Origin of the sequence: uncultured Tenacibaculum sp. (assembly GCF_947502995.1) — a bacterium.
Lineage (GTDB): Bacteria > Bacteroidota > Bacteroidia > Flavobacteriales > Flavobacteriaceae > Polaribacter.
On sequence record NZ_CANNBW010000003.1, the window covers coordinates 57,672 to 173,014 of the forward strand.

Annotated in this window: 104 protein-coding genes, 2 tRNA genes and 2 riboswitches (2 of these 108 cut by a window edge); of the genes, 32 read left to right on the forward strand and 74 right to left on the reverse strand. The window is 30.1% G+C overall.

The features are described 5' to 3' along the window. Positions 1-1,279, reverse strand: partial view of a short-chain fatty acid transporter gene (locus Q1A46_RS03055; RefSeq protein ID WP_299673847.1) — the 5' portion only. It extends 95 nt beyond the left edge of the window; 1,279 of the gene's 1,374 nt are visible here — the first part of the coding sequence; it begins with the start codon at positions 1,277-1,279; its stop codon lies off the left edge, out of view. Between the two features lie 98 nt (positions 1,280-1,377). On the opposite strand from Q1A46_RS03055, the gene Q1A46_RS03060 reads away from it, so the two are divergent. Together Q1A46_RS03060 and Q1A46_RS03065 are read left to right on the forward strand one after the other, a co-directional pair. Further along, entirely contained in the window at positions 1,378-2,001 is a 624-nt protein-coding gene (locus tag Q1A46_RS03060) for a YqaA family protein (protein ID WP_299673849.1), read from the forward strand. Positions 2,002-2,075: 74 nt separating this feature from the next. Continuing rightward, positions 2,076-2,315 carry a DUF1456 family protein gene (locus Q1A46_RS03065; RefSeq protein ID WP_095074113.1) on the forward strand — a complete coding sequence of 80 codons (240 nt, stop codon included), beginning with the start codon at positions 2,076-2,078 and terminating at the stop codon, positions 2,313-2,315. Between the two features lie 36 nt (positions 2,316-2,351). On the opposite strand, the gene Q1A46_RS03070 is transcribed toward Q1A46_RS03065, so the two are convergent. The 3 genes from Q1A46_RS03070 to Q1A46_RS03080 form a co-directional block, all read right to left on the reverse strand. Next, complete coding sequence (locus tag Q1A46_RS03070) at positions 2,352-2,900, reverse strand: hypothetical protein (RefSeq protein ID WP_299673851.1); 549 nt, start codon at positions 2,898-2,900, stop codon at positions 2,352-2,354. A gap of 152 nt (positions 2,901-3,052) precedes the next feature. Beyond that, positions 3,053-3,421 carry a DUF3127 domain-containing protein gene (locus Q1A46_RS03075; RefSeq protein WP_095074117.1) on the reverse strand — a complete coding sequence of 123 codons (369 nt, stop codon included), beginning with the start codon at positions 3,419-3,421 and terminating at the stop codon, positions 3,053-3,055. 4 nt (positions 3,422-3,425) lie between these two features. Then, the gene (locus Q1A46_RS03080) at positions 3,426-4,289 is read right to left on the reverse strand and encodes a flavin reductase family protein (RefSeq protein ID WP_299673854.1); all 864 of its coding nucleotides are present in this window, start codon (positions 4,287-4,289) and stop codon (positions 3,426-3,428) included. A gap of 228 nt (positions 4,290-4,517) precedes the next feature. On the opposite strand from Q1A46_RS03080, the gene Q1A46_RS03085 reads away from it, so the two are divergent. Continuing rightward, on the forward strand, positions 4,518-5,531 hold the full coding sequence (locus Q1A46_RS03085; RefSeq protein WP_306420503.1) for a HAMP domain-containing sensor histidine kinase: 1,014 nt from the start codon (positions 4,518-4,520) through the stop codon (positions 5,529-5,531). A gap of 15 nt (positions 5,532-5,546) precedes the next feature. On the opposite strand, the gene Q1A46_RS03090 is transcribed toward Q1A46_RS03085, so the two are convergent. Then, positions 5,547-5,939: an HIT family protein gene (locus Q1A46_RS03090; protein ID WP_299673857.1), complete on the reverse strand. Its 393-nt coding sequence runs from the start codon at positions 5,937-5,939 to the stop codon at positions 5,547-5,549. Between the two features lie 92 nt (positions 5,940-6,031). Further along, complete coding sequence (gene greA / locus Q1A46_RS03095; RefSeq protein ID WP_299673859.1) at positions 6,032-6,505, reverse strand: transcription elongation factor GreA; 474 nt, start codon at positions 6,503-6,505, stop codon at positions 6,032-6,034. A 106-nt stretch (positions 6,506-6,611) separates the two neighbouring features. Between greA and Q1A46_RS03100 the strand changes: the two genes are divergently transcribed. The 3 genes from Q1A46_RS03100 (at position 6,612) to purE (ending at position 8,777) form a co-directional block, all read left to right on the forward strand. Further along, positions 6,612-7,019 (forward strand): Rieske 2Fe-2S domain-containing protein, encoded by a 408-nt coding sequence (locus Q1A46_RS03100; RefSeq protein ID WP_299673861.1) that lies wholly within the window; start codon positions 6,612-6,614, stop codon positions 7,017-7,019. A 62-nt stretch (positions 7,020-7,081) separates the two neighbouring features. Continuing rightward, positions 7,082-8,239: a 5-(carboxyamino)imidazole ribonucleotide synthase gene (locus tag Q1A46_RS03105; protein ID WP_299673863.1), complete on the forward strand. Its 1,158-nt coding sequence runs from the start codon at positions 7,082-7,084 to the stop codon at positions 8,237-8,239. A 58-nt stretch (positions 8,240-8,297) separates the two neighbouring features. Then, positions 8,298-8,777, forward strand: a complete 480-nt coding sequence (gene purE, locus Q1A46_RS03110) for a 5-(carboxyamino)imidazole ribonucleotide mutase (protein WP_299617229.1) — start codon at positions 8,298-8,300, stop codon at positions 8,775-8,777. A 34-nt stretch (positions 8,778-8,811) separates the two neighbouring features. Here purE and Q1A46_RS03115 read toward each other — a convergent pair whose 3' ends face one another. The 3 genes from Q1A46_RS03115 to Q1A46_RS03125 form a co-directional block, all read right to left on the reverse strand. Further along, on the reverse strand, positions 8,812-9,648 hold the full coding sequence (locus Q1A46_RS03115) for a hypothetical protein (RefSeq protein ID WP_299673865.1): 837 nt from the start codon (positions 9,646-9,648) through the stop codon (positions 8,812-8,814). A gap of 57 nt (positions 9,649-9,705) precedes the next feature. Then, positions 9,706-11,244, reverse strand: a complete 1,539-nt coding sequence (locus tag Q1A46_RS03120; protein WP_299673867.1) for a hypothetical protein — start codon at positions 11,242-11,244, stop codon at positions 9,706-9,708. 84 nt (positions 11,245-11,328) lie between these two features. Then, a complete protein-coding gene (locus tag Q1A46_RS03125) occupies positions 11,329-11,934 on the reverse strand; it encodes a Crp/Fnr family transcriptional regulator (protein ID WP_299673869.1) in 606 nt (201 codons plus the stop codon). Between the two features lie 150 nt (positions 11,935-12,084). On the opposite strand from Q1A46_RS03125, the gene Q1A46_RS03130 reads away from it, so the two are divergent. The 7 genes from Q1A46_RS03130 (at position 12,085) to Q1A46_RS03160 (ending at position 20,622) form a co-directional block, all read left to right on the forward strand. Then, on the forward strand, positions 12,085-13,185 hold the full coding sequence (locus Q1A46_RS03130; protein WP_299673871.1) for a fibronectin type III domain-containing protein: 1,101 nt from the start codon (positions 12,085-12,087) through the stop codon (positions 13,183-13,185). 26 nt (positions 13,186-13,211) lie between these two features. Further along, positions 13,212-15,230, forward strand: coding sequence for a M3 family metallopeptidase (locus tag Q1A46_RS03135; protein ID WP_299673872.1), 2,019 nt, complete (start codon positions 13,212-13,214; stop codon positions 15,228-15,230). Between the two features lie 51 nt (positions 15,231-15,281). After that, positions 15,282-15,851 carry a Crp/Fnr family transcriptional regulator gene (locus Q1A46_RS03140; protein WP_299673874.1) on the forward strand — a complete coding sequence of 190 codons (570 nt, stop codon included), beginning with the start codon at positions 15,282-15,284 and terminating at the stop codon, positions 15,849-15,851. Between the two features lie 58 nt (positions 15,852-15,909). After that, on the forward strand, positions 15,910-16,674 hold the full coding sequence (locus Q1A46_RS03145; RefSeq protein WP_299673876.1) for an MBL fold metallo-hydrolase: 765 nt from the start codon (positions 15,910-15,912) through the stop codon (positions 16,672-16,674). A gap of 122 nt (positions 16,675-16,796) precedes the next feature. Next, positions 16,797-18,011 (forward strand): carboxypeptidase-like regulatory domain-containing protein, encoded by a 1,215-nt coding sequence (locus Q1A46_RS03150; protein ID WP_299673878.1) that lies wholly within the window; start codon positions 16,797-16,799, stop codon positions 18,009-18,011. A gap of 78 nt (positions 18,012-18,089) precedes the next feature. Then, positions 18,090-19,361 (forward strand): carboxypeptidase-like regulatory domain-containing protein, encoded by a 1,272-nt coding sequence (locus tag Q1A46_RS03155; RefSeq protein ID WP_299673880.1) that lies wholly within the window; start codon positions 18,090-18,092, stop codon positions 19,359-19,361. Positions 19,362-19,386: 25 nt separating this feature from the next. Beyond that, a complete protein-coding gene (locus Q1A46_RS03160) occupies positions 19,387-20,622 on the forward strand; it encodes a carboxypeptidase-like regulatory domain-containing protein (protein WP_299673881.1) in 1,236 nt (411 codons plus the stop codon). 14 nt (positions 20,623-20,636) lie between these two features. Here the strand turns inward: Q1A46_RS03160 and Q1A46_RS03165 are convergent, their stop codons facing one another. The 3 genes from Q1A46_RS03165 to Q1A46_RS03175 form a co-directional block, all read right to left on the reverse strand. Continuing rightward, the gene (locus Q1A46_RS03165) at positions 20,637-23,003 is read right to left on the reverse strand and encodes a hypothetical protein (protein ID WP_299673883.1); all 2,367 of its coding nucleotides are present in this window, start codon (positions 23,001-23,003) and stop codon (positions 20,637-20,639) included. Between the two features lie 51 nt (positions 23,004-23,054). Continuing rightward, positions 23,055-24,221 (reverse strand): glycosyltransferase family 4 protein, encoded by a 1,167-nt coding sequence (locus Q1A46_RS03170; RefSeq protein WP_299674159.1) that lies wholly within the window; start codon positions 24,219-24,221, stop codon positions 23,055-23,057. Between the two features lie 69 nt (positions 24,222-24,290). Beyond that, positions 24,291-24,761 (reverse strand): heme-binding domain-containing protein, encoded by a 471-nt coding sequence (locus tag Q1A46_RS03175; RefSeq protein WP_299673885.1) that lies wholly within the window; start codon positions 24,759-24,761, stop codon positions 24,291-24,293. Between the two features lie 97 nt (positions 24,762-24,858). Here Q1A46_RS03175 and lpdA point away from each other — a divergent pair, with 97 nt between their 5' ends. Beyond that, the gene (lpdA, locus tag Q1A46_RS03180; protein ID WP_299673887.1) at positions 24,859-26,259 is read left to right on the forward strand and encodes a dihydrolipoyl dehydrogenase; all 1,401 of its coding nucleotides are present in this window, start codon (positions 24,859-24,861) and stop codon (positions 26,257-26,259) included. Between the two features lie 157 nt (positions 26,260-26,416). Beyond that, positions 26,417-28,198: a T9SS type A sorting domain-containing protein gene (locus tag Q1A46_RS03185; protein WP_299673889.1), complete on the forward strand. Its 1,782-nt coding sequence runs from the start codon at positions 26,417-26,419 to the stop codon at positions 28,196-28,198. 129 nt (positions 28,199-28,327) lie between these two features. On the opposite strand, the gene Q1A46_RS03190 is transcribed toward Q1A46_RS03185, so the two are convergent. The 7 genes from Q1A46_RS03190 to Q1A46_RS03220 all read right to left on the reverse strand — a co-directional run bounded on the left by Q1A46_RS03190 (position 28,328) and on the right by Q1A46_RS03220 (position 35,938). Continuing rightward, positions 28,328-30,439 carry a SurA N-terminal domain-containing protein gene (locus tag Q1A46_RS03190; RefSeq protein WP_299673891.1) on the reverse strand — a complete coding sequence of 704 codons (2,112 nt, stop codon included), beginning with the start codon at positions 30,437-30,439 and terminating at the stop codon, positions 28,328-28,330. Between the two features lie 97 nt (positions 30,440-30,536). Beyond that, on the reverse strand, positions 30,537-31,838 hold the full coding sequence (locus Q1A46_RS03195) for a hemolysin family protein (RefSeq protein ID WP_299673893.1): 1,302 nt from the start codon (positions 31,836-31,838) through the stop codon (positions 30,537-30,539). After that, the gene (locus Q1A46_RS03200; protein ID WP_299673895.1) at positions 31,835-32,035 is read right to left on the reverse strand and encodes a hypothetical protein; all 201 of its coding nucleotides are present in this window, start codon (positions 32,033-32,035) and stop codon (positions 31,835-31,837) included. The genes Q1A46_RS03195 and Q1A46_RS03200 overlap by 4 nt, the downstream gene beginning before the upstream one ends. Beyond that, positions 32,035-32,604, reverse strand: coding sequence for an LPS export ABC transporter periplasmic protein LptC (gene lptC, locus Q1A46_RS03205; RefSeq protein WP_299673897.1), 570 nt, complete (start codon positions 32,602-32,604; stop codon positions 32,035-32,037). The genes Q1A46_RS03200 and lptC overlap by 1 nt, the downstream gene beginning before the upstream one ends. Beyond that, positions 32,604-33,914, reverse strand: coding sequence for a hypothetical protein (locus Q1A46_RS03210; protein ID WP_299673899.1), 1,311 nt, complete (start codon positions 33,912-33,914; stop codon positions 32,604-32,606). Before Q1A46_RS03210 ends, lptC begins: the two co-directional genes overlap by 1 nt. Before the next feature lie 13 nt (positions 33,915-33,927). Continuing rightward, positions 33,928-35,214, reverse strand: a complete 1,287-nt coding sequence (locus Q1A46_RS03215; protein WP_299673900.1) for a hypothetical protein — start codon at positions 35,212-35,214, stop codon at positions 33,928-33,930. Further along, a complete protein-coding gene (locus Q1A46_RS03220; protein ID WP_299673902.1) occupies positions 35,207-35,938 on the reverse strand; it encodes a type III pantothenate kinase in 732 nt (243 codons plus the stop codon). The genes Q1A46_RS03215 and Q1A46_RS03220 overlap by 8 nt, the downstream gene beginning before the upstream one ends. A 100-nt stretch (positions 35,939-36,038) precedes the next feature. On the opposite strand from Q1A46_RS03220, the gene Q1A46_RS03225 reads away from it, so the two are divergent. Beyond that, positions 36,039-36,111: transfer RNA gene (locus Q1A46_RS03225), tRNA-Phe, on the forward strand. A 286-nt stretch (positions 36,112-36,397) separates the two neighbouring features. After that, a tRNA-Phe gene (locus Q1A46_RS03230) sits at positions 36,398-36,470 on the forward strand. 118 nt (positions 36,471-36,588) lie between these two features. Here the strand turns inward: Q1A46_RS03230 and Q1A46_RS03235 are convergent. The 24 genes from Q1A46_RS03235 to Q1A46_RS03350 all read right to left on the reverse strand — a co-directional run bounded on the left by Q1A46_RS03235 (position 36,589) and on the right by Q1A46_RS03350 (position 64,404). After that, entirely contained in the window at positions 36,589-38,889 is a 2,301-nt protein-coding gene (locus Q1A46_RS03235; protein ID WP_299673904.1) for a S9 family peptidase, read from the reverse strand. 82 nt (positions 38,890-38,971) lie between these two features. Beyond that, positions 38,972-39,928, reverse strand: coding sequence for a methylenetetrahydrofolate reductase [NAD(P)H] (gene metF / locus Q1A46_RS03240; protein ID WP_299617262.1), 957 nt, complete (start codon positions 39,926-39,928; stop codon positions 38,972-38,974). A 17-nt stretch (positions 39,929-39,945) separates the two neighbouring features. Continuing rightward, positions 39,946-40,185: a hypothetical protein gene (locus Q1A46_RS03245; RefSeq protein WP_299673906.1), complete on the reverse strand. Its 240-nt coding sequence runs from the start codon at positions 40,183-40,185 to the stop codon at positions 39,946-39,948. 163 nt (positions 40,186-40,348) lie between these two features. Then, on the reverse strand, positions 40,349-43,018 hold the full coding sequence (metH, locus tag Q1A46_RS03250; RefSeq protein ID WP_299673908.1) for a methionine synthase: 2,670 nt from the start codon (positions 43,016-43,018) through the stop codon (positions 40,349-40,351). Then, complete coding sequence (locus Q1A46_RS03255; RefSeq protein WP_299673910.1) at positions 43,011-44,021, reverse strand: homocysteine S-methyltransferase family protein; 1,011 nt, start codon at positions 44,019-44,021, stop codon at positions 43,011-43,013. The genes metH and Q1A46_RS03255 overlap by 8 nt, the downstream gene beginning before the upstream one ends. A gap of 49 nt (positions 44,022-44,070) precedes the next feature. Then, a riboswitch (SAM riboswitch) is annotated at positions 44,071-44,186 on the reverse strand. A 364-nt stretch (positions 44,187-44,550) separates the two neighbouring features. After that, a complete protein-coding gene (locus tag Q1A46_RS03260; RefSeq protein ID WP_299673912.1) occupies positions 44,551-46,053 on the reverse strand; it encodes a hypothetical protein in 1,503 nt (500 codons plus the stop codon). Positions 46,054-46,183: 130 nt separating this feature from the next. Then, the gene (cysM, locus tag Q1A46_RS03265) at positions 46,184-47,071 is read right to left on the reverse strand and encodes a cysteine synthase CysM (protein ID WP_299617267.1); all 888 of its coding nucleotides are present in this window, start codon (positions 47,069-47,071) and stop codon (positions 46,184-46,186) included. 3 nt (positions 47,072-47,074) lie between these two features. Further along, a complete protein-coding gene (epsC, locus tag Q1A46_RS03270; RefSeq protein ID WP_299673914.1) occupies positions 47,075-47,797 on the reverse strand; it encodes a serine O-acetyltransferase EpsC in 723 nt (240 codons plus the stop codon). 23 nt (positions 47,798-47,820) lie between these two features. Further along, complete coding sequence (locus Q1A46_RS03275; RefSeq protein WP_299673916.1) at positions 47,821-48,147, reverse strand: 2Fe-2S iron-sulfur cluster-binding protein; 327 nt, start codon at positions 48,145-48,147, stop codon at positions 47,821-47,823. Between the two features lie 67 nt (positions 48,148-48,214). Continuing rightward, positions 48,215-49,270, reverse strand: a complete 1,056-nt coding sequence (locus Q1A46_RS03280; protein ID WP_299673918.1) for an NAD(P)/FAD-dependent oxidoreductase — start codon at positions 49,268-49,270, stop codon at positions 48,215-48,217. Beyond that, positions 49,267-49,857, reverse strand: a complete 591-nt coding sequence (locus Q1A46_RS03285) for a bifunctional precorrin-2 dehydrogenase/sirohydrochlorin ferrochelatase (RefSeq protein WP_299673920.1) — start codon at positions 49,855-49,857, stop codon at positions 49,267-49,269. Before Q1A46_RS03285 ends, Q1A46_RS03280 begins: the two co-directional genes overlap by 4 nt. Then, positions 49,850-50,623 carry a uroporphyrinogen-III C-methyltransferase gene (gene cobA / locus Q1A46_RS03290; RefSeq protein WP_299673922.1) on the reverse strand — a complete coding sequence of 258 codons (774 nt, stop codon included), beginning with the start codon at positions 50,621-50,623 and terminating at the stop codon, positions 49,850-49,852. The genes Q1A46_RS03285 and cobA overlap by 8 nt, the downstream gene beginning before the upstream one ends. Positions 50,624-50,628: 5 nt before the next feature. Continuing rightward, positions 50,629-52,740, reverse strand: a complete 2,112-nt coding sequence (locus tag Q1A46_RS03295) for a nitrite/sulfite reductase (RefSeq protein ID WP_299673924.1) — start codon at positions 52,738-52,740, stop codon at positions 50,629-50,631. An 11-nt stretch (positions 52,741-52,751) separates the two neighbouring features. Continuing rightward, on the reverse strand, positions 52,752-53,099 hold the full coding sequence (locus Q1A46_RS03300) for a 4Fe-4S dicluster domain-containing protein (protein ID WP_095074191.1): 348 nt from the start codon (positions 53,097-53,099) through the stop codon (positions 52,752-52,754). Positions 53,100-53,110: 11 nt separating this feature from the next. Next, positions 53,111-54,361 carry a sulfate adenylyltransferase subunit 1 gene (locus Q1A46_RS03305; RefSeq protein WP_299673926.1) on the reverse strand — a complete coding sequence of 417 codons (1,251 nt, stop codon included), beginning with the start codon at positions 54,359-54,361 and terminating at the stop codon, positions 53,111-53,113. A gap of 101 nt (positions 54,362-54,462) precedes the next feature. Next, positions 54,463-55,398, reverse strand: coding sequence for a sulfate adenylyltransferase subunit CysD (cysD, locus tag Q1A46_RS03310; RefSeq protein WP_373456494.1), 936 nt, complete (start codon positions 55,396-55,398; stop codon positions 54,463-54,465). Next, a complete protein-coding gene (locus tag Q1A46_RS03315) occupies positions 55,380-55,988 on the reverse strand; it encodes a phosphoadenosine phosphosulfate reductase family protein (protein WP_299673930.1) in 609 nt (202 codons plus the stop codon). The genes cysD and Q1A46_RS03315 overlap by 19 nt, the downstream gene beginning before the upstream one ends. Next, on the reverse strand, positions 55,985-56,239 hold the full coding sequence (locus Q1A46_RS03320) for a DUF2061 domain-containing protein (RefSeq protein WP_299673932.1): 255 nt from the start codon (positions 56,237-56,239) through the stop codon (positions 55,985-55,987). The genes Q1A46_RS03315 and Q1A46_RS03320 overlap by 4 nt, the downstream gene beginning before the upstream one ends. A gap of 114 nt (positions 56,240-56,353) precedes the next feature. After that, positions 56,354-56,761 (reverse strand): Rrf2 family transcriptional regulator, encoded by a 408-nt coding sequence (locus tag Q1A46_RS03325; protein WP_095074201.1) that lies wholly within the window; start codon positions 56,759-56,761, stop codon positions 56,354-56,356. Between the two features lie 29 nt (positions 56,762-56,790). After that, complete coding sequence (locus tag Q1A46_RS03330) at positions 56,791-57,957, reverse strand: O-succinylhomoserine sulfhydrylase (protein WP_299673934.1); 1,167 nt, start codon at positions 57,955-57,957, stop codon at positions 56,791-56,793. Further along, a complete protein-coding gene (locus tag Q1A46_RS03335) occupies positions 57,954-58,376 on the reverse strand; it encodes an OsmC family protein (RefSeq protein ID WP_095074204.1) in 423 nt (140 codons plus the stop codon). Before Q1A46_RS03335 ends, Q1A46_RS03330 begins: the two co-directional genes overlap by 4 nt. 5 nt (positions 58,377-58,381) lie before the next feature. Next, positions 58,382-61,765 (reverse strand): bifunctional aspartate kinase/homoserine dehydrogenase I, encoded by a 3,384-nt coding sequence (thrA, locus tag Q1A46_RS03340; protein WP_299673937.1) that lies wholly within the window; start codon positions 61,763-61,765, stop codon positions 58,382-58,384. A 23-nt stretch (positions 61,766-61,788) separates the two neighbouring features. Then, positions 61,789-63,084: an O-acetylhomoserine aminocarboxypropyltransferase/cysteine synthase family protein gene (locus Q1A46_RS03345; protein WP_299673939.1), complete on the reverse strand. Its 1,296-nt coding sequence runs from the start codon at positions 63,082-63,084 to the stop codon at positions 61,789-61,791. A 130-nt stretch (positions 63,085-63,214) separates the two neighbouring features. Continuing rightward, positions 63,215-63,323: riboswitch (SAM riboswitch) on the reverse strand. Between the two features lie 88 nt (positions 63,324-63,411). Next, positions 63,412-64,404, reverse strand: a complete 993-nt coding sequence (locus tag Q1A46_RS03350) for an endonuclease/exonuclease/phosphatase family protein (protein WP_299673941.1) — start codon at positions 64,402-64,404, stop codon at positions 63,412-63,414. A gap of 110 nt (positions 64,405-64,514) precedes the next feature. On the opposite strand from Q1A46_RS03350, the gene Q1A46_RS03355 reads away from it, so the two are divergent. Next, a complete protein-coding gene (locus tag Q1A46_RS03355; RefSeq protein WP_299673943.1) occupies positions 64,515-64,973 on the forward strand; it encodes a hypothetical protein in 459 nt (152 codons plus the stop codon). Positions 64,974-65,033: 60 nt separating this feature from the next. Here Q1A46_RS03355 and Q1A46_RS03360 read toward each other — a convergent pair whose 3' ends face one another. The 5 genes from Q1A46_RS03360 to Q1A46_RS03380 form a co-directional block, all read right to left on the reverse strand. Then, positions 65,034-65,918: a YegJ family protein gene (locus Q1A46_RS03360; protein ID WP_299673945.1), complete on the reverse strand. Its 885-nt coding sequence runs from the start codon at positions 65,916-65,918 to the stop codon at positions 65,034-65,036. Between the two features lie 85 nt (positions 65,919-66,003). After that, on the reverse strand, positions 66,004-66,519 hold the full coding sequence (locus tag Q1A46_RS03365; protein ID WP_299673947.1) for a gamma carbonic anhydrase family protein: 516 nt from the start codon (positions 66,517-66,519) through the stop codon (positions 66,004-66,006). Beyond that, on the reverse strand, positions 66,510-66,962 hold the full coding sequence (locus Q1A46_RS03370) for a hypothetical protein (protein ID WP_299673949.1): 453 nt from the start codon (positions 66,960-66,962) through the stop codon (positions 66,510-66,512). The genes Q1A46_RS03365 and Q1A46_RS03370 overlap by 10 nt, the downstream gene beginning before the upstream one ends. Next, a complete protein-coding gene (locus Q1A46_RS03375) occupies positions 66,959-67,687 on the reverse strand; it encodes a LytTR family DNA-binding domain-containing protein (protein ID WP_299673951.1) in 729 nt (242 codons plus the stop codon). The genes Q1A46_RS03370 and Q1A46_RS03375 overlap by 4 nt, the downstream gene beginning before the upstream one ends. 3 nt (positions 67,688-67,690) lie before the next feature. Continuing rightward, positions 67,691-69,895, reverse strand: coding sequence for a histidine kinase (locus Q1A46_RS03380; protein ID WP_299673953.1), 2,205 nt, complete (start codon positions 69,893-69,895; stop codon positions 67,691-67,693). Positions 69,896-70,154: 259 nt separating this feature from the next. Here Q1A46_RS03380 and Q1A46_RS03385 point away from each other — a divergent pair, with 259 nt between their 5' ends. Further along, on the forward strand, positions 70,155-70,850 hold the full coding sequence (locus Q1A46_RS03385; RefSeq protein WP_299673955.1) for an SIMPL domain-containing protein: 696 nt from the start codon (positions 70,155-70,157) through the stop codon (positions 70,848-70,850). A 48-nt stretch (positions 70,851-70,898) separates the two neighbouring features. Here the strand turns inward: Q1A46_RS03385 and Q1A46_RS03390 are convergent, their stop codons facing one another. From Q1A46_RS03390 to Q1A46_RS03405, 4 genes are read right to left on the reverse strand one after another with little or no spacing between them, the layout of a single operon-like run. Further along, a complete protein-coding gene (locus tag Q1A46_RS03390) occupies positions 70,899-71,741 on the reverse strand; it encodes a glucosaminidase domain-containing protein (protein WP_299673957.1) in 843 nt (280 codons plus the stop codon). Continuing rightward, the gene (locus Q1A46_RS03395; protein ID WP_299673959.1) at positions 71,742-72,674 is read right to left on the reverse strand and encodes a 1-aminocyclopropane-1-carboxylate deaminase/D-cysteine desulfhydrase; all 933 of its coding nucleotides are present in this window, start codon (positions 72,672-72,674) and stop codon (positions 71,742-71,744) included. It lies immediately after the preceding gene. Between the two features lies 1 nt (position 72,675). Beyond that, positions 72,676-73,692, reverse strand: a complete 1,017-nt coding sequence (locus tag Q1A46_RS03400; RefSeq protein WP_299673961.1) for a tetratricopeptide repeat protein — start codon at positions 73,690-73,692, stop codon at positions 72,676-72,678. A gap of 22 nt (positions 73,693-73,714) precedes the next feature. Continuing rightward, complete coding sequence (locus Q1A46_RS03405; protein WP_299673963.1) at positions 73,715-75,631, reverse strand: ABC-F family ATP-binding cassette domain-containing protein; 1,917 nt, start codon at positions 75,629-75,631, stop codon at positions 73,715-73,717. 129 nt (positions 75,632-75,760) lie between these two features. Here Q1A46_RS03405 and Q1A46_RS03410 point away from each other — a divergent pair, with 129 nt between their 5' ends. Beyond that, positions 75,761-76,165: a DUF983 domain-containing protein gene (locus Q1A46_RS03410; protein WP_299673965.1), complete on the forward strand. Its 405-nt coding sequence runs from the start codon at positions 75,761-75,763 to the stop codon at positions 76,163-76,165. On the opposite strand, the gene Q1A46_RS03415 is transcribed toward Q1A46_RS03410, so the two are convergent. Then, entirely contained in the window at positions 76,155-77,198 is a 1,044-nt protein-coding gene (locus tag Q1A46_RS03415; protein ID WP_299673967.1) for an FAD-binding oxidoreductase, read from the reverse strand. The two genes, Q1A46_RS03410 and Q1A46_RS03415, sit on opposite strands and share 11 nt — an antisense overlap. 89 nt (positions 77,199-77,287) lie before the next feature. Between Q1A46_RS03415 and Q1A46_RS03420 the strand changes: the two genes are divergently transcribed. Together Q1A46_RS03420 and Q1A46_RS03425 are read left to right on the forward strand one after the other, a co-directional pair. After that, positions 77,288-78,361, forward strand: a complete 1,074-nt coding sequence (locus Q1A46_RS03420) for a hypothetical protein (protein ID WP_299673969.1) — start codon at positions 77,288-77,290, stop codon at positions 78,359-78,361. Between the two features lie 18 nt (positions 78,362-78,379). Next, on the forward strand, positions 78,380-80,416 hold the full coding sequence (locus Q1A46_RS03425; protein WP_299673971.1) for a hypothetical protein: 2,037 nt from the start codon (positions 78,380-78,382) through the stop codon (positions 80,414-80,416). Position 80,417: 1 nt separating this feature from the next. Here Q1A46_RS03425 and Q1A46_RS03430 read toward each other — a convergent pair whose 3' ends face one another. The 8 genes from Q1A46_RS03430 to topA form a co-directional block, all read right to left on the reverse strand. Then, positions 80,418-82,910 carry an Hsp70 family protein gene (locus Q1A46_RS03430; protein ID WP_299673972.1) on the reverse strand — a complete coding sequence of 831 codons (2,493 nt, stop codon included), beginning with the start codon at positions 82,908-82,910 and terminating at the stop codon, positions 80,418-80,420. An 8-nt stretch (positions 82,911-82,918) separates the two neighbouring features. Next, entirely contained in the window at positions 82,919-83,212 is a 294-nt protein-coding gene (locus Q1A46_RS03435) for a hypothetical protein (protein ID WP_299673975.1), read from the reverse strand. 102 nt (positions 83,213-83,314) lie between these two features. Next, on the reverse strand, positions 83,315-84,193 hold the full coding sequence (gene gldN, locus Q1A46_RS03440; RefSeq protein WP_299673977.1) for a gliding motility protein GldN: 879 nt from the start codon (positions 84,191-84,193) through the stop codon (positions 83,315-83,317). A 19-nt stretch (positions 84,194-84,212) separates the two neighbouring features. After that, positions 84,213-85,745, reverse strand: coding sequence for a gliding motility protein GldM (gene gldM / locus Q1A46_RS03445; RefSeq protein WP_299673978.1), 1,533 nt, complete (start codon positions 85,743-85,745; stop codon positions 84,213-84,215). A 33-nt stretch (positions 85,746-85,778) separates the two neighbouring features. Continuing rightward, entirely contained in the window at positions 85,779-86,435 is a 657-nt protein-coding gene (gene gldL / locus Q1A46_RS03450) for a gliding motility protein GldL (protein WP_299673980.1), read from the reverse strand. A gap of 46 nt (positions 86,436-86,481) precedes the next feature. Beyond that, complete coding sequence (gldK, locus tag Q1A46_RS03455) at positions 86,482-87,855, reverse strand: gliding motility lipoprotein GldK (protein ID WP_299673982.1); 1,374 nt, start codon at positions 87,853-87,855, stop codon at positions 86,482-86,484. Positions 87,856-87,934: 79 nt separating this feature from the next. Further along, entirely contained in the window at positions 87,935-89,098 is a 1,164-nt protein-coding gene (locus Q1A46_RS03460; protein WP_299673984.1) for a formimidoylglutamase, read from the reverse strand. A 38-nt stretch (positions 89,099-89,136) separates the two neighbouring features. Further along, positions 89,137-91,620, reverse strand: a complete 2,484-nt coding sequence (gene topA / locus Q1A46_RS03465) for a type I DNA topoisomerase (protein WP_299673986.1) — start codon at positions 91,618-91,620, stop codon at positions 89,137-89,139. A gap of 203 nt (positions 91,621-91,823) precedes the next feature. On the opposite strand from topA, the gene miaB reads away from it, so the two are divergent. From miaB to groL, 7 genes are all read left to right on the forward strand, one after another. Continuing rightward, positions 91,824-93,278 (forward strand): tRNA (N6-isopentenyl adenosine(37)-C2)-methylthiotransferase MiaB, encoded by a 1,455-nt coding sequence (gene miaB / locus Q1A46_RS03470; RefSeq protein WP_299673988.1) that lies wholly within the window; start codon positions 91,824-91,826, stop codon positions 93,276-93,278. A 22-nt stretch (positions 93,279-93,300) separates the two neighbouring features. Continuing rightward, positions 93,301-94,524, forward strand: coding sequence for a sigma 54-interacting transcriptional regulator (locus tag Q1A46_RS03475; protein ID WP_299673990.1), 1,224 nt, complete (start codon positions 93,301-93,303; stop codon positions 94,522-94,524). 24 nt (positions 94,525-94,548) lie between these two features. Continuing rightward, positions 94,549-95,067 carry an LptE family protein gene (locus Q1A46_RS03480; protein WP_299673992.1) on the forward strand — a complete coding sequence of 173 codons (519 nt, stop codon included), beginning with the start codon at positions 94,549-94,551 and terminating at the stop codon, positions 95,065-95,067. Next, a complete protein-coding gene (locus Q1A46_RS03485; RefSeq protein WP_299673994.1) occupies positions 95,061-95,777 on the forward strand; it encodes a tetratricopeptide repeat protein in 717 nt (238 codons plus the stop codon). Before Q1A46_RS03480 ends, Q1A46_RS03485 begins: the two co-directional genes overlap by 7 nt. Further along, on the forward strand, positions 95,777-96,115 hold the full coding sequence (secG, locus tag Q1A46_RS03490) for a preprotein translocase subunit SecG (RefSeq protein ID WP_299673996.1): 339 nt from the start codon (positions 95,777-95,779) through the stop codon (positions 96,113-96,115). The genes Q1A46_RS03485 and secG overlap by 1 nt, the downstream gene beginning before the upstream one ends. A gap of 175 nt (positions 96,116-96,290) precedes the next feature. Then, positions 96,291-96,566 carry a co-chaperone GroES gene (gene groES / locus Q1A46_RS03495; protein WP_095074248.1) on the forward strand — a complete coding sequence of 92 codons (276 nt, stop codon included), beginning with the start codon at positions 96,291-96,293 and terminating at the stop codon, positions 96,564-96,566. Between the two features lie 32 nt (positions 96,567-96,598). Continuing rightward, the gene (groL, locus tag Q1A46_RS03500) at positions 96,599-98,236 is read left to right on the forward strand and encodes a chaperonin GroEL (RefSeq protein ID WP_299673998.1); all 1,638 of its coding nucleotides are present in this window, start codon (positions 96,599-96,601) and stop codon (positions 98,234-98,236) included. Between the two features lie 112 nt (positions 98,237-98,348). Here groL and Q1A46_RS03505 read toward each other — a convergent pair whose 3' ends face one another. Further along, entirely contained in the window at positions 98,349-99,146 is a 798-nt protein-coding gene (locus tag Q1A46_RS03505) for a LamG-like jellyroll fold domain-containing protein (RefSeq protein WP_299674000.1), read from the reverse strand. 302 nt (positions 99,147-99,448) lie between these two features. On the opposite strand from Q1A46_RS03505, the gene Q1A46_RS03510 reads away from it, so the two are divergent. Next, entirely contained in the window at positions 99,449-100,240 is a 792-nt protein-coding gene (locus Q1A46_RS03510; protein ID WP_299674002.1) for a hypothetical protein, read from the forward strand. A gap of 13 nt (positions 100,241-100,253) precedes the next feature. Here the strand turns inward: Q1A46_RS03510 and Q1A46_RS03515 are convergent, their stop codons facing one another. From Q1A46_RS03515 to Q1A46_RS03540, 6 genes are all read right to left on the reverse strand, one after another. After that, positions 100,254-100,676 (reverse strand): response regulator, encoded by a 423-nt coding sequence (locus tag Q1A46_RS03515; protein WP_299674004.1) that lies wholly within the window; start codon positions 100,674-100,676, stop codon positions 100,254-100,256. Between the two features lie 14 nt (positions 100,677-100,690). Next, positions 100,691-102,007 carry an ATP-binding protein gene (locus tag Q1A46_RS03520; RefSeq protein WP_299674006.1) on the reverse strand — a complete coding sequence of 439 codons (1,317 nt, stop codon included), beginning with the start codon at positions 102,005-102,007 and terminating at the stop codon, positions 100,691-100,693. A gap of 106 nt (positions 102,008-102,113) precedes the next feature. Then, a complete protein-coding gene (locus Q1A46_RS03525) occupies positions 102,114-102,482 on the reverse strand; it encodes a heavy-metal-associated domain-containing protein (RefSeq protein ID WP_299674008.1) in 369 nt (122 codons plus the stop codon). 24 nt (positions 102,483-102,506) lie between these two features. Beyond that, positions 102,507-104,669 carry a TonB-dependent receptor domain-containing protein gene (locus Q1A46_RS03530; RefSeq protein ID WP_299674009.1) on the reverse strand — a complete coding sequence of 721 codons (2,163 nt, stop codon included), beginning with the start codon at positions 104,667-104,669 and terminating at the stop codon, positions 102,507-102,509. A gap of 151 nt (positions 104,670-104,820) precedes the next feature. Then, the gene (locus tag Q1A46_RS03535; RefSeq protein WP_299674011.1) at positions 104,821-105,237 is read right to left on the reverse strand and encodes a hypothetical protein; all 417 of its coding nucleotides are present in this window, start codon (positions 105,235-105,237) and stop codon (positions 104,821-104,823) included. Between the two features lie 120 nt (positions 105,238-105,357). Further along, positions 105,358-106,335 carry a polyprenyl synthetase family protein gene (locus Q1A46_RS03540; protein ID WP_299674013.1) on the reverse strand — a complete coding sequence of 326 codons (978 nt, stop codon included), beginning with the start codon at positions 106,333-106,335 and terminating at the stop codon, positions 105,358-105,360. A gap of 73 nt (positions 106,336-106,408) precedes the next feature. On the opposite strand from Q1A46_RS03540, the gene Q1A46_RS03545 reads away from it, so the two are divergent. Then, entirely contained in the window at positions 106,409-106,924 is a 516-nt protein-coding gene (locus Q1A46_RS03545) for a hypothetical protein (protein ID WP_299674015.1), read from the forward strand. On the opposite strand, the gene Q1A46_RS03550 is transcribed toward Q1A46_RS03545, so the two are convergent. The 4 genes from Q1A46_RS03550 to rlmN all read right to left on the reverse strand — a co-directional run bounded on the left by Q1A46_RS03550 (position 106,921) and on the right by rlmN (position 113,605). After that, the gene (locus Q1A46_RS03550; protein WP_299674017.1) at positions 106,921-109,365 is read right to left on the reverse strand and encodes a hypothetical protein; all 2,445 of its coding nucleotides are present in this window, start codon (positions 109,363-109,365) and stop codon (positions 106,921-106,923) included. The genes Q1A46_RS03545 and Q1A46_RS03550 overlap by 4 nt on opposite strands. Before the next feature lie 69 nt (positions 109,366-109,434). Continuing rightward, positions 109,435-111,783: a hypothetical protein gene (locus Q1A46_RS03555; RefSeq protein WP_299674019.1), complete on the reverse strand. Its 2,349-nt coding sequence runs from the start codon at positions 111,781-111,783 to the stop codon at positions 109,435-109,437. Positions 111,784-111,818: 35 nt separating this feature from the next. Beyond that, entirely contained in the window at positions 111,819-112,565 is a 747-nt protein-coding gene (locus tag Q1A46_RS03560; RefSeq protein ID WP_299674021.1) for a hypothetical protein, read from the reverse strand. Further along, positions 112,565-113,605, reverse strand: coding sequence for a 23S rRNA (adenine(2503)-C(2))-methyltransferase RlmN (gene rlmN, locus Q1A46_RS03565; RefSeq protein ID WP_299674023.1), 1,041 nt, complete (start codon positions 113,603-113,605; stop codon positions 112,565-112,567). Before rlmN ends, Q1A46_RS03560 begins: the two co-directional genes overlap by 1 nt. Before the next feature lie 162 nt (positions 113,606-113,767). Here rlmN and Q1A46_RS03570 point away from each other — a divergent pair, with 162 nt between their 5' ends. Continuing rightward, the gene (locus Q1A46_RS03570) at positions 113,768-114,289 is read left to right on the forward strand and encodes a glutathione peroxidase (protein ID WP_299674025.1); all 522 of its coding nucleotides are present in this window, start codon (positions 113,768-113,770) and stop codon (positions 114,287-114,289) included. A gap of 5 nt (positions 114,290-114,294) precedes the next feature. On the opposite strand, the gene Q1A46_RS03575 is transcribed toward Q1A46_RS03570, so the two are convergent. Further along, positions 114,295-114,870, reverse strand: a complete 576-nt coding sequence (locus tag Q1A46_RS03575) for an NAD(P)H-dependent oxidoreductase (RefSeq protein ID WP_299674027.1) — start codon at positions 114,868-114,870, stop codon at positions 114,295-114,297. Between the two features lie 56 nt (positions 114,871-114,926). Next, a protein-coding gene (locus Q1A46_RS03580) for a Crp/Fnr family transcriptional regulator (RefSeq protein WP_299674029.1) crosses the window boundary here: on the reverse strand, positions 114,927-115,343 show its 3' portion. 147 nt of this gene lie beyond the right edge of the window; 417 of the gene's 564 nt are visible here — the last part of the coding sequence; the start codon falls outside the window, past its right edge; its stop codon occupies positions 114,927-114,929.

Genomic DNA, 115,343 nt, shown 5'->3' on the forward strand with positions numbered 1-115,343 from the left:
TTCCTAATAAAGGTAAAGCCCAAAATGGCTGTAACATATTAGTAATTTGATCACCATAAGCTAATGCCATAATAGCCTTTGGTAAAGGAACACCTAACTCTAAAGCACTCTGTAAAACTATTGGTCCTTGTACAATCCATTGACCACCTCCACTTGGCACAAAGATATTTACTAATCCTGCGCTAAAAAAAGTAAATATCGGAAGAGTTGTTTCTGTAGAAATAGAAACAAAAAAATCTGAAACTAAAGTAACCATCCCTGTACTATTCATGATTCCCATAATTCCAAAATACAAAGGAAACTGAATTAAAATTCCAGATACATCTGAAATAGCAACACCAATAGCTTTTATGAATTGTTTAAAATTACCATGTAAGATAATAGCCAAACCTAACATAAAAAGATTAATAAGGTTAGGTGTTATTTTTAAACTCTTAATATCAGAAAAATATCTAAATCCGAAAGCTATTAGAATTATTACTCCAAATACAATACCTAAAAGCTTTGAATTATCTAACTTTTCTGCTTTTGTATTCACTTCGTCTTCCGTTTCTAATTGATAAATTTCTAAATTAAAAGTCGTTGGCTTAACCTTTTTTCCAATAAAATAAAAAACTGAAGCCACACTTAACATGACCACAAAAAACAACAATAAATTCCACCAGCTAAACACAGTTTGATTATAACTAATTACTTCCGGAATTTTAGTTAAGTGTAGATTTTCTGGACTTACCATACTTCTTAAATGTCCTTCTTCATTGATTTTTATTGGTGCTGAACCAGAAATTCCTCCATGCCAAACCATTAATCCTACATAACCAGCCGCTCCTATTAAAGGGTAATTTAAATCCAAATCTTTTTGTTGAGCATCTTCCGCAACTCTTCTTGCTAATAAAGCACCAAATATTAATCCTAATCCCCAATTAAAAAAAGAAACTAACATTGTTGCTGCACTTACTATGAAAGCACTATTAGCTGTATTTGTACAATATTGTGTTAGTTTAGCTATTAAATTACTCATAGGTTTACTCAAAACCAATACATGACCAAGTACTAAAATTAGCATCATTTGATAAGCAAATACCAAAAGATTATTACTCCATAATCCTTTTTCCCAAAAACCTAAAACATCAAAAAAATAAGCAACTGTATTTGTAGTTTCTGGTTTAGTAAACAACAATGCTAATATTAAAGTTAAAAAAGTGAGTAATACTGCAATAGTAAAAGGAGAAGGAATATACTTTTTGAAAATATTTTCAATAATTTTAGTAATCTTCATAATAGTTTGGATTGGAAGTTAAAAATAGAAAGATTTAACTTTTCTAGTCTGAAAAAGCTCACTATTTTTGCGCTCTTAAATGTTTGATGGAGACGCAAATGAAAAAAAAAGGAGTTAAAAAGCAAAAAGACGCTCATGTAAAACGCTTGCACAATTATTATCAGCGTACAGGATTTTATATGTTTATATGGGAAAGCTTAAAAAAAGCTTTTATTCCTGTAGTTCTTGTTGTTATCGGTTTATTTCTTTTCAATAAATATGTGTATAACATTAATGATGGTTTACAAACTATGACAGAGACCTTCTCTAGAACAAGTTTGTTAATTACTTTCTTTGTTTCTGAAACTATACTAGGTTTAGTTCCACCTGAAATTTTTATCGCCTGGTGTAAAAAAACTCCAACACCTGTAATTAATTTAGCTTTATTGGCAACTCTTTCATATGCTGGAGGAATTGTTGCTTACTATTTAGGTAAATCTTCATTAAAAATAAATGCTATAAAAGAATACTTAGAAGTAAAAATGGCAAAGCATTTAAAGAACACTAAAAAATGGGGAGGCTTTTTAATTCTAGTAGGAGCATTATTACCATTACCTTTTGCTATAAGTTGTTTAACTGCCGGTATGATTAAGTACCCTATAAAAAATGTGATTATATTTGGTTTATTCCGTTTTTTAAGATTTGCAATTTATGGCTGGGCTATATTTTCGGTAGTAAATTAATTTATTACTCTTCTTAGCCTTTTCTTTCACCTATTTTATTTAAATTAAAAGATTATAAACTATACTTATACTAAATGGCATTAACAAATAATGATATTTTTAAAAAATTAAGAGTAGCACACAAACTACGAGATACTGACATTATTGAAATTTGCGCTTTAGTGGATTTCAAAGTTTCGAAAGGAGAATTAGGAGCATTTTTCAGAAAAGAAGATCACCCAAAATATATGGAGTGTGGAGATCAAATTCTTAGAAACTTTTTAAATGGATTGATTATACATTTAAGAGGTCCAATGCCTCCAAAAAATAAATAAAAAAAGGTTCTAATTTAAAATTAGAACCTTTTTCGTTTAATTGGTATAGGTAAAAAACTTTGTTCGCTCTTCATCGTGAGAACCTGCAAACCCAAAATAACTTGGAGATAACTTCGGCAATTTTTTAAATGATTCGTCTTCCACAAGAAATGGTACAACAGCTTTAATAATGAAATAAAATATTGTTACTATTTCTAAATAATCGTTTCCTATTTTCTTCCACGCTCCTTCTCCATTTACTCCAAAGTGTTTTTCAAAAAACACATCATTATCAATAGCAGAATTATTCATGATACAACCTTCATCATAAGCAATTTCAAAATCATTATTTGGCATAAAATCTATCTCAATATCACTTCCGTATTCATTCCAGCAAACATCTATTACCCCAATTTTTTCAATATCACTATATCTTAATTTATCTTTAGTAATAGAATTTAAATAATTAGTCATAGCAGCTAAACATCTATTCGCTTCAAATTCCCAATCTACTTTTTTAATAACCTGAATGTTTTCTTCTTGTTCAAATCTATCTTTAATCAAAGCTTCTAATTCAGTATAGAAGTTATCTGAAAGTATTTTCATTATTAAATATTTAAATGAATTTAAGAACTGTAATTTTAATTGATGTAAACGAAATTTATTACCCTGAATTCAAGGTTTATCAAACTATATTATATACAAAAAGCCTCGTGAATCTCACAAGGCTTTTTATATATACATCTTTATTTTTCTTCTTAGAAAGGTAAATCGTCTGGCTCGTTATCTGTTAAATCTGGAGCTGGTTGAAACTGATCTACTGGTGGTACATTTTGTCCAGCAGCAGCTTGTTGTAAACTTTCAATTCTCCATCCTTGGATTGAATTAAAATACTTAGCTACACCTTCTGGATTAATCCATTCTCTACCTCTTAAGTTGATTGAAACTTTTACATCTTGTCCAACCTGAAAAGAGTTTAATAAATCACATTTATCTTGGATAAATTCAATAAGTATCATTTGCGGATACTGTTCGTCTGTAGTTACAACAAGTTCTCTCTTTCTGAATCCATTACTTCCAAAAGTTTGAGTCTCGTTAATAATTTTAATTTTACCTATAACTTCCATAATCTTACCTATTTATCAAAAGTACCTTCCAAGCACTTTCTACATCATTTTTGTCTAAATATTGTTGTGCAAATGTATGCTTTTTTTCTTCTGATAACCCCAAGTATTCAGGATGTTCTTGAGCAAAGTTATCAACAACTTCTGCATTTGGTAAAGCTTCTACATTGGCTAAAACACCTAAATTATTTCCTGTTAAAACAGTACTATTTCGAATTGGCTCTGGAATTTGATCTACTCCAATCCCTAAAGTTGATAATGGTTTAGGAATTTCAAAGAAACCATCTCTTGCTCTAGAATAAAAGCTTCCTCCTGCTCTAGATACTAGATCTATTTTATATTGATCTATTAAACCTTCTTCATTTAAAACCTCTTCTTTAATATGAACTTTAACCACTTCACAAACAATTAAATTCCCAGCTCCACCTTCATTTCCTGTATAAATAATATCATTTACTTTACATTCAAATTGTACAGGAGACTCTGCAACTCTAAACGGTTTTACTTCTTCAGAAGGCAACATCGTTAATCCTGCTTTTACAAATTCGTTTACTCCTTTAGGATACATTGTACTACTTAACGACATTTGTTGAACAATATCGTAATTAACAATATTGATTACTACTTCTTTTATTTTCTCTACATTATCTAACGTATGCTTAGTCGTATTATTTCTAACACTTCTTGCTGGAGAAAAAATCATAATTGGTGGATTGGCTCCAAAAACATTAAAAAAACTAAATGGAGAAAGATTTGGATTTCCTTCTTCGTCGATAGTACTAGCAAAAGCTATTGGTCTAGGCGCAACTGCACCTAATAAATATTGATGTAATTTTCCTGTAGATACTTCTTTAGGATTTATCGTTAACATGATTTTTGTTTTGAATACTGTACTGTAAATATACTACGGATTAAGTTATAAAGTTATACTCTTAGAATAGTTTATATTTGACTAATGGGTTTTCTTAAAAATATCTTCTGGATAAAACGATTTATAATATTCATTTGTTTTGCTATTGTTTCTTTGATTTTATGGAACACATATTCTTTCTTTAAAAAATTTAAAACAGATGAAAGGGTTAAAATGGAATTGTTTGCCATGTCTATTGAAAGATTTGGAAACACTGCTGATTTAGATGCTGACATGAGTTTAGAACTTAAAGCTTCTGACAACATGAATATTCCATGTATTTTAACAAGTTCTAATGGTACTATTAGAGAGCACCATAATTTAGATCCTAAAAGATCTTCTGATATTTTATATCTGACAGATCAGTTAAGAACTATGAAAAATCAGAATAAACCTATAGAAATAAATTACCTCGGTAGAAGAGAGTACATTTATTATAGAAACTCTGATTTACTTACTAAACTAACCTATTACCCTATTGCTCTAATTTTAATTTTAGGCCTTTTTTTAGCTGTAATTTATTTGTTTTTTAACTCTAGCAAAATTGCTGAACAGAATAAATTATGGACAGGAATGGCTAAAGAAACTGCACATCAAATAGGAACACCTTTGTCTTCTCTTTTAGGTTGGGTGACTATTCTTAGAGAAGAAAATATTGATCAAGATTATGTAGATGAAATTGAAAATGACGTTCAGAGATTAAGTACCATAGCAAATCGTTTTTCAAAAATTGGATCTCTTCCTAAACTTGAAACTGAAAATATAGTTAGTATCACAAAAAACACTTTTGATTATTTAGAATCAAGAAGCCCGAAACAAACTTCTTTTACTTTTAATTCTACCGATGAAAATATTCAAACGAATTTGAATAATGAATTGTATGGTTGGGTTATCGAGAATTTAATTAAAAATGCTATTGATGCAATGGAAGGAAAAGGAAGTATAGATCTAACGATTAAAAACACCGAAGATCATATTAAAATATTAATTTCAGATACTGGAAAAGGAATTCCAAAATCGAAATTTCATGTAGTATTTAAACCAGGTTTCACCTCTAAGAAAAGAGGTTGGGGATTAGGACTTTCTCTCTCAAAACGTATTATTGAAGATTATCACAAAGGGAAAATATTTGTTCAAAAATCTGAATTAGGAAAAGGCACAACTTTTGAAATTCAACTCAACAAAGTAGCAACCAATTCCTAAATTAGATTTTAATTTTTATTCAAAATTATTAGCAATATTTTCTGCTAGTGAAATAAACTCTTCTTGAGATAACTTTTCCTTCTTTATAAATTGAATATCTTCCATTGCTTGTAAAGGCACTAAATGTACATGTACGTGTGGTACTTCTAAACCAATTACACTCATACCAATTCGCTCACATGATATTGTTTTTTCTAAAGCCTTAGCAACTCTATAACTAAAGTTCATTAAGTCTGTATATTCTTCTGGAGATAAATCAAAGATTTTATTTTTCTCTTTTTTAGGAATCACTAATGTGTGCCCTTTAGCATTTGGATTGATATCTAAAAAAGCAAAATGCTTTTCATCTTCTGCTATTTTATATGAAGGAATTTCTCCTTGAACTATTTTTGTAAATATTGAAGCCATTTTAATTTTAAATTAATCTGTTTGGTAAAAATAAAAAAATCGGATTTAGACCATATCTAAACCCGATGAATATTTTTTGTAGTTAAAAGTGGTTATCGAGAAATATCTAATATTTCAAACTTCATTAATCCGTTTGGAACCTGAATTTCAGTTATATCTCCAACTTTATTACCTAATAACCCTTTACCAATTGGCGAATTAACAGATAATTTACCATTACGAACATCACTTTCACTATCTGCTACTAAAGTATATGTAAACTCCATTCCGTTAGTAGTATTTTTTAACTTTACTATAGAATGGATTAGAACTTTAGATGTATCTAATTGACTTTCATCTAAAATCCTTGCATTAGCAACTACATTCTTTAATTTAGCTATTTTAGTTTCTAGTAGCGATTGTTCTTCTTTAGCTGCATGATATTCTGCATTCTCACTTAAATCACCTTTATCACGTGCATCAGCAATTTCTTGAGAAACTCTTGGTCGCTCAACTTGCTCTAAATGCGCTAATTCATCCTTTAGCTTTTTTAAGCCTTCAGGACTATAATATGAAACTTCACTCATAACTCTAAAATTTAAAAAATCCCAGTCCGTTAGGAATGAGATCGTCTAACAAATGTACAAAATATTTGTAAATTAGCCGCGTTAGCATATAAACAAAGATATTCTTATGAAGAAAATTATTATTATCCTATTCGCTGTTCTTTTATACAACTGTACTGATACAGATGATAATAACAATTGTTTTCTTGGTGTAGTTTTAAACGAAACGATAAATTTATCGAATCCTCAATTCATAAACATTCAAGTTCCGGGTGGTCACACTATTGCTAATATTGGTGGACGAAACTTAATTATTATTAGAAATAACACAAGTAGTTTTAAAGTTTTCGATTTACAATGTCCTGAACGTAATTGTACTTCTCCAATGACTTTTGACGGTTTAAAATTAATCTGTTCTTGTAGTGGTAAAGAATATAATTCTTTAAACGGTTCTCCTATAGATGGTGAAGGTTGTTTCGCACTAGAATATAATGTAATTCAAGTAAGCAATACTGCACTGCAAATAAGCAGATAAAAATAATTTTATCACCCAATTTAAGATTAGTACTTTTGTGGCAACAACACAAAAAAATAATCGTGCAAAACTATTTTTCTTCTCACTTTAAATTAGGTGTATTAGGAGGCGGACAGTTAGGTAGAATGTTATTATCTGAAACTCAAAAGTTAGATATTCATACTGTTATCTTAGATAAATCTGCAGATGCTCCTTGCGCACAAATATGTAACGAATTTCATCAAGGTGATTTATTAGATTTTGATACTGTTTATAATTTCGGTAAAAAAGTAGACTTACTTACTATAGAAATTGAAAACGTAAATATCGATGCCTTAGATAAATTAGAGAGTGAAGGGTTAACCATATATCCTAAGCCAAGTAACTTAAGAATTATTCAAAACAAAGCTCAGCAAAAAAAGTTTTATAAGGAAAATCAAATTCCTACTGCTGATTTTAATCATTATGCTTTTGTTGATGAGTTAAAGCATTCTTATGAAAATGGATTGGTAACATTTCCTTTTGTTTGGAAATCTGCCCGATTTGGTTATGATGGAAACGGAGTAAAAGTAGTTAAAAACTATAGTGATTTAGAAACGTTACCAGAAGGTGAATGTATAGCTGAACAAATGATTCCTTTTAAAAATGAATTAGCAGTTATTGTTGCTAGAAATCCAAAAGGTGACTTGGTAACCTATCCTGTAGTTGAAATGGAATTTCACCCAGAAGCAAATCAAGTAGAATATGTGATCTGTCCAGCAAGAATAGATAAAACTGTAGCTGAAAAAGCCAGAGAAGTGGCTTTAAAAGTTGCTGATGCTTTTGATTTTGTTGGTTTATTAGCTGTTGAAATGTTTCAAACACAAGATGATGAAATTTTAGTAAATGAAGTTGCCCCAAGAACTCATAATTCTGGTCATTATAGTATTGAAGCAAGTTATACTAGTCAGTTTGAACAACATTTACGTAGTATACTAGATTTCCCTCTAGGAAATACAGATAGTAAATTAGCTGGAATTATGGTAAACTTAGTTGGAGCTGAAGGTCATACTGGTGAAGTGATTTATGAAAACATTCAAGAAATCATGAATATTGATGGAGTAACTCCACACTTGTATGGTAAGAAAATCACAAAACCTTTCCGTAAAATGGGGCATGTTACTATTGTAAATCAAGATGTAAATAAAGCCAGAGAAGTAGCTCAAAAAGTAAAAGAAACTGTACGAGTTATTTCAAAATAAGAATTAGTAAACAAAACTTTAAAAAGTTCTAAAAGAACTTGAACAACAACATAAAATTATGGTAGGAATTATAATGGGAAGTGATTCGGATCTTCCAATCATGCAAGATGCAATTGATGTATTAGAAAGTATGGATATTCAAATAGAGGTAGATATTGTTTCTGCTCATAGAACTCCAGAAAAACTATTCGATTACGCTACGAATGCTCACAAAAGAGGAGTACAAGTAATTATTGCTGGTGCTGGTGGAGCGGCTCACTTACCTGGAATGGTAGCAAGTATGAGTCCTTTACCTGTTATTGGAGTTCCTGTAAAAAGTAGAAACTCAATTGATGGATGGGATTCTGTTTTGTCTATTTTACAAATGCCTGGTGGTGTGCCTGTTGCAACAGTCGCTTTAGATGGAGCAAAAAATGCAGGTATTTTAGCTGCACAAATTATAGGAGCATCAGATAAATGTGTTTTAGATAAAATAATCGCTTACAAAGAAGGCTTAAAACTAAAAGTTGAAAAAGCTTCTGAGCGAGTTAAGAAATAAATAAAAACGCAAGCTAATTAGCTTGCGTTTGTTATTACATTCCTATGTAATTATTTCCTTTGCCATCCTTTTGATTAGGAACATCTGATGTTAATACTACATCATCAACCCATACGCTCTGGGTTTTTGGTGCTCCTCCGTTCCAGTATGTAAAAATTAAACTTCTACCTACTTTAGCTGTATCAAATTTTAATGTTTTTAAATGCGTGATTTCTTGTAGTAATTCTCCATTTTTCCAAAACCTTACGATTCCCTCTCCTCCTTCATCTTTAGATTTAGAATGAAATCTTATGTAAAACTCATACGTTTCCCACTCATTAAATTTTGGTAAATGTTCTGGAGCACCAATATTAACCCACTGCTGCCTTCCTTCATAGATATACTTAAAAGGATTATCTGAACCTTTCATATCAACATACACATCATTATACCCAATATTATCCCCATTACTAGTTTCTGAATGAACTCTCAAAAACTTCAATCTATTTCCCTCACCATAAGAATAATAATCGAATCCTTCGGGAAACAATATTCGAATTCTAAACCATAATTCATCTCCTTCTAGTAACTTTTCTGGATGTGGAATATATCCTCCCCAATAACCAAAACCTGTCTCTCCTTCTTCAATAGTCATTTTACAAGACATGCTTCCCTCAAAAACATGTTCATTATCATAAACACTGTTACCTTGAGCTGATAAATTTACTTTTTCTCCTAAAGTTCCGTTATTAAAATCTCTGCTCTCTGTCCATTTTCTTTCTTCGGCAGTAGATCCTAGATCGTCATTAACTTCTATTGTAGTTTCGTTTTTATTACATGAAAACATTGCCAAGAATATCAAGATATAGTATACAATACTGTTAGATCTCATAAAATTTTATTTTGATTTGAAATATAAATAACTACTAAATAAAGTAAATATTACTTTCTACATACATTCGTCTTCAAAGTCTTTAATAATTGCTATTCCTTGACCATTAGTCATTGTCATATCACAAATTACTTGTGGAATTACTGTTAGGGGATTATTTATAACATCAAGTATCATCAGATTAGTAATATTTGAAATTTCTACAGGTAACTCTTGTAAATTGTTATTACGAACATCCAAACTAAATAAACTAGATAAATTACCTATCTCACTTGGCAATTCTTCTAATGAGTTATTTTTTAATGACAAGCCTTTCAAAGCTCTTAAATTTCCTATTTCAACTGGTAAGCTGGTTAGCTTATTATCATTTAAAATTAGTATTTCTAAACTTTCTAAACTACCAATTTCTGTAGGTAAGTTAACTAAAACTCTTCCTGAAATATTTAAGTGTTTTAATTTATTTAATGATGCTATACTTGATGGTATTTCATAAATATTCACTGCTGCAATTATTAGTTTAGATACTCTACCGTCAGTAATAGTTACTCCATTCCAATTTTCCATTGTTGGAGCTTCTAAATCCCAATCTAAATACGAAAATGACGTATTATATTGTTCATTAGCTCTATAAAATTCTTCTAAGAAAAGTCGATCTAACTCTAAAGGATTAAAGAAACTCACATGTACAATAAACTCTTTTTTTGAACCATCTTCAGCAGTAACTGTATAGTTCACAGGATTAGAAAAGTCTTGAGGTGTTCCACTTAAAGGAGTTACTTCAGCTTCATCAGACAATAGAATTTCTGGAGTTAAATTAGTAATATCTGTACCTTCAGGAACTTTTAATCTAATCTCATTTAGATCATTATCAATAGTTACTTTAAATGTTTTATCATCAATAGTAACATCAAACTTAACAACATTTTTAACACTTCTTAATCTTATTATTTTTACTGTATATTCTTTTTGAGTTTCACCGTTTTCAGAAGTTACCGTAAATACAACTTCACTTCTAAAGTCTATACCAGTATCGATTGTTGGTGAGATTGAAGCTCCTTCAGAAACTTTAATTGTTGGAATAATATTTTGTAAATCTGCTAATTCTGATATGAATACTTTTACTTCTTCATTTTCAATTATAGCTTCGTAATTATCTGATAAGTCTGGGTTATTTCCCTTTAAAAAAGAAAAATTTAACATAACCGCTTCATTACTTGTATCTATTAATGTTACAACTACTGTATAACTTACATCTTCATGTCCGTCTTTCGAGAGAACATAACTTACAGGAATAGAAAAATCTTGCTCTGTATTATTAGCTGGACTTATTCGAGCATCTTCTGAAACTTCTATAGTTGGTATTAATGAAGTTATATCAATACTTGATGAAAAGGTTAAATGAATCTCTTTTTCGTCTTCTATTATTTCTCCCTGAATATCATTTGATAATGAAGCATTATTCGCTGCTAGAAACTGAAAACTTAAAATTTGTAAGCCCTCTTTATCAGGATCTAGAGGTAACTTCTCATTATGTTCTGAGCATCTGAAAAATAATAGTAAAGAAAAAAAGGCTATTGCCAAATTGAAAAATTTCATGATTGTTTTGTTTAAGTTTAAAAAACACGGCAAAACAAATTATTTCATACCAACGATAAGTTATGTACAGATAAGTATGAAATATTAATTTTTAAAGTAATTATTTTTTTCTTTACTGTATTGTTGCGGATTCATTTTTAAATACCTGGCAATGTATTTATCAGGTGTATGTTGTAGAATGATTTTTGATCTTTTTACATTTTCATAAAAGAGTCTAAATCTTTCTGCTGCACTTCTGTATTGGAGTAAGTGCATTCTATTTTCTCTATCGAGTAATATATCTTCATGAACCCTATATAAAAGCATTCCTACCTCATTGTGATCTTTCAAAATTTCTTCTATATGTTCTTTCTTTATACTTATTAATTCAACATCTGTAAGCGCTTCTTGAATTTCCAAAGACGGAGTTTTATTCACATAACTTGTTAAACTATTAAACCCTAATCCAGTTGGAGTTAAATTAGTTGTTACTTCTTTATCTACATCTATAATATACTGATGAACAACTCCTTTTAATACGATATTTGAATATAACTCTATATCACCTTCTTTAAGAATACACTCTCCTTTCTTATATACTCGTTTAACACAAAAAGTCTTTATTGCATTAGAGAGTTTTTGACCTACAGGAAATGAATTATTTAAGAAATCACTAAAAACTTTAAAATCTTCATCTTCTATTTTTTGCATCAAAATATTTTTACCGCCAAAAATATTTGTTAGTTTGAATATACTTACATCTAATTATGTTAAGTTATCTTTAAAACCTTTTTGTTTTAATTTTCTTATGTGTTTTTTTTAAAATATTGCACTTTAATAATCATCTTTTATTTCAAACTAATGAAAAAAACTAATCCCCTTTTTTATTTATTCATTTTCATACTTTTAAGTTGTAATGATGAAAATAATTTTACAAATAACAACAATCTATCAAATATCCAAGTAGAAAATCTTAGTTCTACTAACCAAACTACTTCTGAGATATCATTAACATGGTCACTTATAAACAATAGCAATGTCGTCGGTTATAATATTTACCGAGATAACATCATAATCAATCAAGTAAATACTAATAGTTTTATTGATCAAAATTTGATTCCAGAAACAAGTTATACTTATGAAGTCACTGTTTATAATGTAAATAACGAAGAAGGATTAAGATCTGAAAAATTAATTATTAGCACTAAACCAGATATTGACACATCAAACAATCTTTTCACTTTTACAGATGACTTTGAAGGAACCTTAGATAACAATTTTTGGCTTGGCAATGGAGTTTATGTTGATTACGGAATAGTAGACCCAACAAATACGTCTAATAAAGTTATGAAAATGAGTTATATTTTTAATAGTGAAGGAAATGGTGATTCTTGGACTGAATATGATTTTAAACTACCAATACAAGCCACTGAAATCGAAATGAGTTTTGATATGTTTACTCCTGTAGACTATTATCACTTCGAAAATAATCATAAATTATTTGCATTATGGTCTGGTCCTTATGGAAAAAGCAACGCTAACATAAGTATTTCAAGCGAAATGTGGGGAAATTCTCAAGGTGGAGCATCACCGTCAATTTATGTTGGAGTAGATCAGAATAATTATGGTCATGCAATGCTTTCTAATTACCCTCTGATTATAGTTAACAATGAAGGTAGTTGGTCAAACTATAAAATTCATTTAAAATTAGCCGCTAATGAAAATGAATACGGATCAATAGAGATTTATAAAAACAACACTCTTATAACTTCTACAGATCACCCTAACATAACAAAACCCTACACTAGCGCTCCAAATGCAACAGAACTCATTCATTATGCTACATCTGGAAACTTTATAGATCAAGGTACTATTTTAGGTTGGGCCAACGGAGATGAATCAAGAAGTTATGATACCAATATTCATTTTTTAATTGATAACTTTGTTTTAATAGCTAATTAATAATTAAAGACAAAAAAATTATTAAAATGAACCCATTACTACAAGAATTTGACACTCCTCCTTTTCAATCTATAAAAGAGGAACATTATAAAACTGCAATAAAAGAAGCTATCGAAATAGCTAAAAAAGAAATTCATGCAATTGCAGAAACAACAAATACTGCTACTTTCGAAAACACTACGGTAGCTTTAGATGACACAGGAGAAAAATTAGATCGTATTACATCTATATTTTTCAATTTAAATTCTGCTGAGACTAATGAGGAAATTCAACAAATTGCAAAAGAAATTTCTCCTTGGTTAAGTGAATTTAAAAATGACATGATTTTAAACGCCGATTTATTCAAAAGAGTAAAAACTGTTTACGATCAAAAAAACACATTAACACTTAGTCCAGAACAAAGTATGTTATTAGAAAAACAATACAAAGGTTTTTCTAGAAATGGAGCTAATTTAAATGATGAGCAAAAAAATAAGCTACGAGAATTAGACACAAAACTTTCTAAATTATCACTTCAGTTTGGTGAAAATGTTTTAGCAGATACCAATGCTTTTGAAATGTTGATTACAGACGAAAAAGATTTGGCTGGTTTACCTGAAGGGGCTAAAGAAGCTGCTAAATTAATGGCACAACAAAAAGAGAAAGAAGGATGGCTATTTACATTAGATTATCCTAGTTATATTCCTTTTATGACCTATGCAGACAATAGAGAACTTAGAAAAGAACTTTCTATTGCAATGGGTAAGAAAGGATTTCAAGATAATAAAAACAATAATGAAAAAATTGTTTTGGAAATTGTTGAGCTTCGCCATAAAAGAGCACACTTATTAGGTTATGATTCTCATGCACATTTTGTTTTAGAAGAACGTATGGCTGAATCTCCTGAGAAAGTATTGTCTTTTTTAAATGACTTACTAGAAAAAGCGAAACCTGCTGCTGAACGCGAATTTAAAAACTTAGAGAATTATGCTAAGAAATTAGATAATATTGATCGTTTAGAAAAATGGGATGGTTCTTATTATTCAGAGAAATTAAAGAAAGAACTTTTCGATTTAGATCAAGAAGCTTTAAAACCATATTTTAAATTAGAAAATGTAATTGACGGTGTTTTTGAAATTTCTAATCGATTATTTGATTTAAATTTTGAAGAAATTGATACTATCGATAAATATCACGAAGATGTAAAAACCTATAAAGTTACCAATTCGAAAGGTGATTTTATTTCTCATTTTTATGCAGATTTCCATCCAAGACCTGGAAAAAGAAATGGAGCTTGGATGACATCTTACAAATCACAGCAAATTAAAGATGATTTAAATGATAGACCTCAAGTTTCTATTGTTTGTAATTTCACAAAACCTACTGAAACCAAACCTTCTTTATTAACTTTTAACGAGGTTACAACTTTATTTCATGAATTTGGTCATGCTTTACATGGAATGTTAGCGAATACTACATACAAAAGCTTATCAGGAACTTCTGTTTCTTGGGATTTTGTAGAATTACCAAGTCAAGTTTTAGAAAACTGGTGTTACGAAAAAGAAGCTTTAGAGTTATTTGCAAAACATTACGAAACAGGGGAAACAATTCCTATGGAGTTTGTTCAGAAAATTAAAGAATCTGCTGCTTTTCATGAAGGAATGCAAACGTTACGTCAGTTAAGTTTCGGTTTATTAGATATGAGTTGGCATTCTGGAAACACGGAAAATATTTCATCCGTAAAAGATTTCGAATTAAAAGCTTTTGAAAACACCAAATTATATCCTGATGTTATTGAAAATTGTATGAGCACGGCTTTTTCTCATATTTTTCAAGGAGGATATTCTGCTGGATATTATTCGTACAAATGGGCTGAAGTTTTAGATGCAGATGCTTTTGAATACTTTAAAGAAGAAGGTATTTTTAATAAAGAAATTGCTACTAAATTCAAAGATCATGTTCTTTCTAAAGGAGGAACAGAAAAACCAATGGAATTGTACAAACGTTTTAGAGGTCAAGAACCAAAACCTGAAGCTTTATTAAAAAGAGCTGGACTTTTAAACTAAAAAATAATATTAAGAACTACGATTTTTCGTAGTTCTTTTATTTATTAAAAAATGCACAAAAAAATAGCTACTTTTTTTGAAACAGAATATCCTTTAAATCAACATGGAATTGATGAACTTTTATCATTATTCCAATTGAAAACTATAAAAAAGGGAACAGCTATTTTAAAAGCTAATCATTTAGAAAGAGAGTTACGTTTCTTAAATTCAGGAACCGTTCGTGAATTTTACGCAACATCAGATAAAGAAACTAACATTAACTTTTATACCAAACCTCAATTCATTTCTGATTTATTCTCTTTCAGCAAAGATTTAAAAACAAATAAAAATCAAGAAGCAATTTCTGATCTTGAAATATTATCTATTGAAAAACAACAATTCCGAGAACTTTTACAAAGATATGAATGTGGTAAATCATTCATTGAACTTTCATTTCAAAAACTTTTAAAACAAAAAGAACTATTAGAATTCAATAGAATTACTAAAACCCCAGAAGAGCTATACCAAGAGTTATTTATTTACAAACCAAATTGGTTAGAAAAAATTCCTCAATATCATATTGCTTCCTATTTAAATATTACACCAGAAACACTAAGTAGAATACGAAAACGTATTTCTTGATTTGAATCAATGCAATTCAATTCCATTGATTATTCCTTTGTCTAAAAAAGTAATATCAATGAAAATTCAACATTTAAGAAATGCTTCTTTAATTATTGAGGCTGACGATAAAGTAATTTTAGTAGATCCAATGCTTGGTAAAGTAGGAACACTACCTCCTTTTTCTTTCTTTAGATTTAAAATGAAGAAAAACCCAACTGTGCCTTTACCTGAAAACAGTAAATCAACACTTAAAAAAGTTACTCATTGCCTGATCACTCACAATCACCCTGATCATATTGATTCTGCAGCTGAAAAGTTTCTTACTGAAAGAAACATACCTGTAATTTGCAGTGTGCTAGATGAAAAAACGTTTCGCAAAAAAGGTTTGAATGTAATTCAAACAATTAATTATTGGGAGAAATCACCTTTTTTAGGAGGAACTATTGAAGGAATTCCTGCGAAACATGGTTATGGTTTTGTAGCTAAACCTGCTGGAAATGTGATGGGTTTTTTCATTGAACTACCTAAAAAGCCTAGTATTTACATTAGTTCAGATACGATTTACACTGATGATGTTGATGCTGTACTAAAAAAATATAATCCGGAAATTAGTATTGTAGCCGCTGGTTCTGCTCAATTTGATATTTTTAAACCTTTGTTGATGACTATAGATGACATTGTAAAATTTGTTGAAAATGCTCCTCATAAAGTCATAGCTAATCATATGGAAGCTGTTAATCATTGCCCTACAACAAGAGTTAAACTTAAATCAATTTTAACTCAAAAAGGACTTTTACAAAAAACTTTCATTCCTAAAGATGGAGAAATCATTACTTTTTAGTTAATCGACAATCTCTTCTTTAAAAATTTATTCCTTTTAAATTTAAAATGTTAATCATATCTAAAAATCTCTTTCTAGGAAAGGGATTTTTTTATTTTTATAAATCTTATAAATTGTCCTAAATGAATCTGAAATTTACTTTTTTCTTCTTCTTTATTGTTTTGTATAGTTTTTCTCAGACTAATATCAATGGTATTATTACATCTAAAAATGTTCCATTAGAAGGAGCTTCTGTTTATTTAAACAATACTACTATTGGAACTATTACTAACGAAAAAGGAGCTTTTGAATTAAATTTCAAAGAAGGAAATTATACTCTTGTCGTTTCTTTTTTAGGGTATAAAACTTATCAAAAATCAATAAATACAATAGATCAAAAGAACATTGAAATTACTATTTCTTTAGAAGAGGATAATGAATTTTTAGATGAAGTTGAAATCAAAAAAATAGTATACGATGATGAATGGAAATACAATTTAGCTAGATTTAAACAAGCTTTTCTTGGAAAAACTAAACTGGCTTCAACCTGTAAAATATTAAATGAAAAAGATCTATTTTTCGATTTTAATTATAAAACAAATACTTTATCTGCAACTGCTAGAAAGCCCTTAAAAATAAAACACAACGGACTAGGTTATTTGATTGAATATGATTTAATCAATTTTGAGCTTGGTAGCAAAACTTTGTTCTTCAGTGGTTATGCTCAATATAAAAACCTAAGAAAATCTATCCGAAAAAAATGGAAGAAAAACAGAAGTATAGCTTATAATGGTTCTCGAATGCATTTTCTAAGAAGTTTATTAAATAAAGAATTAAAAGAAGATGGTTTTGTTATTAATAAGTTCAGAAGAGTTGCCAACAAAGAAAGACCTTCCGAAGAAAAAATTCGATTTGCTAGAGAATATTTAAAACTTCATGGTAATCGTATTAATTATTCTAGAAAAATAGAAGAACCAAAAACTACTTTAGATAGCGCTATTGTAATAGTAAACAAAGCTCGGTTACCAAAATACCGTGATTATTTATACAAGAGAGATGTTTCTGTAAATGAAATGATTTCTTTTCAAAAAACTACTCCTTTTTTAGATTTCACTGATTATTTAATGATCATTTACACCAAAGAACCTGAAGAAGAAAATTATGTTCAAGGAATATTTGGTAAGAAGAGAAAACAAAGCGATGTTCAAACTTCTCATTTAGTTTTACTACAAGGCAAATCGGAGATTGATAAAATGGGAATTATGATTAATCCTAACGCTGTTTTTAATGAAGGTTATTGGAGTTTTGAATCTTTTGCAAATATGCTTCCTTTAAATTATCAACCTTCAAAAAAATAGTTTTAATAGGCTATTTAACAAAAACATAGTTCTCTATTTTCATCATTTTTATTATATTTATTTGATAAAAAATGAATTATGAAAACGAAATTAATCTTCCTATTATTTCTAGTTACGCTTATTTCATATGGTCAGGTAAATATCAGAGGAACTGTATTATCTAAAAACAATACTCCTTTAGAAGGTGCTGCCGTATATTTAAACAATACTACTATTGCAACTTTCACCGATTGGAAAGGAAAATTTAAACTTTATATTGAAGAAGGAAAACATACACTAATTGTTTCTTATTTGGGGCATAAAACAATTCGAAAAGAAATAATAATTGAAAATATAAATACTGAACAAACTTTAGAATTCCATTTAGAAGAACAAGACAATACTTTAAATGAAATAGTCATCAATTCAACAAATGGGGAAAACAAATTAAAACTCATAGAATCTACAAGATCGAGATATTCTGATTTTCAAAAATTCCGTGAAGGTTTTTTAGGACGATCTACTTTTGCCAATAGATGTAAAATTGTAAACAGAGAAACTTTAAGTTATTATTACGTTCCTCAAACAGATCATTTTATTGTTACCGCTAAAGAACCAATTGTTGTTATTAATAATGATTTAGGTTATAAAATACATTACGACCTTATTAAATACGAACAAAAAGCTCTTGTTATTGGTTATGTTGGTTATTCTAGATATGAAGAATTAGAAGGAAGTAAAAGAAAACAAAAACGATGGGATCGAAATCGACTAATAGCTTATAAAGGCTCAATAATGCATTTTCTTAGATCATTGATTCGTGTAAACACAAAAGAAGAAGGATTTGATATGGATTTAATGATTAGAATTCCTAACATCAATTATCCTACTGAAAAAGAATTACGATTTTCTAAAAAATTATTTAGAGATTTAAATCGATATGATATTCCTGTGGATTACGCAAAAACGATAGTCGTTCCTGAAACTAGAATAGATAGTGCTATTTTAATCCATAGAAGAGAATTAAAGTATAAAAAAATTAGAGATACTATTATTAGAAAAGATATTAGATACAATGATGTCACTTATCGATTAAGTGGTAAAGCTTTTATGGCTTTTAATGGGCTTTTAAAAGTGACTTATAATAACGAAAAAGAAGAATTTGAATATAAAAACGATTACAAAACTTGGTCAGGTAAACAAGTTTCTAAATTTATTTTACTTAATACTCCGCAAGAAATATTACCTATCGGACAATTAGCCGATCCAACAAATCATCTTGTTGAAGGTTATTGGTCTTATGAAAAATTTGCAGTAGCACTTCCTTTAAACTATCAACCTCCTGAAGAACCCAAAATCGCTTCAAATTAATTAAATCACATATCCAAACTAAAAAATGAAACTAAAACTAACAATTGCTTTGTCCTTTTTTCTATCCATTGCTTTTGGTCAGATTTACGTAAAAGGAAAAGTTACCTCAAAATCCAATCAACCTCTAGAAGGTGCTGCAGTGTTTTTTAACAGTACAACTATTGCTACCATTACAGATGCTAATGGAGAATATAAATTAAGTGTTCCTGAAGGAAAATATAAACTTGTTGCTTCCTATTTAGGGTATAAAACTGTAGAACGTGAAGTAGAAATTGATAAAAACACACCTTTAGATGATTTAAATTTTACGTTAGAAGAAGCTGATAATGTTTTAAATGAAGTTGTTATTGGAGGAAAAAAAAAGATAAAGTCTAAGAAACCTAAATATGAAGATTTTTTAGTGTTTCGTGAAGCTTTTTTAGGAAGAACAGATTTTGCTGAAAAATGTAAAATAGATAATAAAAAAGCCTTAAAATATTACTTTGATGAAGCTACAAATACTTTTAGTGTAGAGGCTAAAGAACCTATTATTATTCTCAATAGAGACTTAGGTTATAAAATTTCTTATAATCTAGAGAAATTTCAAATTAAAGATCGAATTATTAGTTACTTCGGATACTCTAAATATGAAAAATTAGAAGGGAATAATCGAAAACAAAAGAAGTGGAAAAAAAACAGACTTAAAGCTTACAACGGTTCTTTACGTCATTTCTTAAAAACCTTTATTACGGCAAGTACAAAAGAAGAAGGTTTTAAAATCGATATTATGAATCGTAAAAGAAACGAATTACATCCAACGGATGGTGAATTAAATTTTTCTAGACGAATTTTTAATATTCAAGATCAAAAAGGTATTGCGATTAATTTTAATAAAATTATTCTAAAACCACAATCGAAATTAGATAGCGCAATTGTTATTCATCAAAAAGAATTAAAATACCCTAAAATTATAGATGTTCCTCATAAACGAAATGTCACATATAATGATGTAAGTTATAGAGTCGAAGGAAAAGTTTTTTTAAAATTCGATGGATTTTTAAAAGTAACTTATCAGAATGAAAAAGAAGAATTCAACTACAAGAAAGATGTTAAGAAAAGACTTGGAGTACAAGTTTCTCATTTCTTATTATTTAAAAACAATGAAGAAATATTACCAATCGGGCAAATTGCAGATCAAAACAATCGTTTAGTTGAAGGGTATTGGTCTTACGAATTGTTTGCTAATGCACTTCCTTTAGATTATAAACCACCAACAGAATAATATTTATAAGAGAGTTAGTTTTTTAAAATTAACTCTCTTTTTATGTCTATTAAATTTCCAGAGCTTGTAATTCCTTTTATCGATAAAATTAAATCGGTAACTCCTTCGGGAATAGCAGCTTTAAAATTAGTCCAACTTTTAGTCTTAGAAAGTTTTACATTAGGTTCCCAATGTAATATCGCATACTTTAAATATTCACTATCGCCTTCTTGATAAATATATTCTGGCTTTCTAAATTCTTCTTCATATTCATATCCATAAGAAATCTTAAATTCAAATAAACTTTTATCTTTTTTCCTCCCGCTTGGTTTTTGCTTTTTATAAATCGCTTTTTTATTTAAATAAATTCTTACATATCCGAAAGGATCTCTTCCTCCTGAATTAATTCCTGACTTATTTACACGAATGCTTTTTACTTGTTCCATTGTTATTTCTTTAAGCATTTCAAAATCTTGCTCTCTTAACTTTTGAGTATTCACATACACATTCATATTTGTACTCAAACTTCCTCCATTTAAAGCTCCAGAAATTATAGTTTGCCTAGCAGTTCGTTCTGATTGAATTTGTACATATCCGTTTTTATTCACTACAATTAATCCAGATTGAGCAGTTAAATATTCTAAAACAGTTCTATATCGATTTACATTTTCTCCAGAAACAGCAAAAGTTTTCACAAAAGTAGAATTGTCAATAGGATTGATAAATTTCTCTTTTTTTTCTTTTTTAATTTTCCCTTTGATTTCAACTTCTTCTAGTAGATTACTATCATTATCGTTAAAAAAAGGATTCATTACACTTTGTATAACCACTGTATTATCTTTTGAATTTACATTCGGATAATAAAACTCATCTTTATCAACTGTTATATGATCGCAAAACACAACTTCTTTTTTTGATGGTAATACTGGTTGAATTTTTATAATTTCATCCTTGTAAACGTCTAAATTTTTAATTGCAAATAAACCTTTAGCATCTGTTTCTACATAACCAATTTCTTTCTTTGTTATATAATTTACTTTTAAATGAGCAGATTTTTCTCCACTCAGTTTTCCTTTTACTGTTATTCCTGATTCAAAAAAATGACTCGTCTCTTTTTTCTTTTGTTTTATAATAGAATTCCAGTTATAGTTTTTACTTGTCTTGATAGGGAATAGATCTTTAGCTTTTTGAAAACGATTTAAAAACTTCTTAGAATCTAATTGCTCATCATCTAAAAAGGTAACATTGTGAAATTTTTGAAATAAATCTGATTGAGATACATCTTTATTCTCTTTAGGTAAAACCGATATAGATATATCCATTATAGAATCTTTAGAGTGTTTATAAATGGAAAACTCTACGGAATCTTTATTAATTCTTCTTACTGTTTGTGTAATTTCTTTTTCTAAATCATGTAATTTGTGTGCGTTAAAAAAAGTTTGCTCTGCAATGAGTTCTTTATTTTTAAATAAAGAAATGGTGTTAATTCCATTCAACAAAGTAGATTTATCTATATATCGATAACTTTTATTGTTTTTATAATTTAAAAGCGCTCCTTCTGCTATTTTACCATTACGATGAATTAAATAAAAAACAACATCTTTTTCATTTAGATAATTAACACTAACATTAGATGTCAAATAAATTTCTTTCCCTTTATTTACTAAATTTAGAGTGATTCCATCTAAAGTATGCTGTGGTAACTCTTCTATTACTTTACCTGTAGAATTTGTATATATTAAATAATATTTTCTACCGACTTCTGGTTTAAAATAAAACTTTCCTAAGCCCAAATCATTAAACTTCACAAAAGAAATATCATTCTCTAAATCATCTAGCAGTATAGCTTCTTTAACTTCTTTATCTTTATCAGATAATTTAACTTCTACAACGTTAACCACATTTGTTAATAAGTGTTTCGTATTATGATAAAACTGAATCTTTTGTGAACCTTTTGTAGTTCTTTTTACTCCACAACCTTTTATTTTTATGAAACTCTGTTTGGTGTCTTCACTATCAAAATTTTTAGACCAATTCGTAATAATTCTATAATGAACGATACAATCATTAAAATTTGATGGTAGTTTAAAAACTCCGCTAGCAGAACCTTCATGAAATTTAAGAGTTAGTTTACCGATAAATTTTCCTTTATCATCATTAAAGTAAAGCTTTGCTGTTTTGGTTTGATGGAATAGTTTTAAGTTTTTATTATCAACTACAAATACTTTAAACCAAACTTCTTCGCCAGGGAAATAAGATGATTTATTAAAATGAAAGTGAAAGTTCTCTTTTGAATATTTAAAATGATTCACATATGAATCTACAACTTCATCTACCACTGAATTTTGTTGCGCATAAAAATTGCTGTAGCAAAAAAGGAGGATAATAATTTTTCTTAGCATTTTATATAGTTTGGCTATTAAAACTAAGAAATTTTATTGATTAATTTTCAATTATTTTTTATTCTTCTCTTCTATCCATTTACTCATATATTTTGTTGCTTGTAAAGTTTGATATTGTAGTAAACTTCCTAGGAAATTTGATGTTCGATGAGAATTCAATTCCTCTACAAGTTGAGATATTTTCTGTAAAAAAACACGACTCAAAACATTTTTATCATAAATGGAATTAATAATTTTTATCCCATTATTTTGAGCTTGAAGCCAAATTTCTTTTTCTGAGTAAAGTTTAACAGCTAAATCAGAAAATACATTTAAATCGTCTTCAACAAAGCCATTCCATGGAAACTCATCACGCATTCCTTCTGCACCTATAGAAGTAGTAACACTTGGCGTACCACAAAGCATAGCTTCTGTTAATTTACCTTTAATTCCTGCACCGAATCTTAGTGGAGCCAAAACTATTCTGGCTTTACTTACTTTTTCAATAGCATCGGGAGTATAACCGTGTAATAAAAAACCTTGATCTGGTTTGTGTAATTGCTGAATTTGCTGACTAACATAAGCTCCGTAAATATGAATATTTACTTTGGGTAATTGGTTTCGAATACTTCTCCACATTCTTTTTAGTTCTAAAACAGCATCTACATTTGGTTTGTGAAAAAAATTACCAACAAATACAAAATCTTCTCTTTCTTCAAAAGGCAACCAGTTCTCTTGATTTGATTCTTCAATTGTATCTAAAAGAAAAGGTAGATATAATAAAATACTATCGTCTATTTTAAATACTTCTTTTAATAATTGCATTTCGTAAGAAGAAATAATCAGACTTAAATCACATCTCAAAATAGAGGCTATTTCTCTTTTTGTTTCATCTGATTGTAATAACGTTTGATTTGAAAATTCTTCTCCTTTTTTTAATTGCTCATATCTTACTTTTCTTAAAAAATGTAAATCTTCTGTATCTAAAATACGAACTGCATTAGGACAATATTTAGCTACTCTCCAACCGAACTGTTCTTCCATCATAAATCGATCAAAAACAACAATTTGAGGATTTAGATCTTTAATAAAAGAATCAAATGAAGATGAATTTAACTCAATTACCACTTCTTCAACTCCATATTCAGTTAGTAGTACTGCATTTTCTCCTTTTTGTGCCGGACTAGCAAAAGTTACTTTATAATTATCGCCTAAAAACAATTCTATTAATTGCATCATTCTACTTCCAGCAGCAGAAGAATTGGGTTCAACCCAAACATAACCTATAAATAAAACAGTAGTATTCAATTATCGTTGTTGTTGGTATTTATATTCTCGCTCTATTTCTTTTGCCCATGTCACTACTAAATCAATATCATCCTCGCTCAATCGAGCATCAGTATGAGTCCAAGTGTAAGAATCTAAAGGCATATGTTTTTCTTCAACTTCTTCCCAAAATTCTTCCATTTTATGCTCCTTTTTTCTTGAAGAATAAGTTGCCCATTTTGAAAAATTTAAATGTTCTTTACCTTCTTCTACATGATGATTTATCCAGAAATTAACTGGTGCTATTGAATGATACCAAGGATATTCAGTTACGTTACTATGACAATCGAAGCAGGCATTTTTTAAAATAGTTTTTACTTCTACAGAGGGACTTGTTTCATGTAAAAAAACATCTAAAGATGATAGCTCTCCATTATTTTTTTCTGTGGGGATAAATTGAATTGCAAGCAAAGCTATTAATGCAAACCAACCTATTATTTTTAATATTTTCATACAAATACATCTTATCTGTTTTAAAAATAGTAATAATAACTAATACTCGCTTTTAATTCGTAAATAATTGTAATTTTGTATTAAAATAAAACAACTCATGAAATACGATATCATCGTTATAGGTTCTGGACCTGGTGGATATATTGCTGCGGTTAGAGCTTCTCAATTAGGAAAAAAAGTAGCCATAATAGAAAAATATTCTACCCTAGGTGGTACATGTTTAAATGTTGGATGTATTCCTTCTAAAGCTTTATTAGATTCTTCTCATCATTATTATGATGCTGTTCACCACTTTGAAGAGCACGGAATTTCTGTTGAAAATCCAAAGTTTGATTTTTCAAAAATGATAGAGCGTAAAGCTAAAGTTGTAGAGCAAACTACTGGAGGTGTTAAGTTTTTAATGGATAAAAATGATATTGATGTTTACGAAGGTTTAGGTTCTTTTGAAGATGCAACTCACGTAAAAATCACTAAAAATGATGGAAGTTCTGAAGTTATCGAAGGAACTAACATTATTATAGCTACAGGTTCTAAACCATCTACTTTACCATTTATTTCTATTGATAAAGAACGTATTATAACTTCTACTGAAGCCTTAAAGCTAAAAGAAGTACCTAAGCACTTAATCGTTATTGGTGGTGGTGTTATTGGATTAGAATTAGGTTCTGTTTACAAGCGTTTAGGTGCAGATGTTTCTGTAGTTGAATATGCACCGACAATTACTCCAACAATGGATAAAGATGTTTCTAAAGAACTAACTAAAGTATTAAAGAAACAAGGAGTTAAATTTAATGTAAGTCATGGTGTTACTGCTGTGGAAAGAAAAGGTGATGAAGTTGTTGTAACTGCTACAAACAAAAAAGGAGAAGAAGTTACTTTTACTGGTGATTACTGTTTAGTTGCTGTTGGACGTAGACCTTATACTGATGGTTTAGGATTAGAAAATGCCGGTGTAAAAGTTACTGAAAGAGGACAAATTGATGTTAACGATCATTTACAAACTAATGTTTCTAACATCTATGCTATTGGAGACGTGGTTCGTGGTGCAATGTTAGCTCATAAAGCTGAAGAAGAAGGTGTTGTAGTTGCTGAATATTTAGCTGGTGAAAAACCACACATTGATTATAATTTAATTCCTGGAATTATATACACTTGGCCAGAAGTTGCATCAGTAGGAAAAACTGAGCAAGAATTAAAAGATGCAAATGTAGATTACAAGTCTGGTAAATTCTCTATGCGTGCACTAGGAAGATCTCGTGCTAGTGGGGATATCGATGGTTTTGTAAAAGTATTAGCTGACAAGAATACTGACGAAGTTTTAGGTGTTCATATGGTTGGTGCTCGTGTTGCTGATTTAATCATGGAAATGGCTGTAGCAATGGAGTTCAGAGCATCTGCAGAAGATATTGCTCGTATTTGCCATGGACATCCAACATATTCTGAAGCCGTTAAAGAAGCTGCTAAAGCTGCTTGGGATGGAAAACCTTTAAATGCTTAACAAAGTATTTTAATATATTTAAAAAGCAATCTAAATTATTAGATTGCTTTTTTATTTTATCATTTTACAAATACAATAACCTGTAAATAAGGTTAACTTAATTTTTATGTTAATTTTTTAACTATATTTAAAAACGTTAACAAATAAACCCTTATTTATGAAACCTAAAATTAAAGTGCTATTCTTAGCACTACTCCTCCCGTTTTTTTTATTTTCTCAAAATTTTATCGAAAAACAACTCCCCTCTCCTAGTAAACTAAGTTCATTTTTTATTGGTCCATTAATTAAATCTACGATACATTACGGAGAAAGACCATCAAATTTTAATGGTGAAGTTTTACTATTCAATCATGGTTATATCGATTTAAATCAATTGTTTTTTACTAATAATACTTTTTATCAAGATGCATATAATGAAGGTTATCAAGTAGTTTTTGTTGCTACAACTAGAGGTAAAGGCCTTTGGGAAAACGGAAAATTACTTGCAGAATCTATAGATATTATTACTAATAAATATCAAATTAATGATCTTACTGTAATTGCGCATAGCAATGGTGGGAAAGCAGCAGAAGCTGCTATGTTTTCTTACAATAAAAGAAATAAAGTAAAAAAAGTAATCGCTTTAGGAACTCCATATTGGGGAACTTATTTAGCTGATATTTCTCAACAATGGTGGTTTAACTGGATTTGGAAAAACACTGGTTTGAATGAAGGTGCAGCAACATCAACTACTTACTATTGTAGAGATGTAGTAAGACCGCTTTTTGATAATGCCTCTAATAATCAACCTGAAAAATTTATTATCCTTGGAGCTTCAGGTTTTAAAAATGGACATACACTTTTAGCTCCTTTAATGTTTACCAGCGGTGGAATACTATATTTAGCTCAAGGTACAAATGATGGTGTTACTCCGTATAGTAGTTCTTTACGTCCAGGAGCAACTTATCTTTTCAATAAAGGAGAAGCTAAATTGGATCATATTGACGTAGCTTTAGGACAATATGTATGGAATACAATAAAACCATATTTAAACGCTAATTTTAGCCGAAAATCTACCTTTGAACCAGCTGAATTTAATTATAATACTATTATAAGTGATTATCAAATTATAAACTCAGAAAACAATTATGATAAAATTATAGCTCCAAATAATTCTTCAACTGTAAACGTTGATATTTTTCATGAAAAATCAATTCAAGATTTTAAATTGTACGGAAACTCTAAGCTTTTATCTCCATTAATTAAAACTACTAGTACTAATAAAATTCATAATCATAGTAGCTCATATCAAATTAAGCTTTCTGAGAGATTAGTTTCAAATTCAAGATTTGCTGCCTTTATTCATTTTCCTGAAGGACCAAAAATGAAGTATATAAATCAACAGAATAATGATCGTATTTCTATCAAATTTGATGATATTTCAGTTTCATTAGAAAACATAAAAGTTGATGCTGTTATCACTAAAACAAGCGATTTGTATGGAAAAACAATAGATGGTGATTCTTTTGTGTATTCTTTTTCTTTGGATAATGATGAATTCAACTTAAACACTTCAGATTTTGAAGATGGAGTATACAGCATTCATATTACTGGTAAACACTCTGATTTCACACGTTCGATAGCTTCAGGTTTTGTAAAAGGTCGACTTACTTTAGAAAATATTCAAGAAGAAATTGATGATGAAAATAACCTACTAAATATCGATTTAAAATCAAATACAATTGTTGATCGTATTGAAATTATCTCCACAAAAAAAGATAATCAAAATATTAAAGTTTCAATATTTAATTTAAATGGTCAATTACAAATAACAGAACAGTTTAGTTCTAATGAGAATTATACTATAACAAATAACGTCAGTTCTTTAGCTAAAGGTTTATATATTCTTTCAGTAGAAAAAAATAATTTAAAAAAGAGTTTTAAAATTTTGAAAAAGTGATTATTACTTACTTTTAAATTCTTTAATTCATAAAATAAATCTAAATTGTGTAAACTTATTTCAGGACGGGACAAGAACATAAAAAAAGCCGAGTTTAATAACTCGGCTTTTTTAATTTTATATTTTTTATTACTGACCAACTCCGTAGTAAGTTCTTCCAACCTCATTTTCTATATCAGAAGCTTTTTTAACAGCTTGATACATGTTATAAGTTTGGTTCTTTCTTTGGTTAGCAATACGCTTTCTATAAGTATCGTAGTTAGGTAAATCTGTAGGTAAAACTCTACTTGTTACTACAAATGCATAAACTCCTCTATCTCCAACGATATCTTTCTTTAACTCTTTTTCAGTAGCACTTAACATTGCTCCAACAATTTTAGGCTCGTAACCGATACCTGTAATAGTTGGTGACTTTAATGTTACGTCACTAAACTTTTTTAATGGTTGTTTAGAAGCTGTTGCAATATCATTAAGTGTACTTCCTTGTAACTTTTCTTTTAAGATTTCTGCTTTCTTTTCATTCGTTAAAATTGGACGAACTCTAGAAATAGCTTGATCAACTGGCATTAATCCTTTCTCTGTAATTCCTGTTAAAGTAGCAACTACATAACCTCCATCTATATCAAAACGTTTGAAATCTCCAACTGTTAAATCTTTTCCGAAAGCCCAAGTAATAATTTGTCTTTCATTTCCTAAGGCTGGAATATTTTCATCTAAAGCTTTTAAACCTACAGCAGGTGAAACTGTTAATTTTTTATCTTTAGCTATTGCATCAATTTTACCTCCATTTGAAATTTCTTGAGCAAATGTTTCAGCATCTTGATAAACTGCATTTTCTGTAGCTTCAGAAGCTTCTATCTTACGAGCATACGTCGCTAATTTTAATGCTTTTTGGAAGTTCTTCTGTCCTTTAACCTCAATAACATGATATCCGAAAACAGTTTTAACAACTCCTAAATCTCCTTCTTTACCTTCAAAAACAAAGTCTCTAAACGCTGGTGTCATTTGTGTATATGGGAACCAGTCATAAAAACCTCCTTTATCTACTGAACCTTTGTCAGAAGAGAATTTTTTAACTAAATCTTCAAATTGACTTTTATCTTTTTTGATAACAGTTAATAAACTATCTGCGATTCTTTTTGCATCTGCTTCAGTATTTTTCACTGTTGGATCTGCACTAGGTGCTCCAGCGATAGGAATTAAAATATGACGAGCTTGAGCTGAATCTGGAATCTCTAAAACTTCAGTAATTTTAGATAATTTGAAATAGTTTTGATCTTTATATGGTCCGTAAACATCTCCAACATTTCCTTTAAATAGAGTGTCAGCAATTACTTGTGGAACTTGAACTTTAAATTGAATATTATCGTTATAAGGTAGATCAGATTTTGTAGCTTCTAAGAAAGTTAAATAATCAGTTGTATTTTTTAAACCAACACCAGAATCTCCATCATTAATTAATTTAGCTACATCAGCCTTAATATCATTCTCATCTTGAGCGCTAGCTTTAATATCGAACTTTACATAGCTAATATCTCTTGAAGCTTCTACTTCAAATTCTGAAGCATGACTTTCAATATATTTTTTCACATCTCCTTTAGTAATTTGAACTAAAGAATCAGCAACACTTGTATATGGTAAATACACTAAATCTCCGCTGATTTTTGTATTTTCATTAAAGTATTCTGTTTTTCCTTCTTCTAAAGAAGCACCTAAACCAGCAGCTACTAAATTATCATAAGTAGTTTTTTGTAAAGCACTTTTTACATTACTCATGTATTCTCTCCATGCTTTCCACTGATCTCCGTTTTCTTCTCTTATTGTTGCTAAAAACTCTTTGAATTTTTCTTTATCGAAAATCCCTGTAGTTTGGTATTTTGGATCATTTTTAATGAATTCTTTTTCATAAAGATCATTTAAAATATCTGCTTCTCCAACAGTAATTCCTGCTTCAGCTAATTGGCTATCGTAAATTTTTTGACGCACTAAGTTTTCCCAAACATTTTTAGCAGCTTGCATTTCAGAAACTCTATTTCCAGTTTGAGCTCTATAGTTATCTAAAGCTTGTGCAAATTCTTGACGAGATATTGATTCTCCATTAACTTGTCCTACTTCATTAATCTTCTGAGAATTGAAAAAATCCGTTAATGTTGAAGGATCTAATACAAAAGCAAATAATGCTAAACCTATTACAAGAATTAAGAACAATGAGCGTTCTCTAATTTTCGATAAAATTGCCATTTTAATTTTATTTTATATACAGTGTGCGAAAATACAATTTCGCATTTAATAATGCAATGTTTTTAATGCTTTTAGCTGTAGAATTTCAAGGAATTATTTAAGAACTGCGACTTTCTTTGTCGAGTCGTTTAAAGTAAATCGTATCAATTTTTGCAGAACTAACTTTTGTAATGATGATTTTATAGTTCTCTATAAACAATTCTTCATCTTGTTCTGGAATGGTTTCTGTATGATTTATAATAAAACCTCCTAAAGTTTCATAGGCTTCTTCTTTAGGGATTTCTAAATTATATTCATCATTTAAATAATCTACTTCTAATCTTGCTGAAAAATGGAACTCTTTTTCATTAATTTTTTCTTCAAGTAACTCTTGATTATCGTGCTCATCTTCAATCTCACCAAATAATTCTTCTACAACATCTTCAACAGTTATAATTCCTGAAGTTCCGCCATACTCATCAACAACAACAGCAATGCTTTTTCTCTTTTTTATTAACGCATTTAAAACGTCATTTATAATCATTGATTCAGGAACAAATTCAACTGGTAACAATATTGATTTTATAGTTCTAGGTTTTTTAAACAACTCGAAAGCATTTACATAACCTATGATATCATCTAAAGAATTCTTGTAAACTAATATTTTAGAGAATCCTGTTTCTATAAAGGTATTCTTTAAATTCGTAACAGTTTCATGAAGATCTACAGCTATAATTTCTGTTCTAGGCACCATAATTTCTCTAGCTTTTACCTTATGAAATTCTAAAGCATTTTGAAAAATTTGTATCTCAGAATCTACTTCTTCATTCTCTTTATTGGTTTCTAGTTGTTCCGAAATATAATTACCTAATTCTTCTTTGCTAAATTCCGTTTGAATTTCATCTTTTTCAGCTTTAAAAAACACACGTAAAAAAAAATCAGAAATTCTAGATATTAATCCTGCTAAGAAATAAAATAAAATGTAGAAGAAATATGCTGGTAAAGCAAATAGTTTTAATGCTTCATTAGCATAAACTCTAAACAGAGCCTTAGGAAGAAACTCTGCAGTAACTAGAATTATTAATGTTGAAATTACGGTTTGTGTAAGTAATTCTAATTCTTTGAATAAAGTATTTACAATTAAAAAGTCTGAAGGTAAGAAGGTTTGAAACCAACGCATTAATAATTCTCCCATGAAATAACTGTAAATTACTAATGCTATATTGTTTCCTACTAGCATTGAAGTAATAAAACGAGAAGAATTATTAGTGATTTTAGATAGGATTTGTGATAACAATCCATCTCCTTTTTTTTCTAGTTCGATATGAAGTTTATTTGCTGAAACAAATGCGATCTCCATACCTGAAAAAAAGGCTGAAAAAACTATAGAACCAAGTATGATTAAGACTTCATAATTCATTTTTGTTGCTTATTCCTCTGCTCTACTTTCTTTCTAAAATTACGTTTAAAAAAGAAAATAATCGTGATAAATATAGCAAATCCAAACATTAAAAATGCTTGTTCTTTATCTGAATTCCATTTTAAAATTCCTTCTACTAAAAATATTATTCCTACTACTAAATAACCGTACTGTGTGTATTTCCAAATCGTATTCATTATAACTCTTCTTTTTGAACTTCTACTCCTCCTGTAATATCTTTAAGTAACCACTTCGACAAATCTTGTTTTGACTCAAAACCAAAACCACTTATAGTATCTGTTATATTCGTTACTCTAAATCCATCTTCTGTAAAAAAATATTTTTCTCTTTGATCCCAGAATAACTGATTAGTTTCTAATTTCCTTTCACTTGTATGATTGAATACAACCACATTTCCTTTAATTTCTGAAACTCGAGTCGACGTATAAGATAATGCATAATTACCGGTTATGGTTGTAGAATCTTTCCCATCATTATCGTAAGTTACAATTTTAATTCCTTTAGGAAATTCGTTATAAGGATGACCTTTATTTGTAAAATCTTTTAGTATTGGAGTAACTAATTTTGATGTTACTTTACCAGAATCTTTATACACATGGAAAACATCTTTACCAATAGCAATTGGTAGATTTTTATCCGCCAAAAAATCTCTAACTTTTTTGGTATCGTTTGTACATGAAAAAAACATTGCCACCATGAAGATGGCAGCAATGCTTGTAAATATATTTTTTTTTGAAGCTTTCATTAGTTTGGTACACGAACTGATTCACCAATCCAACACTTAACTCTAAAAGAACTTCCTGGAGCAATACCTTTTTGGAAAATATCTTTCTTTGAAGGCACATTTCTTTTATAACTCTTAATGTATCTTCCTGCTCCAGAACCTGGATCTACTCTTTGAGCTTTCATTGCCTTATTTAAAGCAGCAACGTAAGTCATTTTCTTTTCAAAAACATCACTACCACAAGAGTTTGCACTCTTAGCATATAAACTTGCAATAAATAAATATGCTTTACCCATATTTGGATTATACTTTAAAGCTTCATAAGCTAAAGCTCTTGCTCTAGATTTACTAGATGTACCTTGAGCTTCTCTTAATTTTAATCTTGCTTTCTTTAAAGGATCTGTTTCTAAATCAAATGCTTTCTTTCTCATTTCAGCAGCTCCTTTAGCATCACCATTCTTCTCTAAAACACCAGCTGCAAAATTGATTGCATCAGCTGATTGAGTTACTTCAGCATAAGAAGTTACTAATTTTTCAAATAGTGGATCACCTTGACATCCTTTGTTATACATTCTAGATACTGCTCTCTTTAACCAAACACCATTAGTTTTGTTAGCATCGTAATCTCTTGTATATATAGGAATTAATCTTTCACAAGTTGCAATTTCAGATAAAATAGCATCTAAACCACCTTCAACTTGACCTAATGCTTTAGAGTTTGTTGAGTAAATCTTTAAATTTCTTTTTTCCTTCTTGTCTAAAGTAGCTGTAGAATCTTTTGCTAATAATGGACCTAACTTCTTATTGTAGTCATCTAATTTTTCTCCTACAGATTCCATTACGTCATCATAAGTATCAAATACTTTTTGAGGATTCGTATCTTTAAATCTAGATACAATACCTTTAAAATATCTAAAGATATTTTTTACTCCCATATCTTTAGGAGAAATCTTATAAGCTTTCTCTAAAATACTAAAGATCTCATCATCAGTCCCTAATTTATTTTTAATTAAAAAAGAAGCATAATCACTATGAGCTTTTGCTACACTTTTGTTTGGGAAATTAGCTAATCTACCTTCATAAACTTTTTTTGCTAAAACAGCATCTTTAGTTTTTTCTGCTACTGTTGCTCCATACTTGTAAATATTAACAGAAAGCGTAGGACAATTTACCATTAACCAATCTAAATCTGGTTTTGCCTCTGCATATTTCTTAGTCGTTACATTTCCTTTAAACAAGTTGTATTTAATATTACACTCTTGTCCTCCCTGTGCTTTAAGTCCTATAGTTAATAGGAATAATACTGCGAATAAATACGTAATTTTTTTCATAATTATCGTTTAATTAATCTATTTGTCTCTTCTTTAACCAATTTCTACCATTTAAGGATAAACTCAACCTAATATTGAAATAGCTTTCTTTTATTAAGCTGTTATTTATTGAACCTTTTTGACCATATTCTAATCCTATATTTAAATTAGATATTTGTCTCGGTAATGGTAAACCAAAACCAAGATTTATGCCAAAATCGGTTATTGAAGTAAAATTATTTCCTGTTCCTGTTCCATCTACTAATAAACCAGTGTCTTCAAATCTCAAACCAGCCCTGTAGGTAACTCTATCCCAATAACTTGATATAGAATTTATTTTTGGTATATAATACCCTCCAATAGATAATCTATTTGATGATTCAAATCTGTAAGTAGATCCTTGAATTAAGTTTCCTTCGTTTTCAAAAGCACCTTGAGTTTCATAATCGATACCAGCATACCATTTATTTTCTTTCCCAACTCCAACTCCTAAAATTGTTTTTAAAGGAACAGATAATTTACCTGAAACGCCTCTATCATATAATGTATCTCTTGGAATTTCCCTTCCATTAGAAGCAAAAGAGAAAGAATAAATACGCTCTCTACCAGATAATGAAAAATCATTTTCTAACTGTAATGCTGCTCCTGCTATTACATCTAAATCTTTGTATTTACGTTTGTATTGAGCTCCTAATTTAAATTGCCCTCCTCTAACATTTGCATTTCGTTCATATTTAGTGGCCAAAGCTACATTTGCTTGTTGGTTGATCGTATTATTGTCTATATTTCCAAAAACAAAACCTGCTTCAATACCTAAAGCAAGTCCTTTGTAAACATTAATACCAAAAGCTCCAAACAATCTGTTTGTACCACCTGATCCTGTGAATCTCGTTGCTTCAGTTACATTGTCATCTCCATCTAAAACATTCGTCAACAAAGCATATCCTACATTAGAAACTGGCTGTAAACCAGCCATAAAACCAGCTTTCTCACCAATAGGAATTCCTAATGCTATGTATCTTAAACTTGTTGTATTGTTAGACTCACTTCCATTGTCGCTACTAACATTTAATAGAGAAAGCTCTCCACCTATTCCGTAAGTAGCAAATCTTAAATCTGCAGTTGCTGCTGGATTTATAAAGTTAAGGTGGTGAATATCTTTAAGCGCTACACCTATTCCTCCCATTGAGGCTTGCTCTACAGTTGTTCTACTCACTTCTTCTCCTATACCGAAAAAAGAATAAGGAGATGAACTATTTCTTTGCCCCGTTATCTTTATTGAAATTAGTACTAATACTACAATAAAAAATCTCTTAATCATCCGCTCTGTTATAAGTCAATATTTGATATAATCCCTCCAAAACCAAATTTGGATTGGCAAATATGTCATTTTTTAATTGTTTGACCAAAAATTTTGTATCTCCTCCTGTTAAAAGTACTGTTAAATCTCCAAATTTATTTTTGTATTGTGTAATTACTCCATCTATTTCTCTACTAATTCCGTTAACTATTCCAGAATGAATAGATTCTTGAGTATTTGTTCCAATAAAACTATTTGGTTCTTTTGAAGTTAACAGAGGAAGTTTTGATGTATAATTATTCAAAGACTGATACCTCATTTTTAATCCTGGTGATATAGCTCCACCTAAATATTGACCTTCTGAATTTACAAAATCGAAAGTTATACATGTACCTGCATCGATAACTAAAACATTTTTATTTGAAAAATTACACACAGCATAAGCTGCAAGAGCTATTCTATCAACTCCTAATGTTTTTGGAGTTTCATAATTGTTTATAAAAGGAACATTAGTATCATTATTAAGCTCAATCAAATTTATTATTTTGTGTAATTGTTTTAACTTTTCTTCACTAAGTTTTGCTACAGCAGAAATAATTCCTTGTTTAATTGAATATTTTTTTAAAATTTTTTCGATTTCAGAAAAAATTTCCTCCTTATTAAAAACAAAAAACTTCTTAAGTATATCCTTTTCAAAAACAGCAGCTTTCACCCTAGTATTACCGACATCAATTATTAAATACATTCTTATTTTTTATCGTGGAGACAAATTTATAATAGATTTTTTACATTTTTTTTTGGTTCAATTCAAAAAACTGTTATATATTTGCATCCGCTAACAAGCTGGTACCTTAGCTCAGTTGGTAGAGCAAAGGACTGAAAATCCTTGTGTCCCTGGTTCGATTCCTGGAGGTACCACTCAAAAGCCCTGATTATTTCAGGGCTTTTTTATTTTAATACTCTTCCACCTTTTATTCATACCGATAGCTTTCTAAATAATAAGAAACTTTAATTATTTTCTTTTTTGATTCAGAATTCAAAAAAATCTTTAAGCTTTTTTCTGATTAAATGAAACTCGAAAGTTTTCAATAATAGCATATTAGGATAATCTATTTTAATCACAGAAAAAAAAGAGCAAGAAAATCTAAATTTATTGTGTAGTTATTAAGTTAAAAATTATATATTCGCACCCGCTAATAAGCATGGTACCTTAGCTCAGTTGGTAGAGCAAAGGACTGAAAATCCTTGTGTCCCTGGTTCGATTCCTGGAGGTACCACTTTAAAAGCCCTGATTTTTCGGGGCTTTTTTTATTTTCAAATATTTTTATCAAATGAAAAACCGAAACCCTAGGTAAACTAGGATTTCGGTTTTTAGTTGTCAATATATATTATTTTTTAATGCTTTATTGGTTCTTGAACTTTTCCTTTAAGATGTTTTGCATAGAATCCCATCATTGATTTATATAAAGCTATTCTATTTTCTTCTTTTCCAAAACCATGCCCTTCATCATATCTTACCATGTAAGGAACATCTACACCTTTAGTTCTAAGTCCTTCTACAATTTGATCTGACTCATCTATATTTACTCTAGGATCGTTTGCTCCTTGAACTACAAATAATGGTTTCTTGATTTTATCGATATGGAAAACTGGTGAAACTTCGTTCATAATTGCTTTTTCAGCAGCCACATCTTCGTCGTACCAAATTTCTTTGATAATTTTTAAATAAGGTTTCCAATAAGGAGGGATAGTTTTCATGAATGTAAATAAGTTAGACACACCAACATAATCTACACCACAAGCATATAAATCTGGAGTTTTAGTTAAACCTCTTAATACAGCATAACCACCATGACTTCCTCCATAAATTGCAGCTTTCTTTGCATCTACCCAACCTTTTTCGGTAACATATTTTAATCCGTCTTCTACATCATCCATTGCTTTTCTACCAATTTCTTTAAATCCTAATTCTAAGAATTTTCTTCCGTATCCACCAGAAATTCTAAAGTTAACTTGTAACGTAGCATAACCTCTACTTGCAAATAATTGTGATTCTGGATTGAATCCCCAAGAATCTCTAATTCCTTGTGGACCTCCATGAGGATTTACTATTACAGGAACTTTTTCTCCATTTAAAGCAGCTTTAGGTAAAGTGATATATCCATGAATTGTTAAACCATCTCTACTTTTAAATGTAATCGGACGCATCTCAGCCATGTCTTCTGGATTTAACTGAGGCATTGTATTATAAATCTCTTTTAATTCATTTTTCTTTAAATCGTAGATGTAATAAATACCATATAATTTATCACTAGTGATGTATAACATAAATTTAGTTTCATCATCAGTTTTTCCAGTAACATAATATTGCATTCCAGGAAGTTGCTTCTTTACAGTTTTATCTAATTTCTTGTAGGTTTTACTTACAGGAATTAAAATATTCTTTTCTCCTTCGTACGATAAATAATCGATAGCGTAATTGTTCTTTTTAGATAATCCTAAACCTCCAACATCGTACTTTTCGTTTGAGAAAACTTTCTTGATTGTTTTTTTCTTCTTTAAATCATATAATAAAATCTCTGCTTTATCTGTTTCTAAATTACTTAACACATAAGCATCGTGTGGATAATCTGTAGCATAATTGAATGAAATAATACCAAAACTATCTTTCCAGTTTAATTGTTTCCATAATTCGTATCCTCCTTTTCCGTCTTCATAATACACCTCCATATTTACACCATCTTTCAACTTAGTGTAACCTCTTAAATTTCCGTCTTTATCGAACTGATATCCTGCAATTGGATTACTTGCATCTTTATTTACAAATAATTGCTTGATTTCACCTGTTATTACGTTTAGTTTATAAGGCTCAAAAATTTGTGGATTATTTTTGTTTAATTGAACAATGATATGATCTTTATCTTCTCTTAATAAAGATTCGAAGTTAGCTCTAACACCTTCGAAAGGAGTTAAATCTTTATTATTACTTCCGTCTAAATTTACAGCATAAATATGGTAGTTTTCATTTCCTCCTTTATCCATAGTATAAAAAAGGCGATTAGAATTTAACCATCCGTATCCTCTAATTAATTCTTCTTTTTGTTCAATAACTCTTTTTGCTTTTCCTGTTTGAGTATTTTTTACATACACATGTTGCTTTCCATTAGCATCACTTTCTTTATATGATAAATATTTTCCATCAGGTGAAAAGCGGAATGAACTTCCTTTTGGATTCGCAAAATAATCTTCAACAGAATATTTGTACGTTCCCTTCTCTAAAGTTGAAAGTTTATTTAAATCTTGTTCTGAAGAAACTAATGTTGGATTTCCAGGAACCGTTTTTTCTGTTTTTTGTAATGATAATGGAATTTCCATACCTCCTTGTTTAAAAGTTCCTTTGAACTCTTTTCCTTCTAATTTCGCTGAATAATTAATTCCTGCTTTTTTAAATACAATTGTTAATGTATTATCTGTAAACGTAGTTGTATCCATTGGAATTCCTGTCGCACCTTGAGATGGACTATCCATAGTTGAAGAAAATGCTCCGCCTTTTTCAGAAATATTAAAAATTAAAGGCATTTCCATACCTTGAACTTTTAATGTTCCTTTCCAAGAACCTGTAATTTTTTGAGCACTTCCTACACCAACACTAACTACAAAAAGTAAAAGTGTTAATAGATGACTGCTTTTTTTCATTTGAATTTGTTTTAGGTTATTAATCTGACTTTATATAAGTTAGTATACTCACCTCACAAATTGTTACAAACAGTTTCTATTTTTAAAAAACTTCTTTGGCTATTTTTTTAATATTATCTGATTTCCCCATTGAATAATAATGTAATACTGGAACACCAGCTTTAATCAATTCTTTACTTTGTTGGATTGCCCATTGAATACCTACTTCACGTATTTGTTTATTGTCTTTACACGCCTCGATTTGCTCTACCAATTCTTGAGGTAAATCTAATCGGAAAACTTGTGGTAATACATGTAAATGACGTTTTACAGCAATTGGTTTTATTCCAGGAATAATAGGTACATTAATTCCTGCTTCTCTAGCTTTTTCAACGAAATTGAAATATTTCTGATTATCAAAAAACATTTGCGTAACCACATAATCTGCACCCGAATCTACTTTTTCCTTTAATCGTTTTAAATCAGACTCAATACTTGGTGCTTCTAAATGCTTTTCAGGATAACCAGCAACTCCCACACAGAAATCTGACTTGTATGGAGTTTCGATAATTTCGTGTAGATATTTTCCTTTATTTAAATCACTGATTTGTTTTACTAAATCTGATGCAAATTTATTTCCACCGTTAGAAGCCTGAAAATATTGTTGATCTTTTCTAGCATCTCCACGTAACGCCATAATATTGTCGATTCCTAAATAATGACAATCTACCAAAACATATTCTGTTTCTTCTTTTGTAAATCCACCACACAATACATGCGGAATGGCATCTACGTCGTATTTATATTTTAATGAAGCACAAATACCAACCGTACCTGGTCGCATTCTTGTAATTTTCTTTTCTAATAATCCGTTTTCTTTTTCAATGTAAATGTATTCCTCTCTAGATGTTGTAACATCTATAAACGGAGGTTTAAATTCCATTAACGGATCGATATTGTTATATAATTGCTGAATATTTTGTCCCTTTTGCGGTGGAACAATTTCAAATGAAAATAACGTTTTCCCCTTTGCCTTTTTAATATGTTCTGTAACCTTCATTTCTAATTTTCTATTTGTTAAAGTAACTGCTGTCGTATTTCATTAATATCATCTTCATATTCCCAATAAATCCATCTTCCGTGGGCATAATCTGTAAGAATAAATTTTTCGCTAACAGATTTTATTCTATCTAAATTGACTAACTTTTTGTTAAAACTATCAACAGTTACTTCTTCAATTATTTCTTTATTTTGATCATCGAAACCATGAACAATTTGATGGCTTCCTAACTTTAATTCTATAAATCTTTTACTCATTTTATTTTTATTGAATGTCTGCTTCCTGACGTCATTCCGAATTTACTTGTGCTGAAGTAATTTCAGTATTTCGGAATCTCATAAGACTATTAAACAATTCGTAATGAGAACCTGAAACAAGTTCAGGTTGACGCGAACTTATCATTATACATTCCTGATTTTTTTAATCTGCAAGTACTGGATTTAACCACTTTTTTGCATGTTCTAAAGAATTACCTCTTCTGTTGACATAATCTTTTAGCTGGTCTTCTTTTATTTTTCCTAAACCGAAATATTTAGATTCTGGATTTCCGAAATAGTAACCAGAAACACTTGCTGCCGGCCACATCGCTAAACTTTCAGTAAGTTTAACTCCGATAGTTTCTTCTACTTTTAAAACATCCCAAATGATATTCTTTTCTAAATGATCTGGACACGCTGGATACCCTGGAGCTGGACGAATTCCTTTATAGCTTTCTTTAATTAATTCTTCGTTAGATAAGTTCTCTTGATTTGCATATCCCCAATGCTTTGTTCGTACTTCTTTATGTAAGTATTCTGCAAAAGCTTCAGCCAAACGATCTGCGATAGCTTTAATCATAATTGAATTATAATCGTCGTTATCTTTTTCGAATGCTGTTGCTAATTCTTGAGTTCCGAAACCTGCTGATACACAAAAACAGCCTATGTAATCTTTCTTTCCAGTTGTTTTTGGTGCTACAAAATCTGCTAAAGCAATATTTGGTACACCTGATTTTTTCTTTAATTGCTGGCGAAGTGTTACGAAAGTAGCTTGAGTTTTTCCGTTTTCGTTATATACTTCGATATCATCTTCATTCACTGTATTTGCTGGAAACAGACCAAAAACTGCTTTAGCTTTTAGTAATTTTTCATCTATTACTTTTTGCAATAAAACCTGTGCATCTTTATATAATTCTGTGGCTTGTTCTCCAACAATTTCATCAGTTAAAATATTTGGAAACTTCCCGTGTAAATCCCAAGATCTGAAAAACGGACTCCAATCGATATAATCTAACAGTACTTTTAAATCTAGATTCTCAATAACTTGAGTTCCTAAGAAATTAGGCTCTTTAATCTCTGAAGTTGCCCAATCTATTTGGAATTTATTTTCTCTAGCTTCAGCTAATGAGATATAATTCTTCTTCTTAGTTCTGTTTAAAAATTGATCTCTAAACTTATCGTACTCTGTTCGAATTTGTTCTTTATAAACTTTATTATTCTCTTGTAATAAATCTCCAACAACAGTAACTGCGCGAGATGCATCGTTAACATGCACTACAGAATTGGTATACTTCGGTGCAATTTTAACTGCCGTATGTGCTTTTGATGTTGTAGCACCACCAATTAATAATGGAATATTCATTTGCTCTTTTTCCATTTCGTTGGCCAAATACACCATTTCATCTAACGACGGTGTGATTAATCCGCTTAAACCAATAACATCTACTTGCTCTTTTTTAGCAGCTTCAATTATTTTTTCTGGCGGAACCATTACTCCTAAATCAACAATTTCATAGTTATTACAACCCAAAACAACACTCACAATATTTTTACCAATATCATGTACGTCTCCTTTTACAGTTGCCATTAAGATTTTTCCAGCAGATGAAGCAGCACTATCTTTAGATTCTTCAATGAAAGGTTGTAAATATGCTACAGCTCTTTTCATTACACGAGCTGATTTTACAACTTGAGGTAAAAACATTTTTCCGCTTCCGAACAAATCACCAACCACATTCATACCTGCCATTAAATTTCCTTCAATAACTTGAATTGGTCGATCTACTAGTTGTCTTGCTTCTTCAACATCTTCTTCAATAAAAGCATCTAAACCTTTTACTAAACTATATGTAATTCTATCTTGTAATACTTCTTCTCGCCAAGCTAACTTTTTAGAATCTTCTTCTTTTTTTGTTCCTCGAACTGTTTCAGCAAATTCTAATAAACGTTCAGTAGCATCGTCTCTTCTATCTAATAAAACATCTTCTACATGCTCTAATAAATCTTTAGGAATTTCATCATATACTTCTAACATGGTAGGATTTACAATTCCCATATTCATTCCATGTTGAATGGCATGATATAAGAAAGCAGAATGCATTGCTTCACGTACTGTATTATTTCCACGGAAAGAAAAAGACACATTACTTACACCACCAGAAACACTTGCATATGGTAAGTTTGTTCGAATCCATTTTGTAGCCTTAAAAAAATCTAAAGCATTTTTTCGATGCTCTTCCATTCCAGTTGCTACCGGAAATATATTTGGATCGAAAATGATGTCTTCTGGAGCAAACTTTACCTTATCAACTAAAATTCTATATGAACGCTCACAAATTTCAATACGTCTTTCATAATTATCTGCTTGTCCAACTTCATCAAAAGCCATAACAATTGTTGCAGCTCCGTATCTTTTAATCAATTTCGCTTGACGGATAAACGTTTCTTCTCCTTCTTTTAAAGAAATTGAATTGACTACACATTTACCTTGTGCTACTTGTAATCCCGCTTCGATAATTTCCCATTTAGAGCTATCGATCATAATTGGAATTCGAGCAATATCTGGTTCTGAAGCAATTAAATTTAAAAATGTTACCATGGCATGAACACCATCTAACATTCCTTCATCCATATTTACATCAAGAATTTGTGCACCGCCTTCTACTTGATCTCTTGCAACTGCTAAAGCTTCTTGATATTTTTCTTCTTTAATTAATCGTAAAAATCGTCGAGAACCTGTAACATTTGTTCGTTCGCCAACATTAATAAAGTTACTTTCTGGAGTAACAATTAATGGTTCTAACCCTGATAATTTTAAATATCTACTACTCATTCTCTGCTACCAAAACTTTTCTTGGTTTATAATTTTTAGCCACATCTGCAATTGCTTTAATGTGTGATGGAGAAGTTCCGCAACAACCTCCAATAATATTAATTAATCCATCTTTTAAAAAACTCTCAATTAAATCTCTCATTTCTTCTGGAGTTTGATCATATTCACCAAAAGCATTAGGTAATCCAGCATTGGGATGTGCCGAAGTAAAAAACTCTGTATTATGCGATAATCGTTTTAGATAAGGTTCTAATTGTTCTGCACCTAAAGCACAATTAAACCCGACACTTAATAAAGGAATGTGAGAAATAGAAATTAAGAAAGCCTCAACTGTTTGTCCTGATAATGTTCTTCCACTAGCATCTGTAATCGTTCCTGAAATCATTACTGGAATATCGATTTCTCGCTCTTCTTTGACTTCTTCAATAGCAAAAATTGCAGCTTTTGCGTTTAATGTATCAAATATTGTTTCAACAAGTAAAACATCGGAACCACCATCTAACAATGCTTCTACTTGTTGCTTATAAGCCACACGTAAATCATCGAAAGTTACAGCTCTATATTCTGGTTTATTTACATCTGGAGATAAACTTGCAGTTCTGTTTGTTGGACCAATAGAACCGGCCACAAAACGTGGTTGTTCTGGATTTTTAGCTGTAAATTCATCTGCTACTTCTTTAGCAATTTTTGCCGACTGAAAATTTAGTTCATAGACTAAATCTTCCATATCATAGTCTGCCATAGCTATTGTTGTTCCAGAAAAAGTATTGGTTTCAATAATGTCTGCTCCAGCCTCTAAATATTTTCTATGCACTGATTTTACAGCTTCTGGCTGTGTAATTGATAACAAATCATTATTTCCTTTTAATGGAATATGATGTGATATAAATCTTTCTCCACGAAAATCTTCTTCTGTGAATTTAAATTCTTGAAGCATTGTTCCCATAGCACCATCGAGTACAAGGATTCTTTTTTGTATTTCTGTAAAAATGTTGTGTGACATTCCTGATATTTATTAGTTAAAGTTATCAGGAAAAGAAGAAGTATTCTTTGGGTTATCTCTCCACAATATTTAAAATATTGAAGTAGAATTTAGCACCTTCTTTGTTTACACAAAGGGTTGCTAAGGCTTCAAAGGGTCTATTCCCTCCACCTTTCTTGATAACTATAAAATGTTTATGAACTGAATTACAAAGTTATTGGTTTATTTTTTACTATACAATGTTTTAAAACTTATTTTTCAAAACCTTCATTTGAATTAATTTAACTCGATTTAAAAATACATTTTTTAGCATGCAAATCAATGAATTATGTCTTTACGATGAATGAAACATAGTGAAGTGAAGAAGTAATTTTTCCTTCGAGAACCTCAGGAAACATTTAGGTTCCGTTCGCAAAGACTTCCTTATTTACAAGGAGTTCAAGGTAAAATTACATCGAGTTAATTTGTAGTACTAAAAAACCTCAAGTCATTAAAAGACTTGAGGTTGAAACTATTTTATTGTAAAGCTTAACCTAAATAATCTAATTGATTATCTCGGTTCTAAATCTCTAATAATTGAAACTTTACCTAATACCACTCCATCAATACTACTTTTCGCTGGTACAGTGTTAGAAGGTATCGGATTAATATGCTTCAGGTATACTTCACTTGCAAAAGTGGTGATACTATTAGCTCCATTTCCAATACCTGATTTTGCTTTAGTCGCTGGATCATTTCCACTTTCAACGATATAATACCTATTTAGAAAATAATCAAACCAAGCACTATGATTCCATTCTTTTTGAACATCCATTAAGTAAGCCGCTACACAATGAGAGAATTGAGCACTTCCCGATACTTGTCGATATCGAGAATGCCAAGCCATATCACTTCTTTTTGAACTTCTATAATGTCTAATTCCCCATTCTGGTCTTCCAATATCTGCTACCTCATATTTTTTTGCCGCTCCATTTCTTTCATCTGGATCCCAATTTTCTGTTCCATTACCATTGGAAATATCTACAGCTTCTTGGTTGATATAAAAGGCTTGTTGATCTTCTTGGAATATATCTGTCTTTTCCCAATTGGCTACTTCAAGTAACTCTTGTGATTCTAACATTTTTCCTGCAAATAAAATCAGCATTTTTGCTCCTTGGTTATGTCCTCCATCAGCATCCCAACTCAATCCTGACTTAGCTGCTCCATAACAATCAATTCCTGCTTGAATTAAAGCGATGACTAATTCTTCTTTTTCCGATTGCGTTCCTTCTAACATTGCTCTAATTAATGCTTTCCCAGTATTTTTAGCGATTTCCCTACCATATTCTCCATTAGGATGATTCGCATCAGCATGCCAATATCGATCAGCAAAACCTGTTTTAATTTTCATGTAAGGACCTCCTGAAAAATAACGTAAACATTCTTCTATACTCGGAGTATTCGCTGTATTGGTATATGAAAGAAGATTACTCCATTTAATATCTGATTTTTTGTAAATCGGTTTTAACGTTCCTGAATATGGCGGTCTAAAACTCTCTATTGGAGGCGCTACATCTAAAACTGTTAGTACTTGAATCTCTTCTAAATCACTATTATCTCCTGGTGCATCTGAATCTTTACTTTTAGTTTGCAGATATGAATTTCCAGGCAGTAAATTGATTGGTAATTTTTCTAAACTGGTTACATTTTCTTCATGCTTATAATCATTAAATTTCATTCTATCATCTGATCCATTACTAAAAGAGTTGTCTGGATTTACAAAACCTCCATTTCTACCTTCTTTTGAAACCGGTAGAGTAGCTGTGAGCTTTATATTTCCATCACTAATAATCCATGGACTTCCATCTAAAAACCTACCTGTTTGTGTTTCATCAAAACTCCATGTTATTCCTCCTTTGGTTATTGAGGTAGTACTCTCTGAAGTAGTATCATCAGAAGGTGTTTCTCCTACAGACACTTCATCATCTGTAACGTTCTCTAATTTATCATCGCTTGAACAAAATGAAAAAATTGAACATAGAAAAAGAACAAAAATTTTAAAAATCAGTCTCATAATTTATCTTTTGAATTCAGCATAAAATTAGTTTTTAGTACATGAGATTTTTACACTGTTTTCAGTGAAAACAAAAAGGGATTTGTGATAAACACAAATCCCTTTTTACTTTATTTTTAAATTCCTATTGTTATACAAAAATATCTGAAGATAAATAACGATCTCCTCGATCACAGATAATTGCAACTATAATTCCTTCGTCTAGTGTTTCTGCTAATTTTAATGCTGAAGCTACAGCTCCACCACTACTCATTCCTGAGAAAATTCCTTCTTCACGAGCTAAACGAATGGTCATTGCTTTTGCTTCTTCTTGATTTACCTCTAAAACTTTATCAATTTTTTCTCTTTTAAAAATTGCAGGTAAATATTCTTCTGGCCATTTACGAATTCCTGGAATGCGAGCTCCTTCTTTTGGCTGAACACCAACAATGGTAATATCTTTATTTTGCTCTTTTAAATAATCTGAAACTCCTGTAATTGTTCCTGTAGTTCCCATAGCAGAAACAAAATGAGTTACTTTTCCTTCAGTATCTCTCCAAATTTCTGGTCCGGTTGTACTATAATGTGCTTTCGGATTATCTAAGTTATCAAACTGATTTAATCTAAAATATCCTTTCTTGTATTTTAATTCTAAAGCATGGTCAATAGCTCCTTCCATACCAACTTCTGATGGTGTTAAGATTACTTCTGCTCCGTAAGCTCGCATTGTTTTTACACGTTCTACAGTGGCATGTTCTGGCATTACTAATACCATATTTAATCCTAAAACTTTTGCCATTAATGCAAGTGCAATTCCTGTATTTCCACTTGTTGCTTCTACTAAAGTATCTCCTTTTTTAATGTTATTCTTTTTCAGAGCTTCAGAAATCATGTAATACGCTGCTCTGTCTTTTACACTTCCTCCTGGATTATGTCCTTCTAACTTTAAAAACAGACGAACATTTTCTTTATTTATAATATTTGTAGCTTCTACTAAAGGCGTATTTCCTACAAAATCTGTAATATTTTTTGCGTTCATATACTAGTTGTAAATACTATTTTGTGATTTATAAATCACAGTTGAATTTGGCTCTATAGACTTTGTTATGCAAACATTTGCTCCGATAACTGTATTTGCTCCAACTACAATATTTCCTAAAATTGTAGCATTTGCATAAATGGTTACATTACTTTCTATCGTTGGATGTCTTTTAACTTCAGCTAATTCTTTTTTCACTTGAATTCCACCTAAAGTTACTCCTTGATAAATACTAACATTATTTTCAATAATTGTAGTTTCACCTATTACGACACCTGTTGCATGATCGATAAAGAAAGCTTCTCCAATTGTTGCTCCTGGATGAATATCTACACCGGTTAAACTATGTGCATATTCACTCATCATTCGAGGTAAAATTGGAACATTAATTTTATACAATTCATGACTTAAACGATATATCGCTATGGCGTGAAAACCTGGATACGCTAAATACACTTCTCCTAAACTTTTACAAGCTGGATCTGTATTTTCAAAAGCTTTTGCGTCTAAATCTAATTTCTTTCGGATATCGCAGAATGATGTTTGATAATACATCCAAATTTCTTCGTGCTTTTCTACAGATAACCCTTTTAAGATTTTTACAAACTTACTTTTTAAATGATTGGCTTTTTCCTGACAAACATCTTCAAACAATGCATAAAATAGTTGTTTTGTAAAATATTCTACATCGTCTTTTAGTGATAAGTTGTAATTACTGAATTGCATTTTAATTTTTTATATAAATATAATTAACTTTCTGGAGCTAACTCTACTTCTAAACCTTCTAATTCTGGTGTCATTTGTATTTGACAACCCAATCTACTATTATCTTCTACATCGAAAGCTTCTGCTAACATCGCATCTTCATCGTCAGACATTTCTGGAAGCTCATGGTTAGACGTAACATAACATTGACAAGAAGCACACATGGCCATTCCTCCACAGATTCCTATGGTTCCTTCTGGAGCTAATTCGTAAGAACGAACAACTTCCATTAAGTTCATTGCCATATCTGTCGGAGCAACTACATCGTGAATTACACCTTCTCTGTCTTTTATTTTTATATTGATATCCATTTCTTTCAGTATTAAGAAATTAGTATTAAGTCCTGAGTACTTTGGACTTTAGACTTTAGACTTAGTGCTAATTAATAGCTTTTACTACTGCTTTTGGCGCCTCTTTTTTAGTTCCATCGAAACCTTCTACTCCTCCTACAGTTGTATATTTCATTACATACTTTTTATCTGGGAAGATTCTCTTGTATGCACTCTGACACATTAAGGTGGCTTCATGGAAACCACATAAAATTAATTTTAATTTACCTGGATATGTATTCACATCTCCAATGGCATAAATCCCTGGAATGTTTGTTTGATAATCTAAAGAATTGTCAACTTTAATAGCATTCTTTTCAATGTCTAATCCCCAATTTCCAATCGGACCAAGTTTTGGAGCTAATCCGAATAAAGGGATGAAATGATCTGTATCGATTATAAAAGGCTCTTTATCTTTTTGTTCTACAACAACTCCTGTAACTTTATCGTCTCCAAGAATTCCTTTTACTTCTGCAGGAGTGATTAAATTGATCTTTCCTAAGTTCTTTAATTCTTGAACTTTTTCTACTGAATCTAAAGCTCCTCTAAATTCATTTCTTCTATGAATTAATGTTACTGATTTTGCAACATCTGTTAAGAAGATTGACCAATCTAAAGCAGAATCTCCACCACCTGCAATTACAACATCTTTATCACGATATAATTCAGGTTCTTTAATCATGTATTCAACTCCGTTATCTTCGAATTGAGCTAGATTATCAATCTTAGGTTTCCTTGGCTCAAAACTTCCTAAACCTCCAGCAATTGCAACAACTGGTGCTTTATGTTTTGTTCCTTTATTTGTGGTAACAATAAATGTTCCATCGTCTTGTTTATCGATTGTTTCTGCACGTTCTCCTAAAGTAAAACCTGGCTGAAACTGTTTCCCTTGCTCTAATAACTTCTCTGTTAAATTGCCTGCTAAAATCTCAGGATAAGCTGGTATATCGTAAATTGGTTTTTTCGGATAAATCTCTGAACATTGTCCACCTGGTTGTGCTAATGCATCTATTAAATGACAACGTAATTTTAATAATCCTGCTTCAAAAACTGTAAATAACCCTGTTGGTCCTGCTCCTATTATTAATATATCTGTTTCTATCATTTTTCTATCTTTTCTACTAAACCTTTAGTAAACTCATTTAATGTTTCTACTTTTTGTTCAAAATTCCCTTTAATTGTTTTTCTATACTCGTTCAAATTTTGCACGAGGTCATCTATTTTATCTGGAATTACTTCCTCAAAAAATTGTCGTAATCTTTTTGCTGTTGTAGGTGATTTTCCATTTGTAGAAATTGCAATTTTTACATTTCCTTTCGTTACAATTCCTCCCATATAGAAATCGCAATATGGTGGATTGTCTGCTACATTTACCAACTTACTTTGCGCTCTACAATCTTTATAAACCTCTACATTTATTTCAGGAATATCTGTGGTTGCGATTACAATATGTTTTCCATCTAAATACGAAGTTTTATACACATCATTAATTAACGTAACATCACCTTTTTCTGCTAAAGCTTTTGTTCCTTCTCTAAACATTGGTGACACAATAGTAACTTTTGCATCTGGACTCGATTTCAACAAAAACGTAAGTTTTTCTTCTGCAACAAAACCTCCTCCTACAATTAGCACTTGTAAATTCTTAACTTTAAGAAAAACTGGATATAAATTATTTCTTTCTTCACTCATTTGTAACTGTCTTTAAACTTACTTCATTTTGAATCTCTGCTAGGATTTCTCTATGTCTTACTACTTCTCCAATAACTATAATTGCAGGATTACTTAGTTGTTTTTCTTCAACTACTGCTGCTATAGTATTCACAGTACCAACTCCAACTTTTTCTTGTGGCGTTGTTCCTTCCTGAATAATTGCTACAGGTACATCACCTTTTCCTTCTTGTTCAAACAAACTTGTGATCTGAGAAAGTTTCCCCATTCCCATTAATATCACAACTGTTGCATTTGATTTTGCTGCTAATGCAACATCTTCGGAAAGTTTATGCTGCTTTGTAGTTCCTGTAATTACCCAAAAACTTTCTGCGCTACCTCTTTTTGTTAATGGTACATTTTGATACGCAGGAACTGCTATTGATGACGAAATTCCTGGAACCATTGCCACTTCTAATCCGTGTTGTGCTGCATATTCCATTTCCTCAGAACCTCTTCCGAATATAAAAGGATCTCCACCTTTTAAACGAACCACATGTCCGTGTGATTTTCCTCTAGCAACAATTAATTCATTAATTTGTTCTTGTTGATAACGGTAACAACCGCGACGTTTCCCTACAAAAATTAACTCAGCATTCGGATTCACGTGATCTAACAATTCTGCATTTACTAAAGCATCGTATAATACAACATCTGCTCTTTGTAATGCTTTAATTGCTTTTAATGTGATTAATTCAGGATCTCCTGGTCCTGCTCCTACTACAGTTAATTTTGGAATTACGTTCATCGTATTTATTTTACTTCTACTTCTAACTTTCTGTACGCATCTACCTTTTGATAAAAACTCTTTGCTTTATTCGCATATGCTTTTGCGAATTCTTCAGTTGGCTCATGTTTATTAATTTCGTAAACCAATTCTTCAAAAGAATCTTCTAAAACGATTCTATTTGTTTCAACAAATACTTTATCAAAATTCGTTATGATTGCTGCTTGAGTATTTGTTTTCACTTTAGATCCTTCTGCTGTTAATAATGCTTTTGCAGTATTCACAATTGATGCATATGAATGGTAAATACTATCTGACCATTTTTGCTCTTGAATTGCAACTTCTGCGTTCACTATTTTTTCTTCACTTTCGAATAAAAGCGTTGCCACTAAATCTATAACTACACCGGCACACTCTCCTACACCAATGGCTTTTACGTATTTTTTATCGTGTCCCCAATCCACAAAGTCATCCTCTGTTAAATCGTCGGTACTTGATAAATGCTTCAGGATATCATAAAAGTAAGTTTTTCCTTTTCTATCGTAATAATTCAAAAAGGTTTCTTGATTATTTTTGTGATTTTCAAAATCATTTAACAGTATTTTTAAAGATTCCGGACCACGCTTGCTTGGTACTTTAATTACTTTATCAGAAAATCGTCCAGCTCCATTTCCTAAAACACCTCCACCTAATAAAATTTGTAAAGCAGGCGCAACTAAATTTCCTGATTTAATTGACATTCCTTGGAAACCAATATGAGCCATATTGTGCTGACCACAAGCATTCATACAACCACTAATTTTGATTGTAATGTCTTTATTGTTTACATACTGTGGATATTCCTTTTTTAGAACACGTTCTAATTCTACTGAAATACCTGTGCTACTAGCAATACCTAAATTACAAGTATCTGTACCTGGACAAGCAGTGATATCTAATAAACTATCATATCCAGCTTCTGCAAAACCAAGTTTATTTAATTCTGTGTAAAAGAATGGTAAAAAAGCTTCTCTTACATGACGAATTAAAATATTCTGACGCAATGTAAATCGTAACTCGTTTGCTCCGTATTTCTTAATTAAATCAGCTAGCTTTCTAGCTTTATCAGTATAAAAATCACCTAAATGTACTTTTATTCCAATAGCAAATAAACCATCTTGTTTTTGCGGAATTACATTTGTAGATTTCCATAAATCATATGCTTCTTGATCTTCAATAGTTACTGTAGGAACTTCTGATGTTTCAAAAACAATTTCATTTTCAAACTCAGTCGTGTCAATAGGATAAGATTGATATGCTAAAGCTCTTTTTTCTTTATCTACTAAATTTAAAAATCCGTCTAAACCTAAATCTTTAACTAAGAATTTTAAACGTGCTTTTGCTCTTTTAGCTCTTTCTCCGTAACGATCGAAAACTCTTAAAACACCTTCTATAGTTGGAATTAATAAATCTGTAGCTAAGAAATCATACATTACATCTGCATGTCTTGGCTGAGAACCTAATCCCCCTGCAAGGACAACTTTAAATCCACGAATTTCTTGATCTCCGATCTTTTTAGTTTTAGCAATAAAACCTAAATCGTGAATAAAACTTAAAGCAGTATCGTTGTCTGTCGCAGAAAAAGACATTTTAAATTTTCTCCCCATTTCTTGACATACAGGGTTTCTTAAGAAAAATTGAAATGTTGCGTGTGCATATGGAGTTACATCAAAAGGTTCTTTCGGATCTATTCCAGCAGTTTCTGATGCAGTTACATTTCTTACTGCGTTTCCACAAGCTTCTCTTAATGTAATATCATCTTTCTCTAATTGAGACCAAAGTTCAGGCGTTCTATCTAAACTTACATAGTGAATCTGAATATCTTGTCTAGTCGTAATATGTAATCTTCCTCTAGAATATTCATCAGACACATCAGAAATACGATGTAATTGTTCGCTAGTTACTTTTCCGTACGGTATTTTTATACGTACCATTTGAACTCCCAACTGTCTTTGCCCATATACACCACGAGCTAAACGTAGACTTCTAAAACGTTCTTCATCTACCTTTCCTTCTTTAAAAAGTCTAATTTTTTTTTCTAATTCCAAGATGTCTTTTTCAACAACTGGATTTTCTATTTCGCTTCTAAAACTTTGCATGGTAATAGGGTTTAATTATGCAAAAATTGCTGCTTGTTTAATAATTCTTCTTCGGTTTCTACATGATTCTCATCAGGAACACAACAATCAACAGGACAAACTGCTGCACATTGTGGCTCTTCGTGAAACCCTTTACATTCTGTACATTTATCTGGTACAATGAAATAATATTCATCAGATATAGCTTCTTGATCATCTTCAGCATTCAGCTTAATTCCATTCAATAATTCAATATCTCCTTCTAAAGAAGTTCCTTGACCGTAATTCCAGTCTTCGGCTCCTTCGTAAATCGCTGTATTCGGGCACTCTGGCTCACAGGCACCACAATTGATACATTCGTCTGTTATAATAATTGCCATTTCCTGTTTTTTTAATTGATGAAACCTACACCTGAAGTATTATTTGTTTTCGGATTGATTAAGATAAAAGCTCCATTCGCCTTGTTTTCTTCATAACTATCCACAAATAATGGTTTGCTTACTTTCAGGCTAACTTTCCCTATTTCATTCAGGGAAAGTTTTGAAGGGTTTTCATCTTCGCCCGAAAAGTCAGTATTAATAATTGTATCTAGACTTGTAATCTTAGCTTGAGCATCGTTTACTCCATGCTTGATATAATATTTTTCTGAAGCTTGTAATGGCGTACTATCCATCCAACAAATCGTAGCTTCTAATTGTTTTACAACTTTAGGTTCTTGACCAGTTTTCACTAACATATCACCTCTACTCACATTCACATTGTCTTCTAATGTTATGCTTACAGAACTACCACTTTTAGCTTGTTCGAATTCTTGATCAAAAAACTGAATACTTTTTACTTTAGATTTTGTTTCTGAAGGCAATACGGTAACTTCATCTCCAACTGCTAAATCTCCTCCGTATAATTTCCCAGCATAACCTCTGTAATCGTGATAGTCATCTGTTTTAGGACGAATTACGGTTTGTACAGGAAAACGTACTTTAAAATCAGAATCTTGTTCCTCTTCTACATGTAAACCTTCTAAATATTCTAATAAGCTTTTACCAGTATACCATGGAATATTATTTGATGCAGTAACTACATTATCTCCATGTAAAGCTGAAACTGGTACAAAAGTTAAATTTTGATCTTGATAGCCGCTTTTCTGAGCTAAATACTCAATTTCTCCTTTAATCTGATTGAATTTCTCTTCAGAATAATCTACCAAGTCCATTTTATTCACTGCAATAACAACTTCTTTTACTCTAAGTAGATTATTGATAAAGAAATGACGATATGTTTGCTCTACCACTCCATTTCTAGCATCTACTAAAATTATAGACGCTTGAGAATTTGACGCTCCAGTAACCATATTTCTAGTGTATTCGATATGTCCAGGACTATCGGCTACAATAAAACTAGTTCTTGGTGTAGAAAAATAAATATGTGCTACATCGATTGTAATCCCTTGTTCTCTTTCTGCCACTAAACCATCAGTAGCTAATGAAAAATCTAGATAATCAAATCCACGCTGTTTACTTTTATCTTCAATTGCTTGAAGTTTATCTTCAGTCAATGAATTTGTATCATATAAAATTCGTCCTATTAATGTGCTCTTTCCGTCATCTACACTTCCTGCTGTTGCTATTTTTAGTACGTTCATCTTTTTAATATTGATAGAGAGCTTTAGACTGTAAGAATTTTATAAATAATCCCCAAAACAATAATTTCTTACAGTCTTTCACCCCATAAATTTTGTAATCTTTAAAAGTATCCTTGTTGTTTTCTTTTTTCCATTGCAGCTTCAGATCGTTTATCATCTATTCTAGCGCCACGTTCTGAAATTTTAGAATCTCTAATCTCTGCAACTACAGATGCGATATCTACAGCATCTGATAAAACTGCTGCAGTACAACTCATATCTCCAACTGTTCTGAACCGAACCATTCTTTGCTCTACTTTTTCATCTTCATCTCGATATACAACTCCATCATTTGCAGACCAAATCAGTCCGTCTCTTAAGAAAGTTTCACGTTGATGTGCAAAGTATATGGAAGGAATTTCAATAGCTTCCTTTTGGATATATGACCACACATCTAACTCTGTCCAATTTGAAATAGGAAATACACGAACATTCTGACCTAAATCTATTCTTCCATTTAACATATCGAATAATTCTGGTCTTTGATTTTTTTCATCCCATTGACCGAAATCATCACGAACTGAGAAAATTCTTTCTTTTGCTCTTGCTTTTTCTTCATCTCTTCTTGCACCACCGATACACGCATCGAATCCGAATTCTTCAATTGCATCTAGTAAAGTTTCTGTCTGTAAAATATTTCTACTCGCATACTTACCCGTTTCTTCTTTTACTTTACCAGCATCTATATTATCTTGAACATTACGAACGATTAACTCAACTCCTAATTCTTCAACTAATCGATCTCGAAACTCAATAGTTTCAGGAAAATTGTGTCCTGTATCGATATGCATTAAAGGGAATGGAATTTTTGCTGGGTAAAAAGCTTTTTGAGCTAATCGTACCAAGGTTATACTATCTTTTCCTCCAGAAAATAACAGTACAGGTTTTTCAAACTGAGCTGCTACTTCTCTTATGATATAAATTGCTTCACTTTCTAATGCTCCTACTCTAATTACATCCGTATTCATAATCATGTTTTTTAAATATGTAAACCACATTCTCTATTACTCTCTACTTTAGTTGGATCGAAATACTTAAACTCGTTAGGTAAATCGAACTGAGCTAAATATTGATTTAACTTTTCGTCTGAAAAATTGTAAAAAGGACTTACTTTTATCACTCCATCTTTACTAACAGAAACAGTATCAATACTATCTCTAAAAGCAGTTTGGCCTTTCCTTAAATTTGTAAACCAAACATCTGGTTGATGTTCGTTCATTGCTCTTTTGAAAGGTTCTAGTTTTACTTGCTCTGTAAAAACAGCATGATTTGGATCATCTACACTTGGGAAACCTAAAACAACATTTCTGTGGGCAACAGTTTGCTTTGGCACATATAACTTTACATTTAAACTTAATTTTTCTATAAGTTCTTCTGCATGTTTATAAGTTTGAGGCGTATTATAACCTGTATCACACCAGACAACAGGGATATCTTTCTGTTCAGTTACCACTAAATGTAAAATTGCACTTTCGTATGGTCTAAAATTAGTTGTTACCACTGGTCTTTTAGCTACTGATAACGCCCAATTCACAATCTCTTGAGGAGATTTTCCTTTTAACTCTTTATTAATATTTTCTATATTCATTTTCTACCCCATTTGATGCTATTCCAAACTCTTTCATGAAAAAAATACAACAGCATTTTAGTTACTAATTCAATTCCTCCGATTGATAATGCCGTATCTACTTCTCCTGTAATTAACCAAGAAATTACGATTGTATCTATAGTACCGACTGCTCTCCAACTAATTGATTTTATAACACTTCGTATTGGTTTTTCGGAGTATCTATCTTCCTTAAAATTCGATTTATCTTCTATTACTTGTTCAATTATCATTTTCAAAACACATTTACCCTATCGGAATAGTAGGTTTATAAGACAAATATACATATGATTCATTAATATCAAAGTAAAAATCAAAAAATTAACACTATTGTAATATTTGTTTAACTAAACTAGATCAGCAAGTGTAGTATTACGTAAGACATGTAACGTATTATCACGTACTTGAATCATTAATTTATGTACTGCACATGCTTGTTCATCTGGACAATCATCACATTTTTCATAAAAATTCAAACTTACACATGGTACCATTGCAATTGGGCCTTCAAGAGTTCGGATTACTTCTGTCATTTTAACCTCAGAAGGTTCTTTGATCATATAATATCCTCCGCCCTTTCCTTTTTTGGCTCCTAAAACACCTGCTTTTCTTAAGGTAAGTAATATACTTTCTAAAAATTTATGAGATATATTTTCACTTTCAGAAATTGTTGCAATCTGAACCTTTTCTCCTTTTTCTTGCTTCGCAATAAAAGTTAAAGCCTTAATCCCATATTTTGTTTTCTTAGAAAGCATACTACAAATATATACTTTCTTATAGATTTTTACACTTCTAATGCCTGTTTTAGATCTTGAATAACATCATCAACAAATTCTAATCCTATAGAACTACGCACTAATCCATCTGTAATTCCAACTTCTAATCGATCTTCTTCGCTTAATTTACTGTGAGTTGTAGAAGCAGGATGTGTTACAATTGTTCTTGAATCTCCCAGATTTGCAGATAAAGAACATAATTTTATTTTATTTAAAAACTTTCTTCCAGCTTCGATTCCTCCTTTAATTTCAAAAGCTACAATATTACCTCCTAATCTCATCTGCTTTTTAGCCACTTCATATTGAGGATGCGATGGTAAAAAAGGATATTTTACAAAATTTACCGCTGGATGTGCTTCTAAAAATTGAGCAACTTTTAATGCATTTTCACAATGTTTATCTACTCGAACAGCTAAAGTTTCTAAACTTTTAGATAAAACCCAAGCATTAAATGGTGACATCGCCGGACCAGTATTTCTAGAAAACAGATAGATTTCTTTAACAAGCTCTGCTTTTCCTACTGTAACCCCACCTAAAACTCTACCTTGTCCGTCAATCAATTTTGTTGCTGAATGAATTACCAAATCTGCTCCGAATTTTATCGGGTTTTGTAAATATGGTGTTGCGAAACAATTATCTATCACCAATAACAAATTATGTTTTTTAGCAATTTGAGATAAAGCTTCTAAATCCAAAATATCTACTGCTGGATTTGTAGGTGATTCTGCATATAAAATTTTAGTATTCGGTTGAATTAAACTTTCAACTTTATCTAATTCATTAACTTTAAAATAACTAGTTTCTATATTCCATTTTGGCAAATACTTCGTAAATAAACTATGTGTAGAACCAAAAACAGAACGCGAAGAAACAATATGATCTCCAGCACTTAACAATGCTGCAAATGTTGAAAACACAGCGCCCATTCCTGTAGCAAATGCATAACCTGCTTCTGCTCCTTCCATTGCAACAATTTTATCTACAAACTCTGTAGTATTCGGATTAGAAAATCTACTATATAAATTTCGTTGCTTCTCTTCTGCAAAAGATGCTCGCATATCTTCTGCATCATCAAAAACAAAACTTGATGTTAAATATAATGGTGTAGAATGCTCTGAAAACTGTGAACGTTCTGTTTGAATTCTTACTGCCTGTGTTTCAAAATTCCTACTCATATCTCTTCGTTATTCAAAATAATTTTATAATTAATTTTAGCTGTTTGCTCTATAATCTTAGCTACAGAACAATATTTTTCTACTGCTAAACTTGTTGCCTTTTTTACTTTTGCACTACTTACGGTTCCATTAAAACTATACGTAATGGTGATATCTTGAAAAATTGCTGGTATTTCATCTTCTTTACGAGTAGCGTCTATTGAAACATTATAATCGAAATCGTAAACCTTTTGTTTGTTTAGAATTTTTACGACATCGATACTACTGCAACTTGCCAGACTTACTAACATTAATTCCATCGGACGAATAGCATTTACTGAAGTTTCATCTTGAGTTTGCCCCACTAATAATGAATAACCCGTTTGATTTTTTGCTTCAAATAATAGGTGTTTGTTATAATTTTTTAGTTGAATGTTCATTTGTTTTATTTTTTTGTTAATCGTAAAATATCTCCGAATACACCTCTTGCTGTAACTTCTGCTCCAGCTCCAGCTCCTTGAATAACTAGCGGTTGATCTCCATAAGATTCTGTATAAATTTCAAATATGGCATCAGATCCTTTTAAGCTTCCAAGTGGTGTGTCTTTAGCTACAGAAACTAGTTTTACATCTAATTCTCCTTTATTTTGTTGTAAGTCTCCATGTAAATCTCCGATGTACCTTAGTACATGATCTTCTTTTTGACCTGACTTTTCTTTAGTGTAATACGGATCTAACTTTGTAGTATTTGATAAGAAATCTTCAACACTTCCAGATCTTAGTTCTTCTGGAATTAAATTCTGAATTTGAATATCTTCAAACTCATTTTCTAAATCTAATTCTCTGGCAAGGATTAAAAGTTTTCGGGCTACATCATTTCCACATAAATCTTCTCTAGGATCTGGCTCTGTATATCCATTTTTAATAGCTTCGGATAACACTTCTGAAAATGAAGTTTCTTCTTCAGAAAATGTATTGAAAATAAAACTTAATGATCCTGAAAAAACACCTCTAATTCTTGTAATATTTTCTCCAGAATCGTGTAATAATTTTATTGTATCGATTAATGGTAATCCTGCACCTACATTGGTTTCGTAGAGATATGTTTTTTTATTTTCTTCTAAAACATCTCGTAATTCTTTATAGAAAGAATGTGCAACTGTATTGGCTATTTTGTTAGATGAAACTAAATCGAAACCTGCTTTTACTAGAGGAATATAATTGTGTACAAAATTTTTACTGGCGGTATTATCAACAGCAATTAAGTTTTCTAAATGATGTGCTTTTGCAAAGCTTATAACTTCTTCTATACTATTACTTGTATCGCTATTATCCAGATTGTCTTTCCAATTTTCATCTACTCCGTTTTTACTTAACAATACATTTTTAGAATTGGCTACAGCAAAAATATTTAACTGAACTTTTCTTCTTTCCAAGATGTTTTTTGCACTTGCTAAAATTTGTTCAATTAAGGTTCCACCAACTAAACCTTTTCCAAAAATTGCAATATTTATTTTCTTTGCTACTCCGAAAACTTGACCGTGAATTACATTAACAGCTTTGTGCAATTCTTCCTTTTTTACCACCAAACTCACATTCTTCCCAGAGATTGTATTATTGAATAATAATGGAACAATTTGATTCTGAATTAAAGCATTGTATGGTAAATGGAATTCGCTAAGATCTTGACCAATAATTGAAATAACAGCAACATTATTCACTATTGTGATTTGATTAACATCTTTAGTAATTAAGTCTTGTGCAAATTCTTGTTCTAAAGCTTTAACTGCTAATTCTGATTTTTCTTTATCAACCACCAATCCAATTCCTCTTTCGGAAGAACCTTGAGAAATAATACTAACGCTTATTCCATGATTTCCTAAAGATTTAAAAATACGTGCATCAACTCCGATTTTACCTAACAAACCTCTTCCTTCAAAATTTATTAAAGCTACATTTTCTAATACTGAAATTGACTTTATTCCTTTAGTCTTACTCTTTGAAGTAATTAAAGTCCCATCATCTTTAGGATTAAACGTATTTAAAATTCTAAGATTTATATTCTTTTCTATTAACGGAATAATTGTTTTTGCATGCAGAATATTCGCTCCGAAATTTGCTAACTCATTAGCTTCAGAAAATGAAAGTTCTTCAATCTTTTTAGCTTCACTAACCAAATCTGGATTTGCCGTAAAAATTCCATCAACATGAGTATAATTCTGTAACTCTTCTGCATCTAAATAATTTGCCAATAAAGACGCTGTATAATTACTTCCATTTCTACCTAAAGTAGTAGTTTCATTCTTTAAGTTTGACGCGATAAAACCAGAAACAATATTTACTGTACTTCCATTATGTTCTTTGAAATGATTTACAACATTCTCTTTAGAAAGTGTATCTATAGGTTGTGCATTTCCGAAACTTTCATCAGTTTTTAGTAAAATTCTAGCATCTGTTGCATGAGCTGGAATTCCTCTTTGCTGTAATAATTCTGTTACTGTTTTTATAGAAATTAACTCACCTTGTGCTAAAACCTCGTCTTTTGTTTTATTACTATAATCACCTAATAAGCTTACACCTTCAAACAATTTTTCTAGTTTATTAAATTCATTAGAAAAATCTAATAATGGTGTAATTTTAGTTTGTTCGTATTTAAAAGCTTCTAATTGCTCTTGATAGGTTTCACTTTTTGAAGCGCGCTCTAAAATTGATTCTAACTCATTTGTAGCATTTCCTCTAGCAGAAACAACAACAGCAATATGCTCTCCTTTATTTATTTTATTTTCTATAATATTGATGACATTATCAATTCCTTGATTTGATAATGATTTCCCTCCAAATTTTAAAACTTTCATCTTTTTAGCTTTAGAACTTTCTTTAAAAATTGATCCGAATATTTTTTCTAGCTGTTCATATTCAATTAAAAACGCATCGTGTCCGTGTACTGAATTAATTTCATTGTACGTTACATTAGGATGTTTTTGTGCTAACTTTTTATGCGTTTCTCTATTTTCTTCCGCAGTAAAAAACAAATCAGAATCCACTCCAATAATGTGAATATTAGCTTTAATGTTTTCTAAAATATCTTCTGTGTTTTTACCTTGAGTTACATCAATCGTTTTTAACAACTGATTCATTAATTTATATGAAGCCAATTGATAACGCTCTTGTAATTTTTTTCCATGATGTAACAACCAACTTTCTACATTAAAAATTTGTAAACTCTCGTTTTTACTTCTTTGAAATCGTTGTTTAAACGAGGCTGGTGTTCGATAACATAACATCGCATGAATTCTAGCATCGTGAACTGGGTTTTTAGAATTGGTTAAAAACAATTCTTGAATTTGACAATTGGCAATTAACCAATCTGTAGATTTCCAATCTGTTGCTATAGGAATTAAATGTTCTGTTATTTCTGGTTGTAAAACTGCCATTTCCCAAGCAATTCCACCTCCTAAAGACCCCCCAATTAGAGCAAAAAGTTTTTCTATATTCAACTCTTTTAAACCTTGAATAAAGATTTGAGCGACATCTCTTGCTATAAAACTTTTATACTCATCAATTAAAAAATCGTCGTAGCCATTACCTGGAATATTGAAACATAAAATGGTATACTTATTTGTATCAATAATTTTATGCTCACCAATTATGTCTTTCCACCAACCGTCTTCTCCAGCAACATTACTATTTCCTGTTAACGCATGATTTACTAAAATCACTGGTGCTTCATGAAGTGATTGTCCAAAAAGCTGGTAAGACAAACGAATTGGTATTGTCTTACCACTTTCTGTGATATAACTAGGTAAATTAATATGGCCTAATGTGTGCATTGTACTATGAACTTAGAAACAAATTATTCTTGAACTACTAACTGATTTACAGCTTTAAAAGCTTCTTTTAAATCAGATTTTAAATCTTCAACATTTTCTAATCCTACTGAAAGTCGAATTAAATCTTGCGTTACTCCTGTTGCTTCTTGTTCTTCATCACTCAACTGCTGATGTGTTGTACTTGCTGGATGAATTATTAAAGATTTTGTATCTCCAATATTTGCTAATAATGAGAATAACTTCGTATTATCTGCTATAGTCTTTGCCGCTTCATATCCTTTTTTAGCTCCAAATGTTACAATTCCACTTTGACCTTTTGGTAAATATTTATCCGCTAAAGCTTTGTATTTATTTCCTTCTAAACCTGGATAATTTACCCAAGCTACTTCATCTTGTTCTTGTAACCATTTAGCTAATTCTAAAGCATTTTCACTATGTTTTTGAATTCTTACAGGTAAGGTTTCTAAACCTTGAATGATTTGAAATGCATTGGTTGGACTTAATGCTCCTCCAAAATCACGTAATCCTTCTAAAATTAATTTGAATGTAAATGATGCAGCTCCTAAAGTCTCGTAATATTTTAATCCGTGGTAACCAGCAGAAGGCTCAGTAAATTCTGGGAATTTACCATTATCCCAATCAAAATTTCCGGCATCAACAATTACTCCTCCAAGAGAATTTCCTTGTCCGCCGATATATTTTGTTAAAGAATGAATAACAATGTTTGCGCCGTATTCAATTGGATTCAATAAAGATGGTGTAGCAACTGTATTGTCTACGATAAAAGGAACTTTCGCCTTTTTAGCTTCAGAGGAAATATTCTCAAGATCTAATACATCTAACTTCGGATTCCCTAACGATTCCGCAAAAAATGCTCTTGTATTTTCTTGTACTGCATTTCCGAAATTTTCAGGATCTGATGGATCAACAAAAGTAGTTGTAATTCCTAATCTTGGTAAAGTTACTTTTAGTAAATTATAGGTTCCTCCGTATAAACTACTAGAAGCTACAATATGATCTCCGGCTCTTAATAACGTTAATAATCCTGTTGAAATTGCTGCTGTTCCCGAAGCAAAAACTACTGCTCCCACTCCACCTTCTAAAGCCGCTAAACGTTCTTGCAAAATTTGATTTGTTGGATTATTTAAACGTGTGTAAATAAATCCTAATTCTTTTAATGAAAATAAATTAGCTGCATGATCTGCATTATTAAACACATATGAAGTGGTTTGATAAATTGGAACAGCTCTTGTTCCTCCTGTTTGTGTTACATCATGCCCGGCATGTAATGCATTTGTTTCGAATTGTAATGTACTCATTTTTCCTACTTTTTTGAGTTAATAAAAAATTAATCTAAAAAGTCAAACCACACCGTTTTACGATGCCGCATATAGAAAAATGTTATTAAGAAAAAATAAGACGTTTCGTTAAGTTAATAGAAAGTCTATTTTGTTATCTATCCCGATATTTTTTGGGTAGAATTTAGCACCTTCTTTGACTGAGCAAAGGGTTGCTAAGGTTTCACAGGGTCTATTCCCTCCACCTTTCTTGATAACATTATCGATAAGTGTTTGAACTTTACGTTTGCAAATATTCAATCATAAAAACTTAAAATCCAAATTTTTCGATACTTTTTTACAAAAAAATTATTTTAGTTTGAATTTCATCAACAATGGAAGATGATCTGAAACTTGTCCGAACTCCTTTAAAACTCTAGCCTCAACAGGAACTATATTATTCGAAGTATAAAAAATATAATCTAATCTTTTATGAGGTTTATCACTATCATAAGTAAAATCATATTTTTCTTTTGAAAAAGTAGCATTTCCAATATTTGGAATATTAAAAATCTCTAGGATTGCTGCGTCTTTAAAAGCAGGATCGCTATTAAAATCACCCACTAAAATAGTTGGATAATTCTTAGCATATGTATTAAATAACTCTACTACCTTTTTCACATGTTTTATACGTGTATTTTTATCAAAAGCTTCCAAATGAACATTCAAAAGGATTACTTCTTTTCCTTTTATATTCACTTTTGTAACCTGTACTAATCTATCTAAATAAAAAGCATCTCTGTAAAAAGGATTATCCTTAACTCTTTCCAACACAATTCTAGAATAATCACTCAAACTGTACTTACTTAAAATCGACTGACCAGAAACTACTTTACCGAAATTTACATTTGGTAAACCGTATGGAAAAGGCACATATTTTTTATCCCAATTTACAGCTCTAGCAATATGATTATAACCTAATTTGGCGATCTCTTCTTCTTGATTTACTCTAAATGAACGACCTGAATTATAATCAATTTCTTGAAAAGCTATAATATCTGGATTCAATCTTTCAAACTCTAGTTTAGCTTTATTTAAATTTTTAGTGAAAAATTCTTTCGTTTTAGCTATTGGTTTATTGTTTGTCATTCCGCTTAAATACCCAATATTATATGTTATGATACTATGTATTGAATCACTTTCATATTTCGTCTCTAAAGTATTTGTTAGTAGTTTTTCGTAATCTTCTTTAGGTAAAGAAGCACTTGAGCCCCAGAAGTAAAAAGAGACAAATAACACTAAGAATACAGCTAAAGTTTTTAGTAAAACAGAAAATAATCTTTTAAAAATAGGTTTACTCATATTGTTTTTATAAAGGATGACTAATATACATATAAAGTTTTTTTACTCTGTAATTAAACCTTTTTAGAAATGCTAAGTCTTAGAAGTATAAATAAATATATTAAAAAAGTATGAAGAAAGTAGTAGCAATCGCACTAGTTTTTGGTTTTGTCTTAACTAGTTTCGCACAAAAGAAAAAAAGAAGAGGTGATGATTTTTCTGTTGAACAAAAAACAGAATTAACACTTAAAAAAATGACGTTACGATTAGACTTATCTGAACGTCAACAAAATAAAATCCGACCTCTATTAGCTGAACAAATTGCAAAACGTACAGAGTTTAAAAAAAATCATAAGGCTAAAAGAAAAGAAGCTAAAAAACTAAGCAAAGAAGAGCGTTATGAAAGACAAATGGCACATTTAGATAGAAAAATTGCTTTTAAAAATTCAATGAAAGAAATCTTAAACAGTAAGCAATATGAGCAATTTGAAAAGATGAATGGTAGACGAGCTCATAAAATGAAGAGAAAAATGAAGATGAAAAAAAGAAAAAGACATGAAGAGCAAATGAATGCTCCTGAAAGAGCATAGTAGTTTGATAATTGGTTTTTAGTAAAACCCCAATTCATTACTGAATTGGGGTTTGTTTTTCTAGCTTTCTCCGTTTAAAACTTTCCACTCACCATTTTCTCGATATGTATTTACTTTATCTAAGGTTCTTCTGCCATCAGGAAAAGTACAATACTCAGTTACTAAACAATGATCTTCTGATTTAAACTCTCTTCTAAATGCTCTTTTAACATTATTAAAATCTGGCATTCCGTTTTCTTGCATATGCTGTACAAAAGACAATTCTATGACTTCTGCTGTTTTATCTAAAATTTCGTCATCCATTGGAAGATTTGTCATATTACCTAACATAAACTCAGCTTCTTTTCTAAAGTTCTTACAAATTAAAGCTTTAGACAAATTATTTTCATTATAAGCTTCTTCAATAGATAAAATGGCTCCTTCAGGAGTGTTAAAATCTACGGGGAAATGATCTTCCCCTTCGTCTATAATCATTCCTAAACTTTGATCAAACTCAGGAAGTTCCTCTTCTGAAAGTCCATCACGAATTGCTCTAATTGTATAACCACCGATTAAACGAGCATTCTCAATAATCATCCAATCTGAAACTTCATTTTCAGCAACACCAATTTTTTGCCCTAAAGAAACATTAGAAATATCGGCAGGTTCATTTCCTACAACACCGTAAATATTTCCATCATCATCGTAACTAGGTTCACCTAACCAAATATGTTCGATAATACCATTCTCTTCGATTTTAGCTTTTACTGAAAAATATAATTGATCTTCTCTTGGTGCTGCTATGGAAGATTTAAAATAATGAAGTGTTAATCTTGCTTTTTCCATTGCCCAATTCATTCTATCATCTTCATCTGCTATGTAATGAACATCTGGTTGATCTTCTCTTTCTAGAACTACTTTTTCTTTTTCGTTTTTCTTTCCGAATAGCTTTTTAAAAATTCCCATTGCTGTTATTTAATTGTTTATTGATTATCTTCTGTAATATAAGAAAAAGTACAATGCAGAATTTATTATTTTCTATTGGTTATTTCTATTCTTTAAACCAACTTGCATATTTCACATAGTTGTTAGCGATTCTATCTACTTCACCAGAAGTTAATTCCGGAGAAATATCTTTTACTTTTTTTGCAGGAACGCCAGCGTAAATACTTCCACTTTTTACGTGGGTATTTTTAGTAACTACTGCTCCGGCTGCAATAATAGTGTTACTTTCTATTACACAATCATCCATAATAATACTTCCCATACCGACTAAAACATTATCATGAATTGTACAACCATGTACAATCGCATTATGTCCTATAGATACATTATTTCCAATTGTTGTCGGAGATTTTTCATATGTTGCGTGAATTACTGCTCCGTCTTGAACATTCACTTTATTTCCCATTTTTATAAAGTGAACATCTCCTCTAATTACAGCATTAAACCATACACTACATTGTTCTCCCATTGTTACTTCTCCTACAATAGTTGCGTTTTCGGCTGTAAAACAATCTTTTGGTATTTGAGGTTCTTTACCTCTTACAGATTTTATTATTGGCATTTTATAATCTTAAGCTTATTATTATTCCACTCTACTATTCTAAACGTTTTCTTTTCTCTAACAACTTTATTCTCTCTCCATGGCCACTTAGTAGTTTCAAAATCAATTGTTATTAAATTTATATCTAATTTATAACTATGAGCTCTTTTTTTAGATTCACCAACAGGACAAAATACGTTATTTCTATATAAAATTGTTCCATTCTTTCTGAATCTTATTTTTTCTCCAAATAAATTCTTTTTCTTCTTTTTTAAAATTTTAGCTTCACTTAACCCTCTAAAATTAGTATCCGGTTTTTCCTTAGGTAAAAAACAAATGGAGTCATTTTCAAACCAATGAGAGATTTTCCAATCTTTTCCTGTTAAAATTTTTAATGAATCTAGCTCTTGTGACTCACAAAAAAAAGCCATTAATAAAATAAATAAGGTACTTATTTTAATCATTTAAAATACGCCAATAAGTTTCCTTTCTTAGAAGCAGAAACTAACACTTCTTTTCCGTTGATTAATTCTACACTTCCTCCTTTTCCTTTTTTATACTTTGTGATATGATTTATGTTTACCATATAAGATTTATGAATTCTAGCGAAAGGATACTCTTTTAAAACTTCTTCAAAATGTTTTAAAGTTTTACTTACTATTTTCTTAGAGTTAGAAAAATGAATTTCTGTATAATTATCATCTGCTTTACAAAAAATAATATCTTCTACATTAATTACTTCAAAACCATCTTGAAGTGGAATGGTAATTTTTCCTTTTATTGTTCTACTTGGAGTTAAAACTTTATTCTGTAATTGATTTTCTTTTTCTTTGATTTCTAATACTAAATTCACAGATTTTATTAATTCATCTATAGAAATTGGTTTTAATAAATAATACGTTGCTTGGTTATTTAATGCTTCAATTGCATAATGGTCGTAAGCAGTTACAAAAATAGTTTCGAAAGTTTTATCTTCTACCTTCTCTAACAAATCAAAACCATTACCAAAAGGCATTTCAACATCTAAAAAAACAAGATCTAGTTCATGTTGCTGAATCAATTCATAAGCTTCTTCAATATTACTCGCCTCTCCCATTAATTCGATACTTGGGCAATATTTTTTTACATAATTCTTAAGAATTTCTCTACTGATTTGCTCATCTTCAACAATAATAGTTTTTAATTTCATAACTTATTTTTTTAGGGTTAGTTCTACTTTGGTTCCACTTCCGTCTTCTAAAAGATCTGTTATAATTACATCTACTTTATCTTGGTACATATCATTTAAAATAGCTATTCTATTTTTAATTGTACTCATTCCTTTAGATTTTTGTTTTAGTTGATTTTTCGTCTTCATTTCCAAGGATCTTTTCCTTCCTATTCCGTCATCTTCAATAACAATGGTAACTGAATTATAATCTTTCTTTTTAATTGCTATAGTTAAATTTCCTTTTTCTTTTTTATAACGTAAACCATGCCAAATTGCATTTTCTATATAAGGTTGTAATAACATTGGAGGAATTTTAAATTCATCTAAGTTTATGCCCTCATCAACATTTATTGTATAATCGAATTTATCTCTAAATCGATTGTGTTCTAATTTTACATAAAGCTCTAATAATTCTATTTCCTTTGTAAAAGGAATAAAATCTTCATCAGAATTCTCTAATACGGAACGCATTAAAGCTGAAAACTCTGATAAATATCTGTTCGCATTTCTCTCATCATTTACTGCTATAAAACTATTTACAGAATTTAAAGCATTAAATATAAAATGCGGATTCATTTGTGAACGCATAGACTTTAAAGCCAACAAGTTATTAGCTAATTGTTGTTTTTGATTTGCTCTATGCTTGTAAAAAGTTAATAAAGTCATTAAAACCAAACTTCCCACTAAGGAATAAATTACAATTAATTGTGTTTTACTTTTTGCTTTAGTTAATTGTTCTTCTTTAATAGCTAAACTTACTTTACTATCTGAAAGTTCATTATTTCTCTCTAGGACTTTAATACGACTTTGATAATCTGAAATTTTCTTTGTTAACCTTTTTGCTTGATAAATTTCTTGTTCTTTTCTGATGTATAATGAATCAACAATATCTACATAGTTTCTATATGTTTGAATTGCTTTTACATGTTGACCAACTGTTGCATATACTTCTGATAATTTTCTAGTCGCATGTTTTTGAACTTCTAAATCTTCTTTCTCTCCAGCTTCTTCAACACTCTTTTCTAAATACTCGATTGCTTCGGTATAGTTCTCTTTTTGCACGTAAGCATTTCCAATTTTATAGTTCAGTTTTTGTGAAGTTAATGAATCTGTATTTGTTTCAGTTTTATCATCTGTAGGAATAGAAAATGACTTATTATCTAAATTATCTACTTCATTTTTAATTTTAGCTTTATCTACACTTTTTAAAAGTTCTTTTCTTAATTTGATTTCATTATCATACTGCCTTGTTTCATTATAAAAATCTGCAACTTCCTGTTGAACTTTTAATGCAGGCTCTTTAGGTAATTCAGAAGCTTCTCTAAGCGTATTTAATGTTATAGTATTAGCTTCTCTTAAGTTTCCTTGCTTCGCATAAATGTTAGCTAACTTAGTATTAAGATCTAATGTTTCATTGTCTATAGACTTATCTTTAGCTAATTTTAAAGCTCTTTCAAAATACTTTTTAGCTTCTTTATCTTTATTCTGTTTAGCTAGCGCATCTCCCAATCCTTCTAAAACCTGAATTTTATCGTAATTACTTAAGTTTTCATTTTCTAGCAATTTATATGATATTTCACTGTCTTCATACTTCTTCGCTAAAAACTGTGTTTTTGCTAATTGTAATCTAGTCTCCTCTTTATCAAAAATTTGTAATGATATTTTATAATTACTAATTGCAATGTCGTATTGCTTCCAAAAGAAATAAATATCACCTAAAACTTTATAGGTGTTCGCATTTCTCTTTTTAGATTCATTTGCTTCTAAAGCTTCTTCGATGAAAGAAATACTTCTATCTAAGTTTTTCTCTTTATAATACAGTGCAGAATCCATGATCTGCTTGTAATCCTTTGATATTGCTTTTCTTTTTATAAATTTTCGAGAACTCGATTTTGTTTTACCTCTCTTTGAATAACGAGGATTATCTCTAACCTCTATAGTAATATCATCTTTTACATCTATAGTTTTTCGAACGGTTTCAAAATCTGGATGTCTGACAACCAATTCATCATTAATTCTAGCTTTTAAACGGTAATACCCATTAATATCGCTTATAGAAGTCGTAAATGCATTTATACTAACTTGAGCATTTCTTATGTATTCATTATTCTCAGTATCGAAAATCCTTACTCTTAATTCAAATCCGCCTCCTTTATCCAATACTGGTCCCTGAGATTTTACTTTCAAGGTACTTAAGGTTAATATGATAAATGCTATATAATATTTTAATTTCACTTTCAATTCATCTTAATAAATAGTATGTAAACTTATCACCAAAAAATCAATAAAAAAAATCAGGTAAGTTGCATTTTATACTTAAAACAACCTAAAAAGTAAGCTTTACTCAGTTTATAAAACCATTCACTAAACAAAAACGACATTTTACTCATATTCATTTTTTTTCGAAAAATGTTGCTTCTAATTTTGGCTACAGAATTAATGAGTTATGAAAAGAATATTATTTATTGTCTCAATTTTAGTTTCATCTATTAGTTTTTCTCAATCCAATAATGAAGTTAAACCTTTTATTGAAGTTACTGGAGTTGCTGAAAAAGAAGTAATTCCTAATGAAATTTATTTAGATGTACCAGTTGAAGAACGCATTGAGAAAGGAAAGAAAATTACTATTCAAGAAATTGAAACTGAATTAAAAAAAGGATTACAATCTTGTGGAATTCCAGAGGAAAATTTATCGATTTCCAATTTAAACTCAAAACTTGTAAAAACAGGATGGTGGAATAAAGAAATATTGGCTACTGCTGATTACGAGTTAAAAATTAATGACGCTAGTATACTAAAAGATCTTTTTGAAATATTCGATCGTTTAAAAATAAAAAACGCAAGAATAACTAAAGCTTCTCATGATAAAATTGAAAAGATTAGAAAAGAAGTTCGTATTTCGGCTATAAAAGCTGCTAAAGATAAAGCCGATTATTTATTAAATGCTATTGGTGAAAACACTGGGAAATCTTTAATTGTAAGAGATGTAGGAAATCAACAAATTAATAATTTTTCATTTGCGAATGTTGCATACAAACAAAACAAGCTAATATCTAGAGATGTAAAAATGAAACAAGGAAATATTCAATTTCAAAATATTAAGATTTCATCTAGCATATATGTGAAATTTGAAATCAAATAAATGAGGGGAAAAAGTGACGTATAAAGAGTAACAAATGTTACTCTTTTTTTATTTCTTTAAAATTAATTCTTGTCCAATACTTAATGTGTTTCCTTTTAAGCCATTTAATTCTTTTAAAGACTTTACAGATGTTTTAAACTTTCTAGCAATAGAATATAAAGTATCTCCTTTTATCACTTTATAAAAAAATCGAGTATTGGTATCATCTTGAACGACTACAGTCGTATCTACTTTCTTTGTAACAGGTTTAGTAGGTTTGTACTTTTCTCTATCATATTTTGTTAGATCGTACTTTTTAATTAATGCAATCAATTTCTGAGGATACTTTTTATCCGTTGCATAACCAGCTCTTTTCAATCCATATGCCCATCCTTTATAATCTGTGGTTCTTAATCTGAATAATTTTGCATAGCGTTTTCTTGATGTTAAAAATTTAGAATGATCTTCATAAGATCTTTCTGGATGTACATATTTTCTAAAACATTCTGCTATTCTATCATCATCGTGAGTTACACTTTTTCCTTTCCATCCTCGGTGACATTTAATTCCAAAGTGATTATTTGAACGTATTGCTAAGTTACTTCTTCCACTTCCAGATTCTAAAATCCCTTGAGCTAAAGTAATACTTGCTGGAATTTTATATTTATGCATTTCTCTTACAGCAATAGGTGCAAATTTTTCTACATAATCTTGAGTTGTTTTAACTATGCTCTCGTAAGATTTTTTCTTTTTCTTTTTAGGTTTAACAGTAGGAATATCTGCTTTAGATTCAATTTCATGATCATCTACTACAACTGGTTTTTGTGGTGTTCTATTAACTATTTGTTTTTTAGATCCACAACTTGACAATACTAATATTGTTATACACAGTAAAAAAAATCTCAACTTCATTTACACCTTTATTAAATCTATATTTTTCTTTTGTAGTTTCTTATTAAATCCATCAATTCCTTGTAAACCTCCTGTATGAATTGCTAAAATTCTACTTCCTTTTTCAAACTTTTTATTCAAAATCATATTTACAATTCCGTAGAGCATTTTTCCTGTATAAATAGGATCTAGAAGAATTCCAGTTTCTGAATTGAATTTATTAATAAAATTTATTAATTCTTTATTGAATTTACCATATCCTCCAAAATGATAATCAGTATTTAAACTCCAACGGTTACTTTCTGTAAACTTAACAATTTCGTTTTTTAAAAAATCACCTTTTAAAGCCGGGAATCCTATTATCTTTTGATTTTCGTTTGCTGCATTTATCAAACCTGCAATTGTTCCTCCTGTACCAACAGCTGTACAAATATAGTCGAATTTTTGATCTTCAGTTGACAATATTTCTTCACAACCTTTCACTGCCATACTGTTAGTTCCTCCTTCAGGAACTAAATAAAAATCACCATACTTTTCTTTTAAGTTATCTATAAAACTTGCATCGTTTTTATTTCTGTAAGCTTCTCTAGTAATAAACTCGAATTGCATTCCGTTAGTATAAGCTACATGTAAGGTTTTATTCTCTTTTAATACTTTATTGAGATTGTCAGCTAACTCTTGCCCCCTAATAATCCCTATAGTTTTAATATTACTTAAATTACCTCCAACTGCTGTAGCTACAATATGATTAGAATAAGCGCCTCCAAAAGTTACAATAGTTTTCTTTTGCAAACGCTTAGCTTCTAAAATGTTATATTTCAATTTTCTGAATTTATTTCCTGACACATACTTATGGATTTTATCTTCTCTTTTCATCCATAATTCAACCCCTGTATTTTTTAATTCTTCAAGAAATACTTGTTGATTTTCAGTTATAAATTCTTTGTCGAACATATTATTCAAACTCTTTTTCTAGCCAGTCGATAAATGATTTCATTTTATCTTCGTTATTATCTAACCAAATTTTAGATTTTGTATCTAATTGAGTAATAAACTTACAATAAGTTTCTATATGCTCACTATTACCAATCTTACTAAACATTGGAACATAAAAATTCCACCAAACACTTTCTTTATTCTCTTTGTTGGCAAACTCACCTAACATTTTAAATAAACTTTCGGTATTTTCTACAAATAACTCGCTTTCACTTTTACTTTTGTTTTCTTCTAAATTTTTAGAAGCTTCCATCATAGAAATCATTAACTCAATAGCACTAAATTCTGAATCTGAATTCGGATTTAAGTTAATTGTTACATCTTTTCCGTTATCGCTTTTTTTAACACCACTTTTTAAATTTTCTTTTAAAATATCGTAAATCTCACCAGCTCTTATTGTTTCTGGTTCAACTAATAAAAAATAATAACTAGCTAATAACGTAGGAATTCTTTTTTGATTGAAGTGGTTAATTTTTGCTAAATAAAAATGGCTTGAACCATGAAAAGGGTTATTCTGCACAGCTTCTTTAAAATGTACTTCTGCCTTATCAGTTTCATTCATTTTTAAATGATTAATAGCTAAATTGAAATGTAATAAATAATGATCTCCTAGTTTTTCAATTGCTTCTTCAAAAACCTTTATCGATTTTTTACTTTTACCCATCATATCTAAAGCATTTCCTTTATTAATGTAAGCTGGTAAAAGATGTTTCTTTCCTTTCTTTAAAATTTTATTACAATACTTTACAGTGTTTTTATAATCTTTTAAACTAAAATATGAAAGTGAAATCTCATAAAGCGCTAATTCAGATTTGGGTTGAAGTTCCAATGCTTTTTCATAAAACTCAATAGCTTCTTTATATTTACCTTTGTCGTGATTCGCTATTCCGACTTCCATTAATTTTTTAAAATTATCTCCTTCCTGTGCACTAACAGCAAATGTGCATAACAATAAAATTAAAATGATCTTTCTCATAGTTCTATTTATTTAATTTAGTTTAAAAATCAGATATCTTCTCTTCAACTTCTTCCCATTCTATCATTAAATCATCTAGTTTATTTTTCTTTGCTTTATATTCTTCAAAGAAATTTGGCCTTGCAGAAACTTCATCATAATTCTGAGCTAACTCTAAATCTATTGCTTCAATTTCAGCTTCTAAATCAGCTATTAAATTTTCTACTTTAGAAGATCTATTTTTCAGCTTTCTTAGCTCTTTCTCTTCTTCTTTTGATAATTTATATGCTTCTTTTTTACTTGTTGATTTTTCTTCTTTTACAACTGTTTTCTTTTCGGCTTCACGTAAGCTTTCCATTTTATGTTGTTCTAAGAAATAATCAATTCCTCCTAGATATTTTTTAATTTCTTTATCCTTGAAACCATAAACGTTCGTTGCTAAACCTTGAAGAAAATCACGATCGTGCGATACTAAAATTAAAGTTCCTTTAAAGTTTTTCAATGCTTTCTTAAGAACGTTTTTAGAAGCAATATCTAAGTGGTTTGTTGGCTCATCCATTATTAAAACATTAAATGGCGTCATTAACAACCTACATAATGCTAATCGGTTTCTTTCTCCTCCAGATAATACTTTTGCTTTTTTATCTACTGCTTCTCCTCCGAATAGAAAAGCTCCTAGCATGTCTCTAACTTTTATTCTATTGGTATCGTTAGCTGCTTCTTCAACAATTTCTAAAACTGTTTTTTCTGGAGGTAAATATTCAGATTGATTCTGAGCAAAATATCCAACTTCAACATTATGACCTAATTTTAAACTTCCTTCAAAAGGAATTTCACCTACAATCATTTTTGCTAAAGTAGATTTCCCTTGTCCATTTTGCCCTACAAAAGCAACTTTAGCATTTCTTTCAATCATTAAATTCACATCAGAAAGTACATGCTTGTCGCCATAACTTTTACTAACATCTTCAGCTTCTACAACAATTTTACCTGGCTCTTTAGAAACTTCAAAACGAACATTCATCACTGCATTTTCATCTTGATCAACTTCTATACGCTCAACTTTATCTAATTTTTTTATCAAAGATTGCGCCATAGATGCTTTACTAGCTTTTGCTCTAAATTTTTCTATGAGCTGCTCTGTTCTCTTAATTTCTTTCTCTTGATTTTTCTGAGCTTGTAATTGTTTTTCTTTAATATCTGCTCTTTGTTCTAAATATTTAGAATATGCTTTCTTGTAATCGTAAATCTGTCCTAATGAAATTTCAATAGTTCTGTTTGTAACATTATCTAAAAACATTTTATCGTGAGATACAGTTACTATTACTCCTGCATAGCTTTTTAAGAAATCCTCTAACCAAATGATCGATTCTATATCTAGGTGGTTTGTTGGCTCATCTAACAATAAAATATCGTTATTCTGTAATAAAAGTTTAGCTAATTCAATACGCATTCTCCAACCTCCAGAAAAGGTATCTGTGAGTTTATCGAAATCTTCTCTTTGAAATCCTAAACCTTGAAGAATTTTTTCTGTGTCTCCTTGATAATTGTAACCTCCAATAAGTTCGTAACGTTCGGTAAGCTCGTTTAAATCGATAATTAGCTGGTTATAACTTTCACTTTCGTAATCTGTACGTTCTGCTAATTGCTGATTAATTCCTTCTAATTTACCTTCTATTTCTTTGATTTCTTCAAAAGCTTGATATGCTTCTTCTAAAATCGTTCTTCCTTGAACAAAATCGATATCCTGACGTAAAAAACCAATACTTATATCTTTATCAAAAGCTAATGTACCGCCGCTACTTTCTATATCTTTTGCTAATACTTTTAATAAAGTAGATTTTCCTGCTCCATTTTTACCGATAAGTCCTACTCGATCTCCTTTTATTAATTTAAAAGTAATACCAGAGAACAAATCTGTTCCCATAAAAGAGACGGTTAAATTATGTACGTTTAACATTTATATTAGTGATTATAATTTCAGAATAGACATATTTTATTCGAATGTCTATTAAGTCCTATTTATTTTTCGGAAATTTGTACAAACTTACAAAACTGTACTCGTACAGCATCTCAAAATTACTACAATATGCTAGGTAGAGGATCTAAATTAAATAGCATTTTAAATAATAAATGTCCAAGATGCCAAAAAGGTGACTTTTTTAAACACAAAGCATCGTTTAATATTAATAAAGTAACTACAATTCACGACAATTGCTCGCACTGTAATTTAAAATACATGATGGAACCATCTTTCTTTTTTGGTGCTATGTATGTAAATTATGCTTTAGCTGTAGCTTTATTCGTTGCTATTTTTATTATTTCGAAAGTGTTTTTACAACAAACTATTTTAACAAGCTTTATCGCTGTGGTTGTAATTTCATTTCTATTAACTCCATTAACTTTAAGATTATCTCGAATTATTTGGATTAATTTGTTTGTGCATTACAATAAAGAATACGCAGATAAAGCAATAAAAGAAACTAATTCGTAAATCTTTTTATATCAATTTCTGGATCTAACTGCTCACCATTTTCTAAATGGTGAAATAGATTCTTAGCGACTGTTGGAGCAATCATTACACCTCTTGTTCCTAAACCATTTAAAACAGCCAAATTTTGATACTTTTCGTTCACTCCGACTAAAGGTCTACGATCTTTAACTGTAGGACGAATTCCTGCTGTTTGATCTATAATTTCATACGGAACTGAAATTGTTTTTTCTAATTTGTCTACTAATTCTTGTTTTCCTTCTTCTGTAGGATTTAAGGTTTTATCAGTCCAATTAAAGGTTGCCCCAACTTTATAAATATCATTTCCTAAAGGCAATACAAAAACAGAAGATTTTAAAAGAAAATCTATATTTAATTCTGGAGCATGAATGGTTATAATTTCTCCTTTTGTTCCATTTAGAGGTAAATGATTGAAATAAGGATTCTTTTTTAATCCAAAACCTTCACAAAAAACAACTTTAGAAGCTTCTATTTCATGGTAGGAAACTTTTTCATTTTCAACATTTAAATCATCATAATGAAAAGAAACAGTTTGTAATTTATTTTCTTCTTTTAAATAAGTTCTGTACTTCGTAATTAAATCTTTGGTTGCTATTCTTCCTGTTCCTAATAATTCTCCAAAACCAAAATCTCCAATTACTCCTTTAATTTTAGTTTTAGATATTTCTGGATTCATATATCGAGCTAACATTGGTTTATCTGAAGCAATAAACCAATTATTTTCATCTCCTACAGAATTAAATACTTTTTTGGTTGAAAATCTAGTATCGAACTCTTCACCTAATTTTTCTGAAACTTTTTCATAAAAAGGTAGTGCTAATTCTAATTGTTGATGTCCGTTCCAAACAGGTGTAAAACGTTTTAAAATAACAGGATTGTATGTACCACTTGCCACACTTGAAGAATTTTGAGAATTATCTTCAAAAACAACAAAGCTTTTATTTGCCTGAACTAATTCTTCGCAAAAAGCTAAACCTGCTAATCCTAAACCAACAACGATATAATCAACTTTCATAAAGTAAAAGTATAAAGATTGATTTTTACTACAGTATAAAAATGAAATTTCTTTATTTTTGATAGTAAATAAAAAAATTGCCTTTTTCTATGTATATCTCTCCAATTGACATTTTGGATATCTCTTTAGAGGATTTAGAACAAATTGATAAGAAGAATATTATTCGTTTGGAGAAACGTTTAAAAGTATTAAGACTTCAAAATCAAGATAACAGCTATAATATAGATAATGTTACTTTATTATTAAATCAACTTAAAAATGAAAAAGATAGAAATTTTATTACTTTCATAGAAAAGCATCCGTTATTTAAAACGTTCATTACTTCTGGTAAAGCAGATAATATAGATACTTTTAAATTTCAAGAAGAATACAGTAATAAACTCCAAGATTTCTCTGATTTTCTACATCCATATTTAAAAACTTATTTTATACCTCTTTTAAAGAAAAAATACAGAAATAAGTCTTTTGAAATAATTACTACAGCGTTAAAAAACAATAATCTTTTTAATGATGAAATATTATTAGAAAGTCATCAATTCATAGAACAACAAACAAAAATATTAACAGAAAAAATTTCTGTTTGTCCTCCTAGGAAACTCTTTGAAAAACATCCTGAAGTAACTTATGAATCTTATATCGATCTTTTAAATACTATTCCTCCTGGAATTATTGAGGAAGTAAAACTAGAATACGCTCAAGAACTTGTTGATTATTTTAGAAAATCAAATATTTTCAACAGTGAATATCCCAAGATTAAAAATGCATATAAATTATTGGCTAAAATTGATGTTAGTTCTCCTTTAAAAGGTGAAGTTTTAGAAAACTATTCTGAATTAGGTAAAGGACGTTTTTATGTTTTTCTTGTTATGCCTGAGGAAATTTTTCACAACAAAAAAGATAAAACTTTATTTAAAGTATTATTTTTCATTTCTAGAATTACACTGACCATATTATCATTTTTAGTATATCTTATTATTCAAATAGTTATATTAATTCCTTTAGCTATTTTATCTTTCTCATTATTAAGCATTGGGCTTGTATTTGCAACTGATGAAAAAGACAGAAATGAAGCTAAGGTACACCTTAAAGAATTTATTAAAGATTTTAAAGATAACTACTCGTCAGTAAGTTCTTTTTTCAAAAAAAATAAATCTTTTCACTAATAAAACTTAACTTTTTCTATGTATATCTCTCCAATTGACATTTTAGATATCTCTTTAGAGGACTTAGAACAAATTGATAAGAAGAATATTATTCGTTTAGAGAAACGCTTAAAAGTATTAAAACTTCAAAATCAGGATGAGTTTTACAACCTTGATGAAATGCATTTACTTTTAGAACAATTGAAAGATTCTGAAAAACGTAAGTCGATTATTTTTATTGAAAAGCATCCTAAACTTAAAGAGTTTATTAGCTCTGGGAATGATGATGGACCAAGCACTTTCTTTTTCGAAGAAGAATTCATAGAAAAGTTATCTGAATATTCTGATTTTCTAGCTCCTTATTTGGATACCTATTTTTTTCCTCTTTTAAAAAGAGATTATCAAGCTAAAAAATATGATACTATTATTGAAGCTTTAAATCATGAAGAAATTTTTAGTAGTGATCTTTTATTACGCTGCTACAAATATTTAGAGCAACAAACCATTATTTTAATAGAGACAATTAAAATTACAAAAGCTAAAACACTCTATGAAAAATGTCCGCAAGTAACTTATGATACTCATACCGATTTATTAAACTTATTACCCTATGGAATTTCAGATGATCTTAAGTTAGATTATGTAAATGCTTTGGTTGATTATTATAATAAATCTAGAATCAACAATAAAGAATATAATAAGATTAAAAAAGCATATCGTTTATTTGCCAAACTTTCTACAAGTGATTCTTTTGTTGAAGATCAATTTAAAGATTTAGCTTCTTTAGGATATCAAGATAATGGACTTCAAGGCAGTGGTAGTAATAACTTTGAAGCGTTTCGAATTTTTGCTTTTTTAATTGCAGTATTTATCGGAATTGCCAGATTTGCGAATAACAACAGTAGTTCCTCTAATTATAATTTTGATCCTTCAATAGTTTATGAGAGATCTAGTAGAACTATTGATAATCTTACACGTATTTATAAAAAAACACAGAAAGATTTTATCTGGAATTTATATTTCCGAGCGAAAGATTCTTCTTTAAAAGCTTCTAAAAACTTTAGAAAAGTAAATTTAAAAACAGGTGATAGAGGTTTTAAAAATAAATTTGATTTTTATTATGATCATACTTTAAGTGTGAGAAATGAGCTAAAAAAATTAAACCCAAAAGATTCAATCGCTATTATAAATAAAAGTGACAAATCTTTAGTGTTGTTCACTAAATATAATGAAGAGAAATTGATGAGTACTGTTTTTGTGAATAGTAAAGATTCTTTGAAAATTGCATATGAAACTTACCTTAAATTAATTTACTATTTAGGTAAGGACTTTTCTAAGATAGAAATCAGTGGTACAGACGAAGATCTTTTTTCAAAAATAAATCCTAAAGACACTGAACAACTTTTAAAAATTAATAAAATTTATGGTAGGAAGGATAGTACTAGTCATATTGAAATAACAAATGATGCTATTTTATATCATAAATTAGAAGTAGAAACAACTGCAAATCCAGATTATATAGATAAGAGAAAATACAATACTTCTTTTTCAGAAATAATAGAAACTAGTGAAAAAGAAGTTTCCTATGATGATTACAAAAGAACTCCAGTAAAATGGAACAAACCAAAGAATGCATTTTTTAATCGTTTAATTAAAAATAGCACTCAAGATAAAACACAGACAATTAAAGATACATTTAAAACTGGACAAAACCTTTACCCTGACCTTTTCAGAAATTACTCACATGTAGATGTGAGTGGATATCCTGTTTCTATAAAAAATCACACAAACAAGCATTTAATAATTTTCAACAGAAATTTATATTCATGGAGAGATTTTACAGCTTATGTAAAACCTCATGAAGAATTAAAAGTTTTTTTATATGATACCGGAGATTCATTGTATTTCTACAAAGGAAAACACTTTTATAACAATAAAGGTATACCTACTTTAAAATGTGATAAAAAGGAAATTAATTTTTTCAGCAACCCTCTTATTATTCAAAAAGTTAAAGGAGAAAATCCTTTTATAGAAATTAATGAAAATGGTATAGAAATAATTGGCCTACGATACTAAATTATTGTAGACCAGTTTTATTTTTATTATCCATTTGTTGTTTCTTATCTCTCATTTCAGGCGGTAATAAGTTATATAAATTAATCACAATAAACTTTAGAGCTTTATAATCTTGTTTTTCCATGGCTTTGTCGCCTTCTTTAAACAATTTTTCAGCTTTTTTGGTATTTGTAAAAACTTCTGGATTAAATTTATAATTCATAAAAGCATAAACGTAGTTTTCATCTTTAGCGTTAAAAATTACATTCTGCAAAGTTTCTAATTCCTTTATCTTTGATTTTAAAAGATATTTATTCCCTGAATTAAGAAACTTTTTCTCGTCTTTAATGATAGTATTTAGTCGATCTGTAAACTGAGGTAATTCATCTGTTTCTATATCATACTTAATATCATCTACAATTCTCTTATAATTACTTATCTCTTCATCTAAAATAACATGTCGTGTTAACAAATCATATTGATTGATCAGTTCTCTTTTTTTATTATTGATACTAAACTTTTTATCTGTAGTATCATTATCTGATAATAAAGTTAACTCAATTTGTAATTCAATTAAATTATCACGAATCGATTTAAATTTAGCTAACAACTCATAATCGTCTCCGTGATTTTGTAGCTCTTTATCTAAATTTTCTATTACTAAATATAAATCCTTATCAATTTTAGCTCTACTTATATAACGCTCTGTAGGTGTAAATGTATTTTTGAATTCTTGTTCTGTTAATGATAAAAAGACATTCACATGAATATCTCTAGATTCAGACATTTTAATTTCTATTTCTATATCTGTTCCTTTAATTAAATCTTCGGTTAAATCTTTACCAGAAACTTCTATAAAACCAATTGTTAATCCTGAACTTGGCAGCCCATTATCATCACCTTCTACAATGTTTATTTGCAATAAATCATCACTTCCCTTTACAATTGTTTTAGAAGCTGTTTTGTAGATTACTTTCTTTAAAGGAAGAATACTATTTTTAGTAAAAATAGCCTCTAATCTAGTTTCTCCAAATTCTATATCATCAATTTCTAAGCAGATCGCTTGAGGTAATAACTGTCCTTTTACATTATATTTTCCTTGAGAAATTTTAATATCACGAGTACTAAAAATCTCGGTTTGATTTTCATCAAATATTCTAAGTTCAAAACTATTTACTGTGCCTTTTAATAAATCTACATAACAGAATATATCTTTATCAAAAGCTATAATTCCTGTATCGAAACCTCCGTCTAATCGTGTAATTCGATAATAACCTGAAGCTTTTAAAACATTCTTTACATTAATAAGTTCTTCATCGTCATTAGAACTTTTTTCATAGAAAATTTGAAATTGATCTACTATATTTTGATCTACTTTATTATCTATAATTTCTTTTTCTTCTGAGCTAGTTATTGTTTTAGGTTTAGAACCAGCATAAAATGCAGCCCCAATTCCTACAGCAGCTGTTGGATCTACATTTGTATCTACAGTAATTTGTGTTTCTGTTCTTACTTTCTCTCTAACATATGGTATTAGTGTTGTTCCACCAACCATGATAATTCGCTCAATATCTGAACTATATAAATTATTATTAGTTAAAACCTGTTTAGAAAAAGCTATTGTTCTATTTAATAATGGACTGATTAAAGCATTAAATTGATTTCTTGAAATTTCTACAGTTTCATAAATATCTTTTTCAGGATAATCTATTTCTATCTCTACATTTTCAAAAATTGTAAGTTCTTTCTTAGCTTCTTCTGCTTTAAATAACAATTCATAATATAACTTTTGATATGCATTCCCAGTTTCTTTAAATTGTTGCCAAAGATTTTCTTCGTTTATTTCTTTCTCGAGGAAAGGGACAATAATTTTTTCAATAATTAAATTATCGATATCTAAACCTCCTAAGAAATTATCTCCTTCATTATCTATAACATTAATCTCTCTGTCATCGATCTCAATTAAAGCAACATCAAAAGTTCCTCCTCCAAAATCGTAGATTAACCATTTTTTCTTTTCTTCAATATTTAATTTACCTTGATTAGCAAATGCTAAACTGGCTGCAATAGGTTCTTGTAAAAGATACACTTTGTTAAAACCTGCTTTTTCTCCAGCAATTTTAGTAGCATTAGACTGAATTGTATCAAAAGAAGATGGAATAGTAATTACAATTTCATCTACAGTTTCTCCTGTATGAATAAAATTCTTCAGTTCTTGTAATACTAATGTTGATAATTCAACAGGTGTTACCTTCTTATTCAAATTAGGTACAAAATAAGACTCTGAAGTTCCCATTTTTCTTTTAAAGCAAGTAAATACATTCATAGCATCGCGTTCTAATAAGTCTCTTGCTTTGTCTCCAACAATAATTTTATTTTTTCTGTATGCTACTGCAGAAGATAATGTTTGTTTTAATCCTAACGGATTTTTAAACACTTCTAACGTTCCGTTTTCATATTTAGATATCAAACTATTTGTAGTTCCTAAATCTATTCCAAAATTTACTGTTTTCATTACCGTATTTACTCAACTATTACTACTCCTCTTTGCACTAAAGTCATATGTCCGTTTTCTGACTTATAAATAATAGGTTTTAACACCTTTGTTATTTTCATTTTACTATGAAAATCATTCATTAAAGTTGCTTCTATGTCTGTTCTCTCTAATGAATATTTTTCTCCTAAAGGGTTTTTAATTTCAAAACCCAAACTCTCAATTTCGTGATATAAACGTCTGATATTTCTATCGAAAACATGCAATTCATTTTTCTCTGACTTTTGTTCTATATCAAAAATTTGATTTAAAATTTCTTTCATAATAAGAAGTATTGATTCGGGCTTTAGCTTTTTTTATGTAATAATACGAAAAAAAAGCGCCCTGATTACTCAGAGCGCTTTCAAATTATATTTTCAAAAGAATTAATAATTCCACATGTCCATTTCACGGTCACGTATTCCTTCTTTAATTCTATTAGCTTCTAACAACTGAAATAAAGAATTCCCACGGATATAGTCACTAATTTTACGATCTCCGTATAAGTTCTCTTCTTTAACTACGATAGAGTTAAAACGACGAGCATTTAAAAGGTTGTCATAAGAAATTGGGTGTGCTGAATTTTTAGGATTGAATACTTTAGACTCATGTAATACTTCACGAGCATCTGGGAAGAACACCCAAAACAACTCATAAATTTCATCGTCTTGATCTTCAATTTCAGATCCTAAAACTTGTACATCAGGTCCCATAGGTGCTATTGCTAACATTCTATATTTTAACTCTCCTTGACGCTTGTCGAAATACCAAATACCTTTAATCATGTATCCTTTAATATACTCAGATTTAATTACGTAAGTATCTGTATAACCACCTTCCTCTTCACCACCATCTACTTCTCTAACATTGAGTGTTCTCTCATCTATTTCTTTTTGAGAGAATTTAGCTGTAAAATATGAATCATCATATATTTCAGTGATTTTACCCTGCTTAATTCCCTTCATTAAAGTATCATAAAGAGATCTTCTAGAATTTGAAGCTCTAGCAGTATCAATTGGGTAATAGTAAGGTAAGTTGATCTTTTGGTTTAAGTCTATAAATTCCCACACTACTTTAGACCATAATACGTCTCGATCGCTTATGTAACCATATGGTAGCGGTTTATCATCATCAGAATCTATTTGCTCCTGAGTTTTAATACCAATCGCCTCTACTTTTTTAGCATTTAATAGATTGGCCTGTGCAAATGTTACACTGGTTATAGACAATGCTATAATAACCAAATTAAAACGCTTCCAATTCATACTTTCTTTATTTTAATTATTAATTCGCAACCTTAATATTTACGGCTCCTACTCTCTTAACTTTAACACCAGAACCAGCTACCGTTGCTTGAATATCATAAACACTAATAATATCACCTCTTCTAGCTTTATTAACAGCTCTTGAGACTCTACTATCCATTTTTGTTCCAGTAACAGTTACTGTTGGTTGTCCAGGTACTTTTACCTTAAAACTTTTAACATTTAATGTTAAATCAAATAAGAAGTCTGGTAATCCTGCTCCAATTCTAACTTTACCTATACTAGATTTTGGCATAGAAACTGTTCCATATTGACCTCTTATCATACCTAACGCTGGAGGTATGTCTTTTATTCTAAATTTCTTATTAGAACTTACTTTTTTTCCATCTGGTAATGTTCCAGTAACACGAATTGTTACTTCATTTCCTTTACCAGGTCTCATGTTATAACTATCTCCTTTAGCTCTTTTTAAACCTGGTGCAGAAGCTGCAACTTTATTTGAAGGCACACCTGGCATAGAAATCGTCATTGGATTTACTAACCCACGGTATACAGCATTCATTTTATCAGCAGAAATAACAGCTTCGTTTGGTCTTGGAATAACTGAATATCCACCATTAATTGGAATTTCAACTAAAGAGTCATTTTCTTTGAAAGTAAATGTTCCCTTAATTGATCTATCTCCAACAGAACCTGCAGGTCCATCTAAAATAACCTGACCAGCTTTAATTTTATCTTCTGGCCAATCTTTACCATTGATAGTTACTTTCTCTGCAGTTAAATTTGGATCGTTTTTACCTAAAACAATTTTACCTGATAATTTTTCTCCAGGATAGTATGCATTCTTTTCAAAAACTACCATTGCTTCGTAATTCTTTAAAGAAACTGCACTTTCTAATTCACCTTGTAATAATTTAGATAAAGCATCAGATTCAGTTGCTTTAATATCAGCTTGAATTTGAGTTAACTTAGTTAAAGAAGCAACTAAAGGAAAACCTTCATAATGATAATTTAACCAATTTAATTGTTTACCATCCTTATTTTTTACTGGATCTGTACTAAAACGACTAGAAACAACACCCGATAACTCAGTTTCTCCTAAAACTTCTAAAGAAGCTTTTTTGAATTCATCCATTTTAGAAACAAATTCTTTTCCTTCAGGAGTAATTGTTCCACTAACAAAAAATAATTCATCTAAAAACTTAGACTTATCCATTGTTTCATAATCTTTTTTATCTTTAAGATCAGAAGTCATTCTTCCTTTAAGATCTTCTAAATATGAATAAAAAGAATCTGCTTGTGCTTTAAGAGCATCTGTTTTTTCTTTAGCTTCTCCATATTGCTTTTCTTGTTCAGAAGCTTTAAGAGCTAAACTTTCATATGCTTTATTATTTTGTTCAGTTGCTCTAACATTAGCATCTGATAATTTTTCGTTCATCAATCCAAAAGCTGATAATACCTCTTTACTCATATTCATTGCTAACATTGCAATGAAGATAAGATACATAAGGTTAATCATCTTCTGTCTTGGAGATTGTTTTCCGCCTGCCATAATTTAAAATTAGTTTGCTTAGTTAATATTAAATTATTTTGTACTCATAGCAGTTAACATACCACCATATACTCCGTTTAATGAAGATAAGTTAGTTGCTAAAGATTGCATTTGCTCTTGTAAACGTTGGCTATTTTCTACCATTGCTGAGTTTAACTCAGTTTGTCTTGAAGCATTTTCTACTTGAGTTTGGTATAAGCTATTTAAAGAAGCCATTTGAGAAGCTGCCTTAGAAACTTGCTCGTTGTAGTTGTTTGTAGCAGAAATAGATTGAGAAGCTTGTGCTAATGGCTCAACAGCTCCTTGGAATCCTTTGATGCTATCTCCTAATCTAGATACTAACTGAGCATCTAATTTAGCTTCTTTTAAAATGTTATCTAACTTCTGAGATAATAATGACTGAGCTTCTTCTGGAGTAGCTTCTTTTTCTTTCTTTTTTCTACCTGAACCACTACCATCAGCTAATTCTGGGTAAACTTTAGTCCAATCTAATTCGTCTTCTACTGGTTCAAATGCAGATAAAGCGAAAACAACAGCTTCTACAGCCATACCAATTGTTAACATAACTCCACCGGTTAAAGGTCCAATCTTAAAGTGCATAATTTTGAATAATGCTCCTAAGATTACTACCGCAGCTCCTAAACCGTAAGCCATGTTGAACATCTTTTTCGTTGATTTTGATTGTGCCATAATTCTTGATTTTTATTAATTAGGGATATTTATTATGTTTATTTATTTACTGTTTTTTTGTACCAAGGTAATCTTGAACAGTTCTAAAACCAATGTAACTTCTTGCTGTATCTGCATATTCCCAGTCACGAGAACCTACTTCTAAGAAATAAGCTACATCTTTCCAAGAACCACCACGAACAATTTTACGATGATTTTCTCTGTTTTCAACATTTGGGTTCATTGTAGATCCCATATAGTAAGACATTTGGTTGTATGCTGTGTTTGTCCATTCAGAAACATTTCCAGCCATGTTGTATAATCCGAACCCATTAGGGTTGTACGAAATTGCTTCAACAGTATATAAAGCACCATCTGCAGCATAATCTCCACGAACTGGTTTAAAGTTTGCTAAGAAACATCCTCTGTCACTTGTAGTACTTGGACCTCCCCAAGGATATTTAGCAAAGTCTAATCCTCCACGCGCTGCATATTCCCACTCCGCTTCAGTTGGTAATCTGAAAGCAGGAACTAGACCTAAGTTTTTCTTTGATCTTTGGTAAGAATTTTTGTTTTTTGTTCTCCAATGACAGAAAGCTCTAGCTTGGTGCCAGCTAATTCCAACTACTGGGTAGTCTTCAAATGCTTTATGAGCAAAATACTCTTGGTGCATCGGATCATTATATGAATAATTGAAATCTTTAATCCATACCGTAGTATCAGGATAAATATTTAAAGTTTCGTCTTTTAAAAAATCTTTTCTGTTTTTTCCAGTTCTCGCAGCTTCTTCGTTATCAAACCAGAAGTATCTGTAGTTTAACAACTTTGTATTAAATGTACGGATTCCATTTAAAGCTTCATCTTTTTTAAGATAAAGAGAGTCCATTACTTCTACGTAATCCTCGTCTGGATAATCTTCTTTATTCCAAATTAACTCTTCTTCCCAATTTAATGGCTTAATAGAATCTATTCCTTCACCAACCTCATAGTAATTCTCTCTCATATACTTTTGATATGGAGATTCATTAGCTGTATCTTTTGAAGCAAATGCATATAATTGGATACCTTCAGGTCTATTTTTACCATCTGTAAGTTCATCATCACCAGAAGCGAACTCTGCTTGATAAGCTAATTTTGTTCTTACTACAGAATCTCTTACCCAATTAACGAATTGTTTGTATTCACTATTTGTAATTTCAGATTCATCCATATAAAACGGCTGTACTGTAACCGTTCTTGTTGGGGCATTCATAGCTCCTAATGGGTCTTCATCTTGCTTACCCATAGTAAACGAACCACCTTTAATAAAAACCATTCCGTATGGTTTTTCCGCGAACCATTTTCTCTTCGATTTAACACCAGTAAGCTCTCCTCTATCGTTGTTAGATCCACAACTGTAAACAAGTGCTATAATTAGGGTAAACAGTGCTACTTTCTTCATATTTTTCTTATTAAAGAGTTTGTAACTTTTTTATAATTTTATTCAACATTTTCTATCAAGGAACGCAAATATAACTTTTTTATGTAAGTTTTTGCTGTGCTTTGTACCATCTTTCAGGAATTTTTTGCTCTGTGGCCTTCAAATAATCTTGATATGCACATGGTATTAACGCATGTCTTCTGTATTTATTATCCGTTATTAGATTAATCTCCATCCACCAACGACCACTTTTATCGCTCTTATAAAAATTTATTGGATCATCATCTTCTAAAATTACACTAAATTTTTGGTAACTTTCTTTAGTTGAAAAAGGATAATCCTTAGCTCTATAATTTACTCCTTCTACAAAATACCATATTGCTTGAGCTATTAAATTAGAAGTCTGTTTATTACTATCTAACAAACTACTATATTCATAGACACCAAAAGAGGTTACTTTGTCACTTATTCCTGCATATCTTGCAATAGCGCATAATTGATCTCCAAAAAACCCATTAGGATTTGCATTGTTATTTGCTGGAGCATCACTTTGCCTAACGCTTCCTATGTCTACACTTACAATATCTGCATCTCTTAGTATAGGCTCTACTAATTTTATCTCTCTTACAACTTCCCCTAACCTATAAGTATCGAAATACAAATTTTGCAATAATTTTACTTCTTGCTGAGAATTTAAATAGGTTTGATAACCAATATTACTATAATTGAACAAATTATTAGCTTCTTCCATTATAATTTTGCTCAAAAAAGATTCTGAATTTAATTCATCTTCTAATGTACCTAGATCAAAATGACTATCAACTGAAACTAAATTGATTGTTTGTTCCAAAGCGTCATAAGCTCTATAATTCGCATAAGTAATATCTTGACTCCCTCCCAGTAAAACTACTACTATATTATTCTTAACTAAATTAGAAACAACATCAGCAACAGCAAAATATGTATCTTTTACCGTATTACCTCGTTCTACATTTCCTATATCTGCAATAGTTAAATTCCAATCACCAATAAATAACTTGTAAAATGCTTCTCTTATTTTGGATAAATCTTCTCCACACCCTAAGTTATCTACTCCGTTTCTCCCTTCTTTAACTCCTACAAGAGCTACACTCACATCTTCTAAATCTGGAAAACCGTTTTGAACTGTGTGAATCTTTATCATTCTCCCTAAGGTATCAGGTGACTGCACATCTAGTTGTGCGACTACTTTTTCACTGATAGGAGATAAAAAATCTGTATTCATTAATTTGGGGATTAGTGAATGCTGAGCAATATATAAATTTATTTCTTTTTAGAAGTCTTTCTAGTTGTTTTTTTAGTTGTTTTTTTCGAATCAACTAACTTAACTGCATCTTCTTTTGTAAATTTCTCAATTTCGGTAGTTTTAGGCAACTCTATTTTAGTCTTACCCTTAATTACATTAAACCTACCCCATCTTGCTTTCTCTACTCGAATACCTACATCTTCCCAATTATGAATTAATTTTTCCCTTTCTTTTCTCTTTTTATCTTCTATTAATTCTTCTAAGTCTGATTGGGTTAAGTTATCGAAATCATATTTTTTATTTACATTAATAAAAATAGAATTCCACTTTATAAAAGGACCAAATCTTCCAACTCCTTTTTGAATAGGAAAACCTTCATATTCTCCGATAGGAGCATCTGCTTTTCTTTTTGCTTCAATAAGTTCAATTGCTCTATCCATATCTACAGACATTGGATTTTCATCTTTATCTAAAGAAACATATTTCCCATCAAACTTTATGTATGGACCAAACCTTCCATTAGCTACAATTACTTCTTTCTCCTCATAATCTCCTAAGGTTTTAGGCAACTTAAATAAGTCCATGGCTTCTTCATAAGTTATAGAACTCATGGTTTGATCTCCTTGTAAACTTGCAAACTTAGGTTTTTCTTCATCTGTAGCCTCTCCAATTTGAACCATAGCTCCAAACCTTCCTAAACGTACGTATACATTTTTACCAGAATCTGGATCGATTCCTAACAACCTTTGTCCGCTAGCTCTTTCAGCATTTTCTGCAACATCTTTAACTGTTGGATGAAAATCTTTATAAAAATCTTTAATTACTGAAGTCCAATCTTCTTTTCCTCCGGCAATATTATCGAAATCACTTTCTACTTTAGCAGTAAATCCGTAATCTAGAATACTTGAAAAATTCTCAACTAAAAAGTCATTCACAATGTTACCAATATCTGTTGGCATCATTTTTCCTTTATCAGAACCTACCTTTTCTGTTAAAACCTGCTCTTTAATTGAATCTGATTTTAATACTAATTGAATATATTCACGCTCAACTCCTTCAGCTGTTCCTTTTTCTACATAACCTCTTCTTTGTACCGTAGAAATTGTTGGTGCATAAGTAGAAGGTCTACCTATACCTAACTCTTCTAAATGTTTTACTAAAGAAGCTTCCGTGTATCTTGCAGGAGGACGAGTATAACGTTGCGTCGTTGTAATATATTCGTTGTTTAACTCTTCTCCTACTTTCATTTTTGGTAACATTCCTGCTTGTTCTTCCTCTTCATTATCTGTTCCTTCTAAATATACTTTTAAGAAACCTTCGAATGTAATTACCTCTCCATTTGCAGAAAAATCTTTATCATTTTTATTGTTAGAAATTTTAACATTAGTTCTTTCTAACTGTGCTTCACTCATCTGAGAAGCAATAGTTCTTTTCCAAATTAAACTATACAATCGATCTTGATCATAATCTACAGAAACAGTATGAACTGCCATATTAGTAGGTCGAACAGCTTCGTGAGCTTCTTGTGCTCCTTTAGATTTTGTAGAGAAATTTCTAGGCTTACTATATTCTTTACCATAAGAAGCTTCAATTTCTTCCGCTGCCGCATTAACTGCTTCAGAAGATAAATTTACACTATCAGTTCTCATATAAGTAATCAATCCAGCTTCATATAAACGCTGCGCCATTAACATCGTTTTTGCCACAGGAAAACCTAACTTACGAGAAGCCTCTTGTTGTAATGTTGATGTTGTAAAAGGTGCAGCCGGCGATTTCTTAGCTGGCTTTGTTTGTAAATCTGAAACTGAAAAATCTGCAGACAAACATGAATTTAAAAAAGCTTCTGCTTCTTCTTTAGTGGAAAAATTCTTTGGTAATTTCGCCTTAAACTTCTTACCATCTGCATTAGTAAACTCAGCATCTACTCTATAAGAAGCTACAGGTTTAAAGCTTTCTATGTCACGTTCACGTTCTACAATTAAACGCACAGCTACAGACTGTACTCTACCTGCAGATAAACCTGCTTTTACTTTTCTCCACAATACAGGAGATAATTCATATCCTACGATCCTATCTAGTACACGTCTTGCTTGTTGAGCATCTACTAAATCATAATTAATAGTTCTTGGATTTTCTATGGCTTTTAAAATCGCATTTTTAGTAATTGAGTTAAATACAATACGTTTTGTATTGTCTTTATTTAACTTTAATTGTTCTGCTAAGTGCCATGCAATAGCTTCTCCTTCTCGATCTTCATCGGATGCTAACCAAACCATTTCTGCTTTCTTAGCTAAATCCTTCAATTTTTTAACTACCGATTTCTTATCCGAAGAAACAATATACTTAGGTTTAAAATCTCCATCTACATTAACACCCAATTCTTTAGATGGTAAATCTGCAATATGTCCATAACTTGACTCAACTTGAAAATCTTTACCTAAAAACTTCTCAATTGTTTTTGCTTTTGCAGGAGACTCTACAATTACTAAATTCTTTGCCATGTATCTTTTCTTATAGATTTTTTGTTACACCATATATATAGTGTATTTTAAATTGCAAAAGTATACAGTTTTTTTTTATTAGGAATTGTTTTGAAAGAATTAACGCTAATTTAAATTTGAAACGACTCATTATTTAATGACAATTTGTCACACAATCATAAAATTGGTTGTATATTTGCCCTCTACTTACAAGAGATAAGATTATGGATCAGGTTGAAAAAGTTATAGACGAAAAAAAACAAGGAAAACCTTTATTAACAGAACAAAAAGAAGGTAATAGCAAGAAACTTTTTATTGAAAGTTATGGCTGTCAAATGAACATGAATGACAGTGAAATTGTTGCTGCTATTCTTGCTGAACAAGGTTTTAATACTACTGGAGATATTAATGAAGCTGATTTAGTTTTAGTAAATACTTGCTCTATTAGAGAAAAAGCAGAACAAACTGTTCGTAACAGACTACAAAAATACAATCATGCTAAAAAGCACAACCCTAAAATGAAAGTTGGAGTTTTAGGTTGTATGGCAGAACGTTTAAAAGCTAAATTTCTAGAAGAAGAAAAAATAGTTGATTTAGTTGTAGGACCTGATGCTTATCGTGATTTACCTAATTTAGTAGAAGAAGTAGAAGCTGGTAGAGATGCTGTAAATGTAATTCTATCCAAAGAAGAAACTTATGCTGATGTTTCTCCTGTTCGTTTAAATTCTAACGGAGTTTCTGCATTTGTATCTATTACAAGAGGTTGTGATAATATGTGTACCTTCTGCGTAGTCCCTTTTACTAGAGGAAGAGAACGAAGTAGAGATCCGCAAAGTATTATTGAAGAAATTCGTTCGATGCACGATCAAAACTTTAAAGAAATCACTTTACTTGGACAGAATGTTGATTCATATTTATGGTATGGTGGAGGATTAAAGAAAGATTTCCATAAAGCTTCTGAAATGGCTCAGGCAACTGCAGTAAATTTCGCACAGCTTTTAGACATGTGTGCTACAGAGTTTCCTAAAATGCGTTTCCGTTTTTCGACATCGAATCCGCAAGACATGACTTTAGATGTAATCCATATTATGGCTAAACATAAAAACATCTGTAAATACATTCACTTACCTATTCAAAGTGGAAGTAACACAATGTTAAAAGCCATGAACAGATTACATACTCGTGAAGAATACCTAGAGTTAATAGAAAATATTTACAAGATCGTTCCTGAAATGAATTTAAGTCAAGATATGATTGCTGGTTTCTGTGGAGAAACAGAACAAGATCATCAAGATACTTTAGATTTAATGGAAAAAGTAAAATATAGCTTCGGTTTTATGTTTGCTTATTCTGAAAGACCAGGAACTCTTGCAGCTAAAAAAATGGAAGATGATATTCCTTTAGCAGTAAAAAAACGTCGCTTACAAGAAATTATAAACTTACAACAAGAACATAGTTTATATAGAGCTAAAGAACATGTTGGAAAAGTTCAAGAAGTTTTAATTGAAGGAACTTCTAAAAAGAGTGAAAATGAATGGAAAGGTAGAAATACACAAAATACTGTTGTTGTATTCCCTAAAGAACACTATAAAATTGGTGATTTTGTAAATGTGAAAATAGAAGACTGTACTTCTACTACATTAAAGGGAACTGCTGTTGGGTATTCTGAAAACAATTAAAAAATAATCTAGAAGAAAAAGAATGGAAAGTTTACAAGCAGTAAAACAACGATTTGGAATTATCGGTAACGATATACAACTCAATAGAGCCATTGAAAAAGCGGTTCGAGTTGCTCCTACAGATATTTCTGCTTTAGTAATTGGTGAAAGTGGTGTTGGAAAAGAAAGCATTCCAAAAATTATTCATCAGTTATCTCACAGAAAGCATGCAAAATATATTGCTGTAAACTGTGGTGCAATTCCTGAAGGAACTATCGATAGTGAACTTTTCGGTCATGAAAAAGGAGCTTTTACAGGAGCTACCCAAACAAGAAAAGGATATTTCGAAGTCGCAGATGGAGGAACAATCTTCTTAGATGAAGTTGGAGAATTACCATTAACAACTCAAGTTCGCTTGCTTCGTGTTTTAGAAAATGGTGAATTTATAAAAGTAGGATCTTCTCAAGTTCAAAAAACAAATGTTCGAATTGTGGCTGCTACCAATGTTAATATGCATGAAGCCATAAAAAAAGGAAAATTCAGGGAAGATTTATACTATCGTTTAAGTACTATAGAAATTGGGCTTCCTCCTTTGAGAGAAAGAGGAACAGATATTCAATTATTATTTAGAAAATTTGCTTCAGATTTCGCTCAAAAAAATAGAATTCCTGTAATTCGTTTAGATGAAAATGCTAGCAATTTATTATTAAACTATCACTTCCCAGGAAATATTAGGCAACTTAAAAATATTGCTGAACAGATATCAATTATGGAAGAAAACAGGATAATTTCATCAGAAATTATTGCTCAATATCTTCCAAATATTTCTGGTAATTTACCAATGGTTGTTGGTAATTCAAGTTCTTCGAATAACGATTTTGCAAACGAAAGAGATATTATGTATAAGATTTTATTCGATATGCGTAATGACATTAATGATTTAAAGAAACTTACTTTAGATTTAATGCAAAATGGAAACAGCACAGAAGTTCAAGAAGAAAACAGGAATTTAATTCAACGTATTTACAACGAAGAAACACCTACACATAATGTAGAAGTAGTTGAAATTCCTGAAATAACTTCTCAGAACAATTATGATTTCATTGAGACTATAGAAGAACACGAAAGTTTATCTTTACAAGAAAAAGAGGTCGAAATGATTAAAAAATCACTAGAACGTAATAAAGGAAAACGTAAACTAGCAGCAAAAGAATTAGGAATTTCAGAGCGAACTCTATATAGAAAAATAAAACAATACGATTTATAAATCGAAAGCAAAGCCTACCATAAAATGAAAAAAAGCATACTTATATTTTTCTACAGTTTTAGTCTTGTTATTTTAATGGGATGTGGAGTTTATTCTTTTACAGGAAAAGGTGATATTGGTGATGCAGAAACTATCCAAATAGACTTCTTCCCAAATCAAGCTCCATTAGTGGAACCAAGCTTAAGTCAACGTTTTACCCAAGATTTACAAGATTTATTCACAAGACAAACAAATTTAACTTTAGTAAGAGCAGGCGGAGATTTACGTTTCGAAGGAGAAATTATTGACTATAGAATTACTCCTATGAGTGCAACATCTAGCCAAGGAAACCAAACTGCCGCTCAAAACAGATTAACTGTTGTGGTTAATGTTAGATATACAAACTCAAAGAAAGAAGAAGACGACTTTGAAAAACAGTTTTCTTTCTATTCAGATTATGGTGCAGCTCAACAATTATCTGGATCAGTTTTAGAAGCTGCTTTAGATGAAATTTTAACTAGAATACACCAAGATATTTTTAATGCTTCTGTAGCTAAATGGTAAAAGAAAACTACATAGAAATCCTAAATCATCCTGAAAAAATGCAGGAGATAAACTCGAGTGATTTAAAATCTATTGTAGATAAATATCCGTATTTTCAATCTGCCAGAGTATTACATTTAAAAGCTTTAAAAGATCATAAAAGTTTTCGATACAATAATGAATTAAAATTAGCTGCTGCACATACTTTAGACAGAGCTATTTTATTTAACTTCATTACTTCAGACATTTTTAAAGAGTCAAAAATCAAGAGTAAATCTCAAGAAAACAATAATGTCGATAGTGACACTAAGAAGAATGAAAAAGAAAGTATTGAAGAAGAACTTAACATAGGGAAACCGTTAACTTTTACTAAAAACGAAGCTTTTTCTTTCAACCAATGGCTACAATTATCTTCAGATATTCCTGAAACTCCAAAAGAAAAGCCAGAGAAAAAAGAAAGAAATATCCAAGAAGATATTATTGATCGTTTTATTAGTAACAACCCTAAAATATCTAGGATTAACAAGAATGCTTCAGTTCCTTCTAAACAAAATGTAGTAAACCAAGAACCTACATTAATGACCGAAACTTTAGCTAGAATTTACCTAGAACAAAAGAAATACGATAACGCAATAAAAGCTTATGAAATATTAAGTTTGAAATATCCAGAAAAAAGTGGTTTCTTTGCAGACCAGATTAAAAAAATAAGAATTTTACAAAATATAAAATAATGACAACGTATAATTTACTTTTAATATTAATCTTAATTGTTGCAGTAGCTTTAATTTTAATCGTAATGGTTCAAAACCCTAAAGGAGGAGGATTATCATCTTCTTTCGGTGGAGGCGGTGGTATGAACATCGGAGGTGTACAAAACACGAATAACTTTTTAGATCGTACTACATGGACTTTAGCTATCGCAATGTTTGCTTTAATCTTATTAGCTAACTTTGCTATTCCTAGAGCAAACAGCTCAAACAATCCTGATCTTAAAGAATCGTTAGAAGGTATTGAAACTACAGCACCTGCTGAAACAACACCTCCTGCAACAAAAGACTCAGTACAGTAAATTTTATACGACATAAATTATAAAAATGCCAACGATGACACGTTGGCATTTTTTTATTGCTTTTTTTAAGAAAACAAGACTCCTAAGAAAAATTGTCAGTTTTGTTTCAATGGCACAATTTCTGTCAAACAAAAGGAGAATATAAATTAAGATTAATCAATAATTTTTAAATAAAATGGGATTAAACATCAAACCTTTAGCAGATAGAGTTCTTGTAGAACCAGCTGCAGCTGAAACTACTACCGCTTCAGGAATTATCATACCTGACAATGCAAAAGAAAAACCTCAAAAAGGAACTGTTGTAGCAGTTGGAAATGGTAAAAAAGATGAGCCTTTAACTGTAAAAGTTGGCGATACAGTTTTATACGGTAAGTTCTCTGGAACTGAACTTAAATTTGAAGGAAAAGATTACTTAATGATGAGAGAATCGGACATTTTAGCGATCATCTAATTATCAACTAACCTAATTAAACAAAAAACAAAATGGCAAAAGACATAAAATTTGATATTGAAGCTCGCGACGGTTTAAAACGTGGTGTAGACGCATTAGCGAATGCTGTAAAAGTAACTTTAGGACCAAAAGGTCGTAACGTAATTATTTCTAAATCTTTTGGAGCTCCTCACGTAACTAAAGATGGAGTTTCTGTAGCAAAAGAAGTAGAATTAGAAGATGCTCTTGAAAACATGGGAGCACAAATGGTAAAAGAAGTTGCTTCTAAAACTAACGATTTAGCTGGAGACGGTACTACTACTGCAACTGTTTTAGCTCAAGCTATCGTAAAAGAAGGATTAAAAAACGTTGCTGCTGGAGCAAATCCAATGGATTTAAAAAGAGGGATCGATAAAGCTGTAACTGCTTTAACAGAAGATTTAGCAAAACAATCTAAAGAAGTTGGTGATTCTTCAGAAAAAATTCAACAGGTAGCTTCTATTTCAGCAAATAATGACAAAGTAATTGGTGATTTAATCGCTACTGCTTTTGGTAAAGTTGGTAAAGAAGGTGTAATTACTGTTGAGGAAGCTAAAGGAACTGACACGTATGTAGATGTTGTTGAAGGAATGCAGTTTGATAGAGGGTATTTATCTCCTTATTTCGTAACAAATGCAGATAAAATGATTGCAGAGTTAGAAAACCCATACATCTTATTATTCGATAAGAAGATTTCTAACTTACAAGAGATTTTACCAATTTTAGAGCCAGTTGCTCAATCTGGTCGTCCTTTATTAATTATTGCTGAAGATGTAGATGGACAAGCATTAGCTACTTTAGTAGTAAACAAATTAAGAGGTGGATTAAAAATTGCTGCTGTTAAAGCTCCTGGGTTTGGTGATAGAAGAAAAGCAATGTTAGAAGACATCGCTATCTTAACTGGTGGTACTGTAATTTCTGAAGAAAGAGGTTTCTCTTTAGAAAACGCAACTTTAGATTTATTAGGAACAGCTGAAACAGTAACTATCGATAAAGACAATACAACTGTTGTAAACGGTGCTGGTGATGAAGAGCAAATTAAAGCTCGTGTTAACCAAATTAAAGCACAAATCGAAACAACTACTTCTGATTACGATCGTGAAAAATTACAAGAGCGTTTAGCTAAATTAGCTGGTGGTGTTGCTGTATTATACGTTGGAGCTGCTTCTGAAGTAGAGATGAAAGAAAAGAAAGACCGTGTAGATGATGCTTTACACGCAACTCGCGCAGCTGTAGAAGAAGGTATTGTTGCTGGTGGTGGTGTTGCTTTAGTACGTGCTAAAAAAGTATTAGAGACTTTAACTACTGAAAATTTAGATGAAACTACAGGTATTCAAATTGTAAACCGTGCAATTGAAGCTCCTTTACGTACTATCGTTGAAAATGCTGGTGGTGAAGGTTCTGTAGTAATCAACAAAGTATTAGAAGGTGAAAGTAACTTTGGATACGACGCTAAAACTGAACAATATGTAGACATGTTAGAAGCTGGTATTATTGATCCTAAGAAAGTTACTCGTGTTGCTTTAGAAAATGCTGCTTCTGTTTCTGGTATGATCTTAACTACTGAATGTGCTTTAGTAGATATTAAAGAAGAAGGTGGTGCTGGTGCCGGAATGCCTCCAATGGGTGGTGGAATGCCTGGAATGATGTAGTAAATTGACTTATTTGTAAATAATTACAACATAAGTAAAACTATATAAACAAAAAGAGATAGATTTTAAAAATCTATCTCTTTTTTTATTTCTGTTATATTCAGTATACCATTTAATAAGTAGCGTAATCTGTAATTTCTTGCTGACTTAAAGTAGAATTAAAAAAAGCTAGTTCATCTATATTAGCTTTTAATAGTCCAGAAACATTATCACTTCTTCTTTCACATATATTTGCTCCTATTTCAAATGGTGCATTGTTTGTTAAATCAACATCTATATTAGCATCCCAACTTACTTCTTCAGCAAGTCCTGCATCAAGATACAAAGCAGTTTTTTTGTTTTCATTATCTAAAACACCAGTAACATAAACCCATCTTCCTTTTGCTATACCTTTAGCCGAAACACTCAAATTACTTCCGTCTGCTTGTCTTATTTCCCAACTAAGAATATTCGTATTTGGATCATCGAATGATTTCTCTTTATAAGTGAAGTTGAAAAAATTTGAAATATCACAAATTTCTCTCTTACTAAAAATGTATCTAGTAAAATTAACATCATCATTTTGTACATCTGTAACGTCTATATTAATCCAAAAACTAATAGATAAAGATCCTTTTCCCACTGGAAAATTCGGAACGGAAATAACTTGATCATCTTCCCCTGTTATATTATATGCTAATGAATCTTTTGAATTTCTATCTTTTGTAAAAACAGCATCAATTGCTTGCCCGTTTAAATTGTTTGTTGATGCATCCAATAAAGAATCATCAAAAGGATAATACGCTATTAAATTGTCGTTTTCTAATGGTGTATTAGGGTTATCTGATGCGTCATCATCACATGAACATCCTAATAAAATTGAAAAACAAACTCCTAAAATAAATGCAGTTTTTGTGTAGTTAAGTCTCATTTTATAAATACTTTTTTTGATTTTGCCTTATCGGCAGTGTAGTTAAACTTTTTACGGTTCAAAACTAGATATAATAGTCATCCTACTTGTCACCCAAAAAGGGTGATTTTTAAAAATAAAAAAGTCGATTAAGTGTTTAATTAGAGTACTAAAAATTAAAAACTCTAAAAAGATAGAGCCTGATAAATTCTATTGCTTAATGTGAATAATTAGATAAACTAACCTCTTGTTGAAATTGCTTTTTTTATATTTATAGTGTAAAAATTGTTATTCGATAGAAAATTTAAAATTAAAGGATTCGTATGGGCTGGGATATAAGTTATCATCCAATTTCTGAAGAACAAATCATTGAGCGATATTTTGATGTTTTGGATGATAAATCTTTAATCAAAGAATTAGTATCTAAATATGGAGTAAAAGATTTTTATGCTAAGAAATACGAAGAACTTATTGACATTGCCTTAGTTACTACTTCAGAAGATGTTTTTGATAAAACTCACGGTTATTACATTGCTGCTACTCAAGGTTTTTTTGAAAAGTATTTTTATGTTAGAGGTAGCGCTTTTTCTTTTTTAGAAGGAAATATATTATCTAAATACACAAAACGGTGGGAAGAAATTTTTCCTAAAGAAAAACTCACTAATGAAGTTCATAATATAATTACAGAAAACTATTCTTCTGGTAAGTTTATTCCTCCAGAAAATATTGAATTATTATTAAATGATTACGATACTAATTTAGAGTTACAAGCAAAAATAAATCATTTGTTTTCAGATGAACGTATTGGTATTTTTTTTAAAGCTATGTATTACGCCTTAGATAAAGGCCTCGGTCTTTTAGAAGCTACAGAAATAGTTGAACCCAACCCAATGGATTTAAACAATTCTATCTCTTACTCGAATCTTTTTAATTGTGATCCTCAGGGAGCTTTATTGTACCGAGATACAACTATGAAACAACTTTCTGAAATTGAAAAAGAGAATGATTTAGAAGCTGGAACTATAATATCTAACTCGAGTTATAAAATCACCAATCACGAACCCGTTCAGAAAAAGCAAAAGAAAAGCTTTTTAAAACGATTGTTTAAAAAGTAATTAGTTAAAATTCTTAGTTAAGAACAACACCTTTTTTCTTAAAATATTTCTCCTCTATATCTGTCAACATTTCTTTTGTTAAGGGTTTATTTCTAAACTCGGAAATAAATTTGTTGGAAAGTGCTCTTTCTTTATCATTAGCATTTAAAGAAGTAGTTAGCATAACAACAATAATTTGAGCTCTTTTACCTTTTGGTAACTCTTTATATTTCTCTAAAAACTCCCATCCATCTACTTTAGGCATATTAATATCTAAAAAAACAATATCTGGTATATCATTCTCATTAGCAGATTCTAGAAACTCTATTGCTTGTTCACCATCGTATTTGGTTACTATTTTATCACAATAATTATTGTCTTTTATGATTAATTCGTGAATAAAGTTTGTAGCCTTATCATCGTCAACAAGTAATACGGTATTGATTTTTGTACTCATTTATTTTTATTTTTTTAAGTTAGTTTAACGATTTCCTTTCTTAAAGTGAAGTAAAAATCACTTCCCTTTCCCTCTTCAGAATCTACCCATAATTTTCCATCATGCATTTCTACTATTTTTTTACAATGTGACAGACCTATACCAGTTCCTTCATACTCTTCTTTACTGTGGATTCTTTTAAATATTGAAAATATTTTTTCTTTATACTTTTCTTTAATACCTATACCATTGTCACTTACTTTAAACTTCCAATATTCTTCTAATTCTTCTGACGTTACTCTTATTTTAGGCTTATTTTCTGGATGTTGAAACTTAATTGCATTAGATATTAAATTTTGAAAAAGTAATCTTAATTCAGATTTATATCCTGTAACCTCAGGTAAATTTTTCCATTTAATATCAGCATCATTTTTTAATATTATCTGATTAAGATCTTTCCTTACATCGTTTATAACTTCATTACAATTTACTTTAGACAGCTCTCTATTTTGACCAAGTACAGAATATTCAAGTAAATCTTTTACCAAGTTTCTCATTCTACCCGTGGCAGATTCTATAAACCCTAACATCATTTTTCCTTGCTCATCAAAACTCTCTTTATATCTAGAACTAAACATATCAACCATACTCGAAACCGTTCTTAAAGGCTCTTGGAGATCATGAGAAGCTATGTATGTTATTTCATTTAATTCTTTATTCTTTTCTTTTATCTTTTCAAATGTATGTTCTAATTTCTCGTTCTTTTCTTCTAAAACTATACTTGATTTTTTTAATTCCTTTTCTATAGGGCGATAAATAAAGTAAACCTCTAATATTAGAATTAATAATGCTATAATGAAAAGCAAATACTCTATTTGTACTATAAAACTTAGTTTTTTATCTGAATTTTTCTCTAAAGCCTTAACAATAGCATCCATTTCAGCAAGAAAATTATTCTGATTTTGAGTAATTTCCTCTAAATCTAGTTTTGTTTTCCCTAAAAGTTTCATTTGCTTTTCAACAAAAACAATATACTTATCAAGTTTTTTTAATTCAACAGAAACATTAAAATCTTCATTTGAAAGAACATTATGATTCGAACGAGATATTAAAAGACTGTGAGCACCTTTCCACTGATACAAAAGTTCATTTAAAAACTCACTAGATTTTGCTCCTCTATCTATTGCGCAAAACTCATTTGTGATTCTTTGGCTAAGCATTCGTTGTTTTCCTGCAACGTTAATAGTATTTGCATCTGCTTTTTTTTGCTTTAACCAATATTGAATAAAAATTTGATTGATTCCCAGCACCAAAACTGTAATACATATACCAATTACATATCTTTTGTTCATAGCCTAATAAGTTACGAAAATAGCTTGTAAAAAGAATTAGCTTAAATTTAATAAATATCTGATTATCAAAAACAAAAAAAACTCAGGAAAAGTCCTGAGTTTTTTATTAGTTTTTTTTGTGATTCTTCACAACTTCTTCATCTCGATACTTACAACAAGCATCTAGTTTTTCATAATTCTCTTCAGTTGCTTTAATCTCTTTAGTATCGTGACCAACATTAGCTACATTCTGACAAACTATTTTTTTATCCGTTTTACGTTCATCTAAAATCACTGTAAGTTTATGTGTTTGTAAATTCCAATTTGCATATTTTACTCCTTTAGTATTTAAAGCTGCTTTCTCTATACGAACTTTACATTCCATACAAACTCCATCTACTTTAAAAGCAACTTTAGCATTTTTTTTCTTCTTTGCTTGTCCGAAACTACTCACTGCAATTAATACGAAACATAATACTGTTATAATTTTCTTCATAATATTATTATTTAATTTTTGTTTTTAGTCTAATTTAAATCTGAATCCTGCATAAAAAGTGCTTCCAAATATTGGAGCATATACTATTGTACTATCAAAACTTGCTCCAAACGGATTCTCACTTCCTAAAATTGGATTTCCTTGTTGAACATTTGTTAAATTCTCTCCTCCTACATACACTTCAAACTTCTTAGAAAACACCTTTGTAATTTGTGAATTCAATAAATTGAAGCCATTTGCGTAATTAGGTAATTGATCTTGCACTGGATTGGAAATTGTATTTGGCAACCTTTGTTTACCTATAAAATTATACGTTACATCAAATTTCCATTGTGATTCATTAATTTTCTTTTTTGTATTATATGAAACATTAGTAAAGAATCTATTTCTAGGTTGTAAAGGCTTTGCTAAACTTCCTGAAACATAATCTGTAGAAACATCAAAAAACTTATATGCTGTTCTTATATTCAATCTAGAAACTGGCTCGTAGTTTACTTCTACTTGAAAACTATTTGCAATACTTTCTCCTTCTAAATTATAAAACGAAATAGCTCTTGGATCTTCCCAGTCTACTACTGCTTGACTTTCAAAATCGGTCATGTAATAATCGAAAGTGATATCTCCTTTTTTCCCAAATAGCTTAAAACCTTGTAGAAAAGAAACTCCGTAATTCCATGCAATTTCAGGATTCAATCCATAAATATTTCCTTCTGTACTATTGATATTAATTTGACGTGAAGAAGCAAACAACTGCTGGTTTTCAGCAAAAACATTTGGACTTCTCTTTCCTCTACCTACTGAAGCTCTTAAAACTCCTTTTCTCCAAGGAACGTAGCGTAAATGCAAACGAGGCGTTAAAAACGTACCTAATAAATTATGAAAATCTACTCTTAAACCGGCAGTCAAACTAAAGTTTTCAGCATTATCATAAGCATATTCAAAAAAAACACCAACAGAATTTTCATCTCTATTAAAGTTTGTAGCCTCTACCAATTCTTTATAATCATCATAAGTAAAGCTTAAACCTGTTTTAAACTTATTTCTTGTGTCTCCGATTATAGAATTAAATATAAAGTTTGAATACACGCTTTGGTGCTGAATATTATAATCTCTTAAACCGAAATACGATTCTTGATCGTGATTACTATAGGCTAATTGTAATCCCATACTTTGAAATGGAAGTTCTGGAAAAACATAGCCTAATTTCCCCGAAAAATCGAAACGTGAGGTTTTAATCTCACTTCCCCATGCATTCGTAGTTTTCTTATCTACATCAGGATCAAAATTTAACTCACCAGTTTGTTTTCTATCATTTAAATATCTAAAATTTAAAAAACTCACCCAGCCTGTTTCATTGTCGACATATTGCCAACGATTCATAACGTTAATTTGTTCAGCTAATGGCGCATCTAAAAAGTTATCATTATTGTTATCAAACTTTTCTCCTCTTAAATTACCGTGTAAATATAAACCTGTACTCCATTTCTTACTTATTTCTTTATTGAAATGTGTATTTAACTCTAATCGTCCGTTTCTGTTTCCATAAGCATTTACGAATATTTTCTTATCCGTTAACGGCTTCACTAATTCGGCATTAATTTGACCAGAAATACTTTCAAAACCATTAACTACACTCCCTGCTCCTTTGGTTATTTGAATGCTTTCTACCCAAGTTCCAGGTGTAAAAGTTAATCCATACACTTGAGAAGCTCCTCTTACCATAGGAATATTCTCTTGAGCAATTAGTAGATAAGGACTATTTAACCCTAACATTCTAATTTGTCGAGTTCCTGTTAATGCATCTGAAAAATTAACATCGACAGAAGGGTTTGTTTCAAAACTCTCTGCCAAGTTACAACAAGCAGCTTTTAACAATTCATCACTATTTACAGTGAAAATATTTTCTGTTTGCAAAAACGACTTTGAAGTTGCTTGCTTTTTTACAGAAACTGATACTTCATCTAAGATTGCTTGTTCTGTTAAAAAATGATGAACTGGTTTTAAACTATTGATTTCTATTGTATCTGTTTTATACCCTACAAAACTTATAACTAATTTTTTATATTCTTTTTTATAAGGTATTTCGAACCAACCTTTTTCATTAGTGGTCGTTCCTACTTTTGTATTTAACCAATGTACATTGGCTCCAAACACTCCTAGGTTATCTTTTGGATTATTTTTATCCATGATCATACCTTTAAATGTTTGTTGTGAATAAGCTTGTGAACTTATTAGTATAAGCACACAAACCAACATTTTAAAATTCATGATTTGTTTATGATTTATATGTATAACTCTTTTTAATAATTGACATTACGTCACTAAAAAAGGATATAAATCATATAATGTAAACTTCGTGTAAAACCTGTAAATCTAGATCTAGATTTGGTGGTGAATAAAATTCATTAGTGTTTGTTTGTTCGTAATTCTCTACAAACAATTTATAATAAGAAGAAAGAAATGCAACTACAAACTGTTGCTTTTGAATATCAAACTTCTCTGCAGTATTTTTAAGGTCTTCTTGACCCTGAACTTGTTCTACTTCGTCTTTACAACAATTCTTCTTTTTGATTACTTCAGGATCATCACAATCTTCTTCTCCCGTTTCACCTGAACAATCTTCTCCATTGCCAAAATAAGATACACTTACTAAAAAATCACCACAATAATGCTTTTCTACAGTAAATGAAAATGTAGAAAACAACACTAAAAGTGCCAATAAAATTGATGATATTTTAGAAAATAAATTTCTCATTCTGTTATACAAAAATAAAAAACTTCTTCTTACAAAGTTAGAACATTAACATTTTGGTAACTAAATTAAGTTGAGCAGTTCTTTTTAATCGACGAATGGTTTAACTGGATAGTTGAAAAATTAAATTTTTCTTTCAACAACATAATCTATCATCGCTAATAAAGACTGTTTGTATTCTGAATCTGGGTAATTTTCTAAAATCTTTAATGCTCTATTTTTATAATTATGCATTTTATTAATTGTATAATCTATACCTCCATTCTCTTTTACAAAAGCGATTACCTCTTTAACTCTTTTTTTATTTTTATTATGGTTTTTTACTGAGTTAATTAACCATTTCCTATCTTTTTCACTACAATTGTTTAAGGTATAAATTAAAGGCAAAGTCATTTTTTGCTCTTTTATATCGATTCCTGTAGGTTTACCTATCTTTTCTTCTGTATAATCAAATAAATCATCTTTAATTTGAAAAGCAATACCAATATATTCACCAAATTTTCGCATTTGCTGAACAACTTCATTACTACAACCTACAGATGCTGCTCCAATACCGCAACACGCAGCAATAAGAGTTGCTGTTTTTTGACGAATAATTTCAAAATAAATATCTTCTGTTATATCTAGCTTTCTAGCTTTTTCTATCTGTAGTAATTCACCTTCACTCATTTCTCTTACTGCTATAGAAATAAGCTTTAATAAATCGAAATCTTCATTATCTATAGAAAGTAGTAATCCTTTTGATAATAAAAAATCTCCAACAAGTACAGCTATTTTGTTTTTCCAAAGAGCATTTATTGAGAAGAAACCTCTTCTCATATTACTATCATCTACAACATCATCGTGTACAAGTGTAGCCGTATGAATTAACTCTACAATAGAAGCACCTCTGTATGTTCTTTCATCAAAACCACCATTAGAGACCATTTTTGCTACTAAGAAAACAAACATAGGACGCATTTGTTTTCCTTTTCTTCTTACTATGTAATATGTGATTCTATTTAATAACGGAACTTTAGAAAGCATTGAATCTTTAAACTTAGATTCAAACAGTTCCATTTCTTTTGCAATCGGAATTTTGATTTGTTCAACAGGTTTCATTAAGCCTTCCTTATACTCGTCAAAAATAAAGAAATAAATTAAGATGCTTATCTTTGATTGTAAAGTTTAACTGATGAAAAAAATTACTTGTTTTTTAATACTTCTATCTAGTTTTTTAGTTTTCTCTCAAAAAAAAGGTAAAACATTCCCTAATTCTTTTCTAGGAAAATATAAAGGAAACCTTGAGATCACTTCTAAAAGAGGAACGCAAAAAATCCCTATGGAATTTCATCTTACCAAAACGGAAAAGGATTCTGTTTTTAATTACGTAATTGTTTACGATAAATCTCCTAGAAACTACTCTTTAAAAATCGTTGATCAAGAAAAAGGAATTTATAATATTGATGAAAATAATGGTATTATTCTTCCTGCTTCGTTTTATAAGGATGTTCTTTATAGTTTTTTTGAAGTTCAAGGTAATTTTTTGAGTACTCGATTGGCTTTTGATTCCAATAAAATGGAGTTCGAAATTTTATTTACTCGTCTTGAAAACAAAACAACTACTGGAGGAATATCTAAAGAAATACCCGAAGTTTTTGGATATCCTATTAGTGTATTTCAAAAAGCTATTTTAGTAAAAACTGACTAATTATTTTTACGGTCGATTTTAAATACTTTTTCTAACGAAATCAGTTTTCCTTCTTTTGAAATTCCTTCAATAAACACTCGAACAGATTCTTGTTTTAGCTTAGGAAAAGTAATTGAATGTTCTTTGTTATTTTCATCTAAATAAATATTAGGCTCCCAATGTACTGCACCAAATCTCTTAAAACTCTCACTATTTGTATTTAAATATTTTGGCTGATAATATTCTTTTTGAACATGAAAACCTATTGGAACTTTGTATTCATAGAAAGCATTAACATAGTTTTCTGTTTGAACTCTATCTTTAGTGTATAAGTATATGCGTAAATCAAAAACGTCTGTTATAAAGATTTCATCATACTCACCTAACTTTGTATGCCTAAGATTTAAAAGTCTTGTAGGATCTAAAGTTATATCTTGATTATCTAAAAACACTCTAGTTTTAGATTCTAAAATCTCTCTTTGATCTGCAGTTGCATCAAAAGCTCTTGCTTTAGTCATGTTCACTCCGAAATCACCTGGACCGGATCTTGCAGCAACACCTTCATCAGCAGGATTATTTCTTAAGCTAAATGCTCTTTGTCTAGACCTCCTTATTCGAACTGTTTCTGGATTCGTTAAAATATCAAGTCCAATAGATCTTAAAAAACTAAACAAAGCTTGATGTTCAGAATAATCTTCACTTACTTTATAACCTCTGGCTCTATCACCTATTAATGGAGTATGATTAAATTTTAATTTACCCTTAACTTCAATTTCATTCAATACTTCTTCGGTTTCAGTTAAAAGAGCTGCTAAATCTTGGCCTTCATCTCGTGTTTCTATTTCATCTCTTTGTTCTGGAATTTTAATTCCTCCTTTATTAATTATTTGAGACGGCTGAACGTATAAATTCGGATACTTAAACTTCCCTTTTTCATTTGAATAAGATATATATACTTTAGAGTTTTCTTTAATAAATAAATTATCAAACTCAAATTTATTGTCTTTCAATTTTCTACTCGTAAACAATTTATTTTGTCCACTTCTAATAAATACATCTACATCATTCCCTAAGCCAGTCATATTAAAAGTACCTTTTACTTTAATTCCTCTTTCAAAATCAAACCTTTCTACAGGCGGATTATTAAAAATATTATACCAACTGTATTTAGACCATCCTTGAGTTAGAAGCAACAAGTCTAATTCCCATAATTTTTTTCTATTTATATCAGTAAAGAAATAATCTCCTTTTTTAATGCTCCCCTTGATATAAGGTGCTAAAAGAAATTTAGAATAAATATTTTGATAAGGTTTGTACGCCTTAGTATCATATGGTAAAACAGATGCGCTTAATTTATATTCTCCTAAATTATTTAAACTCTTAACGTTTAATGACACACTATCTTTTCCCTCATTAAGGTTAATTGCCACATTATCAAATAATGATTTTTGATAATTAAAAAATACACGTTCTGCAATAGGTTGATCATCATCTGTAAATAAAGTAACAATGTTTGTTCCTGGCTTGAAAAGTTTTTTACTTATAAATAACGAATAGGTTAATAAATTCTCTTTAAATTCTATATCTCTTCTTAAAAATGAATTCGTGTTATGAATTAAAACATAATACTTTCTATCTACTAATTCATCTATTGTTTCTTTATTTGTTGAAACAATTACTTTGGTCATATTACTACTAATATTCTCAAAAGCTAAAGAAACTCCTCTATTGTTTTTTATTGGAAATTTAGCTGTAATTTTCTCTCCGTTTCTAAGTTTTATTTCAGCTTTATAATCTTCCTCTAAATTGATATAAACAGGAACTTTAACCATTCCAAATCGATTTAAAGTAAATTCTTTAATTACTTCATTTTTACTATCTACAATTTGTCCTTTTTCAATTTCTGGAGTATTACCATTATTATCTTTAAGAATGATACCAACACTATTTCTAGAATTCGCTAATAAATGCCCTCCTTCAGGTAAAACTTGCAAATCATACTTTGTTTGATTACTAGTATTAGATTCTTTAGTTAGATTATCATTAATAATTTTTATTTTCTGAATAAAAGACTGATTCTCCTCAAAATTCTGCATGTAATTTGTTGAAGCTTTTATGTAAAAGTTGTTCCCTGCGAAAGTTGAATCTACTTTAAAGCTACCATTTCCTACACCATCATTTAAATAAATGAGTTTTGTTTTCTTAAATGCTCCTTTATCGTCATATATAGAGCAATATAAATTAGATGTCGCTTTATGGAGTTTTTGTGTATTTGTATTTAAAACATAGGCTTTAAACCATATTTCTTCACCTTTAACAAAAGAGGTTTTATTTAAGTGTAAATATGGCACTTCTCTTTCGTAGCCAAAATATTTAGTATAAGCACTATCAAGAACCTTATCCTGAGCTAACAATGTATAAACAGAGCTAATAAATAGCAGCAACAATTTTTTAGTTTTCATATTAGAATTTTTGGTCTACCTAAAGATACAAAAAAATAAACTAACACATTGATTACTAAATTAAAACAACTATTCTTCTAATGATTTTGAATTTTTATAAACTTTTTCTACCGCTATAAGTTTTCCGTCTTTAGAAACACCTTCAATAATAATTCGGATTTCTTCTTGATTTAATCTTGAAAATTTAAAAGTTTGTGTTTTATTGTTTTGATCTAAATTAATATTAGGTTCCCAATATATTGCTCCATACTTTTTAAAAGTATCAGTTGTTGTTGATGAATATTTAGGCTGATAATATGCTTTTGAAACATGAAAACCTAAAGGTATTTTATATTCATAAAAGGCGTTTGAATTATCAATAAATTCAGCTTTATCTTTACTATATAAGTAAATTTGAAGATCGAAAACTTCAGTGATAAATATTTCTTCATAATCTCCTAATTTGGTGAATCTCAAATTCAATAATCGATTATTATCTCTTGTAATATCTTGATTATCTAAAAACACTCTTGTTCTAGACACCAGTATTTCTCTTTGATTTTCTTGAAAACTAAATGCACTCTGTCTAATTCTTCTAATCTCTAAAGTTTGTAATGTAGAACGTACTTCTAAACCTTGATTTCTAAGAAAGCTTATTAAATTCTGATGAACAGAATAATTTTCACTGACTTTATAACCTCGAGCCCTGTCTCCAATTAAAGGAGTGTTATTAAATTTTATTTTCCCTTTTACTTCTACTTCTTCCAAAACCTCTTCTGCTTCAGTTAAAAACACTTTCTGCTCTTCATTAATTTCCTTTAATTTCTGCTGATCTTCAATTGGTAATTTGATATTAGATTTATCAATATTTGGATACGATCTTACATACAGATTCGGCGATACAAATTCACCTTTTTTATTGGTATATGAAATAAAAACCGATGATTCGTCTTTTAGGATTAAGTTTTTAAATTCAAATTTATTATTGATTGCTTTTTCGTTGACAAACAACTTATTTTTATCACTTCTTATAAAAACATCTGCAGATTTACCTATTCCAGCAACATTTAAAGTTCCTTTCACTTTTATACCAGCTTCAAAAGGAAATCGTTCTATTGGAGGATTATTAAACACATTATACCAATTGTATTTAGACCATCCTTGAGTTAATAATAATAAATCTAGCTCCCATAATTTTTTCCTTGTTATATCTTTAAAAAAATAGCTTCCATCTTTTATTTTTCCTTTGACATAAGGTTGAATTAGGAAATTAGAATAAATATTTTGAGAAGGATTGTAAGCTTTTGTCTCTGCTGGTAAAATAGAGGCACTTAAACGATATTCGTTTGATAATTCTTCTTTTCCTACAGTTAAAAAAATACTATCATTATCCTGTTTCATATCTAACGCTACAGTATCAAATAATGATTTTTGATAATTAAAAAAAACGCGTTCTCCAATAGGTTTATCAGTATCAGTAAATAATGTTACAATGTTAGTTCCAGGCTTAAATAATTTCTTACTTAAAAATAAAGAATAAGTTAATAATTCTGGTTTAAATTTTATTTCTCTTTTTAAGAAAGCATTCGTATTATGAACTAAAATATAATACTGCTTTCCTTGTATTTTTTTTATTGTTTCTGGATTAGTTTTAACAATTACCTTAACCATGTTACTACTAATATTTTCAAAAGCTAACGCAACTCCTTGTAGCTCTTTTGGAGGTAGAAAAGTCTCTAAATTTTCTTCATCGTTCTTAATTCTAACTTTAAACTCATCTTTTGAAGAAACAAAAACAGCAACTTTAGCCATACCAAATCGATTTAAAGAAAATTCTTTAACTACTTCTCCTGATTTATTTATAATCTGTCCTTTTTTAAAACCTATCGGATTTCCTGTAGCATCTTTTAAAATAATTCCTAAAGAGTTTGTCGTATTTGCTAGTAAATGTCCTCCTTCAGGTAAAACTTGTAAATCATACTCTTTTTTGTTTACTGGTTTTAACGTTTTCTCTTTACCATCTAGAATAGTTATTTTTTGAAGAAAAGTTTGATTTTCCTCAAAGTTCTTCATGTAGTTTGTAGCAGCTTTTATATAATAATTTTTACCTGAAAATGTTGAATCTATTTTAAAACTTCCATTTCCTACACCATCTTTTATATGAACTAGTTTTGTTTTTTTAAAAACTCCTTGATCATCATAAATTGAACAATGTAAATTGGTAGTATAGGAATGTAGTTTTTGTGAATTCGTATTTAGCACATATGCTTTAAACCAAATTTCTTCTCCTTTAGCAAAACTAGTTTTATTTAAATGTAAGTAGGGAATTTCTCTTTCATATTGAAAGTATTTTACATAAGCACTATCAATATTTTTAGTTTGTGCACTCAAACTAATTACAATAAACAACAACACAAATAATATGCTTTTACTTTTCATAATAGATTTTTTAAATCTATTAAAAGTACAAATATTTATTTTGTTAAACTTCGGATAGCTTTGAATCTACTCCAAACTTGTTTGTTTTTTCTTTTGTATATTGAAAGTGTTCCTCGATCTAAACCATAATAAAAAAAACAAATTCCTGAAGGAGGATTTGCACTTGGTAAAAACTCAAATTTCCCATATGCAATACTTGGCCAAACCCAGCAATCTAAAGATGTTCCTACGATTTCAACTACTGCCACAATGAAGTACATACTTAGATAGAACAAACGTTCTTTTGGGTATTTACGTAAAGAATAGAAAACTAAAATTGTAAGTATAAATCCAAAAATATCTTTCCTGAAAACTAGAAATAACACAGCATAAATCACAATACAAATTGAGATAAATATCTCTATTTGTTTTCTGTATGATTTTACTTTCTGTTTTCTGGAGAAAAAATAAATCCCTAAAAAGATTACAGCATGACCAAAAGGCACATAATGAGGAATATTATGTAATCGGTAAGCATACATTCCTAAAACTAAAGAAAAAAGATATTCTCCAATTATTCCTATTATTAGCGCATATATTAATTGTTCTCTAACTCTTGATGTTCCTTTAACAAAAAAATAAATATAGACGAAAATGACTAATATATTATTCAACCATTGTCCGTGTTCAAAATAGTTTTCAGCAAAAAACTTACTATCTAAAAATAATCCTAGAAAAATGATGAAAATTAGCCAACCAATAGATTGAACAGTTTGCCCGAATAACGTTTTAGAAAGATTCATTAAGATTTATTAGCTAATTGCCCGCACGCAGCATCAATGTCTTTACCTCTAGATCTTCGAACATTTACTACTATATCGTGCATTTCTAAGTTAGAAATATAATTATTTAATGCGTTTTGAGAAGCTTGCTGAAATTCACCATCGTCGATTGGGTTATATTCAATAAGATTTACTTTTGCTGGTACATATTTACAGAATTTCACTAAGGCATCAATATCTTCTTTTCTATCATTAATTCCTTGCCAAACTACATACTCGTATGTTATTTTTCTATTCGTTTTTTCGTACCAATATTCTAATGCTTCTCTTAAATCTTCTAATGGAAACGTAGAATTAAATGGCATTATTGACGTTCGAACTTCATCAATAGCCGAATGTAAAGAAACTGCTAGATTAAACTTTACTTCATCATCAGCCATTTTTTTAATCATTTTTGGCACACCAGAAGTAGATAAAGTAATACGTTTTGCAGACATTCCTAAACCTTCAGGAGATGTAATTTTATCTATTGCTTTGATTACGTTATTATAATTCATCAGCGGTTCTCCCATTCCCATAAAAACAATATTTGTTAATTTATGATTATGATATAATCTACTTTGCTGATCGATTGCTACTACCTGATCGTATATTTCATCTGCATTTAAATTACGCATACGTTTTAAACGAGCAGTTGCACAAAATTTACAATCTAAACTACAACCAACCTGACTAGAAACACAAGCTGTGGTTCTTTTTTCTGTTGGAATTAAAACAGATTCTACAATTAAACCATCGTGAAGTTTAATCGCGTTTTTAATGGTACCATCGTTACTACGTTGCATCGTATCGACTTCAATATGATTAATCACGAAATTTGTATCTAACATTTCTCGTGTAGCTTTAGAAAGATTGGTCATATCATCGAAAGTATGTGCAGCTTTATTCCACAACCATTCGTATACTTGATTTCCTCTAAAAGCTTTATCTCCATTTTCAACAAAGAAATTTCTAAGTTGTTCTTTCGTAAGCGCCCTAATGTCTTTTTTCTGTGATTTCATCACTGCAAAAATACAGTATTGATTCTAAAGCGAAAATCTTTAGAAAAACTAATACTTAGAATATTTCAAAATAGTTGAAATAACAATTCAAAACATTTTCATAACACAAAAAACAATTAAATTTATATTTCAAAAGTATTAACAACTTTAAAACGTTTGAATATGAAAATCTTAAATAAAGCAAAATTATTTTCATCTGCTTCTGAGGTAGAAAAACAATCTATTTATGACATTAAGATTAACGACATTCGTAATCAACCAATTTCACTTTCAGACTTTAAAGGAAAGAAAATATTATTTGTTAATGTTGCTTCTAAATGTGGATTTACAAAACAATACAAAGAGTTACAAGAGTTAAGTGAAACCTATAAAGATCAACTTACTGTAATTGGTTTACCTTGCAATCAATTTGGAAGTCAAGAACCAGGAAATGAAACTCAAATTCAAGAATTTTGTGATATCAATTTTGGCGTTACTTTTCCGTTAACAGAGAAAATAAGAGTAAAAGGTAGTCAACAACATCCTTTATACAACTGGCTTACATCTAAAAGTTTAAATGGAGAAAAAAACTCAAAAGTTCGATGGAATTTTCAAAAGTATTTAGTTGATGAGCAAGGAAACTTAATCGATTATTTTTACTCAACTACCAAACCTACAAGTACTAAAATAACATCAAAATTATAATCTTTTTACTTTAGGTTTTTACCAAGATTAAACACTTTATTTAACCATTCTTTTCGAAAATCTTGAGTTGAATTTTTAATTGGTCCAATGTAAGTTAATTTTGTTGGCTTCACCCCACAAAATGCTAAAACTCCTTTTTTTAGTTGATTAATTACTGAGTTTTTTAAATACAAAGAATAGTACCATTTTGGAGAATCTGATGTTATAATTAATCGAGCAGTTTTACCTTTTAATAACTTTTTAGGTAATAACTTTCCTTCTTCTATATCAAACATAATTCCAGGTAAAAAAGTTCTATCGATAAAACCTTTTAATATTGCTGGCATTCCTGCCCACCAAATAGGAAAAATCCAAACTAAATGATCTGCTGCTTTTATCTTTTCAACCGCAAATTGCAAATCTGGTTCTAATTCAGTTCGTTTTCGATATCCGAATTGTAAATTTGGATTAAAATCAAGTTCCCTGATATTTATAAACTCTATCGAATTTACTGAAGATATTGCTCCTTTGTAATATATTTCTGCTAAAGCATTATTAAAGCTATCTTTATCTGGGTGTCCGTTTATAGTTACAATATTCATTGTTTAATTTTTCTGCTAAATAACAATGAACTCAATTGTTAGAAAAGGACAAATGTCTAATAAATTGTTTTTCGAATTCTACTTAAATGTCGCTGTGTGATTCCTAAATAAGAAGCTAGATAATTTAATGGAATTTCTTTTACCAATTGAGGTTGATTCTGCAATAAATCTAAGTATTTACTCTCTGCTGTTTCTTTTTGAAGCATAAATATCCTTTGTTCTAACTCGATATATTCGTATTCTGCTAAAACCTTCAATAACATCGTCCAATTAGAACTTTCTTTTTCTAATTGAATTAACTGTTCTTTCGTCCAAAATAAAACTTCAGTATCTGTTATTGCTTGCAAACTCTCTACTGAAGGTTTGCCTGTAAGATATGATGAATAAGCAGATGCAAAGGAGCCAGAAAATCTAAAACAATATGTAATATCTTCTTCTGTAGAAGACCAATAAAACGATCTTAAAATTCCTTC

What these genes read in the sequence shown, in the direction of transcription:
- Q1A46_RS03060 (WP_299673849.1), top strand. Translation starts at nt 1,378, where the DNA reads ATGAAAAAAAAAGGAGTTAAAAAGCAAAAAGACGCTCATGTAAAACGC.
- Q1A46_RS03065 (WP_095074113.1), top strand. Translation starts at nt 2,076, where the DNA reads ATGGCATTAACAAATAATGATATTTTTAAAAAATTAAGAGTAGCACAC.
- Q1A46_RS03070 (WP_299673851.1), bottom strand. Translation starts at nt 2,900, where the DNA reads ATGAAAATACTTTCAGATAACTTCTATACTGAATTAGAAGCTTTGATT.
- Q1A46_RS03075 (WP_095074117.1), bottom strand. Translation starts at nt 3,421, where the DNA reads ATGGAAGTTATAGGTAAAATTAAAATTATTAACGAGACTCAAACTTTT.
- Q1A46_RS03080 (WP_299673854.1), bottom strand. Translation starts at nt 4,289, where the DNA reads ATGTTAACGATAAATCCTAAAGAAGTATCTACAGGAAAATTACATCAA.
- Q1A46_RS03085 (WP_306420503.1), top strand. Translation starts at nt 4,518, where the DNA reads ATGTCTATTGAAAGATTTGGAAACACTGCTGATTTAGATGCTGACATG.
- Q1A46_RS03090 (WP_299673857.1), bottom strand. Translation starts at nt 5,939, where the DNA reads ATGGCTTCAATATTTACAAAAATAGTTCAAGGAGAAATTCCTTCATAT.
- greA (WP_299673859.1), bottom strand. Translation starts at nt 6,505, where the DNA reads ATGAGTGAAGTTTCATATTATAGTCCTGAAGGCTTAAAAAAGCTAAAG.
- Q1A46_RS03100 (WP_299673861.1), top strand. Translation starts at nt 6,612, where the DNA reads ATGAAGAAAATTATTATTATCCTATTCGCTGTTCTTTTATACAACTGT.
- purE (WP_299617229.1), top strand. Translation starts at nt 8,298, where the DNA reads ATGGTAGGAATTATAATGGGAAGTGATTCGGATCTTCCAATCATGCAA.
- Q1A46_RS03115 (WP_299673865.1), bottom strand. Translation starts at nt 9,648, where the DNA reads ATGAGATCTAACAGTATTGTATACTATATCTTGATATTCTTGGCAATG.
- Q1A46_RS03120 (WP_299673867.1), bottom strand. Translation starts at nt 11,244, where the DNA reads ATGAAATTTTTCAATTTGGCAATAGCCTTTTTTTCTTTACTATTATTT.
- Q1A46_RS03125 (WP_299673869.1), bottom strand. Translation starts at nt 11,934, where the DNA reads ATGCAAAAAATAGAAGATGAAGATTTTAAAGTTTTTAGTGATTTCTTA.
- Q1A46_RS03130 (WP_299673871.1), top strand. Translation starts at nt 12,085, where the DNA reads ATGAAAAAAACTAATCCCCTTTTTTATTTATTCATTTTCATACTTTTA.
- Q1A46_RS03135 (WP_299673872.1), top strand. Translation starts at nt 13,212, where the DNA reads ATGAACCCATTACTACAAGAATTTGACACTCCTCCTTTTCAATCTATA.
- Q1A46_RS03140 (WP_299673874.1), top strand. Translation starts at nt 15,282, where the DNA reads ATGCACAAAAAAATAGCTACTTTTTTTGAAACAGAATATCCTTTAAAT.
- Q1A46_RS03145 (WP_299673876.1), top strand. Translation starts at nt 15,910, where the DNA reads ATGAAAATTCAACATTTAAGAAATGCTTCTTTAATTATTGAGGCTGAC.
- Q1A46_RS03150 (WP_299673878.1), top strand. Translation starts at nt 16,797, where the DNA reads ATGAATCTGAAATTTACTTTTTTCTTCTTCTTTATTGTTTTGTATAGT.
- Q1A46_RS03155 (WP_299673880.1), top strand. Translation starts at nt 18,090, where the DNA reads ATGAAAACGAAATTAATCTTCCTATTATTTCTAGTTACGCTTATTTCA.
- Q1A46_RS03160 (WP_299673881.1), top strand. Translation starts at nt 19,387, where the DNA reads ATGAAACTAAAACTAACAATTGCTTTGTCCTTTTTTCTATCCATTGCT.
- Q1A46_RS03165 (WP_299673883.1), bottom strand. Translation starts at nt 23,003, where the DNA reads ATGCTAAGAAAAATTATTATCCTCCTTTTTTGCTACAGCAATTTTTAT.
- Q1A46_RS03170 (WP_299674159.1), bottom strand. Translation starts at nt 24,221, where the DNA reads ATGATGCAATTAATAGAATTGTTTTTAGGCGATAATTATAAAGTAACT.
- Q1A46_RS03175 (WP_299673885.1), bottom strand. Translation starts at nt 24,761, where the DNA reads ATGAAAATATTAAAAATAATAGGTTGGTTTGCATTAATAGCTTTGCTT.
- lpdA (WP_299673887.1), top strand. Translation starts at nt 24,859, where the DNA reads ATGAAATACGATATCATCGTTATAGGTTCTGGACCTGGTGGATATATT.
- Q1A46_RS03185 (WP_299673889.1), top strand. Translation starts at nt 26,417, where the DNA reads ATGAAACCTAAAATTAAAGTGCTATTCTTAGCACTACTCCTCCCGTTT.
- Q1A46_RS03190 (WP_299673891.1), bottom strand. Translation starts at nt 30,439, where the DNA reads ATGGCAATTTTATCGAAAATTAGAGAACGCTCATTGTTCTTAATTCTT.
- Q1A46_RS03195 (WP_299673893.1), bottom strand. Translation starts at nt 31,838, where the DNA reads ATGAATTATGAAGTCTTAATCATACTTGGTTCTATAGTTTTTTCAGCC.
- Q1A46_RS03200 (WP_299673895.1), bottom strand. Translation starts at nt 32,035, where the DNA reads ATGAATACGATTTGGAAATACACACAGTACGGTTATTTAGTAGTAGGA.
- lptC (WP_299673897.1), bottom strand. Translation starts at nt 32,604, where the DNA reads ATGAAAGCTTCAAAAAAAAATATATTTACAAGCATTGCTGCCATCTTC.
- Q1A46_RS03210 (WP_299673899.1), bottom strand. Translation starts at nt 33,914, where the DNA reads ATGAAAAAAATTACGTATTTATTCGCAGTATTATTCCTATTAACTATA.
- Q1A46_RS03215 (WP_299673900.1), bottom strand. Translation starts at nt 35,214, where the DNA reads ATGATTAAGAGATTTTTTATTGTAGTATTAGTACTAATTTCAATAAAG.
- Q1A46_RS03220 (WP_299673902.1), bottom strand. Translation starts at nt 35,938, where the DNA reads ATGTATTTAATAATTGATGTCGGTAATACTAGGGTGAAAGCTGCTGTT.
- Q1A46_RS03235 (WP_299673904.1), bottom strand. Translation starts at nt 38,889, where the DNA reads ATGAAAAAAAGCAGTCATCTATTAACACTTTTACTTTTTGTAGTTAGT.
- metF (WP_299617262.1), bottom strand. Translation starts at nt 39,928, where the DNA reads ATGAAGGTTACAGAACATATTAAAAAGGCAAAGGGGAAAACGTTATTT.
- Q1A46_RS03245 (WP_299673906.1), bottom strand. Translation starts at nt 40,185, where the DNA reads ATGAGTAAAAGATTTATAGAATTAAAGTTAGGAAGCCATCAAATTGTT.
- metH (WP_299673908.1), bottom strand. Translation starts at nt 43,018, where the DNA reads ATGAGTAGTAGATATTTAAAATTATCAGGGTTAGAACCATTAATTGTT.
- Q1A46_RS03255 (WP_299673910.1), bottom strand. Translation starts at nt 44,021, where the DNA reads ATGTCACACAACATTTTTACAGAAATACAAAAAAGAATCCTTGTACTC.
- Q1A46_RS03260 (WP_299673912.1), bottom strand. Translation starts at nt 46,053, where the DNA reads ATGAGACTGATTTTTAAAATTTTTGTTCTTTTTCTATGTTCAATTTTT.
- cysM (WP_299617267.1), bottom strand. Translation starts at nt 47,071, where the DNA reads ATGAACGCAAAAAATATTACAGATTTTGTAGGAAATACGCCTTTAGTA.
- epsC (WP_299673914.1), bottom strand. Translation starts at nt 47,797, where the DNA reads ATGCAATTCAGTAATTACAACTTATCACTAAAAGACGATGTAGAATAT.
- Q1A46_RS03275 (WP_299673916.1), bottom strand. Translation starts at nt 48,147, where the DNA reads ATGGATATCAATATAAAAATAAAAGACAGAGAAGGTGTAATTCACGAT.
- Q1A46_RS03280 (WP_299673918.1), bottom strand. Translation starts at nt 49,270, where the DNA reads ATGATAGAAACAGATATATTAATAATAGGAGCAGGACCAACAGGGTTA.
- Q1A46_RS03285 (WP_299673920.1), bottom strand. Translation starts at nt 49,857, where the DNA reads ATGAGTGAAGAAAGAAATAATTTATATCCAGTTTTTCTTAAAGTTAAG.
- cobA (WP_299673922.1), bottom strand. Translation starts at nt 50,623, where the DNA reads ATGAACGTAATTCCAAAATTAACTGTAGTAGGAGCAGGACCAGGAGAT.
- Q1A46_RS03295 (WP_299673924.1), bottom strand. Translation starts at nt 52,740, where the DNA reads ATGCAAAGTTTTAGAAGCGAAATAGAAAATCCAGTTGTTGAAAAAGAC.
- Q1A46_RS03300 (WP_095074191.1), bottom strand. Translation starts at nt 53,099, where the DNA reads ATGGCAATTATTATAACAGACGAATGTATCAATTGTGGTGCCTGTGAG.
- Q1A46_RS03305 (WP_299673926.1), bottom strand. Translation starts at nt 54,361, where the DNA reads ATGAACGTACTAAAAATAGCAACAGCAGGAAGTGTAGATGACGGAAAG.
- cysD (WP_373456494.1), bottom strand. Translation starts at nt 55,398, where the DNA reads ATGTGGTTTACATATTTAAAAAACATGATTATGAATACGGATGTAATT.
- Q1A46_RS03315 (WP_299673930.1), bottom strand. Translation starts at nt 55,988, where the DNA reads ATGAATATAGAAAATATTAATAAAGAGTTAAAAGGAAAATCTCCTCAA.
- Q1A46_RS03320 (WP_299673932.1), bottom strand. Translation starts at nt 56,239, where the DNA reads ATGATAATTGAACAAGTAATAGAAGATAAATCGAATTTTAAGGAAGAT.
- Q1A46_RS03325 (WP_095074201.1), bottom strand. Translation starts at nt 56,761, where the DNA reads ATGCTTTCTAAGAAAACAAAATATGGGATTAAGGCTTTAACTTTTATT.
- Q1A46_RS03330 (WP_299673934.1), bottom strand. Translation starts at nt 57,957, where the DNA reads ATGAGTAGGAATTTTGAAACACAGGCAGTAAGAATTCAAACAGAACGT.
- Q1A46_RS03335 (WP_095074204.1), bottom strand. Translation starts at nt 58,376, where the DNA reads ATGAACATTCAACTAAAAAATTATAACAAACACCTATTATTTGAAGCA.
- thrA (WP_299673937.1), bottom strand. Translation starts at nt 61,765, where the DNA reads ATGCACACATTAGGCCATATTAATTTACCTAGTTATATCACAGAAAGT.
- Q1A46_RS03345 (WP_299673939.1), bottom strand. Translation starts at nt 63,084, where the DNA reads ATGAGTACATTACAATTCGAAACAAATGCATTACATGCCGGGCATGAT.
- Q1A46_RS03350 (WP_299673941.1), bottom strand. Translation starts at nt 64,404, where the DNA reads ATGAGTAAACCTATTTTTAAAAGATTATTTTCTGTTTTACTAAAAACT.
- Q1A46_RS03355 (WP_299673943.1), top strand. Translation starts at nt 64,515, where the DNA reads ATGAAGAAAGTAGTAGCAATCGCACTAGTTTTTGGTTTTGTCTTAACT.
- Q1A46_RS03360 (WP_299673945.1), bottom strand. Translation starts at nt 65,918, where the DNA reads ATGGGAATTTTTAAAAAGCTATTCGGAAAGAAAAACGAAAAAGAAAAA.
- Q1A46_RS03365 (WP_299673947.1), bottom strand. Translation starts at nt 66,519, where the DNA reads ATGCCAATAATAAAATCTGTAAGAGGTAAAGAACCTCAAATACCAAAA.
- Q1A46_RS03370 (WP_299673949.1), bottom strand. Translation starts at nt 66,962, where the DNA reads ATGATTAAAATAAGTACCTTATTTATTTTATTAATGGCTTTTTTTTGT.
- Q1A46_RS03375 (WP_299673951.1), bottom strand. Translation starts at nt 67,687, where the DNA reads ATGAAATTAAAAACTATTATTGTTGAAGATGAGCAAATCAGTAGAGAA.
- Q1A46_RS03385 (WP_299673955.1), top strand. Translation starts at nt 70,155, where the DNA reads ATGAAAAGAATATTATTTATTGTCTCAATTTTAGTTTCATCTATTAGT.
- Q1A46_RS03390 (WP_299673957.1), bottom strand. Translation starts at nt 71,741, where the DNA reads ATGAAGTTGAGATTTTTTTTACTGTGTATAACAATATTAGTATTGTCA.
- Q1A46_RS03395 (WP_299673959.1), bottom strand. Translation starts at nt 72,674, where the DNA reads ATGTTCGACAAAGAATTTATAACTGAAAATCAACAAGTATTTCTTGAA.
- Q1A46_RS03400 (WP_299673961.1), bottom strand. Translation starts at nt 73,692, where the DNA reads ATGAGAAAGATCATTTTAATTTTATTGTTATGCACATTTGCTGTTAGT.
- Q1A46_RS03405 (WP_299673963.1), bottom strand. Translation starts at nt 75,631, where the DNA reads ATGTTAAACGTACATAATTTAACCGTCTCTTTTATGGGAACAGATTTG.
- Q1A46_RS03410 (WP_299673965.1), top strand. Translation starts at nt 75,761, where the DNA reads ATGCTAGGTAGAGGATCTAAATTAAATAGCATTTTAAATAATAAATGT.
- Q1A46_RS03415 (WP_299673967.1), bottom strand. Translation starts at nt 77,198, where the DNA reads ATGAAAGTTGATTATATCGTTGTTGGTTTAGGATTAGCAGGTTTAGCT.
- Q1A46_RS03420 (WP_299673969.1), top strand. Translation starts at nt 77,288, where the DNA reads ATGTATATCTCTCCAATTGACATTTTGGATATCTCTTTAGAGGATTTA.
- Q1A46_RS03425 (WP_299673971.1), top strand. Translation starts at nt 78,380, where the DNA reads ATGTATATCTCTCCAATTGACATTTTAGATATCTCTTTAGAGGACTTA.
- Q1A46_RS03430 (WP_299673972.1), bottom strand. Translation starts at nt 82,910, where the DNA reads ATGAAAACAGTAAATTTTGGAATAGATTTAGGAACTACAAATAGTTTG.
- Q1A46_RS03435 (WP_299673975.1), bottom strand. Translation starts at nt 83,212, where the DNA reads ATGAAAGAAATTTTAAATCAAATTTTTGATATAGAACAAAAGTCAGAG.
- gldN (WP_299673977.1), bottom strand. Translation starts at nt 84,193, where the DNA reads ATGAATTGGAAGCGTTTTAATTTGGTTATTATAGCATTGTCTATAACC.
- gldM (WP_299673978.1), bottom strand. Translation starts at nt 85,745, where the DNA reads ATGGCAGGCGGAAAACAATCTCCAAGACAGAAGATGATTAACCTTATG.
- gldL (WP_299673980.1), bottom strand. Translation starts at nt 86,435, where the DNA reads ATGGCACAATCAAAATCAACGAAAAAGATGTTCAACATGGCTTACGGT.
- gldK (WP_299673982.1), bottom strand. Translation starts at nt 87,855, where the DNA reads ATGAAGAAAGTAGCACTGTTTACCCTAATTATAGCACTTGTTTACAGT.
- Q1A46_RS03460 (WP_299673984.1), bottom strand. Translation starts at nt 89,098, where the DNA reads ATGAATACAGATTTTTTATCTCCTATCAGTGAAAAAGTAGTCGCACAA.
- topA (WP_299673986.1), bottom strand. Translation starts at nt 91,620, where the DNA reads ATGGCAAAGAATTTAGTAATTGTAGAGTCTCCTGCAAAAGCAAAAACA.
- miaB (WP_299673988.1), top strand. Translation starts at nt 91,824, where the DNA reads ATGGATCAGGTTGAAAAAGTTATAGACGAAAAAAAACAAGGAAAACCT.
- Q1A46_RS03475 (WP_299673990.1), top strand. Translation starts at nt 93,301, where the DNA reads ATGGAAAGTTTACAAGCAGTAAAACAACGATTTGGAATTATCGGTAAC.
- Q1A46_RS03480 (WP_299673992.1), top strand. Translation starts at nt 94,549, where the DNA reads ATGAAAAAAAGCATACTTATATTTTTCTACAGTTTTAGTCTTGTTATT.
- Q1A46_RS03485 (WP_299673994.1), top strand. Translation starts at nt 95,061, where the DNA reads ATGGTAAAAGAAAACTACATAGAAATCCTAAATCATCCTGAAAAAATG.
- secG (WP_299673996.1), top strand. Translation starts at nt 95,777, where the DNA reads ATGACAACGTATAATTTACTTTTAATATTAATCTTAATTGTTGCAGTA.
- groES (WP_095074248.1), top strand. Translation starts at nt 96,291, where the DNA reads ATGGGATTAAACATCAAACCTTTAGCAGATAGAGTTCTTGTAGAACCA.
- groL (WP_299673998.1), top strand. Translation starts at nt 96,599, where the DNA reads ATGGCAAAAGACATAAAATTTGATATTGAAGCTCGCGACGGTTTAAAA.
- Q1A46_RS03505 (WP_299674000.1), bottom strand. Translation starts at nt 99,146, where the DNA reads ATGAGACTTAACTACACAAAAACTGCATTTATTTTAGGAGTTTGTTTT.
- Q1A46_RS03510 (WP_299674002.1), top strand. Translation starts at nt 99,449, where the DNA reads ATGGGCTGGGATATAAGTTATCATCCAATTTCTGAAGAACAAATCATT.
- Q1A46_RS03515 (WP_299674004.1), bottom strand. Translation starts at nt 100,676, where the DNA reads ATGAGTACAAAAATCAATACCGTATTACTTGTTGACGATGATAAGGCT.
- Q1A46_RS03520 (WP_299674006.1), bottom strand. Translation starts at nt 102,007, where the DNA reads ATGAACAAAAGATATGTAATTGGTATATGTATTACAGTTTTGGTGCTG.
- Q1A46_RS03525 (WP_299674008.1), bottom strand. Translation starts at nt 102,482, where the DNA reads ATGAAGAAAATTATAACAGTATTATGTTTCGTATTAATTGCAGTGAGT.
- Q1A46_RS03530 (WP_299674009.1), bottom strand. Translation starts at nt 104,669, where the DNA reads ATGGATAAAAATAATCCAAAAGATAACCTAGGAGTGTTTGGAGCCAAT.
- Q1A46_RS03535 (WP_299674011.1), bottom strand. Translation starts at nt 105,237, where the DNA reads ATGAGAAATTTATTTTCTAAAATATCATCAATTTTATTGGCACTTTTA.
- Q1A46_RS03540 (WP_299674013.1), bottom strand. Translation starts at nt 106,335, where the DNA reads ATGAAACCTGTTGAACAAATCAAAATTCCGATTGCAAAAGAAATGGAA.
- Q1A46_RS03545 (WP_299674015.1), top strand. Translation starts at nt 106,409, where the DNA reads ATGAAAAAAATTACTTGTTTTTTAATACTTCTATCTAGTTTTTTAGTT.
- Q1A46_RS03550 (WP_299674017.1), bottom strand. Translation starts at nt 109,365, where the DNA reads ATGAAAACTAAAAAATTGTTGCTGCTATTTATTAGCTCTGTTTATACA.
- Q1A46_RS03555 (WP_299674019.1), bottom strand. Translation starts at nt 111,783, where the DNA reads ATGAAAAGTAAAAGCATATTATTTGTGTTGTTGTTTATTGTAATTAGT.
- Q1A46_RS03560 (WP_299674021.1), bottom strand. Translation starts at nt 112,565, where the DNA reads ATGAATCTTTCTAAAACGTTATTCGGGCAAACTGTTCAATCTATTGGT.
- rlmN (WP_299674023.1), bottom strand. Translation starts at nt 113,605, where the DNA reads ATGAAATCACAGAAAAAAGACATTAGGGCGCTTACGAAAGAACAACTT.
- Q1A46_RS03570 (WP_299674025.1), top strand. Translation starts at nt 113,768, where the DNA reads ATGAAAATCTTAAATAAAGCAAAATTATTTTCATCTGCTTCTGAGGTA.
- Q1A46_RS03575 (WP_299674027.1), bottom strand. Translation starts at nt 114,870, where the DNA reads ATGAATATTGTAACTATAAACGGACACCCAGATAAAGATAGCTTTAAT.